Origin of the sequence: Dysgonomonas sp. 216 (assembly GCF_010501065.1) — a bacterium.
In the GTDB taxonomy this organism is placed as follows: Bacteria; Bacteroidota; Bacteroidia; order Bacteroidales; family Dysgonomonadaceae; genus QVMM01.
On sequence record NZ_QVMM01000013.1, the window covers coordinates 1 to 89991 of the forward strand.

Genomic DNA, 89991 nt, shown 5'->3' on the forward strand with positions numbered 1-89991 from the left:
ATGGCTTAGAAAACCCAAATATACAACCTTGAAAAAATACCCAACTGTCAGATCTAGTCTAAACTTTTACACAAAGATAAGCAAATTCAGCAAAAGACATTCTTTTCATGAGCTGTTTATGGTTATATCCAATTCCAAATTAATTCTTTGTATTTTAACCTATCAGTACAGCCTGATAAGAACAATTCAAACCTTTCTCCATCAGACATATCCCGTGTATTATACCTATAAGCAAATTCATCGCAATATGCATGTAAATGTTTAGGACTTACCAAATGATAGATTCCTAATATTCCACGTTTTAATTGACTCCAAAAGCCTTCAATAGAATTAGTATGGAAACCATCTTTTACATATTGTCCATGGCTGTGGTCTACAACTTTGTGTATAAAGTCTTTGGACAAGCCACTATAGCCCTTCCAACCATCCGTTACAATAACGGAGCCTTGTTTTACTAACCTATTGATTATAGTCTTTAGTACCCATCCACTGGCTTTAGGAATAATTTCTGTATAGACTTTCCCGTCAGACAATAATCCCATAACAGGAACCTTTATTAATGTACTTCTACCTTGAGTCTTTTTTCGCTTATCACCTTTCCTCTTTTTACCACCTACATAAGTTTCATCTGCTTGTGTTCTGTTATCAAATTTGACTTTTATTTTGTTATAGAAATTGTGTCTTATCCTACTAAGCATAAACCAAGCAGTCTTCTGAGTAACATTTATATCCTTACTTAATTGAACACTACTTATGCCTTTCTTATGTGAAACAAATATGTATATAGCTAAAAACCACTTCTTTAAACCAATATGGGAACTTTCAAATATTGTGCCTACTGTTACAGTAAACCTTTCCCTACAATCTTTACATTTATATAAGCCTTTAAATACGCCATTGGTTGTTAAACGATAATGTTTCTCATTTATACTACCACAATGAGGACAAATAGGCTTGCCTTGCCACCTAACATCTTCTAAGAATAGCCTACAATCCTCCTCCGATTGTAGCTTTTCTATCATATGTATCAGTGACTTTATTAGCATGGCTATATAATTATATAGCTATTGTACTACATGAGGCTAAAAAATACACCGTTTTAGAAAAAACTTTCAAAGAAAAATACAAATAGCTTATAGTCAATAGGATGTCATTACACCTAAAATTTAACATAGATTTAAGGGATTTTCTTTTGCATTGTAGTATCATCAATGCACATGCCCATATTGGCACAAAACTAAAAATAGCCCAGTATCCTACTACTGGGCCATTTTCTTAAGAAAGAAAGGGGGTAAAAATGAATTGTTATTTCACTGTTAAAGGTGAATTATACAAAGTTCACATTGATGATATAGCCATCATAACAATGGGTATTACAGAACTATATATGTATTGCATTTCTATAATACATGAATATGCAAAACAATTCAAATCTGAAGATGTAAAAAGTATTTAGAAACTACTATCTATAAACATGGTAGAGTAGGATATACCATGTTTATTTATTATTTATATGTAAATATTAGCATATAGATAAATAGTACCACCTTAGTTTTCAAAATGCACTGTATTTGTGTATCTTATTGGCTACAATAATTGGTACATTAAAGTATATAGATGCGTAAAAATGATTCTGAGGAGGGTATAAAAATGCGGATTTAAAACCTTCTTGTTTCGTTGTATCGGACACAAGAAAAGATTTAATGATTTCAAAAATGGGGTATCTATATCCCTTAGCGTACCATCGATAGGTTTCTATCTCCATCCCTGAAAAATTGTTTAGGGTATCAATGTTTGATATTGATTGAATAGTCTTTATGCGTAAAGTATGACTTACTGTGTCATTAGAAGGGAGAATTAGTATACCGCGAGCATCTGCTTCTAGGCTAACATATCCTTTAGTATTAATAAATTCATTTGAAGAATATACTCCTTGCGATTTAAAGTCTTTTTTTATCTGCTGTTTATAATCTAATGGGTAAATCATTGATAATATAGGTGTACTATGACGAATTATGTTAATGGGGTTCTCGTAGCCTAATAAAAAAAGAGAATCACCTTTTAATCGGTAATAGTACATTGTTCTATGTTCTATTGCAATAATTGGATCCCCGTATTCTATATGCTTCGCATGAATTGTATCCCGTCCCATTATATATAGGCTATCCCTGTTCAATTGTGGCGATTCATAACGAAGTTTGTATTCCGGATTAACAGCATTTAACTGTCCAAAATTCCAGACAACATTTTCTCCCGATCGTCCCGGGTCTTTGTATTCCACTTGTTGTTTAATAATTTCATCTCCTGTACGGATAGCATTGTTCTTGTATGTGATTTGCGCAGATAAAGGCAATATCAGGAACAATAAAAGCAGACATAATGGTACTCTCATAACGTGTATTGGTTGTTGTTTTAAATTAATTTTCATTTTTAAATATAAAAAAACAAAAATAAACAAAATATTACTATTTTATACGTAAATTAATATAAATAATAAAGCAATAAATCTATTCTTTTTAAAGAGAGTAAGGTTTCTAAATTTGAGAGGAGCTTTAGCTTATTGTTATGCAAAAGAAAACAGAACGTAACGAAAGCCGGTTCAGCTAATTCGTTACGCTCTGCTTGTTTTCATTTCTGCTTAGAAACTTATATGAATAGAGTAGTTGTGTTTTGATTGCGAAAATTAATATTCCGTGCTTCGTTATTTCATATACGGCTTCCGATTCGAGATGTTCGCCCGCCTTTTTTCGATATTGCATTTTAGATTATTAATTGATTTGAGTTGACCGATTGGGTAATAAATTGTTCGCCTTTCTGCCATGATGTGCTTTAAAGAATGTTTTTGCGAAAATCAGACAGTTTTGAAATAATAGTAGAATATCCCCAAACGATCCTGAACAAAAGTATATAACTCCTTCTCTTGTCGAACCTGTTTGTCTGTAAAAAAAGCATTTTAAATTACGTGGGGCTGTTTACGGTTTAATGAGAAACGGCCTTGAGTCCGACAATGGAAAAAATGAGAGTAGATATAAAAAACAACCTCCAAAAGTTAATCGGTTCGTTAAAGATGAAAACTCCCATTAAAACAGTGCCAACAGCACCTATGCCTGTCCAAACAGCATATGCCGTACCCATAGGTAGGGTTTGTGTTGCTTTAATAAGTAGCGCCATACTGGTTGTTAAAAAAATTATGAATCCGGCAATCCACCAATATTTTTCGTTTCCCGTAGTTTCCTTTATCTTGCTTAGACACGATGTGAAGCCAACTTCGAATAATCCTGCAATAATTAAAAAAATCCAATTCATAAATTATTATTTTCTTGCAAAGATCGGGTATAAAAACCGGATGGCATTTTACAAATGATAAAAAATAAAATAATTATTTCAATTTGCCTCTTATCCGGCTTAAGGATACTTGTGTTATTCCCAAATACGAGGCAATATGCGATAGCTGAACCCTTTGAAGTAGTTCGGGGGTGTTTCTGAGGAGTTCATGGTATCGTTCCGAGGCTGTTTTGAACTGTCGGGATATGAGCCTGCTTTCTGTTTTTAGAAGTTCTTGTTCAGCAAATTTTCGTCCCCAGTTTGCGATATATACATCTTTTGCAAACAAGTTGTTCAGGGCTTCGGTATTTATTTTGTAGAGTACACAATCTTCAAGAAGCTCAATGCTTTCGTATCCGTCCTGGTTGTTAACATAGCTTTTCATCGACACCACAGTGTCGCCCTCTTTCCCGAACCAGAAAGTAATTTCGGTATTCGAAGAATCTATATAAGCCCTTGCGATACCTGTCTTGATAAAATAGATGTTTCTTTCTACTTTGTTCGCGTTTAGTAAACGGTAGCCTTTAGGATATTCAACTTCGCTTATGATGTCTGTAATATTATTTATCGAATCTTTCGGAAGTTTGTATATCTTATCTAAGATTGCTTTGATTTCCATTATAAGCTGAAGTGTAATATAGGGTAATTTTTGCCCATGGCATCCTTTGTCGAGCGGGCGGTTTGCTTAAACCCAAACCGTTTATAAAACCCGACAGCCTGTTCGTTCTGTTCATTAACGTCCACTTTTACGATATTTAGGTTTTTGATAGCATGAGTCAACAATGTTTTACCATAGCCTTTACTTCTTTCTTTGGCAGAAATAAATAACATTTCGAGCATGTCGCCCGAAACACCAACGAAGCCTTTTATCGCGTTCTTGTCTCGTAATATGTATAGGTCGACATTGGGCAGAAAATCAGTAGGCATAGATTTTTTGTAGAATTCAAAATCTTCGTCCGCCAGAAAGTCATGTGTTGCTTTAACCGAACTTTCCCAAACTTTTACTATCTCATTGTAATCGAGAGGTGTAGCTTTTTCTATATTGGGCATGGCTGTTTTTATTTGTTATACTGTGTAAAAGTACAAAACCCAGCAAATCTGGCAATGTTTAGCCCTTATAAAGTTCTTCAACCTTTTATTTGTAGAAGTAAAAGAATACCTGATGTTTATCTGTGTCGGACGTATGATTAGCTTCTGCGGTTATTTTGTTTTTGCTGTGCAGGTCGAACTTTGTAGTTGTTGCAAGGTGTTAAAGGTCGGATTTGACAGTTGAATAAATGAACATAATAAAATTGTATTTATTCTGTTATACAATTTTAAGGGTATTAATAATGCCGATATCAATACATAATTGTTAATTTTGAGACATATAATAATGCAACAATGAAAAGAAAACGCATACTTTGGGCTGATGATGAGATTGACATGCTTCGTCCGCACGTCTTGTTTCTCGAAGAGAAAGGATACGAAATAACTACTGTCAACAGTGGGCAGGATGCTTTGGACTGCTGTAAGGAAGAAGATTTCGATTTGGTTTTTCTGGACGAAAATATGCCGGGATTGTCAGGGCTCGAAACGCTGTCGTTGATAAAGGAAATAAATCCGAATATCCCCATCATAATGATTACAAAGAGTGAGGATGAGGGTATTATGACCCATGCTATCGGCAAAAAAATTGCCGATTATCTCATAAAGCCGGTAAATCCCAATCAGATATTACTGTCGATAAAGAAGAATCTGCATAAAGACGATATTGTAACCGAGGTTACTCTCGAAAGTTATCGGGAAGAGTTCAATAAAATAGGCATGCAAATAAATATGGCTTCCGATTTTGATGAATGGAGTGATGTTTATAAAAAGCTGGTGTATTGGGAAACCGAGTTGACCGATTCTCAGAACCCTCTAATGGAGATGATTAAGGCACAAAAGCAGGATGCTAATAATTCGTTTGCCAAATATATAAAGCGCAACTACGAAGGCTGGATTCAAGATCCCGGTAACCGTCCGGTGCTGAGTGTTGATGTTTTTAAGGAGAAGTTATTCCCGGTTTTGGATGAAGGGGAAAAAGTATTTTTTATTCTTATCGATAATTTCCGGCTCGACCAGTGGTGGACTGTGAAGGAACTGCTGGCTCCTAATTTTGTGTTTAACGAGGAGTTGTATTATAGTATATTGCCCACAGCTACACAATATGCACGTAATGCAATATTTTCGGGGTTGATGCCAGCACAGATAGCGAAAATGTTTCCCGAACTTTGGGTCGACGAAGATGAGGAAGAAGGTAAGAATATAAACGAAGAACCTTTGATTCAGACTCAGATCGAACGTTTTCGTAAAAAATATTCATTTTCGTATAACAAACTGATAACTTCGGCTCAGGGCGAAAAGCTCATACAAAATTTCGACAGTCTTTTAAATAATCAACTTAATGTGGTGGTTATTAATTTTGTAGACATGCTTTCGCATGCCCGTACCGACTCGAAAATGATAAGGGAGTTGGCTTCGGACGAGGCTGCATACCGTTCGCTGACAAAATCGTGGTTTAAGCATTCGAGCACTGTCGAATTATTTAACAAGGCGGCCGAAAAGGGGTATAAAATAATCCTTACAACCGATCATGGAACTATCAGGGTTAAAAATGCAGTAAAGGTTGTAGGCGATAAAAATACGAATACTAATTTGCGGTATAAATTAGGACGGAATCTTAATTACGATACAAAAAAGGTTTATGATATAAAAGATCCGGCTAAGATAGGGCTTCCGGCTCCCAATATCAGTACCAAGTATATATTTGCTTTAAACGACGACTTTTTTGCATATCCTAATAATTACAATTACTATGTGTCGTACTATGCCGATACGTTTCAGCATGGAGGAATTTCGATGGAAGAAATGATTGTTCCGTTAATAACAATGACCCCTAAATAAAACAGGTTTATGAAAATAAAAATAGAATCGTTAGAAGTAATAGATAAAGCGGCGTCCGAGTTTGTTGAAGCCATGGGCGATAATACCGTGTTCGCTTTTCGTGGCTCGATGGGAGCAGGAAAAACTACGTTTATTACTGCAATTTGTAAGGCACTGGGTGTTGACGATGTAATAAACAGTCCGACTTTTGCTATCGTAAACGAGTATCGTTCGGGAAGTGGCGAGCTCATATATCATTTCGATTTTTACCGCATAAATAAAATAGAAGAAGTGTTCGACTTTGGTTACGAAGATTATTTCTACAGCGGTAGCATATGTTTTATTGAGTGGCCCGAAAAAATAGAATCTTTACTTCCCCATGATGTTGTTAATGTTTCAATAACTGAGCTTGAAGATGGAAGCAGGGAAGTAAGTCTTGCTTAATAGGCTTGTGAATGCCAGATGTGTATAAATGAAAAGAGGCGGTATCTTGAACAGAAACTGCCTCTTTCACGAGTATGAAAAAAACTTTTACCGACTGGCAAAATCGACGCTATAGTTCTATCCCCATAAAACTATACATCATTTATTGTAAATCAATGTTGATTTGGCTTTTGTAATAGTTACTCCGGCATATTGTCCGGCTATATCGGCTCCCCAATATAGTATTGAATTGCTATAATCTTTTCTTAATTTCAATGTAGATTCGTTAGCGACAATTACTTCAAACGTTTCGGTTTGCGACGTTTCGCTGTAAGCAAGTTCGAGCGATTCTTCCGACAAGATATAAGTTCCGGAACCCGTTAAGGCAACTCCCGATCCATCCTCTTCGGACGTAACATATGCTTCGAAATATCCTTCATCGTCGAAAATGTAGTAAGTAGGTTCTTGCTTTCCGGCGTAAGTTTGCAGGGCAACCTCCAATAATGGGTTTATGACTGTACTTAACGATGAGCCTGAAGTTTCTACATCAGCAGATATGCTGGCGAAAGCCCATGTTCCTTCCACTGTCCCAATGTTTTCATGCTCATCTGCGTCAGAGTCGTCGTTACTACATGATGTGATAAGAAAAGGTAGTGTTAACAATAAATAAAAGATCTTCTTCATCAAAGTTCAAATTTCTTAACCAAAATGGTTTTTTAGTTTGTATTAGTCGATTATCAGGAAACAAAAGTATGGGCTCGAAAGCAACTATACAACAGCAATCGACAGAAAGGGTCTTTTAATCGACGAAAGGTCGTATTTGAGTTTTTGTTTGTTGGTAGCTAATATATAGGGGTTGATGCGATTATTGGCTAAAATATTTGGAAAAAAACGTTGAGTGTATTATCTTTGTGCCAGCATTTCGAAAGAGGAGGCATTGGCTTCCTCTTTTTCGTTGATTTTGTTAAACAGATGATAGATAAAACTTTAATAAAAGAAATAGTTGAAGAGTACTTAGTTGATACTCCAATGTTTCTGGTGGAAACAGTAGTTCGTCCCGGAAATATTATAGTTGTAGAGGTCGATAGTAAAGATGGTGTTGGTATTGACGACTGTATTGCCCTTAGTAAATATATCGAGTCGAAGTTAAATCGCGACGAAGAAGATTTTGAATTGGAAGTGGGCTCGGCCGGAATAACATCTCCTTTTAAAATACCTATGCAGTATGAAAAAAACATAGGTAACGAGGTGGAGGTTTTAACAAAGGATGGACAAAAAATATCAGGAGTTTTAAAATCTAATAACGAAACAAAATTCACTGTTACAACAACAAAGATGGTGAAACCCGAAGGAGCCAAACGTAAGGTTGCTGTTGAAGAAGACCAGACTTTTGGTTATGACGAAGTGAAATATACAAAATATATAATAAGGTTTAAATAATCATGGCAAAAAAAGAAGTTATCAGTTTGATTGATACGTTCTCTGAATTTAAAGAGTTGAAGAATATCGACCGAATGACGATGATTAACGTTATCGAAGATTCGTTTCGTAATGTTATTTCTAAAATGTTTGGTACAGACGAGAATTATGACGTTATCATCAATCCCGATAAAGGAGACTTGGAAATTTGGCGTAACAGGACTATCGTAGAAGATGGAGATCTGGAAGATCCTAATACCGAAATATCATTGTCTGATGCTCTTAAAATAGATAAGGACTTTGAAGTAGGTGAAGAGGTAACAGACGAAGTGTTTTTTGAGAACTTCGGTCGTCGTGCTATTTTAAATTTACGCCAGACTTTAGCTTCGAAAATACTTGAGCTTCAAAAAGACAGCCTTTACAATAAGTATAAAGAAAAAGTAGGAGAAATTGTTTCGGGCGAAGTTTATCAGGTTTGGAAAAAAGAGATACTGCTTCTTGATGATGAAAAAGAAGAGCTTTTATTACCTAAAACAGAGCAGATACCGAGCGACTTTTTCCGCAAAGGAGAACATGTGCGTGCGGTTGTTGCCCGTGTAGAGAATAAAAATAATAACCCCAAAATTATTTTGTCAAGAACTTCTCCGGTTTTCTTGGAGAGGCTTTTTGAACTGGAAGTTCCCGAAATAAATGATGGGCTAATCACTATAAAAAGCATTGCACGTATACCCGGCGAAAGAGCAAAAGTGGCTGTGGAATCGTATGATGATCGTATCGATCCGGTTGGAGCTTGTGTTGGGATGAAAGGTTCTCGTATTCATGGCATTGTACGTGAGTTGAGAAACGAGAATATAGATATAATCAACTATACTTCAAATATGAGCCTTTACATTCAGCGGGCATTAAGTCCGGCTAAAGTGTCAAGGATTAAACTTAACGATGACGAAAAACGTGCCGAAGTGTTTTTGCGTCCGGAAGAAGTTTCATTAGCTATCGGTAAGGGTGGTCTTAATATTAAGTTGGCAAGTATGCTGACAGGTTATGTGATAGACGTTTATCGTGATATTGACGATTTCGATGAGGAAGATATCTATTTGGATGAGTTCCGTGACGAGATAGACGAGTGGGTTATCGAACAGTTGAAGAAAATAGGTTGTGTGACAGCTAAAAACGTATTGGCAGCTAACCGAGAAACATTAATACAGGATGCCGACCTTGAAGAAAATACGGTAGATGAAGTTTTGGCTATATTAAGAGCCGAATTTGAGGACGAGGGATAAGTTTTATATTTGGTCGTTAAGCTATTTCTTAATACTTTTGTGTGCTAAAGGCTGAAAATGGAAAGCTTAATGCTACAAATCTGGAATTTTTTCTCTTTGTTGTCCATTTTTTATGATTTAAAAAAAATATATGTCGATAAGATTAATAAAGGTATCAAAAGATTTGAATGTAGGAATCAGCAGTTTGGTTGAGTTCTTGCAAAAGAAGGGGTTTGAGGTTGAGGCAAATCCTAATACAAAAATTGACGACGAGCCATATGAGTTACTGTTGAAGGAATTCGGATCAGATAAGAATGTGAAACTTGCATCTAATCGCCACAAAGAACTTCAAAAAGAAAAGAAGAAGGAAAAGGATGAGATTATCTCTATCGAAGGATATGAGGAAGAATCTCTTTCTGCTCAGAATGTTGTGGAAGAAATAAAAACCGAAGTGCCTGAAGAAGCAAAACCTCATTTGAATATTATCGACAAAATAGACCTTGATAGCTTATCGAGACCTAAAACTGTGGTGCAAAACAAACCCGAAGAGGTTGTTGAAGAACCAAAAGAGGAACCCAAAGCAGAGGAAATTATAGAAGTGAACAAAGAAGAGCCTATAGTTGAGGTGGTTGAACCTGTTGTAGAGAAAGAGATTCCTGTTTCTAATGAAGAGGACGCAAAACAGCCGGAGCCGGAAAATAGAGAAGAGGAATCAGAAGAAGCGGACGAAAAAAATGATAATGAAGTCTTCCGCTTAAATAATCCTTCTATTCAGACAAATATTGTAGTAAAAGGAACTATTGATTTAAGTTCGATAAATGATAAAACCCGTCCGGCGAAGAAAACTAAAGCTGAAAAGCGGAAAGAACGTCAGGATAAGGAAATTGCAGACCAAAATCAGAAGAAGCAAAAGGATAATGTTGTTAAAACTCTGAAGAAAGATGAGGATAGAAAAGGACAACAACCCTCGAAAGAGAATGATTCGGATGATGTTGCTAAGAAAAAGCGCAATAGAATAAAGAAGGGTAAAATTGATATTGAACGTGGTGCCCCTCAAGGACAGAATGCCGGAGCAAAAGATCGTACTAAGCATAGCCTTAGAAAGTCGCCTTTGAAGACGGAAGTGAACGATGAAGATGTTCAAAAACAGATAAAAGAAACATTAGCCCGCCTTACAAGCAAAGGTAAGAATAAGGGTTCGAAATACAGAAAAGAGAAACGCGAGGCAGTTCAGCAAAAACAGCAGGAAGAGCTGGAAATGCAAATGCAAGACAGCAAAGTCTTGAAAATAACAGAATTTGTTACAGCTAATGATTTAGCTGTGATGATGAATGTGCCTGTCGTAAATATTATCTCTACTTGTATGAGTATTGGTATTATGGTTTCTATAAATCAGCGTCTTGATGCCGAAACGATAAATATTGTGGCAGAAGAATTCGGCTTTAAAACCGAATATGTGAGTGCTGAGGTTGTTGAAGCCATAGCCGAGGAGGAAGATTCGGAAGAGGATATGGAGCCTCGTGCACCTATCGTAACTGTGATGGGACACGTTGACCATGGTAAAACCTCGTTACTTGATAATATTCGTCAAACAAATGTTATTGCTGGCGAGGCAGGGGGTATAACCCAGCATATTGGAGCATATAATGTGAAGCTGAAATCGGGTCGCCGTATAACATTCCTTGATACTCCGGGACACGAAGCATTTACAGCTATGCGTGCTCGTGGAGCGCAGGTTACCGATATTGCGATTATTATAGTTGCTGCCGACGATAATGTGATGCCTCAAACCAGAGAGGCTATAAACCACGCATCGGCTGCCGGTGTTCCAATTGTTTTTGCTATCAATAAAATAGATAAGCAGGGTGCAAATCCTGATAAGATAAAAGAAACTCTGGCTTCGATGAATTATCTTGTTGAAGAATGGGGTGGTAAATATCAATCTCAGGATATTTCGGCTAAGCAAGGTTTAGGTGTTGACGAACTATTAGAGAAAGTATTGCTTGAAGCTGAGATATTGGAATTGAAAGCTAACCCGAATAAAAATGCAGTAGGTTCGGTTATCGAATCGTCGTTAGATAAAGGACGAGGATATATGTCGACAATACTTGTTCAGAACGGAACACTAAAACAAGGAGATATTGTATTGGCCGGAACTTATTTTGGTAGGGTGAAAGCGATGTTCAACGAGCGTAATCAACGCATCGAATCGGCTGCACCTTCTGAACCAGCTCTTATATTAGGATTAAACGGAGCACCACAAGCCGGTGATAAGTTTAATGTAATGGAGTCGGAACAGGAAGCCAGAGAGATTGCCAATAAGCGTGAGCAGTTACAAAGGGAGCAGGGCTTGCGTACTCAGAAGATACTTACTTTGGACGATATAGGTCGCCGTATTGCAATCGGAAACTTCCAGCAATTAAATGTTATTGTGAAAGGAGACGTGGATGGTTCTATAGAGGCTTTGTCCGATTCTTTGATTCGTTTGTCGACCGAAGAAATACAGGTAAATGTGATACATAAAGCTGTAGGACAGATATCAGAATCTGATATATCGTTAGCTGCAGCATCGGATGCTATTATTATTGGTTTCCAGGTTCGTCCTTCTTTAGCTGCTCGCAGGGCTGCCGAAAAGGATGGAGTGGAGATAAGGCTTTATTCGATTATATACGATGCCATTGAAGAGGTTAAATCGGCAATGGAAGGTATGTTGTCGCCTGATATTAAAGAAGAAATTACGGCAAATGTTGAAGTGCGCGAGGTGTTCAAAATTACGAAAGTGGGTACAGTTGCCGGATGTATGGTTAAGGACGGAAAGATTAAACGTTCGAATAAAATACGTCTTATCCGCGATGGTATTGTAATATACTCGGGTGAACTAGGATCGCTTAAACGCTTTAAGGATGATGTGAAAGAAGTGGCATCGGGCTACGAGTGTGGTCTTAATATTCATAACTATAACGATATTAAGGTTGGCGATATAATTGAGGCATTTGAGGAAATAGAAGTGAAAAAAACATTGTAATTAAAAAAAGATTATTATCTTTGTAAGCATAACCTAAATAAATAACCAATTGATAGTTGTAACCAAGCAATCTTGACCTTGAAATGATCGGTGGTAATAGACTGCCACCGACACACACAATAAAAATGCAACTATTAATTGGCTAAAAGGTTTCCTTACCAGTCTGCAAAGCAATAATCACAAACCCTTATTATTATGGTAAAAAAGATTGTACTAAGTGCTTTTTTTTGTTTGTGTTTGGTGTTGCCATATAGTGTATCTTCACAAACTATAGTAGAGATAAAAGTTGCTTATATAAATTCCGTTGAGTTATTAGAGTCTGTTCCGGGAAAGCCCGAAGCAACGAAAGCTATAAACGAACTGAATAATAAGTATAAAGCCGAATTGGAGGTTATGGAAAAGGACTATAATAAAAAATATTCCGATTTTATATCTTACCAGAATACAATGGCCGAGAGCATTAAATTGCGCCGTATGCAAGAGCTTTATGAGCTCGAAAAGTCTATTGCCGATTTTATGCGTATAGCTCAGGAAGATATCGAAAGTCAGGAACAATATCTGATAGAGCCTCTTAAAGGAAAACTAGCTAAGGCAATAGAAGAAGTAGGGCTCGAAAATAACTTTACCTGCATATACGATAAGGCAAGTTCGTCTGTTGCGTTTATTACCCCTCGGGCAATAGATGCAAATGCGTTGGTAACGGCCAAGTTGAAAAATTAAGAATTACAAACAGAATAAGAAAGAGCCGGTAGATATATCGGCTTATTTATTATATATACATCAAGCGAAATGACTTTAACGAATAAATTGGCGCCCGGCTCTATTGGTGTTTTTGATTCAGGTTATGGAGGATTGACTATCTTATCGGAGATACAATCGTTAATGCCCGAATACGACTACATTTATTTAGGAGATAATTTGCGTGCACCGTATGGCTCGCGGTCGTTCGAAACAGTGTATGAGTTTACAAAGCAAGCTGTTGAGGCATTGTTTGGTATGGGGTGTAACCTTGTTGTTTTGGCTTGTAATACGGCATCAGCTAAAGCGTTACGAACTATACAACAAAACGATTTGCCGATGCTGAACCCCGATAAGAGGGTGTTGGGAGTTATTCGCCCCACAGTTGAGGTTGTAGGCAATATCAGTAAAAACGGGCATATAGGTATATTGGGTACTATTGGTACTATACAGTCGAAATCGTACGATATTGAGATAGCTAAGTTTTACCCCGATTTTAAAGTTTCGGGACAAGCATGCCCTATGTGGGCTCCTCTTGTCGAAAATAATGAATATGAGAACGAAGGAGCCGATTACTTTGTAAGAAAAAATATTGGTCAGCTTCTGACGAAAGATGCCGACATTGATACCATTATTCTTGGTTGCACACACTATCCTATTTTGTTAAACAGCATAAAAAAACAATTGCCGGAGAATATAAATGTTATATCGCAAGGGTATTATGTTGCAAACAGTTTGAAAGATTATTTGCATCGCCATACCGATATGGATTCGGTATGCAAAAAAAATGGAATAACCCGTTATTATTCAACCGAATCTCCCGAAAAGTTTGAAGAAGCAGCATCTATATTTATGGGAAAAAAAGTATCGGCCGAAAGATTGATTATTCAATAATCGCACCATTTGATAGATAAACAGAGGATATAATTTTACATCCAACCGTTTTGTTTGTACCATGCGTACGACTCTTCGAGTCCTTGAAGAAGATTGTATTTTGCCGAAAAACCAAGATCATCCACAAGAGGTTGTATGTCGCACTCCCAATTGCGTTGTTTCATTATTTTATATTTATCACGGTTCAGGGTCGAAGGTTTCTTTGTTACTTTAGACATACTTTCGGCAATTACCGAAATACCTTTCAGTAACCATAAGGGAACTTTTATGTTTAAAACATGTTTGCGACCAACTACTTTTTTTACTAAGGATGTATATTCTTTATCGGTGTAAACATCTCCATCGGCTATAAAATAACCTCTATTTGTTAATGGCGATCCGAGGGCGAGAAAGGCTGTGTCAACAAGGTCTTTAACATATATAAAAGTCAAATGTTGAGGCTTGAAACCGGCTCCTACGTCCAGCCCTGACTTTACGGTTTTCATCATCAGGAAATAATCCTTTTCGCGCGGACCGTAAACTCCCGTTGGTCGCAGAATCATATATGGGAACCCATGTGTTGATTGCAAAAACCGCTCGGCTTTAAGTTTGCTTATGCCATATGCAGTATTAGGATTTGGTGTGTCGGTTATCCTAAGCGGAGTGTAATTTTCTTCGTCTCCAATTCCATACGAACTGAGGCTGCTCATAAGAACAAACTTAGAGGGTATGGCATCGGCTTCTTGCAAAGCTTCAACAAAGTTACGGGTATTTAAATAATTTACTTTATCAAAATCAGAAGCGTTCAGGCATTTAGTTACCCCGGCATTATGTATAATATAGTCGAATTTCCCGTTTTCGGCAATAAACTCTTTTAGTTGAGACACAAGAATGTCTTTGTTTGCATAATTAAAATCAACAAATTTAATACGTTTGTCTTGTAGGTATTCTTTGCTGCTTGTTTTACGGATCCCTGCCCATGTTTCGAACCCTTTCTCTAAAGCTTTCTCTACCAAAAAACTTCCGATAAAACCGCTGGCTCCTGTAATTAAGATTTTTATCATGCTACAAATATAAACCAGATTAAGTAAACGATTATAATTTGTGACAGATTATTTATTTGTAATAATTACTTAAGTAGTTGTAACCCGATAACTTTCTTAAGATGTTAATAATAATTCATAATCAGAGACATCTAACCAACGTTCGAACTTCATTCCAACTTCCTTGAAATAAGATACCTGTTTAAAACCAAGTTTTAGATATAAGGAACTGCTGGTCTTGTTCTCGCTTGTTATGCAGGCTATTAATGCGTGATAGCCATTTTCTCGACAATCATCAATCAGTCTTAGCATCAGTTCTTTTCCTATGCCTTTTCCCCGAAACAAGGGAGATAAATATACAGTAACTTCTGCGGTATATTTATATGCAGCCTTTTCTTTCCATGCGTGGGCGTAACAATATCCAATAACTTCTCCATCTGTTTCATAAACAAAATAAGGAAATTGTGAAGAAATTTCCGATATGCGAGAACGCATTGTGTTTTCCGATACCGGTTCAGTCTCGAAAGTAACCACACTGTTCCTTACATATTCGTTATAAATATTTGTGATGAATTTTACATCCTTAGGCTCTACATGTCTGATCATAATAGAAATTAAATTAAAAAATCTCAGGTTTTATACCGATACTAATCGGTAAAATGATTATATTCAAAATTCAACAAAAATATGTTTATTTTCTTATAGATAAACAAGTCAATAAAATTAGGGGTATTTTTATTAAAAGTACCCGAAAATGCTATCTTTGTGAAATACATTAATTGAAAAAAATTATGGCAAAAAATAAAATACCGCAAAAATCGAAAAAGCGGAAAAATAAGTCGGATTTAGTAACTTCTATTCTGAACTTTTTTAATCGGAATACCAGCAAAGCTTTTAATTATAAACAAATAGCATCGGATATCGGGGCTAAAACCGAAGCCGAACGTCTTGCTGTACGTGCTATACTGGACGATATGAAAGAAGATTCTTTTGTATTGGAAGTGTCGAGAGGAAAATTCAAATCTAATACACGGGGATTATTTCTTGAAGGTAGGTTTGAACGCCGTAGTTCGGGAAAGAATTTTTTTGTACCCGATGACAACGAGGAAGATAATATTTTTATTGCGGAGCGTAACTCTGCTCATGCAATGAATGGCGACCGTGTTCGTATACAAATGCTAGCGCAGCGTAAAGGACGTGAACCCGAAGGCGAAGTTGTGGAAATAATTGAACGCAAACAAACTCGCTTTGTGGGTACATTGAATGTACAAAAGCATTTTGCTTTCCTCGAGATGGATAGTAAAATTTTGGCAAATGATATTTTTATACCAGCCGATAATCTTAATGGCGGAGTAACGGGCGATAAAGCTTTGGTTGAGATTGAAGAATGGCCAAAGAAAGCCAAAAATCCTGTCGGACGCGTTATTGATGTGTTGGGTAAGGCCGGATCGAATAATGCCGAAATGCATGCAATACTTGCCGAGTTTGGGTTGCCTTATAAATATCCAGAATACGTAGAAGAAGAGGCTGATAAGATACCAGATGTTATATCGGAAGAAGAGATTGCCAAGCGAGAAGATTTTCGCAAGATAACCACCTTTACTATCGACCCTCGCGATGCAAAAGATTTTGATGATGCTTTGTCGTTACGTAAATTAGATAACGGCTTGTGGGAAGTGGGTGTTCATATTGCCGATGTAACTCATTATGTGCAAAAGGGCGATATTATTGATAAAGAAGGGGAGGAGCGTGCTACTTCGGTTTATCTTGTGGACCGAACAATTCCAATGCTTCCCGAACGTTTGAGTAACGTGCTTTGTTCTCTTCGCCCGAATGAAGAGAAACTGTGTTATTCTGCCATTTTTGAAATGGACGATGATGCAAATGTAAAAGATTATCGTATAAAAAGAACAGTAATAAATTCGGACAGGCGGTTCACTTACGAAGAAGCTCAGGAGATAATAGAAACAGGCGAAGGCGATTTTAAAGAGGAAGTACTTAAGTTGGATAGTCTGGCAAAAAAACTTCGCGAAAAGCGCTTCGACTATGGAGCTATTGCTTTTGACCGTGTAGAAGTTCGTTTCGATATCGATGAAACAGGAAAACCTGTTGGTGTATTCTTTAAAGAACAAAAGGATGCAAACAAGCTTATCGAAGAATTTATGCTTTTAGCCAACCGCACAGTTGCCGAGTTTATAGGTAAAGTACCTAAGGGAAAGAAAGCCAAAACCTTTGTTTACCGTATACACGATTTGCCAAACCCCGACAAACTTCAGAACTTGTCGGAATTTATCCGCCGTTTCGGTTATAAGATAAAAACAAAAGGCAGCAAGGTTGCCGTATCTAAATCTATCAACGAATTGTTAGATGATGTGCACAATCGTCCCGAGCAGGAGCTGATTTCTACAATTGCTATACGTGCAATGGCTAAAGCTGTTTATTCTACTACAAATATAGGACACTACGGATTGGCTTTCGATTATTATACACACTTTACATCGCCCATACGCCGTTATCCGGATATGATGGTGCATCGTCTTTTAACCCAATATATTGATGGTGGACGTAGTGTGAATAAAGAGAAGTACGAGGAAGAATGTAAACATTGTTCCGATATGGAACAGCTTGCAGCCAATGCCGAGCGTGCATCGATAAAATACAAACAGGTCGAATTTATGTCCGATAAAATAGGGCGTGTGTTTGAGGCCGTTATTTCGGGTATAACAGAATGGGGATTGTATGCCGAAATAATAGAGAATAAATGTGAAGGCATGATTCCTATGCGGGTTTTAGACGATGACTTCTACGAGTTTGATGAAAAGAACTATTGTTTGCGTGGTAGGCGTACGAAGAAAGAATATCGTTTAGGCGATAAGATTAATATAAAAGTAGCTAAAGCAAACCTCGAACGTAAGCAACTCGATTTTGATCTCGTAGAGTAAAAAATGCCTGTTTACTTTGGTTTTAATCGGCTGGGTTTATTTGAATTTTAGTGTCAAATAAGTACCTTTGTGCCAAATTGTAATATCTCAATAAATATAGATTCACAAATGAAAAAAGTAGTATTAATTCGCCACGGAGAAAGTGTTTGGAACAAAGAAAACCGTTTCACCGGATGGACTGATGTTGATTTAACAGAAAACGGTGTTCAGGAAGCTGTTAAAGCCGGTAAATTATTGAAAGCCGAAGGTTTTAAGTTTGAAATGGCTTTTACTTCTTTCTTGAAAAGAGCTAATAAAACATTGAATACAATTCTTGACCAAATGGATTTAGATTGGATTCCTGTCGAAAAATCATGGCGTTTGAACGAAAAACACTATGGCATGCTTCAAGGATTGAACAAAGCTGAAACTGCTGAAAAATACGGCGACGAGCAAGTGTTGATCTGGAGACGCAGCTACGATGTTCCTCCTACACCACTAGAGGTAACCGATTCTCGTTCGGCTTCACAAGACCCACGTTATGCCGGTGTTCCTGCAGCTTTTATACCACAAACAGAGGCATTGAAAGATACTGTAGAGCGTATTCTTCCTTATTGGTTAGAAGTTATCTATCCTTCGTTGGTCGATCATAACGAAATTATCGTTGCTGCTCATGGAAATAGCTTGCGTGGTATCATCAAATATTTGAAAAACATTTCGGACGAAGATATCGTAAGTTTGAACTTACCAACTGCTGTTCCTTATGTTTTTGAGTTTGACGATGAGTTGAATTTAGTAAAAGATTACTTCTTAGGCGATCCTGAAGAAATTAAAAAACTAATGGACGCTGTTGCTAATCAAGGCAAGAAAAAATAAGCTTACAACATACTTATAGATAAAAAAGCAATCCGATATTCGGATTGCTTTTTTGTTATAATAAAAAAAGATATTTTGTTTTAGTAGATTTCTTTGGCTATACGTCTGACACTTTCTGTAGCCATCAACGAATAGAAGTGTATGCTGGGAACTCCGTATGCAATAAGTTCGCGGCATTGTTTTATGCCCCACTCAATTCCTACTTCTTTAGCCTCGTCATCGGTTTTGCATTTTAGAAGTTCCGATTCTAATTCTTGAGGAATATTTGATCCAAATATTTTAGGTAAAACAGTCAGCTGATTTACCATGTGGATGGGTTTTACACCCGGTATAATGGGTTGTGTAATTCCTTCGGCGCGGCATTTTTCGACAAACGAAAAATATTTACTGTTATCGAAAAACATTTGGGTAACAAAATATTCAGCTCCGTTTTTCGCTTTCTCTTTCATATAGCGAATGTCTGATTCAAGACTTGGGGCTTCCTCGTGTTTTTCGGGGTAGCAAGCCATTCCATAATCGAATGGAGTTTCAAAGGCTTCGAATGTCGATCCATCAACAGAAATTCCTTTATTGAAATCGTTCAACTGACTTTGTAAGTCTGTGGCAAACATATTCTGGTTGCCGGTAAGTTGTTCGGGTAGTAATCGTTTCTGGTCGCCTCTAAGCAATAACACATTGTGTACGCCTAAAAAATTAAGGTCGATAAAGGCATATTCGGTTTCTTCTTTCGTAAACCCCTTACATATTAAATGCGGAATAGCTGTAATATTATATTTGTTTTGTATAGCTGCGGCAATGGCTACCGATCCGGGGCGTTTACGAACATTGATACGTTTTACACTACCATCAGGCATTTCTTTGTCAAGATATTCGCTATGATGTGTGGTAATGTTTATGTATTGAGGATCGAATTCGATAAGTTTATCTATAATATTATAGACCTTCTGTATGCTGTTCCCTTTTAGCGGGGGCAATATTTCGAAAGAAAAAGCTGTTTTATCGCTTTTCTGTATAGGATCGGTAATAGTCATTTTCCTTAAGTTTGTTTAATCTTAATATATAAATACTCTATCAATGTAGAATTGTTTCCTGCTTTTAGAGCCCTACAACACAATTAAATTTAAAAACCTGACAAATCTTACAATTTTTGTCTGTTTTTTTTGAGCATTTTTGTGTAGGATTCTTTATTTAAAAGAATTTCTCACTAATCCATTTAAAGAGGTCGTTACCGTTTGCATAAAGAATCAGCCCGAACAGAAATATCATACCAACCATTGTTGCACGTTCCATAAACTTCTCGCTGGGTTTACGGCGAGTGATAACCTCGTATAACAAGAACATAACATGTCCGCCATCGAGTGCAGGTATGGGTAATATATTCATAAATGCAAGCATGATAGAAAGGAATGCTGTCATCATCCAGAAAGCGTGCCAGTCCCATTGTGCAGGGAACAGGCTTCCTATTGTTCCGAAACCGCCGATATTACTTAACCCGTCCATCGAGAATACGAGGCGGAACTGATTTATGTAACCTTTTAATGTGGCAACACCTAAACTAATGCCCGCAGGGAAACTTTGGAAAAATCCGTAGCTATCGTGTTGTTCAGGATAGAATTTCGAAAGGTTTTTGCCCATCATCACTTCTCCGTCTTTTCCATAAAAGCCAAGTGTCCCCATTGAATCGACAGCGGCTCTTAACGTTATTTCTTCGCCATTACGCACCAGCGACAAATCTATCGAATCGTTTTTACAATCTTGCATTTCTTTCAGAAAACTAGAGAATGTAGGTGTTTCGTGGTAATTAATAGCTATAAGTCTGTCGTTATGCTGTAATCCTATACGTTCGGCTTCGCTTCCACTTTTTAAAGAATCGACAACAGTTGGTATTCTGAATGCCCAAAATCCTGATTTTGCAGCAACATATCTGTCCATAAAATCTTCGGGAATGTTAATTGTATGTTCTTTGCCGTCGCGTATAACCTGTACTGTTTTAGCATTCAGTATATCAAGTAACATGTTCGAATCTAAAGTTCTTGTATCCCGGTATTTTAAATATTCGCCATCGGCCGAAACAAGTATGTCCCCATCTACAAATCCTACTTCTGTAGGCACTTGCCCGAATTCCATACCCATTTTTATGTCTTTCAGATATACGTATTTATCGCCCGATGCAAAAAGTATCATCGAATAGATAAAAATGGCTAATATAAAGTTGAACACAACGCCTCCCACCATAACTAAAAGTCGTTGCCATGCCGGTTTTGAGCGAAACTCCCAAGGTTGTGGGGGCTGAGCCATTTGTTCTTTATCCATCGATTCGTCAATCATTCCCGATATTTTTACATATCCACCCAATGGTAACCAGCCTATACCGTATTCGGTATCACTGTTTTTAGGCTTGAATTTGAAAAGGCTGAACCATGGGTCGAAGAATAAGTAAAATTTTTCGACTCTTATTTTAAACAAGCGGGCAAACAGAAAATGCCCGAACTCGTGAATAATAACCAGTATTGATAAACTTAATATTAATTGCAATGCTTTTATTAAAAAACTTTCCATTTGATTGTTTTATGGTGTATATGGTTTTATTTCAATTATTTAATATGTTCGAAAGCTAGTTTGCGAGCTTCGATATTCGATTGTACATAATCGTCGTACGATGGTTTATTTACGAAAGTGGCCTTTTGCATTGTTCTTTCGATAATGTCGCTCATTTGCAGAAACCCAATCTCATCACGCAAGAATGCAGCAACAACAATTTCATTTGCTGCGTTTAATATACAGGGCATATTCCCCCCTGTACGTATGGATTCGAATGCGTATGCAAGGTTTTTAAAACGATCAAGATCAGGCTCTTCAAAAGTCATAGACCCTAGTTTGAAGAAATCGAGACGCTCGAAGTCCGATTTCAATCGATTAGGATATGCAAGTGCATATTGTATGGGTAAGTGCATATCGGGTAATCCTAATTGTGCGATAATGGACGAATCTTCGAACTGAACCATCGAGTGTATAATAGATTGAGGATGTATGATAACCTCAACCTGATCGGGCGATAAGCCAAACAGCCATTTTGCTTCTATCATTTCGAAGCCTTTGTTCATCAACGAGGCCGAATCAATAGTAACTTTTGCACCCATATCCCAATTAGGATGTTTAAGGGCTTCTTTTTTAGTTACATGGCGTAGTTCATCTTTTTTTAAGTTGCGGAACGGACCTCCCGAAGCAGTCAGTAAAACTTTTTCGACGGGGTTTCTTTCGCCAGCAAGACATTGAAATATAGCGGAATGTTCGGAATCGACAGGTAAAATAGGAACTTTGTTCTGTATAGCCAGTTCCATAATCAGTTCGCCTGCAACCACAAGGGTTTCTTTATTTGCCAAAGCAATCGCTTTTCCTGCTTTTATGGCATTTATGGTAGGCTGTAATCCCGAATAGCCAACCATTGCAGTCAGAACCATATCGATAGGATCGCTTTCTACAACCTGAGCGATGGATTCACTTCCTGCCCATACTTTTATTGGTAAGTCCGAAAGGGCATCTTTCAGTTTTTGGTACAGGCTTTCGTCTGCAATAACAACCACTTCGGGCTCAAATTCCCTTGCTTGTTTAATAAGCAAATCTACTTGTTTATTTGCTGTAAGCGCATATACCTCAAAGCTATCGGGATGTTGTCGTACAACGTCGAGTGCCTGTGTTCCAATGGAGCCTGTTGAGCCTAATATTGCTATTTTTCGTTTCATCACTTTTATCAGAAAGAAATGTAAAGTTCGGGGTTAACGGGTTTTCCTTTATACCACAATTCGAAATGAAGATGGGCGCCATTCGATAATTTTCCCGTATCGCCTATAATAGCTATAGCTTCTCCGGTGCGAACCTCGTCTCCAATTTCTTTGAGCAACATTGCATTGTGCTTATAAACGGAAATAAATCCGTTGCTGTGTTGTATTTGTATAATATAACCAACATTGGCATCGAATCCGGCAAATATAACGGTACCTTCCAAAGCAGCCACAACACTCGCTTTAGGTGCGGCTACAATGTCAACACCATAATGTTTTATCGAAGGATTGTATTTGTCGGAAATAACACCTTTAACCGGACGGAAAAATGTAATGTTTTCGGTAGTAGCGGCTGTGTTTGGCGACAATACCGATATTGTATACTTTTCTTCTTCTTCGAATTTTCGGTTAAAATCCTTTTCGGTATTGGTGCTCCTTAACGATTTGTCATCTTCCGATATAGATACGGTGTCGGCATAGGTTAGGGAGTCTACTGAAATTTTACCCGCAAAAATATCCTGTATATTAGATATGTATATTGATTGGTGCAGTAGTTGCTGTTCGAGAGAATCGGCTCTGATAGCAGACATCAATGCCTGTTCCATAATTTCGGAATCGAGATATCCGGGCAAATAATTACGAATTGGCGTTGATATAATTACTATGGACGAAAGCACCATAAGGATAATGACGAGAAAGAAAACAAGCAACGTACCCCAAAATTTGGATGTGCGGATTTTGGCTACTTCTTCCAGCGTATTCTCGTTAATTACAGAGAGTTTATACTTGAAGTGTATCCGTTTCCAAAAATCGTGTTTATTGTTTTTTCTTTTCGACATTCAGTTTCCCCTTCGTGTTTTTTCGAAGTTGCAAATTTAATAAAAAAAAGAAGACTCTGTCTGAGAAACTGCTTTTTAGACAAATTGTTAAGATTTATTTTATATCTATTTCTTTTCCGTTATAAAAATCCAGAATTTTTGTGCGGAATAAGAAATCGTATTTTGCTTGTATTTGTTCCGATTTGCTCGTGAGCATTTTTGTTTGTGCTTCGCTAAATTCATAAACCGTCGATTTTCCAACCTTATAGCGCTCTTCGGCATATTTGAACGATTCGGCGGCGGCATCATAAGCTTTTTCGGTAGACGAATATTTTGCCTGCGCTGCAACGGCACTTTGATAAGCCTGTTGTATTTCTTTATACAGGGCTAATTTAGTATTCTCTAATTGTAGTTCATAATTCTCGATATTCAAACGGGCACTACGCACCTGATTACGTACCTGAAAGCGGTTGAAAATAGGAATACTTAATGAAAAACCGATGTATTTTGTTTGATTATCACCCAACTGAGACGAAATACTTGGGTTGTCATAACCACTTTTATATACATGGTCGAACCCTGTGCCGTATCTTAATGACAAGTCAAGCTTAGGCCAATATCCGGCTTCTGCAATTTTTAATCCCTTTTTGCTACTTTCAAGTTTATATTCAATTTCTTTAACGTGAGGTTTGATTGTTATTGCTCTTTGATAAACGTGAGTAGGAGGTTGTACGCTCGATATATTATCATCTATAAAATTTGCCAAATTTGGTTCTTCTATATCAAACGTATTCGTTTCTTGTAAATTTAAGGCTTGAGCTAGGTTCAGAAGAGCTATATCCAAATCGTTTTTTGCATTTGTAATATTCAATTCATCTTTTGCAAATTGAGCTCTTATGTCATATAATTGTGATTCCGCTACTTTTCCCGAACTTACAAGTATTTCAGTATTAGATACCTGTTTTTTTGTTAATTCAATTTGATCTTCGAAAGCTTTTAATATTTCCTTTTTGAATAAAACCTCAAGGTATAAAGATGCAACCTGCAATTGCATGTTGTCTTTAACTTTGTTCAAACCTTCGGTAGCAGCCTGCAAGTTTAATTTATCTTGTTTTATTTCATTTGGTATTTTGAATCCTGTAAATAATGGGATATTGGATGATATGCTTAAGTTTGTAGATCCAATATTCCCTTTAGTATATGTGTTATTACCCATACCAATTCCTCTACCGAAATTAAAATCCTGACTTGCATTTGCATTCAGGTTGGGCAAACGGCTGTTTTTGCTGGTGCTTAGGTCTATCTCAGAATCTTTTACTTTTAACTCTTCTTGCTTAATCTCAATATTATTCTCGATAGCATAGTCGATGCACTGGCGCAGAGTCCACTTCTGTTGAGCCTGAGCAAAACAGGTAGCGCCTATGAAACCGATCAGTAAAATATATTTTTTCATAAAAATTATCTGCTTAAATGTGCTGTTTTTTTAATTAGTTGGCTTTCGGTTTGTCAGAAATTTCATTCCCTCTTATTTTCATGCCTTTTTCAATCCCCGATTTTACTTCAACATTTATACCGTCCGATAAACCAATTTTTATCAATGTTTTTTCGAATTGTTGTGGTTGGCTGATTGTATCTTTCAGCACATAAACGAATGCGGAGTCTTTACTGAACGTAACCGCGCTTTCGGGTATCGTAAGTACATTTTCGGAACGGGCCAAAACTATTTCGGCATTAGCACTGTAACCGGCACGGATAACGACAGAATCGGGGACGTTTGCTGCAGCTTTTATTTCAAATAATATTGCTCCATTTTCTTCTACCCCTTTCGGCGAGATGTATTCGAGTACGGCATCGAATTTTTTGTTTTCTATAGCCCCAACAGAAAGTGTTATTGGCATACCTACATGTATACGACCAACTTCGGTTTCGTCAATTTTTCCTATGAATATCATGTCGTTCATATTGGCAACAGTGGCAATAGTTGTTCCATCGTTAAAAGTGTTAGCTTGTATAACAGAGTTTCCGGCTTTAATGGGTACATCAAGAACCATACCGTCAATAGTCGATCTTATTTGTGTATTACTGAATTGCGCAGTTGCTTTCGACATACCGTTTTTTACGATGTCAAGATTGTCCTGTGAGTTCTGAACTTCTTCGTCTGCTTTTTTGAAATCGGCTTCGGCTTTATCCATTTCTTCTTTGGCAATTACTCCGTTTCCGAATAATTGTTTTTGCCTGTCGTATTCGGCTTTTACCTGATTATAGTTTATCTTGGCTACACGCACACGCGATTCCGCCGAGTTCAACTGGCTCATTTCGGGAATAACCTTTACGGTTGCTATAATATCGCCGTTTTTTACAATATCTCCGGCTTCTTTTAGCACTTCCGATATGATGCCCGATATTTGAGGTTTTATTAAAATTTCGTCACGGGGCGATACTTTTCCTGTAGCAACCGAAGTGTTTTGCACATTGCCTGTATCGACAGTTGTGATTTCGTATACCACTTCTTGGGGTTGCGATTTTTGCCATAGCCAATAGAATGTGTATAAAACAATAATTGCGACTAAAACTAACGCCAGTATTTTAAAAAACTTCTTCATGTTTTATCTATTTTATATATTCCTTAATTAATTTATTTTTTGTTTATTCATCTCTGATTGCATCAATTGCTTTTACTCGTAAGGCTCGCATGGCAGGCATTAACCCTGCAACTAAACCTGATATTACTATGATTATGAGCGATGCTATAGCCGTAGTGAACGATACGAATGGAGGTAAAAAGAAATTGGGTTCATCTCCTGCGTCTGTAGCCGGCATCGACGTCATGCCTGTATGTATGATCTCTAATACACCCAATCCGAACATTAAACCTATCATTCCGGCAATAGTAGTCAGCATAAGGCTCTCGCTTAATATCTGTTTTACTATTGTAGATGGTTTTGCCCCTAAGGCACGCCTTACGCCTATTTCGCGTGTACGCTCTTTTACTGTTACCAACATAATGTTACTTATGCCGATTATGCCCGAGAACAGGGCGCCTAATCCTACAATCCAGATAAGTATATCAATACCACTGAAAAGGTTGCTGAACATTTGGAATTGTTTTTCTATATTGAAACTTCGTACAGCCTTTTCGTCGTTTGGTGCTATGTCGTGAGCAGCTTTTAATATCGCTTTAACTTCGTCTTCTACAACCGATGCCGGATAGCCCGGTTTTGCAGTACAAGCAAGGAAATGAATCTTGTCTCCCTGATTAAATGCCCGCTGCATAGTGCTGAAAGGTATAAATACCGTTGACTCTACATCGCCTCCAATAGATACCTGCGATTTAGGGCGAATAACGCCTACAACCTGAAAATATATGCCATTTACTCTAATGTATTTACCCAAGGGATCTTCTTCGGGTTGGAATAGGGTTTCGTATACTTCCTTACCAATAATACATACTTTGCGGTAATTTTCGATGTCGATTGTGTTAAATAGCCTTCCTGCAAGTATATGTTGTTTTTCTATTTCGAAATGATCGGGGTAGATACCTCTTAGTCCGTATGAACCCGATTTCTGACCGTTTACAACATTGCGGTCGCCTCCTCCACCAAATAGTATGGGAGAAATGTATTCTACCGATTGAGCTTTTTCTCTGATTAGAACAAGGTCGCGATTGTTCATGTTCCACCAACGCCCTTTTCTATAGCCTTTGTGCGCTTCTCCTGTACGGTCGGTAAAAAAGAAGCATGAATTGGACGCGAAGCCACTGAAGTTCGATTCCATTCCTCCTTTAAACCCGTTTCCTACACCTATAAGTATGACCAGCATAAGAATACCCCAAAAGACTCCGAACCCTGTGAGGATGCTTCGCAGTTTATTGCGGGTAATGGTTGCCCATATCTCTTGCCAGTTGTCTAAATCAAACATCTTTTCTTCGTTTACTTTTATTCTGCTCTCATTGCTTCAATGGGGCTTACTTTTGTTGCTTTTATTGCAGGAATCAGACCTGCGACTACTCCGCATATAACTAAGGCTACTATAGCCGATATGGCTGTCGTCAGATCGACGGTTGGGTCCATGAAAACCGAAGGCCCGTCGGATGAACCTCCGCCAGATAATGCAGCACCTATGGCCTCGGTTAATGCAATGCCTGAAACCATACCAAAATATCCTGCTGTTGTTGTTATCAGTATCGATTCAAAAATTATCAATCTTAATATTGAGGAAGGTGTGGCTCCAATAGCTTTTCGTATCCCTATTTCCCGCGTACGTTCTTTTACTGTTATAAGCATTATATTGGCAACCCCTACAATTCCTGCAACAAGAGAACATATTCCGATGAAAATAAGGAAAATAGTAATAGTTTTAAATATTGTTTCTGTTTCAATAGCATCTTGTGCTGTATTCCACATCGAAAGAGCAGACCGGTCTTTGGGGTCGAAATTGTGCAAAGCTCCCAACTTTTCGCGTAGCCGTTCGTTGAAGGCTTCATTTGCTTCAATCGTATTTAGTCCTTTTACTGTAAAATCGATACGCCCGAATCCATAACCTTTGTTATATAGGGTTTGTGCCGTAGTAAAAGGAATATATGCAGGCTGATTGTTTCCGTGGGTTTCTTGTTCGAATACCCCGATAACCTGAAATGCAAGGTTTCCTGCAATAATATATTTACCAATAGGATTTTCCCCTTTGAATAGTGTGGATTCCATATCGGTGTTGATGACTGCAACTTTGCGGCGGTTTTCGATATCCATCTGATTCAGAAACCTACCTTTGCCTCCTTTTATCTCAATGTTATTTATTATTGCAGCATCGGGCGAAACTCCCATAAGTGTCCACGAACCATATTCTTTTTCGTATGATATGGTTTGGGTCTGATAAGTACGGGCCGAGATATATTCAACTTCGGGTATCTTGTTTTTTATCAGGTCGTAATCTTTGTCATCGAATTTAATTTCTCTATTCGATGGCATACCTTTGTAAGGCATTGATGTCCATCCCGGCCATATCGAAACTGAATTCAGGGCACGATGCGAAAAATTAGACATGACTCCGTTTTTCAGTCCATTACCTGCTCCGAGTAATATAATAAGCATGAATATACCGAAAGCAACAGCCAGACCTGTAAGAAAGGTCCTCATTTTGTTTTTCCTTATAGTGGAAAAAATTTCTCTCAGTGAATCGAAGTCAAGCATATTTTATAGCACTAAATTCGGTTGTTTTTTTATCTCGTTCGATTCTATTATACCATCTTTTATATGTATAATCCGGTCGGTGGCATCGGCTACTTCTTGTTCGTGAGTGACAATGAGCATTGTAATACCATCGGTTGTGTTAATATCTCTCAACAAGGTCATAACTTCTTTCGATGTTTTACTGTCTAATGCTCCGGTTGGTTCGTCTGCCAGGATAATCTGAGGTTGTGCAATAAGTGCACGAGCTATGGCAACGCGTTGTTTTTGTCCACCTGAAAGCTCATTTGGCATGTGGTTGGCATGGCTTTTTATTCCCATCTTATCCAGATATTCAAGTGCTAATATGTTCCGTTTTTTTCGGCTGATGCCTTGATAATATAGAGGTAAGGCAACATTTTCCATCGCATTTTTAAAAGAAATAAGATTGAAAGATTGGAATATGAATCCTATTTTTTTATTTCTTAGTTCGGCAGCTTTGGTTTCATTGAGGTTTCTGACAAGCACATCGTCAAGATAATATTCACCCGTATCGTAATTGTCAAGTATGCCTAGTATATTCAGTAACGTAGATTTTCCTGACCCGGACGCTCCCATAATAGATAAAAATTCACCTTTACTAACATCCATATTTATACCTTTCAGTACATGTAAGGGGGCCCCACTATAGTAGGTTTTATTGAGGTTTCTGATTCTTATCACGCCTTTTTGATGTATTTGTTATTACTTCCTGTTTTTCTGCTTAAAAAGTATATCCTCTTTGAAAAAGAAAAGATTCACAAAATTAACTTTATATTTATTTTTTGAAATCTTTTTTTAGCATCATACTATTAATAAGTCGTAAAAAAAGGACGATTTGTTACAAATACACCCTGTTTTTAACTTTTTGTAACAGAAGTGCGCCGTCTCTTTGCCTGAGTGTCTGCGGCCGATCTCCTTAGTTAATAAATAGTCACTTTGCTTTATATATTATAAAAGCACATAATTGTTCTGCTTATTGTTGAAAAAAAACTATATTTGTGTTGCTAAAATAAGGTGCTAAAGGTATTGCATAACTGTGCCCCATTAGCTATGTATATAACACAGTTTAATTGTACTTGGATGGATTGGTACAACAGAAATAAAGCAAAACTGAAAGTATTATAAAACACAATTGATTATAAAAACTTTAGTATAAGTATGTGTGGAATAGTTGGATATATAGGCTTTAGAGAAGCTTATCCTATTTTAATAAAAGGGCTACGCCGCCTCGAATACAGAGGGTACGATAGTGCAGGTGTTGCAATAATAAATAACGAAAATCAACTGTCGGTATATAAGGCAAAAGGAAAGGTTGCCGATCTTGAAGAGTACTCGAAAGATAAAGATATTAGTGGTACTATTGGTATAGCGCATACCCGTTGGGCAACACATGGAGAGCCTAGCAATGCGAATGCTCACCCGCATTATTCTCAGTCGGAAAATCTGGCTCTTATACATAATGGAATAATCGAGAATTATGCAGTATTGAAAGCTGAGCTGTTAAAGAACGGTTATACGTTTCAAAGTAGTACCGATACCGAAGTGCTTGTGCAATGGATAGATTATATCTATAATATACACAAATGTGATTTGTTTCATGCTGTGCAGATAGCATTAAATCAGGTAGTGGGAGCATATGCCATTGCAGTAATCGAAAAAGGAAATCCAGATCAAATTATAGCAGCCCGAAAAAGTAGCCCATTAGTAGTTGGTGTTGGCGAAAATGAATATTTTTTGGCATCGGATGCATCTCCAATAATCGAATATACTAATAAGGTTATTTATTTGGATGATGAGGAAATTGCAGTAATAAACCGACACGAAGATCCTAAAATATATACTATTTCGAATATTAAAAAGACTCCTGAAATAAAAGAGTTGGAAATGAACCTCAGCCAATTGGAAAGAGGAGGGTATGACCACTTTATGCTGAAAGAGATATTCGAGCAGCCCGAGACGCTTAAAAACTGTATGAGCGGTCGGGTAAATATCGAGGGTACAAATGTTACATTGTCGGGTATCATAGATCATAAGGAGAAATTCATAAATGCACGACGTATTCTTATTATTGCTTGTGGAACTTCGTGGCATGCAGGTTTAATCGGCGAATATTTATTTGAAGAATTCTGTCGCATTCCGGTAGAGGTGGAATATGCATCGGAGTTTAGATACAGGAATCCTGTTATCTGTGCTGATGATATTGTTATTGCTATATCGCAGTCGGGCGAGACTGCCGATTCGTTGGCTGCCATCGAACTAGCACGTAAAGCCGGAGCTTTTGTATATGGTGTATGTAACGTGGTTGGCTCGTCAATACCACGTAATACCGATTCGGGTTCGTATACACACTGTGGCCCGGAAATAGGGGTGGCTTCTACAAAAGCATTTACAGCTCAGGTAACTGTGCTTACAATGATGGCTTTGGCTATTGCTAAAGAAAAAGGAACGATGCCGGAAGAGAATTATCTGTGTACGATTAAAGAGTTACAGAATATTCCTTCAAAGATTGAGAAAATATTGTCGCAAAACGATAAGATAAAAGAGCTTTCGTTAATATTTACTTATGCTCAGAATTTTATATATCTGGGTAGGGGGTATAGTTATCCGGTAGCTTTGGAAGGAGCCCTTAAGCTAAAAGAAATATCGTATATACACGCCGAAGGTTACCCTGCAGCAGAAATGAAACATGGACCTATTGCCCTTATCGATAATGAAATGCCCATTGTTGCGATAGCTACTCACAATACAATATACGAAAAGGTTGTAAGTAATATTCAAGAAATAAAAGCACGGAACGGACGTGTTATTGCTATAATTAACGAAGGCGACGAGTCTATAAAAGAATTGGCAGATCACTATATCGAAATACCCGAAACAAAAGAGTGTCTCGATCCGCTGTTGTCGTCAATACCTTTGCAATTATTGGCTTATCACATAGCTGTAAATAAAAATCGTGATGTGGATATGCCGCGTAATCTTGCCAAATCGGTAACTGTAGAATAATCAGTATTTATCTGATATATAATCATGGAGAGGCTAAAGAATTTTTAGCCTCTTTTTTTTCTCTATGCAAACTATATTAGTTGTGTGTTGTTCTATAATAAATAATTATATAGTATTGAAGATGAAGAAGGTAATGTTTGTTTTAGTGTTTGTTGTGTTATTGCTTGATGTAAGTAAAGCGGGTGCATGTACACGAATTGTTTATCAAGGTCCTAATAACACTATACTAACAGCCAGATCGATGGACTGGAAAGAGGATAGTATGACCAATTTGTGGATATTTCCACGGGGGATGGACAGAAATGGCGAAATAGGTAAAAACCCAATGACATGGAAATCGAAGTATGGAAGTGTTGTAGCGGCTGCTTATGATATTTGCAGCACAGACGGAATGAACGAAAAAGGACTTGTTGCAAATTTACTTTGGTTGGCCGAGTCGGAGTATCCACAATGGGATGGAAAAAGACCTGCGCTGTCTATAGCTGCTTGGGTGCAGTATATGCTCGATAATTTTGCAACGGTTGATGAAGCGGTTACTGCAATAGAGGATAATAAATTCGATGTGGTATCGGATCAGATGCCGGATGGATCGCGAATGGCAACTTTGCATCTTTCTATTTCGGACGCAACAGGCGATAATGCTATATTTGAGTATGTGAAAGGAAAGTTAGTTATTCATCACGACAGATCGTATCAGGTAATGACAAACTCTCCGGTGTTTCACGAACAACTAGCTTTAAATAATTATTGGAAAACTATTGGAGGATTAACCTTTCTTCCCGGAACAAACAGGGCTGCGGACAGATTTGTCAGGGCATCTTATTATATAAATGTGATTCCAAAAGTAGAGGATATAAGAACGGCAGTTGCCAGCGTGTTTAGTGTCATTCGTAATACATCGGTTCCTTTTGGTATAAGTACGCCAAACGAACCTAACATCTCGTCTACCAGATGGCGAACAGTTTCGGATCAGAAGAATAAAATATATTTTTATGAATCAACCCTTTATCCAAATGTATTTTGGGTCGATTTCAAAAGTGTTGATTTTTCGGAGAAAGCTCCGGTAAAGAAACTCGATTTACTGAAAGGAGAGACTTTTGCCGGGAATGCTTCGGGCGAATTTGTTGTGTCCGAGCCTTTTAAGTTTTTAGGAATTGATTAAATAATATGTAGAAAAAATAAATAAGAGGCGGTAATTTATAAATTACTGCCTTCTTTATGCCTCAGATATATTTTATTACATTTTTTTATTGAAACTGTGGTTTGTATGTCGTGAAAAATGAGTATATTTGCACGCAATAATTTTTAAACATATAACTATATGTCGTTTATTGCAGATAAAGTAGTAATGGATGGGCTGACATTCGATGATGTCCTTTTAATTCCGGCCTATTCCGAAGTTCTTCCCCGTGAAGTTGATTTGACCACAAAATTCTCTCGTAACATTAATTTGAATATTCCTTTTGTTTCGGCAGCTATGGATACTGTTACCGAGGCAAAGTTGGCTATCGCTATTGCCCGTGAGGGTGGTATTGGTGTTATTCACAAAAATATGTCGATCGAAGCGCAAGCTCAGCAGGTGCGTTATGTGAAGCGTGCAGAGAACGGTATGATTTCTAATCCTGTTAGTATATTGCGTGATAAAACAGTGGGCGAGGCCTTGGCTTTGATGGCGGAATACAAAATAGGTGGTATCCCTGTTGTTGACGAAGAAAACTATCTGGTTGGTATTGTAACAAACCGAGATTTACGTTTCCAACGTGATAAATCGCGATTGATTGACGAGGTTATGACAAAACAAAACCTGGTAACTACACAACAGTCGACCGATTTAGAAGCTGCAACCGACATATTACAACAATATAAAATAGAAAAACTGCCAGTTGTTGATAATAATAACAAACTGATAGGACTTATCACATACAAAGACATCACTAAAGCAAAAGATAAACCTAATGCCTGTAAAGACCAACATGGTCGCTTAAGAGTAGCAGCAGGGGTAGGGGTTACTTCCGATACTTTGGTTCGGGTAAAAGCATTGGTTGATGCCGGAGTAGATGCAATTGTTATTGATACGGCTCATGGTCACTCAAAAGGAGTAGTTGGCGTTTTGAAACAAGTAAAAGAGGCTTACCCAAATGTAGATATAGTTGTAGGAAACATAGCTACAGGCGAAGCTGCTAAATATCTGGTTGACGCAGGTGCCGATGGTGTTAAAGTTGGTATCGGTCCGGGGTCTATTTGTACTACACGTGTAGTTGCCGGAGTTGGTGTTCCTCAACTATCAGCTATCTATGATGTAGCTAAGGCTCTTAAGGGTACAGGCGTGCCTATTATTGCCGATGGAGGTTTAAGATATTCGGGCGATATAGTAAAAGCTCTTGCAGCCGGAGGCTCTTCGGTAATGATGGGGTCGTTATTAGCCGGAGTTGAAGAGTCGCCGGGCGAAACTATTATATTTAATGGTCGTAAATTTAAGTCGTATCGTGGTATGGGCTCTCTTGAGGCTATGGAAAAAGGATCGAAAGACCGTTATTTCCAAGATATGGAAGCCGATATTAAGAAGCTTGTTCCGGAAGGAATTGCTGCCCGTGTTCCTTTCAAAGGTTCGTTGTTCGAAGTTGTATACCAGATGTTAGGCGGATTAAAAGCCGGAATGGGATATTGTGGAGCAAAGAATATCGACACGTTACATAATGCTAAATTTACACGTATAACAAATGCCGGTGTTGCTGAAAGCCATCCGCACGATGTTCAAATTACGAGCGAGGCTCCTAATTATAGCCGTGGCGAATAAGTTGTCAAACAAATGACATTCATATAAAAAGGCTGTTCAAATTGAAGTGAACAGCCTTTTCTGTATAATAAAGGATTATCTGTTGTTATTTGTAAATCTCTTTCTTTCCGGCAAGCAATGTATTTCGCATCAGCGATATAATTGTCATAGGGCCTACACCTCCGGGAACAGGTGTGATGTACGATGCTTTTTCCGATACATCGTTAAAAGCAACATCACCTTTCAGACGGAAGCCCGATTTAGTCTCGGTTGATGGTACACGGGTTGTGCCCACATCAATAATAACCGCACCGTCTTTTACCATATCGCCTTTCAGAAACTCGGGAACACCCAAAGCTGCGATAATTATATCGGCTTGCAAACACATTTCTTTTATGTTTGGGGTGCGGCTATGGCATACGGTTACAGTAGCATCGCCCGGATAAGCTTTTTGCATCATAAGACTGGCAACTGGTTTACCCACAATATTGCTGCGCCCTAAAACAACACAATGTTTTCCTTGGGTTTCTATATTATAGCGTTTCAACAGCTCAAGTATTCCGGCAGGTGTTGCCGATACAAAACAAGGCAAACCAATAGACATGCGCCCAACATTTATCGGGTGAAAACCGTCTACGTCTTTGCGGTAGTCAATAGCTTCGATAACTTTTTGTTCCGAAATATGTTTCGGTAACGGAAGCTGTACAATAAAACCGTCTACATCAGGGTCTTGGTTCAATTGGTCGACACATGCCAGTAGTTCGGTTTCGGTAACATTATCTTCGAATCTGATAAGGCTCGATTTAAAACCAACTTCTTCGCATGTACGGACTTTGCTGGCTACATAAGTTTCGCTACCACCATCGTGCCCAACCAATACCGCAGCAAGATGAGGCGTTTTGCCCCCTGCCTGTTTTATTTGTTTAACTTCTTCGGCTATCTCAAGCTTTATTTGAGCCGCAATTGCTTTCCCGTCTATTATTTGCATATTGATAGAGTTTTGTTGTTTTTGTTTACAAAGATAAAAAAATACAACTATTTTACTCTATGTTTTTCCGCACCTGTGTGAGAAAAGCTTTCATACCTTCCGAGTCTTTCTTTTCTATCATTCCCAGCAAAAGTTTCAACTGATCGCGTATCAATTTAACCTGTTCGGGTGTGTGAGGGTTGAAAAGAATTTCGGTCAGTAAGAAATCGTCTTCCGATAACAATCCCTGAGCAATATTCATGTGTCGCTTAAACGTTGTTCCGGGTGCTTCCTGATGTTTCATTACCGATGCAAACACCAAAGTTGAAGCAAATGGGATAGACAGCGAATAAGCAATTGTTTCGTCATGCTCTTCAAATGTATATTCAAATACATTTAGTTTCAGGCTGGTGTATAAATCTTTGAAGAATATTTTGCCCCAGTGGTTCGATTCCGAGATAACAATGGCGCTTTGTGTACTGAGGTCGGACAGGCTGGCAAATGTAGGGCCAAACATCGGGTGGGTCGATGTGTAGGGGCGTCCTGTTTTCTCGTAATATTCTTTCAATCCTGTTTTAACCGATGCTATATCCGATAAAATGCACTGATCGTCCAAATATGGCAATACCATCTCGAAGGCATCGATTGTATACTTTACAGTTGCGGCGTTTATTACAATTTCGGGGGCAAAATCCTGTATTTCTTCGGGATTGCTCATGCGCACAACGTTGTATACAAACCTTAGGCGTTTAGGGTCTACGTCGAAAACGGCAACATCGTGGTCGAAACTCAATACATCGGCAAAAAAAGAACCCATCTTTCCTGCACCCAGAATAAGTATTTTCATCTTCATCGATTTCCTATTATTATTTATTCATTATTTCAACTTGTTGGCGAACCGATTCTTCGTGGATGGCTTCGAGCACAACACGCATAAATTCGGGGTTCATGCCCATTTCGGTAGCTTGTGCTATACGCTTGCTTAGTATTTCGCCATAGCGTCCTGTCTGAACGATAAGCATGTTATGCTCTTTTTTGAATGTTCCTATTTCGCACGACACACGCATACGCTTTGCCAGTAGTTCAAGTAATTGATCGTCAAGTTCGTCAATTTGTTTACGTAGATGAGACAAATCTTCGGTCGATTGTTTTTCTTCGCGTATAACAATTGTTTCAAGAATCTCTTTCAGTCTATCCGGTGTAACCTGCTGTGCAGCATCGCTCCAAGCCTCTTCGGGTTTGCAGTGTGTTTCGATAATGAGTCCTTCGAAATTCAAGTCCATAGCTTGTTGCGAAAGAGGTAGTATAAGATCGCGTTTACCTCCGATATGACTGGGGTCGCAGATAACAGGCAGGTCGGGGTAGCGTCTTTTTAATTCGATAGGTATATGCCATTGGGGTAGGTTACGGTATATCTTTTTGTCGTACGAGCTGAATCCACGGTGTATTGCTCCTAACTTTGTAAGTCCCACATTACTTAATCGCTCTAAAGCTCCTATCCAAAGTTCAAGATCGGGGTTCACAGGGTTTTTTACCAAAACCGGAATATCTACACCCTGAAGAGCTTCGGCTATCTCTTGTACGGCAAATGGATTAGCTGTTGTTCGTGCTCCTATCCAGAGCATGTCTATTCCGTATTTTAATGCTTCGTAAACATGTTTCTGCGTAGCCACTTCGGTCGAAACATACATGCCTGTCTCTTGTTTTACACGTTTCAACCAAGCCAATCCTTCGCTACCAACGCCTTCAAAACCTCCGGGTTTTGTGCGGGGTTTCCATATTCCGGCGCGCATTATTTTTATTCCGTTTGCGGCCAGTTTGCGGGCTGTGTTCATTACCTGTTCTTCTGTTTCGGCACTGCAAGGTCCTGCTATTACCATCGGACGTTTAACGTCTACTCCCGGTAGTAAAATCGATTCTAATTTCATATTATTTACTATTTTATATTTGTTTCAAATTTAATGTCATTCTAATATCATCCGAGTAGCTTCCGTCGGATAACCTAACGAAGCCTTTAGCTCTGCCTGTCTCTTCGAATCCAAAGCTCCGGTATAATCTCATCCCCGCTTCATTCGTGCCCATTACCTGTAGCCACAATACTTCTAAGGTGGTATTGTGTTTTACGTAATTGGTTGCAGCCTCAAACAAGGCTGTACCGAGCCCGATCCTTCTCCATTCTTTCAATATGCCAATTCCCACCACTGCTGTGTGGCTCAGCATATTTCTGCTGGAAGCCGTAACGTCCAGATTTCCTATTATCTGTCCTTTGTGAGTTGCAACCAGCAAAATGCTGTTTCCGGAATTCCGGAACGACTGAATCCACCTCCAGCCTTGCTCGATGGTCAAACTGAACTCTCCGGCAGTGTAGGGTATAAATTCGCTATCTTCGATGTATTCTTTAATCGTAGTAAGTAAATCGGGCGTATCCTGTATGGTAGCTTCTCTTATCTCTACTAATTGTTCGTCTTTGAGGGTTATATGTTGTGGTGCAAATCTCATTTTATTTTTTCAATTCTTTCTAATGCCTGTTTTAACATGATCTCATTGCAGCAAAGCGATATTCGTATATAGCGTTCGCCTTTGCTGCCGAATATAAATCCGGGGGTTATAAATACTTTTGCATCGTATAATATTTTGTCGGCTAATTCGCCACTGTCTTTATAATTTGCGGGAATTTTACCCCACAGAAACATCCCGACCTGATTTTTATCGTATGTGCAGCCTAATTCATCCATAATTGCTTCGGCATACTGACGGCGTTTAGCATATAACTCGATGTTATTTGCCCGATGCCATTCTTCTGTATTATGTAGCGCGGCCACAGTTGCTAACTGCATGGGTTTAAATATCCCGCTTTCGATATTGCTTAGTACCTTTAATATCCATTGAATAAATTGAGGATTTGAAGCAACCATCCCGATTCTCCATCCGGGCATATTGTGCGATTTGCTCATCGAATTAAGTTCGATACAAATATCTTTTGCGCCTTCCACTTGCATTATACTCAACGGCTTTTCGTTCAGAATCATGCTGTACGGATTGTCGTGGGCGATAATTATACCATGCTTTTTGCCGAAAGCAACCAGTTTTTCGAACAACTCAGCAGATCCGTTTGCCCCTGTTGGCATATTCGGATAGTTTACCCACATGAGTTTGATTTTTGATAAATCTGTTTTTTCTAATGCTTCGAAATCGGGTTGCCAGTTATTATTTTCATCCAGATCGTATGTGCAAATTTCGGCACCTACCAAACGACTTACCGATGTATAGGTTGGATAACCGGGATTTGGAACAAGCACGCCATCGCCGGGATTCAAAAAAGCCATAGATATATGTAGTATTCCTTCTTTTGAACCTATTAATGGCTGAATTTCGTTTGCAGGGTTTAATTCTACATTATATAACTTTTTGTACCAATCGGCAAATGCTTGCCTTAATTCGGGTATTCCAACATGCGACTGGTAGCCATGTGCGTTTGGGTCTTTTGCCGCATTGCTTAATGTATCGGTGGCTTCGGCAGAAGGAGGTAAATCGGGACTGCCAATACCCAAACTGATAACATTCAGTCCCCGTGCATTCATTTCTGCCACTTCTTTCAGTTTAATGGAGAAATAGTATTCGTTTACCGAATCGAGTCTTTTTGCAGGTACTATTTTTTTCATATATGCTTCTTGTTATTTCAATCTTAATTATATTTCGCTTTGCTTACCGTCGGTATAGTCGCCCAAAACTTTCATTTCGCTTACAAGCGGTCGGATAGCGTCGAGCGATTGTTGATAACGTGTATAGTCGGCATATTTCAGGTCGACATAAAACTGGTATTCCCATTCGCGGCCAATGATGGGCAACGATTGAATTTTAGTGAGGTTTATGTTGTAGAACGAAAGCACCGAAAGCACATGCGATAAGCTTCCTTCGGTATGGGGCAATGTGAAAACGACTGACGATTTGTTCAGCACGTTTTCTTTCTGTAGCTCGTTTACTACCCATTTGTTTGCGAAAATAAGAAAACGGGTGAAGTTATGTTTGTTGGTTTCGATGCCACGGGCAAGAATTTCGAGTCCGTATATTTGGGCTGCCTTTTCGCTGCAAATAGCCGCATGTCCTTGTAGCTTTTCTTCGGCAATATCTTTTGCAGCTAAGGCTGTATCTTCGTGTTCTACAACTTTTATGTTAGGGAATGTGTCTAGAAAATCGACACACTGCATAAGTGCTATCGGGTGTGAGGATATTTCTTTTATATCGTGAATTGTTTGCCCCGGCAGGGCTGCCAAACAGTGCGATATACGTTGTTTAAACTCGCCTGCGATAGGTAGCTTATGTGTTTTCAGTAATTCGTAGTTTGGGAGAAGGCTTCCGGCAATGGTATTCTCAATAGCCATAATGCCTATCATATTCGGGTCTTTTTGTATTGACGAAAATATATCCCGAAACGTGAAACAAGGCACAATTTCAATATCTTCTCCTTCGAAATAGTTTTCGGCTGCAATACCGTGATAGGCTCCTAATACTCCCTGAATGGCTACTTTTTTCATCTTTTTTACCTTGTATATTTCTTTAAACAAAAAAATCCCATCGGCTTACCGACAGGATTCTATATTTTCATTTTATGTTTTCTATTCTTAAATATTTACATACAAAATCCTGTCTTACCCTTGCTAAAGTAAAAGTAAAAAAAGAAGAAATATGTAAAAGAAAATTTGTTCATTGCTTAAACGCTACTTCGTTTGATGATACAAATGTAATGCTTTTTTCAGAATAACAAATAAAATGTTCAGTTTTTTTACTGTAAAAGTATTTTTGTCTTTTTGGTTTTAATTTTTTATCACTTTGAAACTGTTAATCTCTTTTTCGGTTTCAATATGTAAAATGTATATTCCTGTGGAAAAATTCGTCTCAATTAGTAATGAAAGCAATAAAATAATAATTTTAGATGCTTATTTAATAATAATTCTGTTAATATACTAAATCGGTACCCGATTGGGTAACCTGTTTGGTAGAACAAACAGGAGGTTCAGTTGTTTAAAAACAAATCTTATATTATGTCTCTATATCAACTTTTTAAGAATATAAAACCCTATGTGTATCCATACCGTTGGTTGGTTGTCTTGGCATTGCTTCTAACTTTTATAGGTTCGCTAACGGCACAGGTAAATGCTTGGGTGTTAAGATATACTGTCGACGAAATAAGTGTTTTGCTTGAAGCACATAAAGGTTTGGCCGAAGGCTTGAATGTTTTAATTATTATAACGGTTATTCTTGTTTCGAAAGAAATTCTGAACTCTTTTGTGCAGTTCGGACAAAAGTATTATGGCGAGAAGCTCCGGATATTTATATCGAAAGATCTGGCTCAGACCGTGATAGAAAAAATATTGACATATAAGCTGTCTTTTTTTACTTCGGGTGGTAACCAGCCGGGAATGTTACAAACGCGTATCGACCGGGGGGTGGAAAGTATTACCCGCCTGGTACAAAACTTTTTTATAGATATTCTTCCTTTGTTTGCTAATTCGATAGTTGCATTAATAATGATGTTTAATGCAAACTTTTATGTTGGCTTGGTGGGGTTGTGTATCATACCCGTGTATTATTATGTGAGCAGACAACAGGCCTTGAAAATGAGTGGTGCCCGACGTGAAATCCGTAATCTGAGAGAGAATAAAAGTCAGGGAATTTTGGGTATTCTCGAGTCTATAACTGTTATAAAATCATTTATTCGCGAAAATATTGAGGCCGATAAACAGATGGGCTTGCAGAACGACCTGACGGGTGCACAGATGAGGATTCGACGGATTAGCTTTCTTTTTGACGGAATGAAAAGCTTTATAGAGCAAATAGGTGTTGTGGCTATAATTATATTAACTGCTTACTTTGTGCTGACAGGACAAATGACAATAGGGGCGATAATGTTTCATATACTGTTGTTTAATAATGTTTCGGCTCCTATACGGCAACTGCATCGAATATACGATCAGATGAACGATGCTCTTATATATTCCGAGGGGTTCTTTGGTATATTAAATGCCGGGCATCAGAAGGAAGAATCGGGTGAGTATAAACCGATAAAAATAAAAGGAGAGTTTGAATTGAGAAATGTAAACTTCACATATCCCGGTAACGAGAACCAAACACTTCATAATATAAATATGAAAATAGAGCCCGGTAAAATAACGGCTTTGGTAGGTTTGTCGGGCGCAGGTAAAAGTACGCTGGTTAATTTGCTCGATAAGTTTTACGAACCACAAGCGGGCGAAATACTGTTAGATGGTGTTGCTTTAAGCGAGTACGATACTATGTATCTGAGAGATAATATAGGGCTGGTTCTACAAAAAAATCATATTTTTAATGGTAGCATCGAAGATAATATCCGTTATGGAAACCCCGATGCAACATTTGAAGAAGTTGTAGATGCAGCGAAGAAAACTTATATACATGACCAAATTGAGTTGCTGCCCGAAGGATACCACACTTCGGCTTTGCTATTGTCGGGGGGGCAGCAGCAGAAAATAGCTATTGCACGTATGTTTTTGAAAAATCCGCCGATAATATTTCTGGATGAACCCACTGCTAGTCTCGATGCTATAGCTACCGAGCAGATAAAGAACAGTCTTGATGCCATAAAAGAGAATCGTACAGTTATCATCATATCTCATAGTATATCGCAGATAATAGATTCCGATTGTATTTTTGTAATGAAAGACGGTAGGATTGTTGAATCGGGAACGCACGAGGAAATTTATAATCTGCACGGCACTTACAGCGATATTTTTGATGTTATGACCCGTAGTCTGAACATTGATAAAATATCGGAAACCTTAGAAAATAAGTAAATTCATTGTTGTTTTTTGTAGTAATGTACAAAAGAGAAGAGTTTGCGTCTTTTTAAATAATTCGGGTCTTTATCGTTAGCATATGCTTCCCTTTCGAAGGATATATTTCTGTATGCCTCAATTTTGTTTTTGTATTGGAATAACCTGACAAGCCATTCAGCAAAATATAGTATGTAGAAGAATACACCCAATAGTTCGAATATCTGATAAGTATGTATTTTTTCGTGATTCAATATATGTGCCGATAAATCGCGATATTCTTTGCGTGCAAAGATGATACCGAATATATTAATCGCAGTAAAGTTTCCCGGAGGTATGTATTTATTATAAATAACTTTCATGTTCGATTATTGCAATAATAAAATTAAGTAAGGGATAAGCGTGTTCGTATGCTTTAAAGTTTGTTTCAATTTTTTATCTCAAAGATAAAATATAAGTTTGTTTTAACCTTCATTTTAACAAAAGAACCAGTACCTTTGCATGGCTTTTCGTCGCACGACGGCTTTCAACTAAAAAATACCTCAAAAGCTGAGCACTTTGGAACCAAACCTGACAATAGGGCTCGTAAAAACAGAAGTAGTAGCTGCTGTAGGTTTTAACAAACTTATTGCTGTGTAATTTGAGTGCTGTTGCCGATAATAGGATTTATGGGGCGGAGATAAATTTAACAAGCATGGAAGCGATAGGGATGCAGGAAACCTACCGTTTTAATACTGAATATAATGATAAACAAAAATAAATATTCCTGTTAAGTATAATTGATAGTAACAAATGGCAAGAGTAGCGAATATAAATGAATTAGGAAATGGTAATCCCCGTAAATTATTATGGAAATATGCCTTACCTGCTATTGTGGGAACAATGGTTAATTCGCTTTATAACATTATCGACCGTATATTTATCGGTCATTGGGTAGGAGACGATGCCCTTACCGCATTAGGTGTTGTGCTTCCAATAATGAATCTTACAGCGGCAGTTGGTATGCTGGTGGGTGCAGGTTCTTCGAGCCGTATTTCGATCAGCTTAGGAGAAAAAGATAAAGAAACTGCCGAAAAAATTGCCGGAACTTCGTTTCTGATGACTTTAATATTGAGCGGAACTGTTATCGGTTTGTTATATCTGTTTTTAGAGCCTGTACTTATTTTTGCCGGAGCCAGCGAAGCTAGTCTTCCTTATGCATACGACTTTCTTGTTATATTTTTGCCCGGAAACATGTTCCTTTCCCTATGTTTCAATTTTAATAATATGATGAGGGCATCGGGTTATCCATTCAAGGCAATGATGACAATGCTTATAAGTGTAGTAGCCAATATTATATTTGCTCCTATTTTTATAAAATGGCTCGATTGGGGTATTAAAGGTGCAGCGGCAGCAACATTTTTGGCTATGGTTATTGGCTTTTTGTTTGTGATGCACCATTTTCTGAATGCTAACAGTTACATAAAATTACGCACAAAATATATTTTTAAAAATATAGAAGGGCGCATTGTTTGGGCAATAGCTTCTATCGGTATGTCGCCGTTTTTGATGCAGGTTGCCGCCTCGGCAGTAGTTTTTTTTATAATCAATCAGTTGCGTTTGTATGCCGGCGACGATATTCATGCCGGCGACACGGCTATCGGGGCATATACTATAGCCAATACTTTAATAATGCTTATCGTTATGATAGTAATTGGCTTAACGCAAGGTATGCAGCCTATTGTTGGTTACAATTACGGGGCAAAAAAATATACACGGGTAAAGGATACCTTAAATTATACAATTAAGGTTGGGGTTTGTATAACATCTTTTGGTTTTATATTAGGCTTCTTTTTCCCCGGATTGTTCGTTAGCATTTTCGGTCCGGGAGAGGCTCTGGCAAAAGAAGCTGCTGATGCTTTAAAAATTGTAGTTTTAGCTTTTCCGTTGGCAGGCTTTCAGATTGTAGTTACCAACTTTTTTCAATCCATAGGTATGGCCGGCAAATCTATATTTCTGAGTTTAACCCGTCAGTTTCTGTTTCTTGTACCAGCTTTATATATAGTACCACAGTATTTTGGGCTGAATGGGGTTTGGATGTCTATGCCAATCGGCGATGTGTTGGCTACGGTAACAACACTTGTATTGTTTACTATGCAACTACGTCAATTTAAGAAAATGGGACACTTGGAAAGTGTGGATGCATAATCGTCCGTTTCTGATTCAATCAGATAGTGCGTGTTATCATTCGTATGAGTCCGTCGACCCAAAAATCGGAACTGTTAAGGGCAGGGACAAAATCAAATTCCTGTCCTCCATATTTCAGGAATGTTTTTCGCGCACAAATATCCAGATCGTAAAGGGTCTCTAAATTATCGGCCGGAAAGCCCGGTGTTAACGCAATAATTCTTTTTGTACCTTCTTTAGCCAACTGTTTTAGGGTTTCGTTCAAATCGGGTTTAAGCCATTTACTGCCCATAGCTGAGGCATATACTACCCGGTTTTTATTGGGATCTATTTGCAATTCTTTGCTAACAAGCCTTACAGTCTCTTTTATTTGGTAAACATAATCGAACTGTTTGCCTTTGGCACAGGCTTTTTGTTCGTGTTCGAGAGGCAAGCTATGAAAACTGAAAATAAGCCTGTCGTATTCTTTTTCGACATATGGTTTTAGACTTTGCGATAAAGCGTGTATATATTCGTAATCGTCGAAAAACGGTTCTATTATTTTCAGCCTGAAAGGGTACGCCTTTTTGTAAAAGCATTTTCCTATTGCGTCAACTGTGGTTTGGTACGACGATTGAGCATACTGTGGAAACATGGGTATAACAACGACTTCGTGCAGATTCGGTTCTTTTTCGGACAATCGGTCTAATGCATCCGAAATTTCGGGGGCTCCGTATCGCATTGCAATTTCGGTTGGAAATTGAGCTTCGTTTTCAATTTTTTCGGCTAATGCCCGGCTGTGACGTATCAGAGGCGACATGTTGTGTTCGTTGTCCCATATAAGCGAATATTTTGCTGCCGAACGCGAGGCTCTCAACGGAGCTATAATTTTTTTAGCAAGAAAGTTTCGGATGTTATCGGGAACGGTTAAAACCAAAGGGTCGGATAGCATTTCTCCAATAAACCATTTAACATCCTCTTTGCTTGTGCTGTGAGGGCTTCCCGTATTAACAATAAGTACACCTCTCATTTAATTCTCAGGTATTATTTTTATATTCAGCGGTAGTATTCCTCCGGTAAGTATGGCTTCAATTTCTTTCAGTTCGTTTTTGGTAAAATCGCTGGCTATAACAAACTCTCCTCCTGATATTTCGTCCATTACCATTGGTGCAGAATATACCTGATTGTCTAATGTGATAACTAAACGCTTATGCTTGTTTGTGGCAGTAATAGTTTTCCATCGTTTAGCGGCTTCGTTATTCATCTTTATGGCAATACCGGGATAAGTATTAAAGTCTTCAATTTTAGCATCGCGTATATATCCGTTTACTTCGAGGGCAGGTTTTTCGGACAAACGTGATTTCACTATATAAAGCTCGTGCTTTGTGGGCAAACCGTAAGCGGGCTTTTTGCTCCAGAATATTTTTGTGTTTTTAGGTATGTAAGCATTGGCAATACTCGAAATTATGGCAGTGTCGTTAAAATGGGCTACAGCAAAAATATCTTTGGGGCTTTTGCTAAATGTAATGCGTTGCGAAATAGTTTCGATTGAAGATAAAGAATCTTTTATTGCTATCAAGACTTCGACATCGGGCGTTTCCCATATATCAAGCTTTCCGTGCGAAGTTAACAGTCTTTTTATCGCTTCGGGATTATCTTCTATTCTGAATTTAAAGATATACCTGCCCGCTTTGTTTCCGTTGTTGATTGTTTGCGGAAACCCGAATCGGGTAAGCCTGTTCTTTAATATTTTGGTAGTATTATTAAGTAATGCTTCTCGGGATATGGGCAGGCGCCCGAAGCCGGAAGAATCTTCAACGATTTCGAAAGTGATGCTTTCGGTTAATCTTGCTTGATCTATTCTCGATTCTGCTGGCATAAATAACTGGTATATGAGAGCCGCAAGCACGATGAATATCATCATGGTTACAAGTATTAATATAGATGACGATCCTTTGATTTGCATAGGTGTATTTTTTATCCTACAAATGTTTCGAGCAATAAAACATCGTTTGTCGGGTTTATTTCAACAGAGTTGGTATCTGCCGGAATTAATACCGATTCTCCTTGGCGAATATCCAGTTTATTGCCTTTGTTGTCGGTTATAACACAGGAGCCTCCCATGCATATATAAATAACAAACGAATCGAGTTTGCTGTAATCCCGGTTAATTGTGTTGTCCAACTCCAGCAGATCTGTTGTGAAATATTGACATGATTCCAGCTCGACCGATTGATTTTTATTTTTGTTATACGATGTTTTGTAACTGTCGTATAGTTTATAGTCGATGGCGTCTTTAGCCAGTTCGGTATGAAGTTCGCGTCCGTTGCCATTCGCATCTTTCCTGTTATAGTCGTAAATGCGGTATGTAATGTTGGATGTTTGTTGTATTTCGGCAATAAAAGTGCCTGCTCCAATTGCATGTACGCGTCCGGCAGGAAGGAAAAATACATCGCCTTTCTTTACGTCGTGTTTAGCCAGCGAATCCATAAAAGTGTTGTCCTCTATGCTTTTAACGTACGATTCGGGATTCATCTGTTTTTTGAATCCTGAGTACAAGAATGCACCTTCGGCTGCGTTAATAACATACCACATCTCGGTTTTTCCGAACGAATTATGTCGTTCTTTTGCAAGCTCATCATCGGGGTGTACTTGGATCGACAGGTTGTCACGTGCATCAATGAATTTTATGAGCAAAGGAAATGTGTCGTTAAATTTATTATATAGTGCTTCTCCAACTAATTTTCCTTTGAATTTCGATATTAGAGTTTGGAGGTTTTCGCCCTTTAATTCTCCGTTGCTTACAACCGATACGTTGCCCTCAACACCCGATATTTCCCAGCTTTCGCCTATTCCGTCTTGTTGTGGCGTAATGCCTTTAAATTTACATATATCAGATCCTCCCCAGATAATTGATTTAAGAATCGCATCAAATTTTAATGGATATAAGTTCATGCCAAATTGTTTATAAGTGATTGTTGTTATATTAAATGTTCTTTTTTTTTGATACCTAAATATTAGTTCAAAAATACGAATTATAACTGTAACAATTATGAATTTTTAGGATGTTTTGTTCAAAGGCAATTAAGATTCGGTAAAAATGTTGCAAAAGTCTGTCTTTTCGATAAAGGTTTTAGCGTAAATGATAGCCTGTTTTTCGTTTTTAGATTGTATCTTTGTATATTTCGGAAACATTTTTATCTGAAAAGATATTCAAAAAGAATATATGTTTTTTGGCGATATAATAGGTCAGCACCAAATAAAGAAACAACTGATATCTACTGCAAATGAAGGGTTTGTGCCTCATGCCCAATTGTTTTGTGGTCCCGAAGGTGTAGGTAAGTTACCTTTGGCTATTGCCTATGCCCAATATCTTAATTGCGAAAATCGTCAGGAAGCCGAACCTTGCGGTAAGTGTTCTTCGTGTGTTAAATATAATCATTTGGCGCATCCCGATCTTCATTTTGTTTTTCCCGTAATAAAAAAAGAAAAAAGAGACGTTTGCGATGACTTTATATCCGAATGGCGAAGTTTTTTAAACGAGAACCGTTATTTTAATTTAGGTCAGTGGCTTACTTATATTGGAGCGGAGAATGCGCAGGGCATGATATATGCCAAGGAAAGTGAAGAAATAGTTCGCAAGCTAAGCCTGAAAATATACGAAGGGCGATATAAAACCATGATTATATGGTTGCCCGAAAAAATGCATGAGGCTTGTGCAAATAAACTATTAAAGATAATAGAAGAGCCAATTGGCGATACCGTCTTTTTGCTGGTGTCGGATTCGCCCGATAGTGTTATCGGTACTATACAGTCTCGTTGTCAGCGGATTAATATACATGCGGTAGATAAATCCGATATAATTAATGCACTAAAAGGAGATTATAACATTACGGACGAAGATGCTGAAGCGGTTGCACATATGGCAAAAGGCAGCTATCTGAAAGCAATGGAAACAATCAGTCTTGATGAGGAAAATAAGTTTTTCTTCGGGCTTTTTGTTAAAATGATGCGTTCGTCCTATGCTCGTGATATTAAGGCTATAAAAGAAATAGGAGCCGAATTGGGTGTTATAGGTCGCGAACGTCAGAAAAGTTATCTGAGATATACTCAACGAATGATTCGCGAATATTTTGTAAGTAATTTACAGCAGCGCGAAATGGTGTATCTTAATAACGAAGAGGCTCAGTTCGGGATGAGGTTTGCTCCGTTTGTAAACGAACGCAATATTGAGGATTTTATGACCGAATTGGCTTTGGCCGAGCGGCATATCGAACAAAATGTTAATGCAAAAATGGTATTTTTCGACCTGTGTCTTAAAGTTACCATGTTATTGAAACGATAATTATATAAACCCACAAGGCCGGAAAAAGGGGCTTTGTTCAGAAAAGTATTAAACAGTAGAAAAATGGAAAATACGAATGTTGATAACAATATAAATACGTTGAATACTTGTACCTGTGGAAAAAATCCGGAGGGAGAGTGTGGCTGTAAAGCCGGAGCAGGATGTAACGATACAACCGAGTGTGATAAAAAGGGCCGTTGCTGGTGTACAAAAGGAACTCATAAACTGGAGGTTCTTGACTGGCTGTGCGACTTGCCCGAAGCTTTGGACGAAACTCAGATGGTTGAAGTTCAGTTTAAAAACACACGAAAAGGCTATTATCTGAATAGTAATAATATCGACCTTTATAAAGGCGATATAGTTGCTGTGGAAGCTACTCCGGGGCACGATATAGGGGAGGTTACATTGACAGGGAAATTGGTGCTTTTGCAAATGAAGAAGACTAACTATCGTCCTCAGCAAGGAGAGCATAAACGTATTTACCGCATAGCTAAGCCCAACGACCTTGACAAATATAAAGAGGCTAAAGCTTTAGAGCATAAAACGATGCTTCGTGCGCGCGAGATAGCCGAAGATATGGGGCTATTGATGAAGATTAGCGATGTGGAATATCAGGGAGATGGTAATAAAGCAATCTTTTATTATATAGCAGACGAGCGTGTCGATTTTAGGCAACTGATTAAAGTTTATGCTGAACAGTTCAGGGTAAAGATTGAGATGAAACAAATTGGGGCACGACAAGAAGCCGGTAGAGTAGGGGGGATTGGACCTTGCGGGCGCGAGTTGTGTTGTTCAAGTTCTATTTCTAGTTTTGTTTCGGTTTCTACTTCTGCTGCTCGTTTTCAGGATATATCTTTGAATCCACAAAAGCTTGCGGGGCAATGCGGAAAGCTGAAATGTTGCCTCAACTATGAGGTTGATACTTATCTCGAAGCTCAGAAGCAACTGCCTTCGCGCGAAATACCGCTCGAAACGAAGGATAGTGTATTTTTTCACTTCAAAACAGATATACTGTCGGGGCAAATGACATATTCTACCGATAAGAATTTTGCTGCTAATCTGGTCTCGATTGATAAGGAGCGTGTGTTTCAGATAATAAAACTGAACCGCAGAGGAAAAAAACCTTTACATTTGATATCGGACGACGAAATGCCTGAAGATAACAAAATTGCATCGAACGATATATTAGAAGATAATATAAATCGTTTTGATGAATCGAAAAAGAAGAAGCCGAAGAAAAAGCTGAATCGTAATAACGGCGGTAGACCTGATGATAAGCAACAGACAGCTATATCGGAAGAAAAGTCGGCAGGTAGTGATAATGTCAGCAATAACAATAATAATACGGAAGCGGGCAAACCCCGTTCCAATAATAATAGAAGGAACCGGAATAATCGGAATAGCAGGCAACAATCGAAAGGAGCAGAAGGCGAAGGAGGCAAAAATATTCAGGTAAGAAATAATAACAGGGAGAAACGTAAGGATAATAATAACGACAATTCGGAATCGGGACAAGATAAAAAAAATGAATAAGGTTACACTCCTCATTGTATTATTGGTTGTGCTTGTGTCGGGTGCGTGCAGCGACAGGGAGTCTTACTTAGAGTACAGGTCGATTAAGCATTACGAATGGTCGAAACGGGATACACTTACATTCGTTGTCGATTCATCGTTGTTGCAGCCCAATAGTATTTATAATATCTCGATAGAGATAGCTACCAATGGTAATTACCCTTATCAAAATATCTGGCTGTATGTTCAGGATAACATAAGCGATACGATATTCGAAAGTTATTCGAAAGAGTATCAGCTTGCAGATGAATTTGGCGCTTGGAAAGGAGATGGCTTTGGTTCGGTATACCAATTATCGGTTACGTACAAAAATAATGTACGCATAAATACAATGCGTGATTATACATTAAAAATAGTACATGGCATGCGCGACGAACCTTTGTTTGGAGTCGAAAAGCTTGGAGTAAAACTCGAAAAGGCTTTTTATGAGTAATTGAAATCGTGCTGTATTTTATTATTGTAAAGTAAAGTTTTGTGGCGAAAAAAGAAAATTTAGGATAAAATATATTTTATATTTCAACAATCGCATTATTTTTGTCACTTCAAAAAATAAAACAAATTAAAAACTAAAACAAATTTAATTATGTTGAAGACTATTCTGTCTGTTACAGGAAAGCCCGGTTTATATAAACTGATTTCGAGTGCAAAAAGTATGGTTATTGTCGAGTCGTTACTCGATAATAAAAGAATGCCTATTTATGCCCGCGATAAAGTGGTATCGTTAGGCGATATAGCTATGTATACAGACGAGGGAGAAGTAGCCTTGAAGGATGTGTTTATCTCGATGAAGAAAAAGGAGAATGGAGCTAAGGCTTCTGTTGCACCAAAAGCAAAACCCGAAGAGCTTCGTGCTTATTTAGCAGAAGTACTTCCTACTTTCGATAGAGAACGCATATACAATGCCGATATAAAAAAGCTGATTAGCTGGTATAATACTTTAATTGAGAATAATATCGATTTCGAAACCGAGGATGCGAAAGATGAAGCAGCCGAAAGTGTTGAAGCGAAAACTGAAGCTCCCGCTGCTGAAGAGGTAAAAGCCGAGAAAAAAACAAAAGCCAAAGCTTCTGAAAAGAAGACGACAAAAGCAGCTAAAAAAACAGACGAGTAAATTGTAGTTAGCAAAACTATATAGTATAGCCGGTAAATAATAACAGTTTACCGGCTATTTTTTTTAATTCTTAATTTGTCTAAAAAATTAGACAAAAGTTTGACTTTTATTTGTTGTCTAAAAATATAGACGTATATTTGAGGTGTGATAATATATAAACAGGAAAGATTATGCAGCTAACAAAGGCAGAAGAACAAATAATGCAAATACTATGGACGATTGACGAAGGCACTGTTCAGGATATTCGGGAGAAGTTTTCGGATGTAAAGCCGGCTCGTACTACCGTTGCTACAATTCTTAGTATTTTGGAAAATAAGGGCTTTGTAGATCATACAACAAATGGCAGGGTAAATGTTTATTCATCTTTAATTTCGAAAGATGAGTATTCGAAAAAACAATTGTTCGGTTTTTTGAAAAATTATTTTAATGGATCTTTTTCGGCATTAACATCGTTTTTTGCAAAGGAGAGCAATCTTAATGTCGAGGATTTAGATAAGCTGCTGGAAGAAACCCGAAAGGAATTAGAGAAAGAGCAAAACAACGAAGAGTAATGAAAGAGTTAATCGTTTATTTGTTGAAATCGTCGGCATGTATTTCAATTTTTTTATTGATTTACGGTCTGTTTTTCAGGCAATCAACTTTTTTGCGTTTCAATAGGGCCTATTTATTGGGCGGGCTCATTCTGTCGTTTGTTTTGCCTGCTTTCAGGTATACATACGATGTGGTAATAAGTATGTCTGCCGATAAACAGCAACATGTAGCTTTGGCAGGAGAGGATATTGTAACGGTTGCCGCTACATCTTCGTTCGATTATTGGATACTTCTGGGTGGTATATATTTAGTGGGGCTACTTTTTGTTTTAACCCGAAATATCAAATCATATATTAAAACGGTAAAGTTACACAGGCAAGGATTGAAGATTAAAGACGAAGGTTACAGAGTTATTGATAGTGAGAATATCAAATCGCCTTTTACGGTATTTGAGAATATATATGTAAATTCTTCAGGTTTAAGCAGAATTGAGTATGACTCGGTTCTTACACACGAAAAAACACATGTGAAACAAAAGCACTGGATCGATTTATTATGTAGCGAGTGCGCGCTGTTGCTACAATGGTTCAATGCGCTAATGTGGTTATATGTATATTACCAGAAAGAAAATCATGAATTTTTGGCAGACAAGGCAGTGCTGGATAGCGGAGTGTCTCAGGCATGTTACAAGGCTGTTCTTATAAATCAACAATTCAAGGGCCCTGTTTTTTCTTTCTCAAATTCATTTAGTTATTCTAATCAATTAAACCGATTAAAAATGATGAAAAAAACAAAAACATCGCCTATAAAAAAAGTTGTACTATTGGTATTAGTACCTGTTTTCGGAGTATATTATTGGGCCTCGGCTACCCCCAATTACATAATTGAAGATAAAGTTTATGAGGCTGAAGTAACAGCAACCACAGTTAAAGGCAATTCTGCTATCGATATACAGGGGATAAAAGGGAATCCATTAATATATGTAGACGAAAAAAGAGTTACTAAAGAAGAACTCGGTTCTATGGTCCTTAACCGGATAGAAGAAGTGGAGGTGTTGAAAGATGAAGAGGCAATGGAGCAGTTTGGCCCCGAAGCTAAAGATGGGGTGTTAAAACTATATTCGAAAAAGAGAGAGGGTGGCAAGGCTAATAATGTTTCCGAACCGTTAGGCAAAAAGACGGATGCCACAAAATTAGAGATAGTTATGAATGGGGCTGATGCAGAAGGCGATGTGCCGAAAACGAAGAAGGTAACAGTGCATCTTGTGCAGAAAGATGACAGCCTTAAAATGGAAGCCAATCAGTTTTTTATGAAAAATGATAGTGGAGAAAAAGTTCAGTTTTTTGTTCGTTGCAACGAAACAGAAAAACCTGTGTTCATTATCGACGATGTAGAACAGCCATTCGAAAAATGGAATGCGATAGATTCGGATTCGATAAAAGAGATTGTGGTTTTAAAAGAAAAGGCTGCGGAAGAAAAGTATGGGGATAAAGGAAAAAATGGGGTTGTTATTGTTAAAATGAAAAAAATGACACAATAAATAACGCTTTTCGATAAAAAACTTTTAATAAAAAAGAGGGTAACTGCTTTTTTCGATGTAACTTTGCATCAAAGCGGATGCCCTCTTAATTTTTTCTTGCATTTTTCTGAGAAATCCATGCAACGATTTAGTTAATTTGGCGTCTTTGTAACTAGATGCGGTTTTATTAATATCTCTTAATCCGGAGGAATTGGTCGGATGGAAAAAGATGAATGTGAAAATCTTTAAAATAAAGTATTGGTTGATACTATCTATCATAGTGTTATCGTCTTGTAATGGAGATGATGACAGCTTTATTGGAGCAAAAAAACATTTGCCCGAGAGAATAATTTTAGATGGAGAAATAAGTACTACCGCAGTAAATTACAAATACGATCAGAATAATCGTTTGATAAATGTGCTGAAAACAGAAAATTATGTAACCGACGGAAAAGAATATTCTGTTTCGTTTGATATTTCATACAACTCGGTAAATAATATATCGAACGTAATAAGAACTACAACAAGTAGCGAAGATAAAAATTATGTTGATATCGATACTATTGGCTTTATTTATGAAGGTACCAACGTATATGCCGGCGATACAAGGTTCGAAATAAATACAGAGGGGCAGTTGTTAAGTATAAACATAATCGACAACGGTACAGAGGTAAACCAGAGTTTGTGTAGTTACGATTCGTATGGAAATTTAAATCGCTATGTGCTTAAAGATGAGACAGGAACGATTGTAACAGATTTAACTTACGAATACGATGATAAAAAAGGGATATTCGGAGATGTGAATACCCCCCAATGGTTTTTCCTTGCGTTTTTGGAAGAAGGCTTTAACTTTGCCAATAATAATATAGAACAGGTTTCGAATGTAAGGGATGGAAGCCTGAAAGATATAACACGGAACTACAAATATAATGTAGAAGGATATCCTGTAAGCGAATGGATTTATTTGTCGGAATATTCTTTAACGGTTGATGTAGAACCGCTAAAAATAATATACAAAGTAGTAAATTAAGAAAAGGTATTACGATTATAGATGAAAGGCTCTAGAAATGCCATATTATTTTCTTTTTTTCTGATTGTTGTAACACTATTTGGGTGTAGCGACGATTCGGAAACAATAGGGAAAGATATACCACCGGGGGATATTTCCGAATACTCTCCTCCCTGTTTGTGGAATAAAAGCGCCGTTGTGTCTAATCGGGTACTAATAATAAATTCTGAAGCAGAATTGGATAAGCTACTTTTGTGTGAGCTCGAAACATCGGAAATTAATTTTGTAGATCATTCTGTTTTAGTTGTATCAGGACCTATACCATTTGCCGTAAAGGATAAAAGAATGAGCAAAATAACCCGGAAGCTGGTTCAGGAAACTAAAAGCGAATACACATTACGGTTAGAAATTGTATTTGAGGATTCAGTAACTTCGGGAAACTCCAATAACAATACTACGGACGATAAAAATGTAAACTCGGACGGAGTGAATTGGTACGTTGCCCTCGAAACACTTAAGATACAACAAAATACAATGATCAATCTTGTTATAAATTACGTAGCTCAGTAATTTATATTTGTTCATTCAGCCATTTTTTTAATAAATTTACTTTTCGTATCAGACAACTGGCACACGATTGTGGCTGTTCGTTTGTATCGAATACTTCGTTATAAATACTGTAAATTCGGCTCATGCTATAACGATGGCTTTGTTCTACGTCCGAAATCAGTTCATTAACTTTCTGTTTTAAATCCATTTTGAGTTTAATTTATTCATCTATTCTGTTTTTCTCAATAGTGTAAAGAATCAGGAATATCGCGAATGATACAACAAGCCCGCCGGCGAAAGTAGCAGGCAATTTATATATCAGGCTGCAAATAAAGGATAATATCCACCCTATATGAAATGTGGCACAAGGCCGGCAATTGAAAGGCTTTCTGTCGAACCACGAATGAATGAGCGGTAGCGAATATCGAGGATGCTCAGTTAGCAATTTTCCTGCCAGCAGAGCCGTAAACGCAATACATCCTATTGATATTATAATGTTCATTTGTTTAATGATTTTATAAATTTATCCTGTTCTTCTTCAGCTTTGTTTTTTTCGATTTTGTACAGCAGGAATCCAAACACCTCGACAACCTTCTTTGCCAAGATCTCGTCAAAAAGTAGTATTTTATCTTCTGCCAGATCGGCAATGATTTTATACCATCCCCATTTTCTACAAAACTGTGAATAAATTCCCGATACAGGTCGACTTGCTGTTCTATTTGAGAATAGAGGTGCGAAATTCTCTCTGATTGTTCTTTTCGAAGCAAAAAAAAAGCGAGCAAAGGTAATGCTTGATCCATTGTTAACTGTTCGAACAAAGGCTGGCGACTTTCGCTTGTTTTACTATTATAAATTTCTCCGATAGGACGACACAGTATAGAAAGTGTGGTGGATAGTTGTTTTGAATTGTCAGATTCTAATACCGATTCAATATCTACCCATTCGGCTAAAGTCAGATCGTCGGAAAAAGATATAAAGTATTCTTTGCCTTCAAGTATAATCGAGTTGGCAGGTGTGTTGATACTGTCTTCAAAAATAAAATTTAAATTCTCTTTTATGATATCGAATACCTGAACGGGGCTGTTTAAAATAAAAGCCGGATCGGTATTACATATATTGGCAATGTATGTAATATATTGTGTTTGATTTTGAGGAGTATAAGAAAACCATCTCTCATAGTCGCAAAGTTTTATTTCGTTCCACGATTGTGGTACGTTTATTTGTTGCTCGTTGTTCAATGTTATAGTCAGCATAATTTAAATATTTAGTTCACTTGATAGATAATTTGCTCGAAAAAAAACGGAAAATATACAGGCCGTTTATCTATAAGTAAAAAAGATTATGGGATATTTTTCGAATGAGAGGATTGCAAAGGTTCACGAACCGGCAAAGATAACATTAGCTAATACTCCGAATTTTGTGGAGTTTTTGTCGAAAGGCACAGCTTCGGGCGATAAAAATGGAAGATTGGCATTAGAGGTATTGCGAACAGATTTCACTGTTCCCGATGCTGGTGATGAGGATATTTTGGTGAAAAAACTGAGTAAGATTGAGATAAAAGGAGCCGACTCGACATTCAGTTTAAAGCTTACCGGAACTTTTCGTAATGGGAGGGTAAACGATACAACATTTCTGATAGTACGAAAGGGCGATAAAATGACGGGTAGTAATATTGCTTTAACTCAGAACGAGGCTCTTAACATTACGGCGCAAAACATACGTGCGTGTTTGATGAAGAATAATTTTTTAAAGAACAACTTCGAAATAGATATTCCTGTTGCATTAACAAACGGACGTTTACCTTTGATTGGTAATAATGTAATAGAAATTAAATCGAAAGGGGTAGGACAGCAATACAATCTGTTTGTATTTTTCAATGCACTATTTATAAATGAAAAAGGAAAAATAGATGAAAATAAAGATGAAGTTTTGTTGGGAGAGTTAATTTCGACAACCGGAGATACTATTGATGCAGGTGGTGGTGGATGCCAAATAGAATTGGATATATATACTAATACAGGATTGTTTCCGGGCGAGTCGGATAATCCGGTTTATTCAAACTTAGGACAATACGTAGGTTCGTTATCAAAATCTTATTTTGGCGAAAGGTTATGGTTCGATCCTAATCAGATGATGGCACGTAAGGTTTCGTACTCTACCGATTTTTTAAGTAAACAGGGTTGGGTAGATGCGGGTACGGCTATCGATTACAGGTTTACGGCCAAAAGGATGGAGCGGCTCAATAACGAGGTTTTTTATTATTCGAACGTATTATATGTAATAAATGGCTACAATTATCCGATGATGGAGGATAATATAGAAGAATACATATTCGATATAAACAAGCGCAATGCTATAAAGCCGTTAACTACACGCCCTGTAACTATGCATGTGAAAGGGCAGAAACAGTTCTTTAATTTTATACTTAAAGATGCCATACATTCGTTAAATAATAATCCGCGAAAGTCTGTCATCGGGTTGCTTTATAAATTTAGAACACAGTCGGGGGCATTTATAATGCAGGAATACGGGCACTTGCAAACGCAGGAAAAATTTAATATAGTAAACACCGTCGAAATGAACCTTGATGACCATATAAAGGCAGTATCTGAAAAGAAAGGGATGACTGTTGGGCAAGTAGAGGTTTTATTGTGCTGTAATGGTATAGAGGTTTCGGCTCCTGTTGTTTTCAAAATATTGCCGGAGAGGTTACATTCGGTAAATGATTTTGTATTTCTAAACAGGCTTGGAGGATGGGATAGCTTTAATTTTGGTGCAGGCATAACCACCGAATTTAAAGCATCGGTCGAAACAACGAGCCGTTCTGTGCTGCCTCAAAATCCACAAGGTAATCATTTAGATAAAGTTGCTTATAAAACAGTATCGGAGCAGTTATCTGTTAAAACCGAAGCTATACCATTGGATGTAGCTGAATGGTTAAAAGAATTGAGTTCGTCTACAACGGTTTACGAATTATCTACGGGACGTTATATTATAGCTAATGATTTTACTATAAAATACGATTCAAAAAGCGATCTTTTTCAAGGCGAGATGAAATTTAGTTATTCCGATGCATTTAATTTCAGATAAAAATATGGGCGTAAAATATTGAGTGTTAGCGTGTTGTGTATTTTTATTGAAAAAAGTTGTTTTTTTTGCTGAAAACGATGCAACATTTTCAAACAACTTGCATCTAATATATGTAAACACAAAACATATAACTATACTTGGATGTGGAAAAACTAATTTAGTTTTACATCTCTCTTAGTATGAACTTTACAGAACTGAAATTACACCCCTATATTTAAATATAGGGGTGTATTTTTTATGGAGGTTATAGCTTATGCTTGCTATTGTTACGTTTGGCAGGCAGTGCTTTTCGCTCTCCGTTTTATTGTTACGAAAATAATATAGTTTTATTTTTATACACAAGTACGCGCCTGTTTATATGGCAATCGATGGCACGTGAAAGAACTATTTTCTCAAGATCCTGTCCTTTACGAACAAGGTCTTGCACAGTATCGCGATGCGTAATACGCGTTATATCCTGTTCGATAATAGGTCCGGCATCAAGTTCAGTGGTTACGTAATGGCTTGTGGCGCCAATAATTTTTACACCACGTTCGTATGCCGCATGATAAGGTTTTGCTCCGATGAACGCAGGTAAAAACGAGTGATGTATGTTAATAACTTTGTTAGGATAACGCTCTATAAACTTATCGGTAAGTATCTGCATATATCTTGCAAGTACAATAAAATCAATCTCTTTTTCTTCCAGCAAATTCATTTGCAGGCTTTCCATTTCGTCTTTGTTATCCTTTGTAATCTTTATTACGTGGTACTCTATCCCGAATTTATCGGCTACCCATCGTAAATCCTCGTGGTTACTTATAATTAAAGGAATCTCAACATTCCATTCTCCGGCTGTGTATCGAGCCAATATATCGAACAAACAATGCGACATTTTTGAAACAAACAATGCCATTTTTGGCTTATAATCGTTAAAATATAAGCGGAATGTCATATCGTATTTTTTTGCATATAAGGTTTGGAAATACTCGCCAATTTTGTCCTTTGGTATCAGAAAATTTTCCAAATCCCACTCTATACGCATAAAGAAAGCATTTTCTTGTTTATCAACGTGTTGTTCCAGATTAATAATATTGCCGCCATTAACATGTATAAAATCGGTAATAGCAGACACTAAGCCCGGTTGGTCGGGCGAATATATTAATATAATTGCACGCGAATCGGCTTGCTGTTTTCCTTTCATAAGTAAACAAAAAGTTTTAATAGTTTAAAATTCGACAAACAAAGGTAACATATTTTTCAAATAAGATAAAAATATGTTATTTCCGGTAAATTTGGTTTTGCTTTTTTAGATTTTATTATCTTTGAAAAGTAACTTTGTAAAAATTAGATGATTATGAAAAAAACAACTTTTTTTATCTATTTAGTAACCTGCGTCACATTAGTATTTACGACATTATCGTGTGACGATGACGACGATAAAGACAAGCCAAAAGGATTTGTCACATTTGGAGCTAATTACAACATTGTTAACTGCCCTACAACTGTAACTATTTATCTTGATGGTAAAAAAATCGGAACATTAAGCGATCCCGTCGATAATATTTCCGATTGTGATCAGGAGGGGACTATTGCTAAAGAAATATCGGTTGGCGAACATTCGTATAAAGTAGAAATCAGATCGGAAAGCAATTGTCTTACAAAGGATTTAACAGGTAAGGTTGTAATATTCGAAGATGAATGCGAAAAAATATTTATAGATTATTCTCAAATATTTGATGACGTTTGTAATCAGGATGTTATAATTGATGAAAATGAATACGAAGATGCTCCAAACGATCGGTTTGCTATTCATAATATGGAAATATCGGGCGATTGTCTGAAAATAAGGTTTAGTGCCAGTGGGTGTGATGGAAATAGTTGGGTTACAAAATTAATAGACTTGGGAAGCGTTGTTGAAACAAATCCTTGTCAGAGGACTTTGAGGCTTTCTCTTAAGAACAATGAGGCTTGTGAAGCGGTGATTACAAAAGCAATATCGTTTAATATTGAAGATTTGCAGATTGAGGGCGACGACAAAGTACTTCTTAATATCTCAGGTAAATCTATCCTTTACGAGTATTAAAAAATAATCAGAAATAAGTAGTTATTCAAATTAGTCTAGTCCGGATATTTTCCGGGCTAGATTTTTTTTATACACATCCGATAATCGTTTTATTTTTTTATCTATAAACAAAAAACTATGGAAAAAAGTAAAACTTATCTCATTAAAATAGACGGGGTAGAACAAGCAATTAAAGATATTGAAATGCTTACCGACCGATTAAAACAAACAAATAATCAGTTGGCTCAGTCGCCCATATCGCAGCATATATCGTCGCTGTTCTCCGGTGTTTCGAATATAGCTAAAACGTTCGATCCTCTTCTGGTAGATATGTCTGCTAATTTAAAAGAGATTGGCGAAACGATTAAGAACCTTGATGATATTAGAGAAAAGTATCAAAAGAAAGTTGAAGAAGATAAGAAAAAAGAAGAGAAAGAAAAGAAGGAGGCCGCAGATAAAGAAACAGCGCTGATAAAAAAAATTTCGGATAAACATATCGAAAAAGATTCGATAAAGAAGAAGACCGAAATAGATACTTTGGCGAAGCAGTATGGAAGTATAGTTAAACACACAAGTGAATCGAAAAAAGTTTATGACGAATATTTCAACTACCTTCTAGGTTTATATAAGGCGGATACTGAAGAGCACAAGGTATTAATAAACGAAAAAAAGAAATATGAGGAAGAATACAAAAAGATTAATGAAGATAGCAATAAGAAATTGCAAGAAGTAAAAGAAAGTCAGGCTGCAATATCGACTAAAGACAAGGACGGTAAGGACAATACTGTTGAAACAATGCTAAAAGAATTAAAATCGTTAGAGGGGGTAGGAGATATAGACAATAAATCGATTATCGATCTCGTAAAACTCAGGGAGGATGTAAAAGCCGAAGAAAAAATTTTGACCGAGCGCAAAACACGTATCGATGAACTTGCAAAAACTATGCTTGATAAAAAAGTAGGAGGAACTTTCAATGGATATGTCAATATAAAAGAAACTATCAAAAACTATAAAGAACTAAATAAACAGAGAGAAATAGATATTAAAGATGCTGAAAATAGAAAAAATGAGATAGAGAAATTATATAACCAACAACTTGAATCTGTAAAAAAAGACAGTGGTGCATATATTGCCATTGAAGAGGAGAAAAAGAAAAAATTATACGAAGTAGATTCGCAGATTATAGCAAACTCGCAAGCTATGAAAGACGAGGCGAAAGCCGTAGGCGATTCAATTGCCGAAAATATAACTAAAAAGCATGCCGAACTGGAGAATTATTATAGTATTGCAACAAAATCGTTAACCGATTTACTGGCATATCAGCTTGTTGGTTTAGAGGATGAAAAAAAAGCTGTTACAAAAGTACTGGAAGAAAAAGAGAAAGCACAAAAAGAACACCAGTCGAAAATCGAATCTCTGAAAAAAGAAGCGGCAACAGCCGATGGAGGACGGGCAATAGTGCTGCAAGAACAGTTGGCCCGCGAAATGGAAGCACAGGCTGCTTTACTAGCCCAAAAGAAAGATGCTGAAAAGGAAAAGGAACAGATTGAAAAACAAATTGAACGAAAGAAAAAGCAACAAGCAAAAATAGCTAAAGTGCAGGAAATAGCTAAAGCCACAGCCGATCAGGCAGCAGCGATAATAAAAGCATGGAGTATGGGACCCGTGCTGGGACCTATAATGGCGGCTTTTACCTTAGCAGCCACAAGCATTCAGGTACTTAAAATGAAGCGTGAGTGGGAAAAGTTGCAAGATGGCGGTTTGTTGCGTGGTAGACGTCATTCGCAGGGCGGTATGCGTATTGAGGGTACTAATATAGAGGTTGAGGGCGATGAGTTTGTTGTTAATCGTGTTTCTACCCGAAAAAATATGGGGCTTATCAAATATATTAATCAGAACCGTCGCGAGTTATCGCCAGCCGATATATATTCTTATTATAGCCGTTCGGGAGCCAACCCTCAGCCCCGAAGTATGCCCGTTTCTCCCGTGCAAAAAATATACGAAAATGGAGGGGCATTAACAAATCTTGATATTGTACGCGAAGGCATTAGTTCCACCTCTACCGAAGACCGTGTTTTGGAGGCCATTTCAAAAATAAACTTTCAGCCGGTAGTATCGGTTGTCGACATCATAGATGCTCAGGAATCGGTAACTAATATCAGGCAGATAGCTGGAGTTTAAAATAAAAGTCTGATAAAAAAGCAAGTTTCAGCCAAATGAGGACAACCGACTGATAATGTGCGGGAAACGTTCTTTGTTTGGCTTTTCTTTTGGACGGCAAAAGCCACCGATAGACAAAGGTAAGACAAAGTTGGGTTACCACATCATTACCAACGGCAAAAATGCAAATCGGCTATAAGTCACTAATTGTCTGCCTCTTGCGTTGCATCGCATAACCCCTTGTAACTCAAAGTAAAGTAATTTTGTAACCATTAAAACTTTGAGTAAGATGCGTAGCACTTTTAAAATTTTATTCTATTTGAAGCGGCATGCTTCTAAACCAGACGGAACAGTTCCTGTAATGGGAAGAATCACGATTGACGGAACAATCAGCCAGTTCAGTTGTAAGGTGACTGTACCGCCTCACCTTTGGGACACCAAAGCAGGCAGGCTGACAGGTAAAACCACCTTAGCCGTAAAAACAAACCTCGCATTAGACAAAATCCGTGTGGATATTAACCGCCACTATCAGGAAGTAATGCAGGCGGACGGTTTTGTTACGGCTGACAAGGTAAAGAACGCCTATTTAGGCTTAGGAGTAAAGCAAGACACATTTCTAACCCTGTTCGCAAAACACAATCAGGAGTTTTCCCGAAAGGTAGGATATAACCGTGCGGAAGGCACATATTCAAAATATTGCACTCTGTATAAGCATATGGAGAACTATATCCGTTCTGAGTACAACAGGGAAGATATATTCCTGAAAGAATTGAATCTGGCTTTTATCAATGGCTTTGAATATTACTTGCGAACAGTGCGAAAGTGTTCTACCAATACAATATGGTGTTATATGATTGGCATTAAACATATAGTAGCCATTGCACGTAATTCAGGGCAATTACCCTTTAATCCATTTGCAGGCTATCTGATAAGCCCCGAACCCAAAGACAGGGGATTCCTAAGCAAAGAGGAACTTAATTCTCTTGTCAATGCCAAGATGAAAAATGCCCAGTATGAACTGGTAAGGGATTTATTTGTGTTTTCTTGTTTTTGTGGGTTAAGTTACTCGGATGTGAAGAACCTAACTAAAGACAATCTTAAAACCTCGTTTGACGGTCATTTATGGATTATTACCCGCCGTCAGAAAACAAACACCGATTCCAGTATCCGCCTATTGGAAGTTCCCAAACGGATAATAGAGAAGTACAAAGGTTACACAAGGGATAACAGAATTTTCCCTGTACCAAGTAATAGCAGTTGTAATAATATTCTGAAAAAGATAGGCAAGCAATGCGGGATTAAAACACGGCTCACCTACCATGTTGCTCGGCACACATTCGGCACTTTATTGACTATCTCACAGGGAGTTCCGATAGAAACGGTTAGCCGGATGATGGGGCATACCAATATCAAAACCACCCAAATTTACGCCAAGATAACGAAAGAGAAAATCTCGCAGGATATGGAAGCCCTTTCATATAAGTTAGCAGGATTGGAAAAACAAATTACGGAGAGAATATAGCAGAAAAACAGGGGTAATTCCCTGTTTTTTATTCTATTGGAATACACATATAAACTTTGTACGATTGAGAAAAAGGCGTATTCTTTACAGTTTCATACATTTCATAAATATTTGCATTCCTGAATTTATATCCTTTCTCAATTAAAGTTAAGTACATAGTATTCCATGCTTTTTCAAACTCTATATCTGATAGTTCAAAATAACCTACCAAATATTTTCCTTTATCAATAAGCATTTTGCTAACACATCCTTTTGGTCTAAAGTTGTTGGGAATCGTTATGCATACGCTTTGACGATGCCTATCCATTTTCGTTACGGATGGGTCATCGTGATAAACAGTAAATAATTTGGTTTCTGGAATGTCTAACAGACTGTTTTGAGTAGCCCAGTTTAACAATTTATCGTAGGTTTCTCCAATTTGATAAAAGCTACCAACATAGCGAATATAAGCTACCTGATATTCGGGCATTCTTCTAACTTGAATATCTGCATTTTGAATAATGTTATCATTTTCAAATGTAGAAACATTAGTTTCCTCATAACTAATGGCTTTATCAGTTCTTTCAAGCAATTCTCCTTTGGCATTGTAGAAGTGCTTATCTTTTGCAAAGACTGCCTTTTCAAACTTCCGAAACTCTTGCGCGGTCATTCCAAAGTGTTTTCTAAAAGCACGATTGAAAGAGGTGTAGTTGTTGAAACCACAGCTATATGCAATCTCTGTTATTGAAGTATGTTTTTGCTCTTGAAGTAGCCTTGCTACCTTTTCAACTCGCAATCTAAGAATAAAATCGGCAGGGGTTTCACCCTCTAAAGCAGTAAATACTCTATGGAAATGAAAAGGCGAGAAGCTTGCATGACAGGCAATCTTATTAAGATTCAAAGGTTTGTCTATATTTTTTTCAATATAGATAATAACCGAATTGATTCTTGATATGTAATCATTTACACTTGTTTCCTGCCTGACTTTCATTGCCTGCAAAAATACATAAAAATTTCCTAAGTGCATGTTAGCAAGAAATGTAAGTTCTTAGCGTGTAATTTGATTTATTTTTGCATAGTATGCATGAGATGTAGCAATATGAGTACTATTCAAAATATATCAATATTCTATTTTTCGGGGACAGGGAACTCGAAAAAAGTTGCTTTATGGTTTTATGAATTTGCGAAAGAAAGAGGCATATTATGTGAAATAGTTGATATTTCTAATGCAAATAGGAGTTCTTTGCAAAAGATTAACCCTGACAGTCTGATTGTAATTATTTCCCCTATACATGGATTTAACTTTCCGAAGATTACATTAAATTTTATCCGTGCATTTCCTAAGGGGAAAAACCGTATAGTATTGATGAATACAAGAGGCTCTGTGAAAATAGGTAATCGGATTACGCCCGGACTAACAGGTGTAGCATTCCTTTTGTCTTCGCTTATATTGAAAAGAAAAGGATATAAAATTATCGGACAAATTCCGTTTGATATGCCTTCAAACTGGATTTCTATACATCCTGTAATCAGAAAGAAATCAGCACAATTCATTTTTGATAAAAACTATCACCGAGCAAAGAAGCATTTTGAAAAGATTTATGCAGGGAAAAATGATTTTGCTTCACGAAAAGATACTATACAGGATGTTTTAATTTCCCCTGTATCATTTGCTTATTATCTGATAGGCAAATTCTTTTTAGCAAAATCGTACTATGCTTCATATAAATGCACAAATTGCAATCTATGTATAAAACAATGTCCAGTCAAAGCAATTAGAGAAGTCAATAAACGACCATTTTGGACGTTTAAATGTGAAAGTTGCATGAAATGTATGAATAATTGCCCTGTTGATGCCATAGAAACACCGCACGGCTTATGGGTAATTGTCATTTATCTTACCTCAATAGTATGTACATGCTTATTTTATAGCTTATTACCAGAGTTTGCCCAATTCTGGATTGTGAAATTTATCCTATTCAATATAATACTGATTGGTTATATGTGGATATTTTATAGGATTCAACAGTTTGAATTAAAAAATCGAATTATTGCTAAAATAATATCTCTAACATCACTTACTCATTATAAGTTTTGGGGCAGATATAAAGGTAGTGACAATTAGAATCATTCAGCATACAAAGCCCTGCTTTGAATATAATCAATATTACAAATTTTAAAATTATGCTTATGAATGATTTAGTTAAAGCGAAGTTTTTCAGTCTATTATCTGAAACTTCACAAGTTACAAACAAAGAAATGCAAAAGGCCTATGAGTGCTTTATGGAACAGTTAAGAACGGTTAGCCAATCCGAAACAGATTATTTTGAAATCTACCGGATATTGAGCATTACTCGTATTGAATTAGTATCTGTAAGAACGCATCATCGATACGGGCAGGGGGAAAAATGCGCTTAAATTAGCCTATCTGCAAAGAGCAATTCTACTCATTGAATCCGAAATTGATATACTGAAACTTACATTCCTGCAAGCAAACCGCATCTATGACAAGACAAAACCCAACAATTCCAAAGTCTATTTTATCCCTAAGCCCAAAGAAGGATTGGGGATTGATAGTATGGGAGAATTCGCCATTTCTTTTGAGTTATCCGGTCAGTTCCTTAATGACGAAGGCAATCCCGCACCGTACATCCATATCGCCCATGCTCTGGAACAAGCCTTTAACTTTACTTTCGGGGATGCCTACAAATCAAAAGAACGAGTATTTAAGCGCAAGCCGTTCAACCTTACCAAAGCGTTGGATTACCTGAAAAACCTTATTATTAAAGCCAGCCGTAAACAAGATGAAAAATAACCGTTTTTCAATACATTGATTATAAATAACTTAAAAGAAATGTTTAGGGGAGTCCATAGGGATTCCCCTATTTTGTTTGCTTCGTTCTGCCGTCCTTTGCTTCATCAATGCATTGAGATAACGAATTAATAATCTCAAAAATGAAATGAAATGTATATCAACAATGAAGATTTTGAAAAATGGATGCAGAAGCTATCCAAAAAGCTAAGTGAAATCGGTCAGGATTTGAAATCCCTGATTAATACCGATAAGGTATTCGATAAGGACGAGAAGCTACTCGACAACCAAGATTTAGCCTTTCTACTTAAAGTGTCTAAACGCACCCTGCAACGTTATCGGTCGGACGGAAAGCTACCCTATTTTATGATAGGACATAAGACCTATTACCGTGTAAACGATGTTCGGGTATTCGTCCATAAATATATGGACTACTGGGCATCCCAAGAGTTTGACAAGAAGCACCCGAAAGAAGAAAATAATGACGAAAATGAGGAATGATTCTGCTTTTTATGTTCTAAGCAGAATAGCGCAAGCGGATGAAGGCTTGCTTTAAGTTTACGCCTTCAAAGTAGCTCCGCATTTAGCAGAAACAACTTCGCCTCTCGGCTCTGTTTGTTTCGCTAAATTGAGCAAGAGGGAACTGGACTTCGTCCTGTTCTTCCTCTTGCCCTGCGGGGCAAAGCCTTCGGCTTTAGTGCTTTATACTAAAGCACAGTTATAATACCTGTTATAAGCGGTCTTTTTTTACCGCTTATTATCAGGTGGTTAGTATTGAAAATAGTCATAAAATAGTTATAACACATGGGTAATCAACACCGGAAAACCATATTTACCACTATCGGGATAGACAATGAAACCAATGCTTTGGTTGAGAGAATCTGCAAACGCTATTCGCTGAAAAAAGGGGAAATTGTGAAACTGGCATTTCTGTATCTGGAGAAAGCCCATATCAACCCTGCCGATGCTCCCGAATCGGTAAAAACGGAACTTGCCAAAATCAACAAACGGCAGGACGATATTATCCGCTTTATCCGAAGCTATGAAGAAAAGGAACTTAACCCGATGATACGGACGAGCCATTCAATAGCCGTCAAATTTGATGCTTCCGTGAAAGAACAGACAGGGTTGATAACTTCGGAGATAAACACCACAAGAGAATTACAGGATAATGTCCTAAAAAAGATAAGCGAAACATTCAACCAACACGCAACCGTAATAAATAATCAAGCCAAACAGATAACTGACCTTTCCCAAGCCGTGAACGCATCATCAAAGAAGCAGGAGCGGAATAACAATAAACTCCTGAAACTGATTTCCCTATACTCTGAACTTGCCACTTGCGGAGTAATGGACGGCAAACGGAAGGAGAACCTAAAAAACGAGATTAACGACCTGATAAACGAAAAGCAGTAACAAGCAAATATAAACCCCATGAACATAGATTTCCCGCCACCGTCCAAAGGCACATACAATAATGCAGGCAGTAGCCGGAGATTAGCGGATTATTGTGAACATGAAGATATGGAACGCATGGAGCAGGGAATCTATACCGAAGGATTTTTCAACCTGACGGACGATAATATCTATAAATCACAAGTAATAAAGGATATAGACAGTAATATCGGTCAGTTATTAAAAACGGATGCCAAATTTTACGCTATCCATGTCAGTCCATCGGAAAAGGAGCTTCGGGCAATGGGTAATACTGAACAGGAACAAGCCGAAGCCATGAAACAGTATATCCGGGAAGTCGTCATTCCTGAATATGCCAAGAATTTCAACAAAGGACTATTGGCAGAAGATATAAAATTTTACGGTAAGATACATTTCAGCCGGGACAGGTCAAACAACGAACTAAATATGCACTGCCATTTGATTGTCAGCCGGAAAGACCAGTCCAACAAAAAGAAGCTATCCCCGCTCACCAACCACAAAAACACCAAGAAAGGAACGGTTAAGGGTGGTTTTGATAGAAAAAGCCTGTTCCAACAGGCGGAGCAGGGATTTGACAAGCTATTCGGCTACAAGCGGGAACTTTCCGAATCCTTTGAGTACTACAACACGATGAAGAACGGTAGTATCTCCGAACAGCTTGAAATGCAAGAGTGTGAAATTAAACAAGAAGCCGCCCGAATACAACCCGCTCCGCAAAATACGCTTCTCGATGAAAGAAAAAAGGAACAGGCGGTAAACCCACCTAAAAAAGAACAAAAACCCAAACGGGGAATCAGAAGATAAACGATTAAAAATTAGCAATATGAATGAGTGCGAAGAAATACGCAAAGCGATAGATAACTACCTGATGAAGCGGTTTAAGTATCGTCTTTCACTTGTATATCTTACTCCTGACAATATCCTAACCACCCGAAGGAACAGCCGGATAGACCTCTATTTGCGTATCCGAAAGGTAGAAAGCTTGTTTCCGCCCGATAGCCTAATTATAGCCCGAATAGGCTTTCAAAAAGAACGGATAGGGCATGGTTCCCACTTCGTCAGGTTCTTGGCTGAAATAGCCTCAAAATACGGTTATAAGCACATCGGAATAGAATCCACCAACGAGAAAAGCGCATCCTTTGCCCGGAAGTTAGGTTTTCATTCGATAGACGGCTCTAATTATGCGGTATCGGTAGAAAAACTTATTTCTTTTTTCAATGGGTTAAAGTAATCCTTTATTCATTTGAGATACAAAAATACACACAGGCAATAGAACGGAAACACCAAGCCCTACGGGTTTTGCAGGAAATCTCCACACCTGCGCTACGCTCCGGGTAGTATTTCCTGCAAAAGTGTTGCCTTATCTATTCCCTGAATGAAAGAAAAGGTATATCAAATAAAAAAAGGGAAAAAATATGTGTTGGTTTGTGAGAAATAATTCGTAGATTTGCAGTGAGTTATTTGAGGAAATACAGCGCAAAACGCAGAAATAAGCACGGTTGCCAAATCGTTACCTCTACCGCTGAAAAATTCCGCTTACAGCCTTTTATTCAAAAGGTTATCTCCCAAAGATAATTTTATAAAATATAAACTGTTTTAATACCATAATTATGGGTATTAATCTTGTAAATGTTAGTCTAAAAACTATATGTGTTACAATTGTTCTGTATTTTATGTTGCTGATTATTATGTTGTTATATCCTTTTTTGTCGAAAAAAAACTATATGTGAAAAAAGACCTATATTTTGGAACAATATGTCGTATGTTGGTAAATCTTTAAAGGTTAAATTTAATCAATTTTCAATCGAATGCAGCTATATGAATTTATATTATCGATACCCAACTATTACAGTTTCTTTTATATATATGTGTTTCTTATTACTGTTTTCGTGTAATAATGAAATCGATTTGCAAGTAGAGCGGAATTTAGGCTTAGCGGGAAATAATCGTGCCGATTTCGAAAATAAACTGGCAAAAGTATTTAGAAAAACTTACGAAAAACATTCGGAATCATTGTATATACAGCCCGATAAAGATGGCGATATTCCTTATCTGTTTAATACTCCATGTATTGAAGATGTTACAGATCAGTATCAGGATGTGTCGGATGTAGAAATAGATATTAATCTTAAGTCTTGCCTATTGTATAGGCAAGACTTAACTTATTGAAATTATGGTAAAAAATAACAAGCTATGTTATATTATTATCGGTGCAATTTTTCTTGCATTAGGTTTAATAGTATCCCCACTGCGAGGAGGGTATCTTTTGATTGGAGATTTAACCCCCTTGAATATGTCGTCTTTAGTCGGCTATTTTCTGTACTTTTTTGTCACGTACATCTTTTTACAGAAATATACTAAAAAACGAAAAGCATTACATATTTTTATTGCCATGCTTGTGGGAGTATCTTTTTTTGATATCCCTGTCCGAATAATAGATTTTAAGGGAACATACCTCACTCTTCTAGACTACCTGATTCATCTTTTCGGCATAATTTCGGGATACATAGCATTTATATCGACTAAAAAAAACCGGTATTTTATTATACCCACTTGTTTTATTTGCGGTATTCTGCTTTCAATAATAGGAAACAATATATGGGAGCATGAAGTAAATTACGGAACATATACCGGAAAAATAGATTATAAGGAAGAAATAAATCTGCGATTCCAAGATACAAATTCAAATGTTATCCCTCTGCAAAATTTCAGGGGAAAATATTTTGTTGTTGATTGCTGGTTTTCACGGTGTAGTGTATGTTTCGAAAAGATGCCCAAAGTGCAAAAAATATACGATAAATACAAAAACAACCCTCAAGTGGCTTTCTATTCTTTATTTTGTTACATGCAAGATAAGCAGGAAACTGTTACAACAGGTAAAAAAATTATAGAAAAAGAAGGATATACGATGCCATATCTGGCTATCGATATCGAAGATCCGGTATTGAGAGATCAGTTAGGTATTCGTCGTTTTCCTGTAGTCATGATTTTTGATGAAGAAAGCAGGCTGGTTTTTAAAGGAAGTATAGAATATGCCGGGGATTTTTTGAAAGATATAGGGTTAAATTAGAATTATCGAATGAAAAAATTATTAGCAATAAGTATTATTTTTTTAGCATCTGCTATTGTTTTAAAATAACATTAAACATTATATGTATGAAGAATTTATATTTAATTTCATTTTTAGTTTTGTTTGTTAGCGAATTGAGTGCGCAAATAAACAAAAGTGAGTATGTAGTGAACGGAGTACACACCATTCAAATAGAACCAAAGGATAGTAGTGTGGCAAATACTAATTTGTACGAATATGGTAAACCTATATATTCATGTGATTGCAATTTTAAGAATCTCTTAAATAATTGGAATGTTCAATACATAACCAATAGTCACGAAACCGAATTAATATCCTATAGATTTGTCAGGGTTATCGAAAATTCTACGCAGCTAAATTATTGGAAAAATGTACTGACGGGAGACAAACAGTTGGGTGGCAACATAGGTTCCAATATATCAATTAAGGAGAATGGATATGATAAATCTCGAATAATAAACCATCGTTTTTTTTATACATGGACAGTGAATATGGATAGAGAGCTGGAAAAGGGTTCGTTTGATGAAAGTGCATATCTTATACCATCAATGTTTCTTGACAATGTTCAAGTCGGAGATAGTGTGTATGCTATAAATGCTAAATTGCGGGTTAATACTTATGAAATGTATGGCAATTATCAGATATATGTAATATGCAGTTCGAAAAACAAACGTGTAGTGTGGGATAATGTCTTCGGAAATGCAGTTATACCTCTTTCCGAAATTAAGCTGTATGATTGAAATAGATCTGCTCTTACTTGTAATATTTGCGATAAATACGGTCGAAAACAGGCGATTGTTGCAATCTTCCTATCCATATATTAAGCGAATCGAGTAATACGGGAGACGACTTGCTTACAGCCCATGCTTCGAGGTGTGTAAAACCAACGTCTGTTTTTATGTCGATGTTTGGTATTATTTTCGCTACTTTTTCGGCAATAGCAGCATCGCAAACAACGTATTCTATTTCGGCCGAAGCTACTTTCATTATCAATTGGGTAGACTCGTACAAACTATCTTCTTTCACAAAGATGGTATCGCCAATTTCGTTCGACAAGTTTTCGAGGCGAAGTTTTGCCGGCGATGCTTTTGAAACGTATACAGTCTTCTTAGCTAAATCTAAAAGACTCCGGATGGGTTTTTCATCTTTGTTTTCAGAAATATGTTGCACTAATACCAATTTGTTACGAATTATAGGTTGCGTAAAAGCTACATCATTCTTCAAACTGAAGTTTGCAGGAATATTGCGGGCTAAAATATCAACTTCGCCCCGATTCAGGGCATCGATACTTTTTTGCAGATCATTTTCCAGTTTTACATCCAGCTCTAAATTTGCATTTGCAGCAAAAAGTTGTAACAGGTCGTGATTAAATCCTGCTACAGTATCGTCCATAACAAAATAACCAACCGAATTATAATCGGTTATTACTCGTAATTTTCGGCTTTCCATTATTTGATGATAATCTTTATGGGCAGTTTGTTTTGTCCTGTCAGTCTGTAAATATGCAACAACAGCAACAATTATCATGATAACAAATGCTGAAATTAAAGTTATCTTTTTATATCGTGACATATAAATCTTCTTTTACATTTATTCAAAAATAAGTATTCTTTTCATATCCTCATTAAGATAAACAGTAGTATATTAATTTTAGTTCTTTCAATGTTTTCGAAAGAAAGGTAAATAAGGTGTAACATATCTCAGTTTTGTTCGTCATATCTATAAACAGTAATAAAATAAATACAATAAATTATGAAGAATCTTTTCTGTCTCTCCTTTTTCCTTCTTTTAATGGTTACATCCTGTTCCACCAGTTCGTGTGCAACCAAGGGCAATAAAAAAATAGTAACAAAGGAAGCCAATCTTGGTAACTATACCAAAATAGATGCTGCTGGCCCGGTCGAAATAAACTACGAGCAGACGTCGAACCCTTATTTCCGTCTCGAAGTAGATGAAAACGTTTTATCACAAATATCTTATTCGGTTGAAGGAAACACCCTAGTAATACATAACGAGGGTAATATCAACCCTTCTCGTTATGTAGTATATACGGGGGCGAGAGATTTGTCGCATATAAGATTATTAGGTTCGGGAAGTGTTACCGTAGAAAAGAAACTGAAAATCGAATCGCTTGATATTTCGTTAAACGGATCGGGCGACGTAAAGATAAACAATATCGATTGCCGAAGCGTAAAGACCAGTTTAAATGGATCGGGCGATGTGGATTTGTCGGGGAATACCCTCGATTTTCAAGCCGATTTAAATGGTAGTGGCGATATATCGGCATACGCGCTGAAAGCCCGTAATGCAATATGTCGAGTAAAAGGGTCGGGCGATATTGAAGTTTATGCCGAAGAAAACCTCAATGCCGAAGTAAGAGGTAGTGGCGACATTTCGTATAAAGGAAATCCCAGTGTTGCGAAAACAATAAAAGGATCGGGGGATATATCTAAAAAGTAGAATTTGATTTCATCGAAAAAAAAAGCCTGTTCTTTTTATTAAGAACAGGCTTTTTTCATATATTAAAACAAATTATATCAGGATGTTATAAACAGTATAGCGATGTTTGTCTACACCACCTTCACGTTCGTAATGTTTGTCTATATCCAACTTTGTGAAAGACGCAACATTAAGAAGCCGGCATATCTCAACATCGGTAAGATCTTCCCTTTCAAATATCACAATTTTTCCAAATACCCCGTCGATAGTTACTTTTGTTTCTTTCTTTTTATCGGGAGTACTCGAATCCTGTACCGATACTATCGGCTGCTGTCTTTTTTCGGTTGCTTCGTTCATATGGCTTATAATTAATAAGTCTTTTATTTATGTTGCTGATATTTGTCACAAAGATAAGAAATTAAATAAACCGACAATCATCAATCGGCACTCTTCAATTCTTTGTATCTAGATTTAATTTATTAACATCCCTGTTCCGATTTTTGTTCACTATGTTTGAGCATCTTTCATAGTCCCCAATTATTTTTTCAACTTTTATCTATAAGATAAAAATTATATGACACACATCGAACTATACATCGATCGGAAACTGTGCGATATTCAGAGTCCCGAGAAGTTGGGGATAAGATTGAACAGGGTACTTATAAACCCCAGCGAACTGAATACTAAGGATGCACAATACAGTTATTCGATAACTCTGCCTTCGACAGTGCAAAACGATAAAATATTCGGGTATAGTATTGTAGAAGAAGTAAAAAATAAGTTCAATATCAATTACGAAGCTTTACTGATTGTAAATGATATAACTGTTTTTGAAGGGATATTTACGCTGAGCGAAATTACCCCCGAGCATTACAAGGGCAATCTTGTTGTTCCGGCTAAAAAAACAGTTAAGGATATTTTCGGAGACAAAAAGATGACAGAACTGGGCAAATGGGAAATACCTTTTTCTGATTTTATCGAGAGTATGAACAAATACAACTTCGACAATGGTATTCCCGAATGTATTTTTCCTTTGGTGTTGTACGGGCTGCTACCTAAGGTGCCGTCCGATCCGGTGAAAGGCAGTTATACAAACAAAGACGTTTTTGACGATACGGTAAGGTTGGGAATACAAGATTTTCCGCCGTCGATAAATTGTCTTAAAGCAATAGAATATTTATTCGGGACAAAGGGCTACTCCATCGAAGGCAATGTTTTTGACGACGAACGTCTAGCCAATCTTTACATGTCGTACAAAAATCCTGTCGATTACCAGCAGGAGTGGAACTGGGCACACTTGGGTAAAGTAAATATTAAAGGTAACTGGACAAACTATCATCCCGATAAATTCACTCAGTTCGAGACGCTCTCTTACCGTAACGATTTCGATGGAGCGATACGTTATATAACCGACATCTTCAATTCGTCGATGGCCGACATAAATGTTACCGATAACGGTACTAATGTAATGGTAAGCAACACCGAAGAAAAGAAAAATGATAGCGATACCATACTTAAAAGCCGTAAACACAGTGTACATTATACCGTGCCTGTATCGGGGTTATATAAGATAGAGTTGAAAAGTAGTATACGTTTAAAAACAGAATATACCACCCGCAACTATAAAGGCAGGAATTACGTGCCGTCGACCACCGAAAAATTAGACAGCCGACATTACGAAATAAAATTGCTGAGGGACTTTGGCGAAGGCGATTTCGGGTTTTCCGAACAGAATTTCGATACACGATGCTTTCGCGAAAACCTGCCACAGGACGAGAACAAGAAAAACGAACAGCTACAATACTTTCCTGTCCCTAGCCCGCAGGCAGTAATGATGATAGATCCCAAGGTAAACGAACGCTTAATTTCGGGGCTCAGCTTTGGCGGTAACAGAATAAAAGCAAATCCGCTATATAAAGGAGAGAACAAACATTTAGGACTTATTATGGCTATAAAACATGGATGGAGTTGGGATGTGGAATTTTCGCAGAAGGATAAAATTTATTCAGCCATTAACTCGCCAGCTTACAGCTATATAGATAACAGACCTAAGGATGAGGACGGCAGCGATGAAGAAACCATTTCGGATATTGATGTAAACAAGTTTAAAGTGAAACTTGAATCAAAAAAAGGAGGAGAGCATTTTATTAATTATACAAATATAGAAGAAAACCTGACGTCTGCCGATGGTCAGCTTTTTCAGGTGGTATGGCTTAACAAGGGAGAACATTTAACACTTATTGCCATATCCGACAAAATAACCAGCTTGTCGGCCGGTTCGTCATATGTTACAACACATCGGGGGTGGCCTATGCAGGATATCGAGTTCGACCTCACAATTACTCCTTTCAAAAAAAAGGAAGACTGGATAACCGTCGACAAAAAAGAGGAGGAAAACAAAGACGAAGATAGTGAAAGCATGAATTGGGATGATACTCCCGATTTTGACTCGGAAAGCCTCGATTTGTCGAAATTCTTACCGTCGGAAGATAAGGTAGACGAATGGCTCGATGGCTTTTGTAAAACATTCAATTTGCAAATAGAGCAAAGCGGAGATACAAATTTTGCACTGAACCATAAACAAAACTGGCAGGATTCTCCTACTACCATTGTAGATATATCCGATAGGGCAAGCATACGCCACCGTACAAATTTGCCTTTAGGTTTACCTGCGGCTTTCGAGCTTAACTTCAAAATAAACGAGGAAGAAGAGGGGTTTGAAAGAACAAAAGAAAATGGAAACGGACGTTTTGATACAGGGACCTTGAACGGCAGTACTATTACGCAATCGTCTACTTTTTCTTACAATTGGTTTAAAGAGATAAAACGAGATGGAATAAATCTTTATTTTCCTGTTATAACCAATAAAGAAATTTGGGAGGGTAGTGATCATACATCAACATACTCTGATTTAGTAAAAAAGCTTTATACAAATTATACCCAACGTTTTTGGTACAGGAATACCGAATCGGGGGATATTGGTCTCATGTACGATAAGTTGGGGCAGATATGGAATACGCCACCCAACCCAATGAACGATGGAGTAAGGGCAATGGATTTTTATGTGCCACGTTTAAGTAACTCTTATAAAGGTTATTTAGATACCCGGGCATTGCGACTCGATTATAAAGACGAAGGCGACAGCATTATGCGCAGCTATTTTAATATTGTAGCCCCTAATGCCAGCAATTATACCGAGGTGGAATGTTTTCTAGCGCCTGACGAGTATGAGCTACTGAACGGTGGTACTTTTGTGCGTTTTAATGGCGACCTCTATCATGTTGGAGCTATTGAGGGTTACGATCCGCTCTACATCAACAAATGTAAATTAAGGCTTATCCGAAAAGCATATTAAGTAAAAAAGGCAGTGCATACTGCCTTTTTCTAATCTTCAATTTTAACAAAGGTAAGCACATTTGCAGAATCATGCGAATCATATATTAAAGTATTATCGTTTATGGAATACTCAATATAAGTTGAAGAACCATTTTTATACATTAGGCGAATACCTGTTTTGTTTATTTGATAGAATGTTGCATCATAATAAATATGATTACTACTACCCGCAACTTCTCTCACAAAATCTTCATTAAAACGATAATAAGAAGGCGTTGTTGGTTTTCCGTCTATATGTGTCATTTTCCAAGTCCCTTTTACAGGATTATAATTACCTTGAAAAATTTGGTAGTAACGGTCGTCAGGGTCGTTCCAATCGCCAAGCCAAACAGAGCCTTCTCCTACATAATACCGTAGCAGCCATGTGTCAGCCCCATCCGTAAGTGTCATTTCAAAGTCATCATTTACAATTTTTATTTCGTATTTATAAAGCCTTTTATCGGTCTTAATCATTTTGTCGTTTACATAAAACTTTTCACCTTTATAGGGATATCTAAAATAAGGTCTATCTCCATTATCGGGGCGCTTGGTGGTCGATTCCCACGTAAACTCACTAGTCCAGCAATATACCAGATAATCGGTATATTCTTTTCCGTTTATTTTCTCCACTTTCCACACTCCCCACATGGGACGATATTTACCCTCGTATTCTTCTTTGTAGGCATCATCGTCGGGGTCGTTCCAGTCACCTGCCCAATCGGTCAAGGGGAAGTATTTTCCTTCATTCGGGTCGTTGTTGTCATCGTCACCACCACAAGCCACAAACAAAGTTGTTAAAAGTAAAAGGAGGCATATTTTTTTCATATCTTTAAGGGATAGCTAATATTAAATAATATATTTACAGATGTAATTGTATAACTTACTTCCGTTTATTTGCAAAGATAATCAGCTTTACATGAAAAAACAAAAACTAACATCCGTTCATTATCAGGCACTCAGTATTTTGCTGATGTTTTTATTTATATTGCCTGCCTGCAACGGTAATAACACGAAGTCACAAAACGAAGACGATGCTGCAAATACTGTAACAGAATCGTTATCGACAAATACTGTAAACGAGAAACTTCGGGGTAAAGCCGATTCGGCATTGATATTTTGCAAGACTAAGGGAATGAATACCGATTTTTGCCTGTTGGTAGATATGTCGGAACACTCGGGTAAGAAGCGCTTTTTTGTTTGGGATTTTAAAACCGATACAATAGCATCTTCGGGCCTTTGTGCACATGGATACGGCAAACGCAGTACGCCTAGCCGACCGGCATTCAGTAATGTTGAGGGTAGTTATTGTACTTCGCTGGGTAAATATAAAACAGGTGCCCGCTCGTACAGCCAATATGGAATAAATGTACACTATAAGTTACACGGATTGGAAAAAACGAACGATAACGCATTCCGTCGGATTGTAGTACTTCACTCTTTTTCCGAAATACCTGATCACGAAATCGCACCCTCACATCTGCCTTTAGGTTACAGCCAGGGGTGCCCTGTTATCAATAACAGTTTGATGACCGAGCTGGATATGCTTCTGAAAAAGCAGCAAAAACCAACCCTGTTGTGGATATATAACTGATTTATTTTACAGCCGATTCCAAAACTTTCCAAAGCTTATCGTCGGGCAGTGGAGCGGTAACTTCTATCAGTTCTTTCGACACCGGATGTATAAAACTAACCGAACGGGCATGCAGGCTTATTCCTCCGTCGGGGTTTGAGCGCTCTGCTCCGTATTTCAGGTCGCCTTTTATAGGGCAACCCATTTTTGCCAATTGGCAACGTATTTGGTGATGTCTGCCAGTCTGAAGGTCTATTTCTAACAAATTATAATTATCCGAACGGGCAATGAGTTTATAATGCAATATTGCCAACTTCGAATTTGGCTTTTCTGTATCGTAAGCATACGATTTATTCTGTTTCTCGTTCCGGACAAGATAATGGCGCAAGTCTGCTTCGGGTTGTTTGGGCAGATTTTTTACAATAGCCCAATATGTTTTTTTTACCTCCTTGTTCTTGAACATATCGTTCAGTCGGGGAAGGGCTTTGCTGGTTTTAGCAAAGATAACAATACCGCTAACGGGACGGTCGAGTCGATGCGTAACACCGCAAAAAACATTTCCGGGCTTGTTATATTTTTCTTTCAGCCACTCTTTCACGGTTTCCGAAAGAGGCTTATCGCCTGTTTTATCGCCCTGTACTATTTCAGAAACAGCCTTATTGACTATTATAATGTGGTTATCTTCGTAAAGTACTGTCATAGTTATAAAATGCTATTCACTATACTTTTAGTATCTCTGTTATAAAGAGGTAAAACGTCTGTGGTGTCGGACGTCAGGCAATACTCTGCTACATCGAGCAAGCCATGAGCCTCTAAACGCTTGAAATGCTCGCTTCGCTGTACATAGGTCATTATATCGGGTTTGGCTTCCTGCCACATTCCCAAAGCAACCTGAGCCGCATCAAACGAGGCATTGAATCCTTCGTTCATAAGTTTCTCAACCATTGCTCCGCCAAACAAGCTATCTTCAAAATTAAATTTATCTTTCCATCCGGCGCAAAGAACCAATACATCCTTCTTTTGCGAAACACAATACCGCACAACAGTCGAAATGTTTGAAAAAGAACCTATAACCAAACTATAACTTTCACGCGCTTCGTCAATGGCACGGGTTCCGTTTGTTGTAGAAATCACAATATCCCTATCCTTTACTTTTTCTTTTATGTAATCGCTCGGAGAGTTACCGAAATCGCCGAAATCGAATACTTGCATATTGCTCTCGCCACCAACCAGAAAACCTTTTTGCTTATAAGCAAAAGCCTCTTCAGGAGTGCGGACTGGTACAATACTGCGGGCTCCGTTATTTATTGCGGCGCACATGCTTGTTGTTGCCCTGAATACATCTACAACTATTACAACCGTATTGTTTTCGCTGCCATCAACATAGTTGTTGTATAACATTGGCGAAAAACAAACATCAATTTTCTTCATTTATCCCGACTTTTTATGCAAAGCTACAAAACTGTGTTGGTTATGGCAAAAAACCGTTGATTTTCTTCCGGTTTTATCTATTGAATAAAAAACTATGGAACAAAAAATCAAAGACATTGATCGACTGAAAAAAATGGGGTATTCGGTTATTAACCTATCAACGCAAATACCCTCGTATCCAACTTTTTCGAAATCGGCTAAGGGTTGGATTAATTATGGGAGGGACAATAATCTGCCTCAACAAATTATCGAACTGAATAATTTGTCGGCAGTAAACAAGTCTATAATCGACAGTAAGGTTACGTACATCTGCGGCTCGGGCACAAATAAGGATAATTATTACGGGCGCCCTAATCCTAACGAAGACTGGGATATATTTATCGAAAAAATCAGTCGCGATTATGCAACATTCGGAGGTTTCTGTTTTCAGGTGATTACTAACGAAGACGGGAAAAACCTGAGTTTGTATCATACCGATTTCAGCAAAATACGTGTAGGCGAAGTAAATGAATATGGAATAGCCCAGAACTACTATCTTTCGAACGATTGGAAGAAAACAACAGGGCAATATGCACCCATACTGATAGACGCATATGGCTGCCCGAATCAGGTTCAGGGGAAACCATGTCTTTTCTATTATAAAGATTACGAACCCAGCCTCGATTATTACCCGGTGCCACAATACTATTCGGCACTTAACTATATTGAAGCTGATGGTTTGCTTGGTAAATTTTATCGCAATTCTATAAATAACGGGTTTGCGCCATCGGTTATCGTAACTATTCCAAGTAATCCGAGCGACGAAGCAAAAGCTCAGTTTAACAGGGATATGACTAATACATTTGCCGGAACTAACGGAGCAAATTCCATTGTTGTGTTATATGGCGAAAGTCAGGAAATAAAGCCGACTGTAACACCCTTTGTTGCAAGCGGTAATGCCGACTTATATAATAATGTAAACGATGTTGTTTTTCAGAAGATAATTTCGGCTCACCGCCTATCGTCTCCTACACTTGCCGGATTATCGGGGTCAGGAAATTTAAGTGGTAATGCTAGCGAAATAATCAATGCATTTATACTTTACAATTATACGGTTATACATAATATGCGCCGAAAAATTACCGAAACTTTAAACCCTTTTGTAATAAATAACGGGTATCCGAAATTAGTAATTAACGAATTGGAAGTTATAAACGAAATTAAAAAGTACGAAGGTACTTACAACGAGCAGAAGTGAAATTTTAAAAAATTAGAATTATGTATTCATCTACAGCGCTTATCAGCGAAGAACTTTTCCGCAAACATTCTCCTGTTACAGGAAATACTAATATAACCGAGTTTATTCCTTATCTGGCAATAGCTCAGGAGCTTTATATTGCACCGGTATTGGGCGAAGCATTAATGACCGAATTAAAATTGCAGATAGATAACAACAACCTAACCGAAATAAATAGTTTACTTATATTGAAAATAGCACCGGCCTTATCTTTTTTCGCAGTATATCAGGGATTACCTTTTCATTGGGCAGCAATTGTAAACAAAGGAATTACTATACGCGAAAGTGAAAACAGTAAGAGCATAGATATTAACGATGTTGCCCAATTAAGACAATGGATACGCAACGATGCTAACATTTTTGTGGAATTGCTGACCGATTTTCTTTGTTCGCAACAAAAGGCTTATCCATTGTGGAAGCCCGATAAAAATTATTGTTCGGAATGTAATAGTACACAGGTATTTAATAGCGGGTTTTATTTCCCCGAAAAATAATTGTAAAGAGAGTTTATAACTCTCTTTATTTATTACTTTTGTGCGTCAAAACATATCGAAATGCTAATATGGATAAAACAATCTTAAATATATTACTTAATTATAAAGGGACTATTACTTACCGGGAATTCAGAGTTGGCTCTATTCTCCTTTTTATGTTAATTGGCACATACTTTAGTTCCTATATTCTAAGTAGCCTTAATATGATAATTGCAGGCCGGATTAGTACAGAATGGTTATCGGCTAATGCAATTTATTCTCAAATAACACATACTCTCACCCCAAATTTTGTTCCAATATGGTTTTTGGTCTCATATTCATCAATTATACTTGCTATAAAACGAATCCGAAGTTTGGGCCGAGGGAAAAAACTAATGATTATATCTGGTATTGTAAATTATTTATTTTTTGCATCTTTTACAACCTTAATAACTTTAGGTGCATATTATCCGGAAATAACAATTAGTAATCAATCGCCTATATCTTCTGTTTTTATTTATTCAATTATTGGAGTGTTAGTTGTGGGCATAATAAATATGATATGTTTATGCTTTCAATATAAAGATGAATATGAAGATATTTTAGCTTCAGAAAAACGACTGACTCCCATAACGTATGCAATAAAATTAGGTAATTTAATGGGAATAATGGCTATATTTAATGTAGTTATCATTATTGTTCTTTTTTATTCTGATTTTTCGTATTCAGATTTAAATCCAACATACATAGGACTATACTGTCTTGGCTATTTGTTTTTTTATATAAAATATAGTATTTACCGTTTAAAAGATGCGAAGGTATCGATAGTTTGGCTTTTTGGCATAATTGCAGTTTATCTGGCTATGTTTGGACTGAAAATGTGGCTTAACATTAATGTGTGGAATAGTTTAACCCTGTTTTATAATACTCTGTTTAACATAGTTGCAAGTTGCTTTGTTGCAATGCAATATGTTTTATTTCTATTGCCCACAAAGCAAAGTATAAAAGGCTATTGATTATACCTGAAGCTGTTATTCCAGCATAAGGTTCATAACAGGATGTTGTTCTGTAAATTTTGTACTTAAATTGTCGGGCATATTATTGGTGTGATAACCAAAAAGCAAGCGGGTTAAAGTTTGTATATCAACCTCGAAATCCCATTCTGTGCCAAAAATAAGACTGACAGTTGCTTCCTGCACATGGTAAATCGATTCTGTTTGTAGTGTTTCGTCGGTTATTTTTACCCTGAAATCCTGACGCGGATTTCGGATTGCATAAAGGCTGAGTAAACTCCAAGCATCGAGAATGCGAGCCATACCTGCTAAATTATATTTAGCGGGGCAACCGTCGAGAATATATTCTTCGGCAATAATCTTAAAATCTTCTTCTGTTTTTAAAATACAAAAATCGGTTTGCTGGTATTCTTTATTAAATTGAGTGTAAGCCTCCTTTACATCATAAGGATACTTGTATAAAAAAGATTTAAAATATAACGGCACTTCTCCCTTGTCAAAAACCTGAGTGTAGCCGTATTTTTCATAGAAATAAAATAAGGGTGCTCGGGCAGGTATCAGAATGCTTATCGGGATATTACGATCCTGCATAATTCGGAACGACTCCAAAAGTAAATCTTTCATATACCCACGTCCTCTGTATTGAGGTAACGTACAGGCTCCTGATATATATCCGCAAGGTATCTCCTTTCCATAAAAACGGATAATATATGGTAGTATCTGCAACGAAGCCGCAGCAATGCCGTTCTCGAAATAAATTAAAGTATTTTCGTTTCGGTACTTTTTTGTAAAATACAATTCCATGAAGGCGTCGGAATCGTCAAAGCAAGTCTTCCACATATCGCGAACAAGCGGGGCTGTCTTGTCATTAGCAAATTGTATCATAGCAGTATCAATTTATTAAGACTAACATACGAATATACAAATAAAAGATTTGATATTCATGTATTTATTCCGAAAAATACAGGTTTGTATTCATTTATTAAAAAAAAGCAGTATCCTCTTTTGTCGAGAATACTGCTGAAAAAACTGCTACTTATTTAGGCTATGCCTCAACCATAGTTGTATCCACTAGCGAAGCTATTACGTTTTCGTTTTTCAATAACTTGCCAACTTCCATTTCGGTTCCGGTAAGTACAGTTGTCCATCCGTTGGCATCTGCGTCGGCAGCTCCCGATGCATAGTTGAATGAAGTTGCGCTTAACCCGTTGTTACGCCCTAATATTACTACACGTCCCGATTTGTCGACTACAACAACCGTAAACTTGCCTAAACTTAAAGCATCTGCCTGATTCAGTAATTTATAGTCGTATTCGCTTAGTGTGAAATTTACTGTATGTGTACGATATTTTCCACCATTGCCATTTACAGCTAATTCGTCCGACCACGAAGCAGAACCTTCGATATACTCCACTTTATAAGCCCTATCGCTCCCCGATAAACTTATTGCTTTTATTAGGTCTTCTTCAAGTTCGTATGTGTTGGCTGTGTTGTAGTTAAACAGATATAAAGCCTTGATACCTGCCACCGAATAACAACAATTATCCTTTGTTATGCTGGCTGTTAATTTACATCCCATATTATTTATGTTTTAAGATATTAAAAATTATTTTGCATGTTTATTTGCTGTAAAACACCACTTCGTTTTCGAAGGGTATTACAAATCCCAAACGCAAACGTCCGTCGATGAATATTTTATTGTCGTTTGGTGCAGGAAATTGTCCGAGACGAATTTCTTCCGTATCGCTCAATAGATCGGTTGCTAACAGAAAGTTTGCCATATCGGCAGCTATCATTGTTGCATTATCCAAACCTTTTACCGGAACAATCTCAACACCCAAATAGCGAAGCACTTCGTTTTGAACAGTGAGGGCTGTAGCAACTACCTGATTACTTACCGACGCCAGAGCCATTTTAGCTCGTTGTAAAGTTTCGTACGAAACATAAATCTTCACACTGTCGTTTTCTAATCCCTTTGCCAAAACATCCTCGGGTATAGCTTCATAAACTTTTTCTATTTCGGCCAATACGTTAGCTTTGGTAAGAGTTGCCCCTGTTATCTTTACAGCATCAGTACTTTCGGTCAATATTTTTATGGCTCCGTCAAAATCGTTCGGATCGTCACTGCTATCGCCTTTAAAAATTTTGGCTTCTATTTCGGCGCTCAATTCCGAAGCCAGCATAGCCATCGTTGCTTCTTCCAGCGACTCTGGTAAAGCGCCATTCTTTGCTCCGGGTTTCAGCATTATGTTAATGCGTTTACGCTCAAGGTCGTCGATACATTGTTCAAGATTGATTTTGTAGGTTTTAATAGTAACCTCCTTTTCGCTCAACTTGAAAATGCGATCGGGTGTCCATGCACAGTTGCGCGAATCGGGTTGCAATAACGAATCGGCAAAATCGATGAGGTTAAGCATTGTGCTTTCCTTAACTCCTGTTATTACGTCAATTTTACCGTTCTCAATAAGGCGACCGCCAAAAAGAGCTTTCGTAAACCAATCCATATTGGTACTTGGTTGGTAACTTAACGATGAAATGTCATACATGTTTGTCATAAAAAAATGTTTTATTATTAATTACTATGTTTATTTTCTGTTTTTGATAGCTGAAGCCAATGCCTGTGCCATCTCTTCATATCTAGGAATGTCATCAGGGCGTTTATTCGCTAAATTGGCGACTACAGGCAGGCTGCTTGGCGTAGTTTTACGCAGGTTTTGTACTTCAAGGGCAGCATCTTTTAGAAGAGTTGCCAATTCTGACAGCTTGGTTTCTAATTCGGCAATTTTTGCTTTCAATGTTTCGGCAGATTCTTCAGTTGTAGCCTTCTTTTTCTGATCGTCATCCGACAAAGTTTGCGGGGTTGTTTGTTTTTCATTTTCTGCATCTTTTTTTGCTACAGCTTTTGTTTCACAAAACTGACCATCGGCATCGACCACCAAAATATTTCCATCGGCTAACAGATGTTCTCCCGCAGGCAACTGTTCCCCTTCGAGAGTTGCAAAACCGTCCGAATCAACTAATACTTCTTTTCCATCGGCCAGAACAAACACTACATATGCTGTTCCGCTAGCCATAAAATCGGACTTTTCGACCGACTCGACTCCTAATAAGAAATGTCCTAATCGCGACAATAACGATTTATTTCCCGCTTTTTGATGTTTACTCATTTTCTGTTTCATTTTTTTATTTTTAATCTGATTTAATTCGTTTGCGTCGGTGGCTTGCCTGAAAAATAAACCCTCAATAGAAAATCCTTTAACGTTACCTGTCATAACTTCGTTTTTCCAGTAAGCATTGTCTTCTATTTTATAACTGCACATAAGTGTGCCTTGAGGTTGAGGTTCGAAACCTAACGCCCTCGATTTATCTTTCTCCGGATCTTCTACAATCCACAATTCGGTAAGGTAATTGCCCGAAAGGGTGTCTATATGCTGATGGGTGGTACTACGCAAGGCAATGCCTGTTTTCATCATTTTGCGGGCAATTTTTTCGATCTCGGTTTCGGTAAACCTGATGAAGTGTTCGCCTTGCTTTGGGTCGTTTCGATAGATTAACTGACCGGGACGTAAAACAACGCCTGTCAGTACTTGTTTTTGTTTATCACAACACAAAAATTCATCTTTCAGATGTTCCGATAAAGCTATAAATTCGACCTCAACAGCGGGAGATTCGACAAACGAGATGGCATAAATCCCGCTTTTATCGTCAACGCTGTCATCTATACGGCAATCAAATACTGGTAAGTTCATACGCTTTTTACTGATAGATAAAATGCGTATTGTTTTTTTACATGTTGGGGAAGAAATAAAAAAAGCCGGAAGAAAAATTCTTCCGACTACTATGATTAAGAAGCTCCTTTTTACTTTTTAGAAGGTAGCTTTATGTTTATTTGTTTAAAAGATAGAAATGCCTATTATGTGGACTATAAAGAAAGATAATATTTTATTTTATAACTGTTCCTGTACGTAACGCAATATCGCAGGCTTGTGTTATAACTACTTCTTTAACACCATTTTCGATAGATTTAAATGCGTTTTCGAGTTTAGGCAACATGCCGCCTTTTATAATGCCTTGTTCGGTATAGCGTGCAAAACTTTCTTTGTTCAGTTCGGGGATAACACTGTCGTCATCATTTTCGTCCATCAGTACACCTTTTTTCTCAAAACAGAACACGAGACTTACGTCAAAATGTTTTGCAAGGGCTTGGGCTGTTTCGGCAGCAATGGTGTCGGCATTAGTATTTAATATGTTACCGTGTTTATCGTGACTCAATGGCGCTACAATGGGTACAATATCTTGTTTAATCAGCCAGTTAAGCCGCTCGCCATCTACTTCTTTTACATCTCCAACAAAGCCATAGTCAATATCTTTTACGGGACGTTTTTCCGATTGTATGATATTCATGTCGGCACCGGTAAGTCCCAAAGCATTAACACCTATCGACTGTAATTTGGCTACGATTTTTTTGTTCACTAATCCGCCATAAACCATAGTAACCACTTCGAGTGTTTGTGCATCTGTTATGCGTCTTCCGTTAACCATCTTGCTCTCTATGCCAAGCTTTTCGGCCAACTTGGTAGCCGAACGTCCGCCACCGTGTACAAGTACTTTGTAACCGTCTATTTTTTCAAATTCGTTAAGTAGGGCAATAAGAGAGTTTTCTTCCTCAACTATTTTACCGCCTACTTTTATAAGGGTTAATTTTTCCATCAGTCTATATACATTAAATCGCTCATTATTCCGTCCGAAATTAATAGCCCGACGGAAGCTATTCGCAAGTTGTTATGTTCTTTTATTATGTATCCGTTATCTATATGTTTCCGGGCATTAAGAAGAAAATATTCTAACATCTTTTGCCCGAATAAGTTTCTTATTTCTTCGGCATCTGCCCCCAAAACAGTACGTAATCGGGTAAGAATGTAATCGTTGTATCGACTATTTATGTCTAGTATTTCTTCTTCCGATACAGGCTGTTTGCCTTCCACACCTTTTATATATTCCGCGATGGATGCTATATTCCACGAACGGCTTTTTCCGTTATATGAATGCGCCGAGGGGCCAATGCCCATATACGGAACGCTTTTCCAATACGAGGAGTTATGCTTCGATTCGAAATCCGGCTTTGCAAAATTAGAAATTTCGTAATGAATAAAGCCTGCGTCTTCCAACTTTGTTTTTAGTGTTGTAAATAATTGGTTGCTGACTTCTTCGCTTACATTTTTTATATCGCCTTTTTTTAGCAAATTATATATTGGGGTATTTTCTTCGTATATAAGATGATAAGCCGATATGTGTTGCACGTTTAATTCAATGGCTTTTTCTATGTTTTTTGTCCATAATTCAACCGTTTGTTCAGGCAATCCGTACATCAGGTCGATACTTATATTATCGAATCCCGCTTGTTGGCAATCTTTTATTGCTCTTATTGCTTTTTCGGCAGAGTGTCGTCTGTTTAAAAAAGTAAGGTCGTCATCGTCGAAACTTTGTATGCCTAGGCTCAATCGGTTAAAAGGTAAGCCTCGGAGCATTTTTATATACTCAAAGTTAAGGTCGTCAGGATTGGTTTCTATTGTTATTTCGGCGTTGCTGTCGACTTTATAATTGGAGTATATTGTTTCGAATATTATCCTGAAATCACTTTCGGTTAATTGGCTGGGTGTTCCTCCTCCAAAATATATCGTTTTTATGTATTCTTTATTAAGGTACATCTTTCGGAGTTCCAATTCGTCGCAAACCGCATTTATATAACGGCTTTTTATCTCTGTATTGGTCTGAGAATAAAAATCGCAGTAAATGCATCTTGTTTTACAAAAAGGAACATGTATATATATACCTGCCATGAATAAATTATCTGTTTCGAGCTATTTTAATAGTGCAAAGATACATAAACGAAAAAGAATGAACCAAGTAATAGCTTGTAACAGTAATAAAAAATTGAGAGAGCATTTGTTTTCTGTTCTTTATTTCTACTTTTGCTTATTATCTTTATCGTAAAAGAAGGATATGAGGTTGCAAGTCTTTTTTAGTTGTAACCCGAAAAATATATCATTAAATACTTTCATTTGCTTAATGTATGTCTGAAATAAGAAAAAATGTAAGAATTATAGATATTGCCCGCATGGCTAAGGTGTCGCCGGGAACAGTAGATCGTGTGTTGCATAATAGGGGTAAGGTATCTGCCGATAAGCGCGAAAAGGTAGAGGCGGTTCTTAAAGAAATTAATTACCAACCCAATATAATGGCTCGTTCGCTGGCATTAAAGCGTCACTACAAAATATTGGTTTTTGTTCCTGCTTTCGAAAAAGGCAGTTATTGGGATTCGCTTAACCGGGGGATTGTAAGCGCAGCCCGTGAGTTGGTTAACTTTAATATAAGTATACATTATCTGCACTTCGATCAGTACGACGAAGCTTCGTTTACTAATCAGGCGAAGTTAATATTGAAAGAAGAGTATGATGCAATTGTTATTGCTGCGTTATTCGAAAAACCTGTTGTCGACTTGTCTCGTGCTTTGGATGAGCGCGAAATTCCTTATGTGTATATCGATTCTATTATAAATCATCAGAATAATTTGGCATACTACGGAGCTAATTCGTATGATAGCGGTGCTGTTGCTGCAAAACTGCTGATGTATGATGTGGGCAAAGATGGCGATGTTTTTATCGCTAATATAAGAACCAATAAGAAAAAGGATTCGTTTCAGACTTATGTCAGGGAGAAGGGTTTTCGCGAATATCTTTCCGAAAATAACTTTGAAGGGCAGATTTTCGAAATAGAATTATCGGATAATTATGCTCAAACCTTACGGAGTTTAAATTCGCTTATCGAGAAAAATCCAAGGCTTTCGGGTGGAGTCGTTTTTAATTCAAGAGTTCATGAATTAGTTGATGTTCTGTTCGATAATACTAATCTGTCTCACGAAATAAAACTTATAGGGTACGATGCTATCGAAAAAAATGTTGAGGCGTTAAGAGTTGGTAAAGTGTCGTTTCTATTATCGCAACGTTCCGATATTCAGGGCTACAATGGAGTGAAAGCTTTAAGTAATTACCTTTTGTTTGGAACAAAACCCGATAAAACCAATTATATGCCTATCGATATTTTAATAAAGGAGAATATCGACTATTATCATAATATGTAAATTTTCAAGACGTGTTTAAGGTGTTAATAGTAGTAATCACAAAAAAAGTTTTGAAGTTAACATGTTGTCTAACATAAGATTGTTTGTTTTGCGAAAAAATATCACAAAAAAACCTCGGGAATAATTTGGAATTAGGTAAAAAAAGTATTTATCTTTGCACCCGCTTTGCAGGAGATGCGAAGTAAAAAAA

General features: G+C 37.5%; 86 protein-coding genes. 43 read left to right on the forward strand and 43 right to left on the reverse strand.

The window, feature by feature from the left end:
- Positions 1-122 precede the first annotated feature (122 nt).
- The 5 genes from D0T53_RS08825 to D0T53_RS08845 form a co-directional block, all read right to left on the reverse strand.
- Complete coding sequence (locus tag D0T53_RS08825) at positions 123-1046, reverse strand: IS1595 family transposase (RefSeq protein WP_163266970.1); 924 nt, start codon at positions 1044-1046, stop codon at positions 123-125.
- A gap of 509 nt (positions 1047-1555) precedes the next feature.
- Entirely contained in the window at positions 1556-2428 is an 873-nt protein-coding gene (locus D0T53_RS08830) for a hypothetical protein (protein ID WP_221411516.1), read from the reverse strand.
- A 551-nt stretch (positions 2429-2979) separates the two neighbouring features.
- A complete protein-coding gene (locus D0T53_RS08835) occupies positions 2980-3306 on the reverse strand; it encodes a multidrug efflux SMR transporter (RefSeq protein WP_163266974.1) in 327 nt (108 codons plus the stop codon).
- 73 nt (positions 3307-3379) lie between these two features.
- Entirely contained in the window at positions 3380-3943 is a 564-nt protein-coding gene (locus tag D0T53_RS08840) for a Crp/Fnr family transcriptional regulator (RefSeq protein WP_163266976.1), read from the reverse strand.
- On the reverse strand, positions 3943-4374 hold the full coding sequence (locus D0T53_RS08845; protein WP_163266978.1) for a GNAT family N-acetyltransferase: 432 nt from the start codon (positions 4372-4374) through the stop codon (positions 3943-3945). The genes D0T53_RS08840 and D0T53_RS08845 overlap by 1 nt, the downstream gene beginning before the upstream one ends.
- A gap of 333 nt (positions 4375-4707) precedes the next feature.
- On the opposite strand from D0T53_RS08845, the gene D0T53_RS08850 reads away from it, so the two are divergent.
- Together D0T53_RS08850 and tsaE are read left to right on the forward strand one after the other, a co-directional pair.
- Positions 4708-6252 (forward strand): bifunctional response regulator/alkaline phosphatase family protein, encoded by a 1545-nt coding sequence (locus tag D0T53_RS08850; RefSeq protein WP_163266980.1) that lies wholly within the window; start codon positions 4708-4710, stop codon positions 6250-6252.
- A gap of 9 nt (positions 6253-6261) precedes the next feature.
- Positions 6262-6675 (forward strand): tRNA (adenosine(37)-N6)-threonylcarbamoyltransferase complex ATPase subunit type 1 TsaE, encoded by a 414-nt coding sequence (tsaE, locus tag D0T53_RS08855; protein ID WP_163266982.1) that lies wholly within the window; start codon positions 6262-6264, stop codon positions 6673-6675.
- Between the two features lie 138 nt (positions 6676-6813).
- On the opposite strand, the gene D0T53_RS08860 is transcribed toward tsaE, so the two are convergent.
- Positions 6814-7338: a lipocalin family protein gene (locus D0T53_RS08860; protein WP_163266984.1), complete on the reverse strand. Its 525-nt coding sequence runs from the start codon at positions 7336-7338 to the stop codon at positions 6814-6816.
- 288 nt (positions 7339-7626) lie between these two features.
- On the opposite strand from D0T53_RS08860, the gene rimP reads away from it, so the two are divergent.
- The 5 genes from rimP (at position 7627) to murI (ending at position 13989) form a co-directional block, all read left to right on the forward strand.
- Complete coding sequence (rimP, locus tag D0T53_RS08865) at positions 7627-8094, forward strand: ribosome assembly cofactor RimP (protein ID WP_163266986.1); 468 nt, start codon at positions 7627-7629, stop codon at positions 8092-8094.
- Between the two features lie 2 nt (positions 8095-8096).
- Entirely contained in the window at positions 8097-9353 is a 1257-nt protein-coding gene (gene nusA / locus D0T53_RS08870) for a transcription termination factor NusA (protein ID WP_163266988.1), read from the forward strand.
- A gap of 130 nt (positions 9354-9483) precedes the next feature.
- Positions 9484-12357 carry a translation initiation factor IF-2 gene (gene infB, locus D0T53_RS08875; RefSeq protein WP_163266990.1) on the forward strand — a complete coding sequence of 958 codons (2874 nt, stop codon included), beginning with the start codon at positions 9484-9486 and terminating at the stop codon, positions 12355-12357.
- 195 nt (positions 12358-12552) lie between these two features.
- Positions 12553-13077 (forward strand): OmpH family outer membrane protein, encoded by a 525-nt coding sequence (locus tag D0T53_RS08880; protein ID WP_163266992.1) that lies wholly within the window; start codon positions 12553-12555, stop codon positions 13075-13077.
- Between the two features lie 69 nt (positions 13078-13146).
- Positions 13147-13989, forward strand: coding sequence for a glutamate racemase (gene murI, locus D0T53_RS08885; protein WP_163266994.1), 843 nt, complete (start codon positions 13147-13149; stop codon positions 13987-13989).
- A 35-nt stretch (positions 13990-14024) separates the two neighbouring features.
- Here the strand turns inward: murI and D0T53_RS08890 are convergent, their stop codons facing one another.
- On the reverse strand, positions 14025-15032 hold the full coding sequence (locus D0T53_RS08890) for an NAD(P)-dependent oxidoreductase (RefSeq protein WP_163266996.1): 1008 nt from the start codon (positions 15030-15032) through the stop codon (positions 14025-14027).
- 96 nt (positions 15033-15128) lie between these two features.
- The gene (locus D0T53_RS08895; protein ID WP_163266998.1) at positions 15129-15617 is read right to left on the reverse strand and encodes a GNAT family N-acetyltransferase; all 489 of its coding nucleotides are present in this window, start codon (positions 15615-15617) and stop codon (positions 15129-15131) included.
- 185 nt (positions 15618-15802) lie between these two features.
- Between D0T53_RS08895 and rnr the strand changes: the two genes are divergently transcribed.
- Positions 15803-17953, forward strand: a complete 2151-nt coding sequence (gene rnr, locus D0T53_RS08900; protein ID WP_163267000.1) for a ribonuclease R — start codon at positions 15803-15805, stop codon at positions 17951-17953.
- Between the two features lie 108 nt (positions 17954-18061).
- Positions 18062-18808: a 2,3-diphosphoglycerate-dependent phosphoglycerate mutase gene (gpmA, locus tag D0T53_RS08905; protein WP_163267002.1), complete on the forward strand. Its 747-nt coding sequence runs from the start codon at positions 18062-18064 to the stop codon at positions 18806-18808.
- 80 nt (positions 18809-18888) lie between these two features.
- Here the strand turns inward: gpmA and D0T53_RS08910 are convergent, their stop codons facing one another.
- From D0T53_RS08910 to D0T53_RS08950, 9 genes are all read right to left on the reverse strand, one after another.
- A complete protein-coding gene (locus D0T53_RS08910) occupies positions 18889-19839 on the reverse strand; it encodes a methylenetetrahydrofolate reductase (RefSeq protein ID WP_163267004.1) in 951 nt (316 codons plus the stop codon).
- 157 nt (positions 19840-19996) lie between these two features.
- On the reverse strand, positions 19997-21367 hold the full coding sequence (gene rseP / locus D0T53_RS08915; protein WP_163267006.1) for an RIP metalloprotease RseP: 1371 nt from the start codon (positions 21365-21367) through the stop codon (positions 19997-19999).
- 35 nt (positions 21368-21402) lie between these two features.
- On the reverse strand, positions 21403-22551 hold the full coding sequence (locus tag D0T53_RS08920; RefSeq protein WP_163267008.1) for a 1-deoxy-D-xylulose-5-phosphate reductoisomerase: 1149 nt from the start codon (positions 22549-22551) through the stop codon (positions 21403-21405).
- An 8-nt stretch (positions 22552-22559) separates the two neighbouring features.
- Positions 22560-23429 carry a M23 family metallopeptidase gene (locus D0T53_RS08925; protein WP_163267010.1) on the reverse strand — a complete coding sequence of 290 codons (870 nt, stop codon included), beginning with the start codon at positions 23427-23429 and terminating at the stop codon, positions 22560-22562.
- Positions 23430-23523: 94 nt separating this feature from the next.
- The gene (locus D0T53_RS08930) at positions 23524-24861 is read right to left on the reverse strand and encodes a TolC family protein (protein ID WP_163267012.1); all 1338 of its coding nucleotides are present in this window, start codon (positions 24859-24861) and stop codon (positions 23524-23526) included.
- A gap of 34 nt (positions 24862-24895) precedes the next feature.
- Positions 24896-26011, reverse strand: coding sequence for an efflux RND transporter periplasmic adaptor subunit (locus D0T53_RS08935; protein WP_163267014.1), 1116 nt, complete (start codon positions 26009-26011; stop codon positions 24896-24898).
- Between the two features lie 43 nt (positions 26012-26054).
- Positions 26055-27326 carry an ABC transporter permease gene (locus D0T53_RS08940; RefSeq protein WP_163267016.1) on the reverse strand — a complete coding sequence of 424 codons (1272 nt, stop codon included), beginning with the start codon at positions 27324-27326 and terminating at the stop codon, positions 26055-26057.
- Between the two features lie 17 nt (positions 27327-27343).
- Positions 27344-28594, reverse strand: coding sequence for an ABC transporter permease (locus tag D0T53_RS08945; protein WP_163267018.1), 1251 nt, complete (start codon positions 28592-28594; stop codon positions 27344-27346).
- A gap of 3 nt (positions 28595-28597) precedes the next feature.
- Positions 28598-29293 (reverse strand): ABC transporter ATP-binding protein, encoded by a 696-nt coding sequence (locus tag D0T53_RS08950; protein WP_163267020.1) that lies wholly within the window; start codon positions 29291-29293, stop codon positions 28598-28600.
- A 477-nt stretch (positions 29294-29770) separates the two neighbouring features.
- Here D0T53_RS08950 and glmS point away from each other — a divergent pair, with 477 nt between their 5' ends.
- From glmS to guaB, 3 genes are all read left to right on the forward strand, one after another.
- Entirely contained in the window at positions 29771-31615 is a 1845-nt protein-coding gene (gene glmS / locus D0T53_RS08955; RefSeq protein ID WP_163267022.1) for a glutamine--fructose-6-phosphate transaminase (isomerizing), read from the forward strand.
- 133 nt (positions 31616-31748) lie between these two features.
- Entirely contained in the window at positions 31749-32777 is a 1029-nt protein-coding gene (locus tag D0T53_RS08960) for a linear amide C-N hydrolase (RefSeq protein ID WP_255489425.1), read from the forward strand.
- A gap of 159 nt (positions 32778-32936) precedes the next feature.
- Entirely contained in the window at positions 32937-34412 is a 1476-nt protein-coding gene (guaB, locus tag D0T53_RS08965) for an IMP dehydrogenase (RefSeq protein WP_163267026.1), read from the forward strand.
- 85 nt (positions 34413-34497) lie between these two features.
- Here guaB and folD read toward each other — a convergent pair whose 3' ends face one another.
- The 6 genes from folD to D0T53_RS08995 are packed head-to-tail and all read right to left on the reverse strand — an operon-like array spanning position 34498 to position 39893.
- Positions 34498-35379: a bifunctional methylenetetrahydrofolate dehydrogenase/methenyltetrahydrofolate cyclohydrolase FolD gene (gene folD / locus D0T53_RS08970; protein ID WP_163267028.1), complete on the reverse strand. Its 882-nt coding sequence runs from the start codon at positions 35377-35379 to the stop codon at positions 34498-34500.
- Positions 35380-35431: 52 nt separating this feature from the next.
- Positions 35432-36205, reverse strand: a complete 774-nt coding sequence (locus D0T53_RS08975) for a prephenate dehydrogenase/arogenate dehydrogenase family protein (protein WP_163267030.1) — start codon at positions 36203-36205, stop codon at positions 35432-35434.
- Positions 36206-36224: 19 nt separating this feature from the next.
- Positions 36225-37286, reverse strand: coding sequence for a bifunctional 3-deoxy-7-phosphoheptulonate synthase/chorismate mutase type II (locus tag D0T53_RS08980; protein ID WP_163267032.1), 1062 nt, complete (start codon positions 37284-37286; stop codon positions 36225-36227).
- 13 nt (positions 37287-37299) lie between these two features.
- Entirely contained in the window at positions 37300-37857 is a 558-nt protein-coding gene (locus D0T53_RS08985; RefSeq protein WP_163267034.1) for a GNAT family N-acetyltransferase, read from the reverse strand.
- Positions 37854-39020, reverse strand: coding sequence for a pyridoxal phosphate-dependent aminotransferase (locus D0T53_RS08990; protein ID WP_163267036.1), 1167 nt, complete (start codon positions 39018-39020; stop codon positions 37854-37856). Before D0T53_RS08990 ends, D0T53_RS08985 begins: the two co-directional genes overlap by 4 nt.
- Before the next feature lie 27 nt (positions 39021-39047).
- A complete protein-coding gene (locus D0T53_RS08995; RefSeq protein ID WP_163267038.1) occupies positions 39048-39893 on the reverse strand; it encodes a prephenate dehydratase in 846 nt (281 codons plus the stop codon).
- Between the two features lie 507 nt (positions 39894-40400).
- On the opposite strand from D0T53_RS08995, the gene D0T53_RS09000 reads away from it, so the two are divergent.
- Positions 40401-42188, forward strand: a complete 1788-nt coding sequence (locus tag D0T53_RS09000; RefSeq protein ID WP_163267040.1) for an ABC transporter ATP-binding protein — start codon at positions 40401-40403, stop codon at positions 42186-42188.
- A gap of 2 nt (positions 42189-42190) precedes the next feature.
- On the opposite strand, the gene D0T53_RS09005 is transcribed toward D0T53_RS09000, so the two are convergent.
- A complete protein-coding gene (locus D0T53_RS09005; protein ID WP_163267042.1) occupies positions 42191-42529 on the reverse strand; it encodes a hypothetical protein in 339 nt (112 codons plus the stop codon).
- 430 nt (positions 42530-42959) lie between these two features.
- On the opposite strand from D0T53_RS09005, the gene D0T53_RS09010 reads away from it, so the two are divergent.
- A complete protein-coding gene (locus D0T53_RS09010; RefSeq protein ID WP_163267044.1) occupies positions 42960-44354 on the forward strand; it encodes an MATE family efflux transporter in 1395 nt (464 codons plus the stop codon).
- A 19-nt stretch (positions 44355-44373) separates the two neighbouring features.
- On the opposite strand, the gene hemH is transcribed toward D0T53_RS09010, so the two are convergent.
- The 3 genes from hemH to D0T53_RS09025 are packed head-to-tail and all read right to left on the reverse strand — an operon-like array spanning position 44374 to position 47267.
- Entirely contained in the window at positions 44374-45342 is a 969-nt protein-coding gene (gene hemH, locus D0T53_RS09015; protein WP_163267046.1) for a ferrochelatase, read from the reverse strand.
- Positions 45343-46278: a hypothetical protein gene (locus tag D0T53_RS09020; protein ID WP_163267048.1), complete on the reverse strand. Its 936-nt coding sequence runs from the start codon at positions 46276-46278 to the stop codon at positions 45343-45345. It abuts the gene before it with no gap.
- Between the two features lie 11 nt (positions 46279-46289).
- Entirely contained in the window at positions 46290-47267 is a 978-nt protein-coding gene (locus D0T53_RS09025; protein ID WP_163267050.1) for a type I phosphomannose isomerase catalytic subunit, read from the reverse strand.
- Between the two features lie 271 nt (positions 47268-47538).
- On the opposite strand from D0T53_RS09025, the gene holB reads away from it, so the two are divergent.
- From holB to D0T53_RS09065, 8 genes are all read left to right on the forward strand, one after another.
- Positions 47539-48657, forward strand: a complete 1119-nt coding sequence (holB, locus tag D0T53_RS09030; RefSeq protein WP_163267052.1) for a DNA polymerase III subunit delta' — start codon at positions 47539-47541, stop codon at positions 48655-48657.
- 63 nt (positions 48658-48720) lie between these two features.
- Entirely contained in the window at positions 48721-50190 is a 1470-nt protein-coding gene (locus D0T53_RS09035) for a regulatory iron-sulfur-containing complex subunit RicT (protein WP_163267054.1), read from the forward strand.
- On the forward strand, positions 50183-50662 hold the full coding sequence (locus D0T53_RS09040) for a gliding motility lipoprotein GldH (protein ID WP_163267056.1): 480 nt from the start codon (positions 50183-50185) through the stop codon (positions 50660-50662). Before D0T53_RS09035 ends, D0T53_RS09040 begins: the two co-directional genes overlap by 8 nt.
- 150 nt (positions 50663-50812) lie before the next feature.
- The gene (locus tag D0T53_RS09045) at positions 50813-51340 is read left to right on the forward strand and encodes a DUF5606 domain-containing protein (protein ID WP_163267058.1); all 528 of its coding nucleotides are present in this window, start codon (positions 50813-50815) and stop codon (positions 51338-51340) included.
- 170 nt (positions 51341-51510) lie between these two features.
- Positions 51511-51891 carry a BlaI/MecI/CopY family transcriptional regulator gene (locus D0T53_RS09050; protein WP_163267060.1) on the forward strand — a complete coding sequence of 127 codons (381 nt, stop codon included), beginning with the start codon at positions 51511-51513 and terminating at the stop codon, positions 51889-51891.
- Positions 51891-53411 carry a M56 family metallopeptidase gene (locus tag D0T53_RS09055; protein WP_163267062.1) on the forward strand — a complete coding sequence of 507 codons (1521 nt, stop codon included), beginning with the start codon at positions 51891-51893 and terminating at the stop codon, positions 53409-53411. Before D0T53_RS09050 ends, D0T53_RS09055 begins: the two co-directional genes overlap by 1 nt.
- Before the next feature lie 208 nt (positions 53412-53619).
- A complete protein-coding gene (locus D0T53_RS09060) occupies positions 53620-54420 on the forward strand; it encodes a hypothetical protein (protein ID WP_163267064.1) in 801 nt (266 codons plus the stop codon).
- Between the two features lie 21 nt (positions 54421-54441).
- Entirely contained in the window at positions 54442-54969 is a 528-nt protein-coding gene (locus D0T53_RS09065) for a hypothetical protein (RefSeq protein WP_163267066.1), read from the forward strand.
- A gap of 1 nt (position 54970) precedes the next feature.
- On the opposite strand, the gene D0T53_RS09070 is transcribed toward D0T53_RS09065, so the two are convergent.
- The 3 genes from D0T53_RS09070 to D0T53_RS09080 are packed head-to-tail and all read right to left on the reverse strand — an operon-like array spanning position 54971 to position 56201.
- A complete protein-coding gene (locus tag D0T53_RS09070; protein ID WP_163267068.1) occupies positions 54971-55156 on the reverse strand; it encodes a hypothetical protein in 186 nt (61 codons plus the stop codon).
- Positions 55157-55168: 12 nt separating this feature from the next.
- Positions 55169-55450 (reverse strand): hypothetical protein, encoded by a 282-nt coding sequence (locus D0T53_RS09075; RefSeq protein ID WP_163267070.1) that lies wholly within the window; start codon positions 55448-55450, stop codon positions 55169-55171.
- Positions 55451-55463: 13 nt separating this feature from the next.
- Positions 55464-56201 carry a hypothetical protein gene (locus tag D0T53_RS09080; RefSeq protein ID WP_163267072.1) on the reverse strand — a complete coding sequence of 246 codons (738 nt, stop codon included), beginning with the start codon at positions 56199-56201 and terminating at the stop codon, positions 55464-55466.
- Positions 56202-56289: 88 nt separating this feature from the next.
- On the opposite strand from D0T53_RS09080, the gene D0T53_RS09085 reads away from it, so the two are divergent.
- Positions 56290-58038, forward strand: a complete 1749-nt coding sequence (locus D0T53_RS09085) for a hypothetical protein (RefSeq protein WP_163267074.1) — start codon at positions 56290-56292, stop codon at positions 58036-58038.
- Positions 58039-58345: 307 nt separating this feature from the next.
- On the opposite strand, the gene purU is transcribed toward D0T53_RS09085, so the two are convergent.
- Positions 58346-59221: a formyltetrahydrofolate deformylase gene (gene purU, locus D0T53_RS09090; protein ID WP_163267076.1), complete on the reverse strand. Its 876-nt coding sequence runs from the start codon at positions 59219-59221 to the stop codon at positions 58346-58348.
- A gap of 153 nt (positions 59222-59374) precedes the next feature.
- On the opposite strand from purU, the gene D0T53_RS09095 reads away from it, so the two are divergent.
- The 3 genes from D0T53_RS09095 (at position 59375) to D0T53_RS09105 (ending at position 63764) form a co-directional block, all read left to right on the forward strand.
- Complete coding sequence (locus D0T53_RS09095) at positions 59375-60103, forward strand: hypothetical protein (RefSeq protein ID WP_163267078.1); 729 nt, start codon at positions 59375-59377, stop codon at positions 60101-60103.
- 117 nt (positions 60104-60220) lie between these two features.
- Positions 60221-62263: a phage tail tape measure protein gene (locus D0T53_RS09100; RefSeq protein ID WP_163267079.1), complete on the forward strand. Its 2043-nt coding sequence runs from the start codon at positions 60221-60223 to the stop codon at positions 62261-62263.
- A 268-nt stretch (positions 62264-62531) separates the two neighbouring features.
- Positions 62532-63764, forward strand: a complete 1233-nt coding sequence (locus tag D0T53_RS09105) for a site-specific integrase (protein WP_163267081.1) — start codon at positions 62532-62534, stop codon at positions 63762-63764.
- Positions 63765-63792: 28 nt separating this feature from the next.
- Here D0T53_RS09105 and D0T53_RS09110 read toward each other — a convergent pair whose 3' ends face one another.
- On the reverse strand, positions 63793-64770 hold the full coding sequence (locus D0T53_RS09110) for a GyrI-like domain-containing protein (RefSeq protein ID WP_163267083.1): 978 nt from the start codon (positions 64768-64770) through the stop codon (positions 63793-63795).
- A 72-nt stretch (positions 64771-64842) separates the two neighbouring features.
- Here D0T53_RS09110 and D0T53_RS09115 point away from each other — a divergent pair, with 72 nt between their 5' ends.
- The 10 genes from D0T53_RS09115 to D0T53_RS09160 all read left to right on the forward strand — a co-directional run bounded on the left by D0T53_RS09115 (position 64843) and on the right by D0T53_RS09160 (position 71823).
- Positions 64843-65868: an EFR1 family ferrodoxin gene (locus tag D0T53_RS09115; RefSeq protein ID WP_163267085.1), complete on the forward strand. Its 1026-nt coding sequence runs from the start codon at positions 64843-64845 to the stop codon at positions 65866-65868.
- Positions 65869-65933: 65 nt separating this feature from the next.
- Entirely contained in the window at positions 65934-66161 is a 228-nt protein-coding gene (locus D0T53_RS09120; RefSeq protein ID WP_370457810.1) for a hypothetical protein, read from the forward strand.
- Positions 66162-66321: 160 nt separating this feature from the next.
- Complete coding sequence (locus D0T53_RS09125; protein ID WP_163267089.1) at positions 66322-66558, forward strand: hypothetical protein; 237 nt, start codon at positions 66322-66324, stop codon at positions 66556-66558.
- 150 nt (positions 66559-66708) lie between these two features.
- A complete protein-coding gene (locus tag D0T53_RS09130; RefSeq protein WP_163267091.1) occupies positions 66709-67056 on the forward strand; it encodes a helix-turn-helix domain-containing protein in 348 nt (115 codons plus the stop codon).
- A gap of 303 nt (positions 67057-67359) precedes the next feature.
- Positions 67360-67971, forward strand: a complete 612-nt coding sequence (locus D0T53_RS09135) for a BfmA/BtgA family mobilization protein (RefSeq protein ID WP_163267093.1) — start codon at positions 67360-67362, stop codon at positions 67969-67971.
- An 18-nt stretch (positions 67972-67989) separates the two neighbouring features.
- Positions 67990-68796 (forward strand): DUF5712 family protein, encoded by an 807-nt coding sequence (locus D0T53_RS09140; protein ID WP_163267095.1) that lies wholly within the window; start codon positions 67990-67992, stop codon positions 68794-68796.
- Between the two features lie 19 nt (positions 68797-68815).
- The gene (locus D0T53_RS09145) at positions 68816-69223 is read left to right on the forward strand and encodes a GNAT family N-acetyltransferase (RefSeq protein ID WP_163267097.1); all 408 of its coding nucleotides are present in this window, start codon (positions 68816-68818) and stop codon (positions 69221-69223) included.
- Between the two features lie 635 nt (positions 69224-69858).
- Positions 69859-70161, forward strand: coding sequence for a hypothetical protein (locus tag D0T53_RS09150; protein WP_163267099.1), 303 nt, complete (start codon positions 69859-69861; stop codon positions 70159-70161).
- A gap of 4 nt (positions 70162-70165) precedes the next feature.
- Entirely contained in the window at positions 70166-71062 is an 897-nt protein-coding gene (locus D0T53_RS09155; RefSeq protein WP_163267101.1) for a TlpA disulfide reductase family protein, read from the forward strand.
- Positions 71063-71148: 86 nt separating this feature from the next.
- Positions 71149-71823: a hypothetical protein gene (locus tag D0T53_RS09160; protein ID WP_163267103.1), complete on the forward strand. Its 675-nt coding sequence runs from the start codon at positions 71149-71151 to the stop codon at positions 71821-71823.
- 13 nt (positions 71824-71836) lie between these two features.
- Here the strand turns inward: D0T53_RS09160 and D0T53_RS09165 are convergent, their stop codons facing one another.
- Entirely contained in the window at positions 71837-72655 is an 819-nt protein-coding gene (locus D0T53_RS09165) for a transporter substrate-binding domain-containing protein (RefSeq protein ID WP_163267105.1), read from the reverse strand.
- Positions 72656-72835: 180 nt separating this feature from the next.
- On the opposite strand from D0T53_RS09165, the gene D0T53_RS09170 reads away from it, so the two are divergent.
- Positions 72836-73543 (forward strand): head GIN domain-containing protein, encoded by a 708-nt coding sequence (locus D0T53_RS09170; RefSeq protein ID WP_163267107.1) that lies wholly within the window; start codon positions 72836-72838, stop codon positions 73541-73543.
- Positions 73544-73615: 72 nt separating this feature from the next.
- Here D0T53_RS09170 and D0T53_RS09175 read toward each other — a convergent pair whose 3' ends face one another.
- Positions 73616-73879, reverse strand: a complete 264-nt coding sequence (locus D0T53_RS09175) for a hypothetical protein (protein WP_163267109.1) — start codon at positions 73877-73879, stop codon at positions 73616-73618.
- 217 nt (positions 73880-74096) lie between these two features.
- On the opposite strand from D0T53_RS09175, the gene D0T53_RS09180 reads away from it, so the two are divergent.
- Positions 74097-76877 carry a hypothetical protein gene (locus D0T53_RS09180; RefSeq protein ID WP_163267111.1) on the forward strand — a complete coding sequence of 927 codons (2781 nt, stop codon included), beginning with the start codon at positions 74097-74099 and terminating at the stop codon, positions 76875-76877.
- Positions 76878-76906: 29 nt separating this feature from the next.
- Here D0T53_RS09180 and D0T53_RS09185 read toward each other — a convergent pair whose 3' ends face one another.
- Entirely contained in the window at positions 76907-77722 is an 816-nt protein-coding gene (locus tag D0T53_RS09185; protein ID WP_163267113.1) for a hypothetical protein, read from the reverse strand.
- 91 nt (positions 77723-77813) lie between these two features.
- Here D0T53_RS09185 and D0T53_RS09190 point away from each other — a divergent pair, with 91 nt between their 5' ends.
- Complete coding sequence (locus D0T53_RS09190; RefSeq protein WP_255489424.1) at positions 77814-78488, forward strand: murein L,D-transpeptidase catalytic domain-containing protein; 675 nt, start codon at positions 77814-77816, stop codon at positions 78486-78488.
- Position 78489: 1 nt separating this feature from the next.
- Here the strand turns inward: D0T53_RS09190 and D0T53_RS09195 are convergent, their stop codons facing one another.
- Positions 78490-79167, reverse strand: a complete 678-nt coding sequence (locus tag D0T53_RS09195) for an RluA family pseudouridine synthase (protein ID WP_163267115.1) — start codon at positions 79165-79167, stop codon at positions 78490-78492.
- Positions 79168-79169: 2 nt separating this feature from the next.
- Positions 79170-79898, reverse strand: a complete 729-nt coding sequence (locus tag D0T53_RS09200; RefSeq protein WP_163267117.1) for a 2-phosphosulfolactate phosphatase — start codon at positions 79896-79898, stop codon at positions 79170-79172.
- Positions 79899-79992: 94 nt separating this feature from the next.
- Here D0T53_RS09200 and D0T53_RS09205 point away from each other — a divergent pair, with 94 nt between their 5' ends.
- The 3 genes from D0T53_RS09205 to D0T53_RS09215 all read left to right on the forward strand — a co-directional run bounded on the left by D0T53_RS09205 (position 79993) and on the right by D0T53_RS09215 (position 82663).
- On the forward strand, positions 79993-81135 hold the full coding sequence (locus D0T53_RS09205) for a phage portal protein (protein WP_163267119.1): 1143 nt from the start codon (positions 79993-79995) through the stop codon (positions 81133-81135).
- Positions 81136-81155: 20 nt separating this feature from the next.
- Entirely contained in the window at positions 81156-81668 is a 513-nt protein-coding gene (locus tag D0T53_RS09210; RefSeq protein WP_163267121.1) for a DUF6712 family protein, read from the forward strand.
- A gap of 374 nt (positions 81669-82042) precedes the next feature.
- Entirely contained in the window at positions 82043-82663 is a 621-nt protein-coding gene (locus D0T53_RS09215) for a hypothetical protein (RefSeq protein ID WP_221411517.1), read from the forward strand.
- 15 nt (positions 82664-82678) lie between these two features.
- On the opposite strand, the gene D0T53_RS09220 is transcribed toward D0T53_RS09215, so the two are convergent.
- The 6 genes from D0T53_RS09220 to hemW all read right to left on the reverse strand — a co-directional run bounded on the left by D0T53_RS09220 (position 82679) and on the right by hemW (position 88500).
- A complete protein-coding gene (locus D0T53_RS09220) occupies positions 82679-83545 on the reverse strand; it encodes a GNAT family N-acetyltransferase (protein WP_163267125.1) in 867 nt (288 codons plus the stop codon).
- A 160-nt stretch (positions 83546-83705) separates the two neighbouring features.
- Positions 83706-84239 carry a hypothetical protein gene (locus D0T53_RS09225; protein WP_163267127.1) on the reverse strand — a complete coding sequence of 178 codons (534 nt, stop codon included), beginning with the start codon at positions 84237-84239 and terminating at the stop codon, positions 83706-83708.
- Between the two features lie 40 nt (positions 84240-84279).
- Positions 84280-85215, reverse strand: coding sequence for a hypothetical protein (locus D0T53_RS09230; RefSeq protein WP_163267129.1), 936 nt, complete (start codon positions 85213-85215; stop codon positions 84280-84282).
- Positions 85216-85245: 30 nt separating this feature from the next.
- Positions 85246-86409: an XkdF-like putative serine protease domain-containing protein gene (locus D0T53_RS09235; RefSeq protein WP_163267131.1), complete on the reverse strand. Its 1164-nt coding sequence runs from the start codon at positions 86407-86409 to the stop codon at positions 85246-85248.
- Between the two features lie 193 nt (positions 86410-86602).
- Positions 86603-87370 carry an acetylglutamate kinase gene (gene argB, locus D0T53_RS09240; protein WP_163267133.1) on the reverse strand — a complete coding sequence of 256 codons (768 nt, stop codon included), beginning with the start codon at positions 87368-87370 and terminating at the stop codon, positions 86603-86605.
- Positions 87370-88500 (reverse strand): radical SAM family heme chaperone HemW, encoded by a 1131-nt coding sequence (hemW, locus tag D0T53_RS09245; protein ID WP_163267135.1) that lies wholly within the window; start codon positions 88498-88500, stop codon positions 87370-87372. Before hemW ends, argB begins: the two co-directional genes overlap by 1 nt.
- Positions 88501-88733: 233 nt before the next feature.
- On the opposite strand from hemW, the gene D0T53_RS09250 reads away from it, so the two are divergent.
- Positions 88734-89801, forward strand: coding sequence for a substrate-binding domain-containing protein (locus D0T53_RS09250; RefSeq protein WP_163267137.1), 1068 nt, complete (start codon positions 88734-88736; stop codon positions 89799-89801).
- Positions 89802-89991: the final 190 nt, after the last annotated feature.

Bases quoted from the DNA above. Each gene is read 5' to 3' on its own strand.
- D0T53_RS08825 (WP_163266970.1), bottom strand. From the start codon at position 1,046: ATGCTAATAAAGTCACTGATACATATGATAGAAAAGCTACAATCGGAG.
- D0T53_RS08830 (WP_221411516.1), bottom strand. From the start codon at position 2,428: ATGAAAATTAATTTAAAACAACAACCAATACACGTTATGAGAGTACCA.
- D0T53_RS08835 (WP_163266974.1), bottom strand. From the start codon at position 3,306: ATGAATTGGATTTTTTTAATTATTGCAGGATTATTCGAAGTTGGCTTC.
- D0T53_RS08840 (WP_163266976.1), bottom strand. From the start codon at position 3,943: ATGGAAATCAAAGCAATCTTAGATAAGATATACAAACTTCCGAAAGAT.
- D0T53_RS08845 (WP_163266978.1), bottom strand. From the start codon at position 4,374: ATGCCCAATATAGAAAAAGCTACACCTCTCGATTACAATGAGATAGTA.
- D0T53_RS08850 (WP_163266980.1), top strand. From the start codon at position 4,708: ATGAAAAGAAAACGCATACTTTGGGCTGATGATGAGATTGACATGCTT.
- tsaE (WP_163266982.1), top strand. From the start codon at position 6,262: ATGAAAATAAAAATAGAATCGTTAGAAGTAATAGATAAAGCGGCGTCC.
- D0T53_RS08860 (WP_163266984.1), bottom strand. From the start codon at position 7,338: ATGAAGAAGATCTTTTATTTATTGTTAACACTACCTTTTCTTATCACA.
- rimP (WP_163266986.1), top strand. From the start codon at position 7,627: ATGATAGATAAAACTTTAATAAAAGAAATAGTTGAAGAGTACTTAGTT.
- nusA (WP_163266988.1), top strand. From the start codon at position 8,097: ATGGCAAAAAAAGAAGTTATCAGTTTGATTGATACGTTCTCTGAATTT.
- infB (WP_163266990.1), top strand. From the start codon at position 9,484: ATGTCGATAAGATTAATAAAGGTATCAAAAGATTTGAATGTAGGAATC.
- D0T53_RS08880 (WP_163266992.1), top strand. From the start codon at position 12,553: ATGGTAAAAAAGATTGTACTAAGTGCTTTTTTTTGTTTGTGTTTGGTG.
- murI (WP_163266994.1), top strand. From the start codon at position 13,147: ATGACTTTAACGAATAAATTGGCGCCCGGCTCTATTGGTGTTTTTGAT.
- D0T53_RS08890 (WP_163266996.1), bottom strand. From the start codon at position 15,032: ATGATAAAAATCTTAATTACAGGAGCCAGCGGTTTTATCGGAAGTTTT.
- D0T53_RS08895 (WP_163266998.1), bottom strand. From the start codon at position 15,617: ATGATCAGACATGTAGAGCCTAAGGATGTAAAATTCATCACAAATATT.
- rnr (WP_163267000.1), top strand. From the start codon at position 15,803: ATGGCAAAAAATAAAATACCGCAAAAATCGAAAAAGCGGAAAAATAAG.
- gpmA (WP_163267002.1), top strand. From the start codon at position 18,062: ATGAAAAAAGTAGTATTAATTCGCCACGGAGAAAGTGTTTGGAACAAA.
- D0T53_RS08910 (WP_163267004.1), bottom strand. From the start codon at position 19,839: ATGACTATTACCGATCCTATACAGAAAAGCGATAAAACAGCTTTTTCT.
- rseP (WP_163267006.1), bottom strand. From the start codon at position 21,367: ATGGAAAGTTTTTTAATAAAAGCATTGCAATTAATATTAAGTTTATCA.
- D0T53_RS08920 (WP_163267008.1), bottom strand. From the start codon at position 22,551: ATGAAACGAAAAATAGCAATATTAGGCTCAACAGGCTCCATTGGAACA.
- D0T53_RS08925 (WP_163267010.1), bottom strand. From the start codon at position 23,429: ATGTCGAAAAGAAAAAACAATAAACACGATTTTTGGAAACGGATACAC.
- D0T53_RS08930 (WP_163267012.1), bottom strand. From the start codon at position 24,861: ATGAAAAAATATATTTTACTGATCGGTTTCATAGGCGCTACCTGTTTT.
- D0T53_RS08935 (WP_163267014.1), bottom strand. From the start codon at position 26,011: ATGAAGAAGTTTTTTAAAATACTGGCGTTAGTTTTAGTCGCAATTATT.
- D0T53_RS08940 (WP_163267016.1), bottom strand. From the start codon at position 27,326: ATGTTTGATTTAGACAACTGGCAAGAGATATGGGCAACCATTACCCGC.
- D0T53_RS08945 (WP_163267018.1), bottom strand. From the start codon at position 28,594: ATGCTTGACTTCGATTCACTGAGAGAAATTTTTTCCACTATAAGGAAA.
- glmS (WP_163267022.1), top strand. From the start codon at position 29,771: ATGTGTGGAATAGTTGGATATATAGGCTTTAGAGAAGCTTATCCTATT.
- D0T53_RS08960 (WP_255489425.1), top strand. From the start codon at position 31,749: ATGTTTGTTTTAGTGTTTGTTGTGTTATTGCTTGATGTAAGTAAAGCG.
- guaB (WP_163267026.1), top strand. From the start codon at position 32,937: ATGTCGTTTATTGCAGATAAAGTAGTAATGGATGGGCTGACATTCGAT.
- folD (WP_163267028.1), bottom strand. From the start codon at position 35,379: ATGCAAATAATAGACGGGAAAGCAATTGCGGCTCAAATAAAGCTTGAG.
- D0T53_RS08975 (WP_163267030.1), bottom strand. From the start codon at position 36,205: ATGAAAATACTTATTCTGGGTGCAGGAAAGATGGGTTCTTTTTTTGCC.
- D0T53_RS08980 (WP_163267032.1), bottom strand. From the start codon at position 37,286: ATGAAATTAGAATCGATTTTACTACCGGGAGTAGACGTTAAACGTCCG.
- D0T53_RS08985 (WP_163267034.1), bottom strand. From the start codon at position 37,857: ATGAGATTTGCACCACAACATATAACCCTCAAAGACGAACAATTAGTA.
- D0T53_RS08990 (WP_163267036.1), bottom strand. From the start codon at position 39,020: ATGAAAAAAATAGTACCTGCAAAAAGACTCGATTCGGTAAACGAATAC.
- D0T53_RS08995 (WP_163267038.1), bottom strand. From the start codon at position 39,893: ATGAAAAAAGTAGCCATTCAGGGAGTATTAGGAGCCTATCACGGTATT.
- D0T53_RS09000 (WP_163267040.1), top strand. From the start codon at position 40,401: ATGTCTCTATATCAACTTTTTAAGAATATAAAACCCTATGTGTATCCA.
- D0T53_RS09005 (WP_163267042.1), bottom strand. From the start codon at position 42,529: ATGAAAGTTATTTATAATAAATACATACCTCCGGGAAACTTTACTGCG.
- D0T53_RS09010 (WP_163267044.1), top strand. From the start codon at position 42,960: ATGGCAAGAGTAGCGAATATAAATGAATTAGGAAATGGTAATCCCCGT.
- hemH (WP_163267046.1), bottom strand. From the start codon at position 45,342: ATGAGAGGTGTACTTATTGTTAATACGGGAAGCCCTCACAGCACAAGC.
- D0T53_RS09020 (WP_163267048.1), bottom strand. From the start codon at position 46,278: ATGCAAATCAAAGGATCGTCATCTATATTAATACTTGTAACCATGATG.
- D0T53_RS09025 (WP_163267050.1), bottom strand. From the start codon at position 47,267: ATGAACTTATATCCATTAAAATTTGATGCGATTCTTAAATCAATTATC.
- holB (WP_163267052.1), top strand. From the start codon at position 47,539: ATGTTTTTTGGCGATATAATAGGTCAGCACCAAATAAAGAAACAACTG.
- D0T53_RS09035 (WP_163267054.1), top strand. From the start codon at position 48,721: ATGGAAAATACGAATGTTGATAACAATATAAATACGTTGAATACTTGT.
- D0T53_RS09040 (WP_163267056.1), top strand. From the start codon at position 50,183: ATGAATAAGGTTACACTCCTCATTGTATTATTGGTTGTGCTTGTGTCG.
- D0T53_RS09045 (WP_163267058.1), top strand. From the start codon at position 50,813: ATGTTGAAGACTATTCTGTCTGTTACAGGAAAGCCCGGTTTATATAAA.
- D0T53_RS09050 (WP_163267060.1), top strand. From the start codon at position 51,511: ATGCAGCTAACAAAGGCAGAAGAACAAATAATGCAAATACTATGGACG.
- D0T53_RS09055 (WP_163267062.1), top strand. From the start codon at position 51,891: ATGAAAGAGTTAATCGTTTATTTGTTGAAATCGTCGGCATGTATTTCA.
- D0T53_RS09060 (WP_163267064.1), top strand. From the start codon at position 53,620: ATGAATGTGAAAATCTTTAAAATAAAGTATTGGTTGATACTATCTATC.
- D0T53_RS09065 (WP_163267066.1), top strand. From the start codon at position 54,442: ATGAAAGGCTCTAGAAATGCCATATTATTTTCTTTTTTTCTGATTGTT.
- D0T53_RS09070 (WP_163267068.1), bottom strand. From the start codon at position 55,156: ATGGATTTAAAACAGAAAGTTAATGAACTGATTTCGGACGTAGAACAA.
- D0T53_RS09075 (WP_163267070.1), bottom strand. From the start codon at position 55,450: ATGAACATTATAATATCAATAGGATGTATTGCGTTTACGGCTCTGCTG.
- D0T53_RS09080 (WP_163267072.1), bottom strand. From the start codon at position 56,201: ATGCTGACTATAACATTGAACAACGAGCAACAAATAAACGTACCACAA.
- D0T53_RS09085 (WP_163267074.1), top strand. From the start codon at position 56,290: ATGGGATATTTTTCGAATGAGAGGATTGCAAAGGTTCACGAACCGGCA.
- purU (WP_163267076.1), bottom strand. From the start codon at position 59,221: ATGAAAGGAAAACAGCAAGCCGATTCGCGTGCAATTATATTAATATAT.
- D0T53_RS09095 (WP_163267078.1), top strand. From the start codon at position 59,375: ATGAAAAAAACAACTTTTTTTATCTATTTAGTAACCTGCGTCACATTA.
- D0T53_RS09100 (WP_163267079.1), top strand. From the start codon at position 60,221: ATGGAAAAAAGTAAAACTTATCTCATTAAAATAGACGGGGTAGAACAA.
- D0T53_RS09105 (WP_163267081.1), top strand. From the start codon at position 62,532: ATGCGTAGCACTTTTAAAATTTTATTCTATTTGAAGCGGCATGCTTCT.
- D0T53_RS09110 (WP_163267083.1), bottom strand. From the start codon at position 64,770: ATGCACTTAGGAAATTTTTATGTATTTTTGCAGGCAATGAAAGTCAGG.
- D0T53_RS09115 (WP_163267085.1), top strand. From the start codon at position 64,843: ATGAGTACTATTCAAAATATATCAATATTCTATTTTTCGGGGACAGGG.
- D0T53_RS09120 (WP_370457810.1), top strand. From the start codon at position 65,934: ATGAATGATTTAGTTAAAGCGAAGTTTTTCAGTCTATTATCTGAAACT.
- D0T53_RS09125 (WP_163267089.1), top strand. From the start codon at position 66,322: ATGGGAGAATTCGCCATTTCTTTTGAGTTATCCGGTCAGTTCCTTAAT.
- D0T53_RS09130 (WP_163267091.1), top strand. From the start codon at position 66,709: ATGTATATCAACAATGAAGATTTTGAAAAATGGATGCAGAAGCTATCC.
- D0T53_RS09135 (WP_163267093.1), top strand. From the start codon at position 67,360: ATGGGTAATCAACACCGGAAAACCATATTTACCACTATCGGGATAGAC.
- D0T53_RS09140 (WP_163267095.1), top strand. From the start codon at position 67,990: ATGAACATAGATTTCCCGCCACCGTCCAAAGGCACATACAATAATGCA.
- D0T53_RS09145 (WP_163267097.1), top strand. From the start codon at position 68,816: ATGAATGAGTGCGAAGAAATACGCAAAGCGATAGATAACTACCTGATG.
- D0T53_RS09150 (WP_163267099.1), top strand. From the start codon at position 69,859: ATGTGTTTCTTATTACTGTTTTCGTGTAATAATGAAATCGATTTGCAA.
- D0T53_RS09155 (WP_163267101.1), top strand. From the start codon at position 70,166: ATGGTAAAAAATAACAAGCTATGTTATATTATTATCGGTGCAATTTTT.
- D0T53_RS09160 (WP_163267103.1), top strand. From the start codon at position 71,149: ATGAAGAATTTATATTTAATTTCATTTTTAGTTTTGTTTGTTAGCGAA.
- D0T53_RS09165 (WP_163267105.1), bottom strand. From the start codon at position 72,655: ATGTCACGATATAAAAAGATAACTTTAATTTCAGCATTTGTTATCATG.
- D0T53_RS09170 (WP_163267107.1), top strand. From the start codon at position 72,836: ATGAAGAATCTTTTCTGTCTCTCCTTTTTCCTTCTTTTAATGGTTACA.
- D0T53_RS09175 (WP_163267109.1), bottom strand. From the start codon at position 73,879: ATGAACGAAGCAACCGAAAAAAGACAGCAGCCGATAGTATCGGTACAG.
- D0T53_RS09180 (WP_163267111.1), top strand. From the start codon at position 74,097: ATGACACACATCGAACTATACATCGATCGGAAACTGTGCGATATTCAG.
- D0T53_RS09185 (WP_163267113.1), bottom strand. From the start codon at position 77,722: ATGAAAAAAATATGCCTCCTTTTACTTTTAACAACTTTGTTTGTGGCT.
- D0T53_RS09190 (WP_255489424.1), top strand. From the start codon at position 77,814: ATGAAAAAACAAAAACTAACATCCGTTCATTATCAGGCACTCAGTATT.
- D0T53_RS09195 (WP_163267115.1), bottom strand. From the start codon at position 79,167: ATGACAGTACTTTACGAAGATAACCACATTATAATAGTCAATAAGGCT.
- D0T53_RS09200 (WP_163267117.1), bottom strand. From the start codon at position 79,898: ATGAAGAAAATTGATGTTTGTTTTTCGCCAATGTTATACAACAACTAT.
- D0T53_RS09205 (WP_163267119.1), top strand. From the start codon at position 79,993: ATGGAACAAAAAATCAAAGACATTGATCGACTGAAAAAAATGGGGTAT.
- D0T53_RS09210 (WP_163267121.1), top strand. From the start codon at position 81,156: ATGTATTCATCTACAGCGCTTATCAGCGAAGAACTTTTCCGCAAACAT.
- D0T53_RS09215 (WP_221411517.1), top strand. From the start codon at position 82,043: ATGATTATATCTGGTATTGTAAATTATTTATTTTTTGCATCTTTTACA.
- D0T53_RS09220 (WP_163267125.1), bottom strand. From the start codon at position 83,545: ATGATACAATTTGCTAATGACAAGACAGCCCCGCTTGTTCGCGATATG.
- D0T53_RS09225 (WP_163267127.1), bottom strand. From the start codon at position 84,239: ATGGGATGTAAATTAACAGCCAGCATAACAAAGGATAATTGTTGTTAT.
- D0T53_RS09230 (WP_163267129.1), bottom strand. From the start codon at position 85,215: ATGACAAACATGTATGACATTTCATCGTTAAGTTACCAACCAAGTACC.
- D0T53_RS09235 (WP_163267131.1), bottom strand. From the start codon at position 86,409: ATGAACTTACCAGTATTTGATTGCCGTATAGATGACAGCGTTGACGAT.
- argB (WP_163267133.1), bottom strand. From the start codon at position 87,370: ATGGAAAAATTAACCCTTATAAAAGTAGGCGGTAAAATAGTTGAGGAA.
- hemW (WP_163267135.1), bottom strand. From the start codon at position 88,500: ATGGCAGGTATATATATACATGTTCCTTTTTGTAAAACAAGATGCATT.
- D0T53_RS09250 (WP_163267137.1), top strand. From the start codon at position 88,734: ATGTCTGAAATAAGAAAAAATGTAAGAATTATAGATATTGCCCGCATG.